This is a genomic window from Selenomonadales bacterium 4137-cl, assembly GCA_032334055.1.
GTDB lineage: Bacteria > Bacillota > Negativicutes > Sporomusales > UBA7701 > Anaeroselena > Anaeroselena agilis.
Window position 1 is genome coordinate 2894836 of sequence record JAUOZS010000001.1, and the last position, 115343, is coordinate 3010178.

The following is a 115343-nucleotide window of genomic DNA, read 5'->3' on the forward strand; positions in this document are numbered from 1 at the left end:
CACAATAACGATGCCGCCGCTGTTCTTGACCGCCTGAGCCACCGGCAACGCTTCAACCAGCGGGCCTTCCTTATCCATCGTCAGATTGCCGTTTTCATCCACGGTAGTGCCGCGAATCAGCGCGACATTGATCGGGAAGGTCGGGTAAAACAGCCACTCCGCCCCTTCGAATTCCACAACCTTATTGATAGGCTCGGTGGTCATGGTGTTCATTTTCCCGCCATCCAGCCGTGGATCAACGAAAGTTCCCAACCCCACTTTAGTGAAAAGTCCGGGACGCTTGGCGGCTATTTCGCGGAAAAGATGAAGAATCGAGCCCTGCGGCAAACAATATGCTTCGATCTTGTTCTCAGCTACCAGACGCGACATATTGGCCGAGGAACCTATATGAGCACCGATCCACCGTTTGACCAGCCCTTCCTTGCCAAGTCTTGTGGTGCCGCGCTCTTTCCAGTCGCCGATGGCTGACGCATGCATAATAGTTATGTTTTTGGGCTGTCCGGTCTCAAGAAAACGTTTCTCAATGGCCTGCGCCACCTCTTCAGCCCAGCCCGCCAGACCAAAGCCAGTAGCCGCAACCGTCGCCCCATCCTTGATCAAGGCCGCAGCCTGGTCAGCGGTAATAAGTTTTGTCATAACAGAATCCTCCTTCGCAACATCCGGATTATATGTATATACAACGCAACTTTTATGCCAGCTAAAAAAAAAAGGCCCCCGTAGGCCGTCCAACCTAGCAGTGCCTGAGACTCGCATTTTTACCCGTCATAATTTTGTACCTTTTTCGTAACATTCAGATAAGTTTTGCTGGGATTTTGTACCGTTTATGGTACAATCTTCTGCGACTAGTCGAGCCAAACCCGATTTATGCCCCTTCCCCACGCGTCGGTTGCGGGTGTTTCATCAGCAACGAAAAAACCGGGGATGTACCATAAACGGTTCATCCCCGGTTTTTCATGCACGACGGTATAAATCTTAACAAGAATGGCGATCCCAATTTGTATTGAGCAAGGCTGACAATCCCACCGCTTATATTACTTTCCTGAACCGGAGGTCGTGTATCCGGTCCGGGGTCATTCCCAACAGTTCATGCAGCACCTCTTCGGTATGCTGGCCGAGTAGCGGTGCGGGCCGCTCCACCTCTCCCGGAGTTTCGGAAAGCTTTATCGGCACTCCGGGCATTTTCAGGCGACCGGCCACCGGATGCTCTATCTCGACGATCATTTCCCTGGCCTGGACCTGCGGGTCAGTTATCGCGCGGTCGACGGTGTTGATCGGCCCGCAGGGGATGCCTGCACCATCCAGGGTTTCGATCCATTCGTCCACGGATTTGGTGGGAAACACTTCATCCAATACCGTCTTCAGTTGCTTCTGGTTATTGGTTCTGCAAGCATTAGTACTGAACCGCTCATCGGCAATAAGGTCTTCCCGCTTAATCAGCCGGCAAAAAGCCGCCCACAACCGATCATTGCCGATAGCGATAATAACATGGCCGTCTTTCGCGCGGAAGGCTTCAAACGGGGTTATGGACGGGTGGCGATTGCCGATCGGCTTGGGCACTGTTCCGGAAACCAGATATCTGGAGATGGCGTTTTCCAAGATCGCTATCTGGCAATCCAGCATTGCCACATCTACCTTTTGGCCCCGGCCGGTTATCATGCGACTGTATAACGCCATTAAAATGCCGTTGACGGTAAACAGTCCCGCGGCGATATCGCCAATTGACGCTCCCACCCGCGTTGGTTCGCCGCCTTCCTGGCCGGTAACGCTCATTAGGCCGCCCAAGCCTTGTACGATCACGTCATAAGCCGGTTTTTCCATATACGGGCCGCTGTGCCCGAACCCGGAACAGGCGGCGTATATAATCCGGGGGTTGACCGCGCGCAAAGCATCGTAGCCTAAACCGAACCTCTCCATCGTCCCCGGCCGGTAGTTTTCAAGCACAACATCGGCCTTCTTCGCCATCTCTTTAAACAGGTCTCGCGCTTCCGACGATTTCAGGTTCAATGTCACGGAGCGTTTTCCCCGGTTCAAGCTCATAAAATAAGCGCTTTCCTTGCCGACGAACGGCCCGAACGCTCTTGAATCGTCGCCTGTATCCGGAGCTTCAATTTTTATGACATCGGCCCCGAAATCAGCAAGCATCATTGACGTATAAGGCCCCGCCAAGACCCGGGTCAAATCCAGAACGCGAATCCCTTCAAGCGGCTTCATTTGCAAAACCTCCTGGCAGTGTATCAACAAATTCGGGCAAGGTATCATTTTCGTCTACTGCATCGTTCCGGCAACGACCGCCGGCGTGCGTATCGCCCAGAGACGCCTTTTTGAGCAAAAGCGTCTCTGGGCGAATACGCGGCAAACCGTCTAACCGTTAGCCTCTTCCCTGCGGAAAAACCTTATGTCTCCGGTCTTCCGCATTACATCCAAAGGCTGACCCCGGGCCCCAGCGGAATGTTAAACACCATGAAGACGACGAGCAGCAATGTTAACATAACCAGGAAAGCCAACCCGTAAGGCAGCGTCATCGATATTACGTTGCCTAGGCCGATCTCCTCGCCCTCTTGCTTGTACTGTTCCATTATCGCCAGCACTATGGGGATAAAGTAGTTTATGGGGGTGATGGGATTGGTGCACGTATCCCCTATCCTAAAGGCTACCTGGGTCAAGGCTGGAGAGAAGCCGACCTGGGCGAACATCGGCACGAAAATGGGCGCCAGGATCATCCACTTGGACGAACCGCTGGTGAGGAACAAATTCAGGAAAGCCACCAGAATGACAAATGCGACTGCCAGCGGCACACCGGTGAAGTTCATCGCCTTGAGAAATTCCGCCCCGTTGACGGACAGAATTACGGCCAGTTTGCTGGCGGAGAAAAAGTAAATAAAGAACGCCGCCGGAAAGGCCACCACGAAATACGACAGGGACGACTTGAGCCCGCCGGCCATGTATTTGGGGACATCCCGGTGGTTTTTGATCGACCCGGACCCTATTCCATAACCTGTCCCCACGAAAATAAAGAGGAAAAAGAGGATAGCTACGACGCCGTCAACCAGGGGGGAATGCGGCAAAAAGCCGCCGGCCGCGTTGCGCAATATGCCGTTTCCAGGAACAACGCCGATTAGGAGCAATACCAGAAAGGCCGCGAAGTACCACAAAGACATCTTCAGCCCTTTTATCTCCGCGGGCGTTACGCGCCCTACATCCATTCCGCTGGCATCCACCTTGCCTTTGGGATTTACGTACATGGGCATGACATACTCGGTGACAACGGTGATTACGGTCGCTATTATCAAGGTTGCCGGCACCATGTAAAAATAGTTGATCAGCGGATGTATCGGCGCCGTTATACCCATGCTCTTGGCCGCGGAAGCCGTAATGCCGGACAGCAGGGCATCGTCGCCGGTAACCAGCAGATTGGCGGTAAAGCCGCCATGCCCGGCAACATAACCGACGATCGCGCCCAGGATGGCGTTTCTTCCTAAGGAGGCGAAAAGCGCTGCGCCAAGGGTTGTCGAAATAATGATACCGGCATTACCGGAAATGTTGGCGCAGATTCCGACCAGCGCCAGCATAAAGGTGATCATGAAGGGCGGCGCACCCATCAGCGTCTTTTTCATGAAAGCGTCAAAGAAGCCCGTATCCTGAACATAGCCTATACCCAGCATTAGTACCATAACAATGCCCAATGGCGGGAAAGTAATATAGGTTTTTATGAAATCACGGAGAAACTCCTGGAAAAACCCCGCGTCCAAAAGGTTTCGCACTGCAACCGTGGTCATTTTCGGGGCTCCCCCCCCTTTGGCGGCAGCCATATACGTTACCGAGGTGCCAGCCGCGTGGAGAAGGTAGGAAAGCACCAGCACGACCACCGCAAAGATCACGAAGAGGAGAAACGGGTCGGGGAGTTTGTTTCCCGCTGTTTCAACGAACTTGAGGAAATTTTTCATTCTTTCCGCTGAAGCCTTCTTACCGATAGAACTGTCCCCGCGCTTAACTTCCATGAATTTACCTCCTTACATTTATAGAAACACCGGTACAGAATACCTGCCACCAGGCAACCCGGCATCCCCCCCTTCAATAAGGCCGCCTTTGCTCCCGTGCCCATTAGCGATACGGGCACCCGGCCCTGGCCACTAATCCAGTCTGAGAACACAGTCGACTAAAAGCTTGGCCCGCTCAAAAAGCGTCTCGACCACGGCATATTCCTGAGCGCTGTGGTTGCGGCCGCCTTTTACCCCCATGGCGCAGACGGTCGGAACGCCGGCCAGCACGGTAAAAGCCGAGTCCGAGCCGCCCCCCACGAAATGCTCGTACGGCCGGCCGAAGCCGTTTTCTTCATACGCCTGCCTAACGATCTCGAAAAGCGCTTTGCTGGCGGGTGTCGTTTGCATCGGCGCGATGCCGTCCGAAAAGGAATATGTCGTGCTGGTGCCGTCGATATGCGTCTTCGCCGCGACCTTATCAACCATTGCTTTGATTTTGCCCAGCTGCCCGGGATCCTGGTAGCGGATATCAACGAGGATTTTTGCGTAATCAGGCACCGCGTTCTTCACCGTGCCGCCTTGAATGACGCCGACGTTGAAAGTGATTCCCCTGTCATAGTCGGTCATTTTCTGAATTTCGATGACTTTATGGGCGATTTCGAGAATCGCGCTGCGGCCATTCTGCGGTTCGTTGCCGGCGTGAACGGCGACCCCCTTGACCTCCAGGGTAAACTCCGCGGTTCCTTTGCGCCCGAGCACGATGCCGTCGTCGACAAAGCCTGTTTCACAGTTAAAGGCCGCAACGCAACCGCGCGCCTCGTGCATAATGTGCCCGGCAGCATCCGAATGCGCATGGCCGACTTCTTCGTCACCGGCCAAAACGACTTTCAGCGGCCGCGCATCATAGCCGGCGGCCTTTAACGCCATAATCGCGTAGAGAAACGCGACAATGCCGCCCTTCATATCGAGAACGCCCGGTCCGTACGCGGTGCCGTCTTTGATGGTGAAGGGACGCTTGGCAATCGTTCCGGCCGGAAAAACGGTGTCCATGTGCCCCACGAACAGAATCCCCGGTTTTGCCCGCCCGGCCCCGATCTCGCCGACGAGCATATTGCCGGCCGTTTCCATCTCAATGAGTTTGGTCGTACCGCCCGCGCTGTCCAAAAACTGTTTTAGCCGCAAGGCGACGGCATCGACCCCCGCTTTATCGGCCGAACCGCTTTCCATACTGACAAGCTCCCGCCAAAGCTCGATCATGGCCTGTCGATTCTCCTCGACGAAACGAAAAGCTTTGTCTTTCATGCTGCTCACGATGTCACTCCTTGCTCCGATTGTCGATTTTAAAGCGATATTCAATTTTCATTTTATTATGAACTATTTACACAGGTGGCTACATAGTGGCCGTGAAACTATTCCATCCCGGCCATATTAAGCAATTCCTCGCCAACATCTCGCAGCTTCATCACCTGTTCCGTAATACTTTGGGTAGCTTTGGCCTGTTCTTGGGCTACCGATGCGGTTTGTTTAGTATGATGGATAACCAGTTCCACTGATGCTTTCAGTTCCTGTAGCGTATTCCGGATGTTGCTTGCTGAACGATTGCTTTGATCAGATAGCTTCCTGACCTCTTCCGCCACCACGGCGAATCCTCGCCCCTGCTCACCGGCCCTGGCGGCCTCAATGGCGGCGTTTAGCCCAAGAAGATTTGTCTGCGTAGCTATCTGCTGAATGGAAGAAATAATATTATCCGTATTATTGACATCCTTTGCAGCCTTGTCTGAAATGCTGGCGACGTTTTGCATGGTAGCGGCCAGATCTTCCAAGGATGCATTTAGCTGTTCGACAGTGGCCGCAATAGTAGTTATAGAATCCTGAACCTTCTGAGCCTGCTTTGCCGTATGCAGCCTGCCTTCAGCTTCGTCCAGTTCCTTGCGGATAATGCCGGTAATAATCTGGGCGATCGGCTTGGTGTAGTTTGGATCGCCGCCTATGCCGAAGCTGCCTATCCACTCGCCTTTGTAAATGATAGGCATGTGAACGCCCATTCTGCTGGCGCCGCCCGAGCGCTCTTCATCCTCGGCGGTGACCATGCGGCACTCGATTTTGCTTCCGAGAACCTGCTTCGAACCGCTATGCGGCTTGCCTATCCGGGTCTTATCATGTGCGGCCACAATAATTCCGTTGTGGTCGCAAATAACCGGCAACAGCCCGGTCTCGTCATAAATAAATTGTTCGACCCGGCTGGCAATATCCGTATCCACGCCTACCACCCCCTAGGAATTTACGGCAACTCCCCGGCAGGAATAGCAACCGCCGCATCAGAGCTGGTTGCCCCTATTCCTTTCCAGTTTTGCTAAGCTTCCAGCTTCAGCACACTGGCGATAAGCAGCTTGGCCCGTTCAAAGAGCGTATCCACGACAGCGTACTCCTCGGGGCTATGGTTGCGGCCGCCCTTCACCCCCATGGCGCACACCGTGGGTACGCCGGCGATCACCGTGTAGGCCGAATCCGAGCCGCCGCCCACATATTTGGCGTATGGCTTGCCGAAACCGTTTTCTTCGCTGGCCGCTGCGACCAGTTCAAACAGCTTCATTACTCCCTCGGTTGTTTTCATCGGCTTCAGGCCGTCGAGCAAAACGACTTTAGTGGATGTACCGTCGATATAAGTTTTGGCGGCGACTTCTTCAACCCGGGCGATCACCCCAGGCAGGTCGTCAGGCTCCTTGTAGCGTACATCGATGAAGATTTTCGCGTGGTCGGGAACGGCGGTGGAGGTTGTCCCGCCTTGGATTACGCCGACGTTGAACGATATGCCCTTGTCCCAGTCTGTGAGACCCTGGACCGCGATCGCCTTGTGGGCAAGCTCGATGATCGCGTTGCGCCCGTTTTCGGGATCATTGCCCGCATGGGCGGCAACCCCTTTAACCTCCATCATTATCCGCGCTATCCCCTTGCGGCCGACGACAATCCCGTTGTCGACAAACCCGGTTTCGCAATTGAAAGCGGCCGCATGGCCGGCGGCTTCGGACACAAGCGCGTCCGCCGCAGCCGAGTGGGCGTGAAGGACCTCCTCATCACCGGCCAGCAGAACCTTGATCGCCCGCGCGTCATAGCCCGCGGCCTTCAGCGCCTTGATGGCATAGAGGAAAGCGACGATGCCGCCCTTCATATCGAGGACCCCCGGCCCATAAGCCTTTCCGTCCCTGATGGTGAACGGCCGCTCGGCAATCGCCCCCGCCGGGATGGCGGTATCCATATGCCCCAGCAAAATGACCCCCGGCAGAGTGCTCTTGGCGCCCAGCTCGCCGATAAGCATATTGCCGGCTTGTGCGAATTCCACCACCCGGCAGGTTGCGCCCGCTTCTTCCAGCACCTGCCTGAATCTGGCGCCGACGGCGTCAATCCCCGCCTTTTCGTGCGGCCCGCTTTCCAGCGTCACCACCTCTCGCCACAGGGCAAGCATTTCCTCGCGATGGTCGTCCACGAACTGAAAGGCCGCGTGCTTCTGGTTCATTGTCTCGCCTCCCGATAAATTGATGTTTATCTTTTGTCTTCCCCAGCCCGGCTTTTGCCGGGCTGAGTCTCTATTTATAATCAACAATGCGTAAGCCGCAGCTAGCGATAATCTGCTTGGCGGCGTCGACCCGGGAGTCGTCCGGCGCCGTAAACACGGTGGCCGAGGCGCCGACGGCCTCCCATTTGCCGACCCCAAGGTCATGGTACGGCAGCAGCTCAACCCCTTGAACCCGTGTCCGAAGCTGCAGAAACTCGCCCATAGCCCGGATGTTCCGCTCTCCGTCGTTGACTCCGGCGATAAGCGGGACCCGCACGATCACCCCGGGCTTAAGGCGGGACATCAGCGCGATGTTTTCCAGTATCAGGCGGTTGCCGACCCCGGTCAGCCGCCGGTGAACCGCGTCGTCCATATGCTTGATATCTACAAAAACGCCATCCAGAAGCGCCACGATATCCTTGACCTGCTCCCAGTCAAAATGGCCGCAGGTTTCGACCGCGGTATCGATGCCCAGACGATGACAGTCAGCCGCCAGCTGGCGCAGGAATTCCGGCTGGGCGAAGGGCTCGCCGCCGGAAAATGTCACTCCGCCGCCCGACGTCCGGTAGAAGATGGCGTCCCGTTGGATAATCCGCAAAATATCATCAACGGAGCAGACTTTGCCCATCATTTTCCTGGCTCCGGTAGGGCAACCTTCGCAACACTTGCCGCAGCCGCGGCACTTTTCCGGGGATACCGTCCGAGCAATGCCGTTCACTACGGCAATCGCGCCGCTGGTGCACGCCTGAACGCAGCGCCCGCAGCCGCTGCACAGGCTATGGAAAAACAAGACTTCCGGAGCGCCGTGCCAGGACTCGGGATTGGCGCACCACCGGCAGCGCAGCGGGCAACCCTTGAAAAAGACTGTGCTTCTTATCCCCTCGCCGTCATGAACCGACCATCGCTGGATTTGAAAAATATTACCCGCTATTGTGCTCATTTCTTCCATCCCGCCAAACTATAGCGTCTCATAGGTGGTTCTGGCGATTATCGCATCCTGCGCTTCCCGGGATAAATTGACGAACTGGGTGCTGTAGCCCGCTACCCTGACCAGCAGATCCCGGTAATCCTCCGGATTCTCCTGGGCCCGGCGCAGGGTCTCGGTCGAAATGACGTTGAACTGGACGTGGAAAGCGCCGAGGGCGAAATACGCCCTGATCAGGGCAGCCAGATTCTTGAGGTTTCGCTCCGATTTCAGCAGCTCGGGCGCGAATTTGATATTCAGCAGCGTACCGCCGGAATGCACGTCGTGGTTGATTTTTGCCACCGACCGCATGGCAGCGGTGGGGCTGGTGAGATCGGTGCCGGCATGCGGCGAAATCCCTTCGGTCAGTGGGCTTTTCGCCAGTCTGCCGTCCGGAGTCGCGCCGATCACACTGCCGGCGGGAATATAATTGGAAATGCCCATGAACGCCGAATTAAAAGGGGAACCGAAATAATCCCTGTAGCCCCTGATCTCTTTATAATAGAATTCGCTGATCTCCACCGCGATCGCATCGACGTACTCAATGTCGTTGCCGTATTTGGGGCACGCCAACGCCGCCCGCCGCAATTCGCCGTAACCGGCCCAGTCGGCGTCCAGGGCGCGGCAAATCTCCGCCAGCGTATATTTCCGCTCCTCGAACACGAGTTTCTTGATCATCGCCAGGGAATTGGCCGAATCGGCCACGCCGATGCCGGTCAGAACCGGCCCGACATTATACTTGGCGCCGCCCTTGCTCAGGTCTCTCCCCTTATCCATACAACCGTCCACCAGCATGGATAAATAGGGCCTCGGCACCATTTCGGCATGAATTTGCTGGGCGGTAATCGTACCGACGACCGAATGCTTGATGAGATACGCGAGTTGCCTGAAATAAGCGGCCTTGACCTCTTCATAGCTCGCGAACTCCGCCGCCGGCCTTTCCGGTAGCCCCATGGCCTGGCCGGTAATGCGGCTTTTGCCGCCGTTCAGCGCATACTCGACAGCAGCCGCCAGGTTGATGCTGACCGCCGATGTCCACTCGCCCACCTTGCGGAAATGCGGTACCACACAACCGCAGTTGTTCCAGTCGCGCGCATCTTCCGGCGACAACCCGGCCGCCAGCAGCATCTCCGAACCGGCCCGGTCGTTGTGGACGGCCGGAAAGCCGGTGCCGACGCCGATCAGCTTGCAAACCGCCAGCAGGAATTCGTCCGGGCTGTCCGGATGGATGCGCACACTGAGGCCCGGCTGGTGAGTCTTCACATTTTCCGTAGCCTTCAGGCACATATAGGACAGTTCGTTGGTCGCGTCGCGGCCGTCGCGCGCTCTGCCGCCCACCGTCAGGTTCTGAAAAGAATTGTAGCCGGCGAAAAATTTGGCGGTATTGCTGGAAATGGCCCAGACCCATTCCGACAGCTTGATCCACAGCGCCTCGACCAGTTCCTGGCCCTTTTCCCGGGTAAGAACGCCTGCCGCTATGTCTTTGCTGTAATACGGATACATATATTGATCAAAGCGGCCCAGGTTCAGCGCCAGCGAATTCTCGGACAGGACCGACCCCAACTGGGTGAACCACACGGTCTGTATGGCTTCATAGAAGGTTTCGGGAGGCTGCTCCGGCACCTTGCGGCATATTCTCGCGATCTCCAGCAGCTCGGCTTTACGACCGGCGACTTTTTCGGCTTGGGCAAGCTCGGTCGCCTTATCGGCGTACCGGCGGGCCAGGGTGATGATTCCGTCGCATACCAGCACGGCCGCCCGATAAAAAGTGATTTTATCCAGATCGTCCGCGGTAACCGGCTCCAATTCCGCCAGATGGGCAAGCGCTTCGGCTTTAAGCCCGCCAAACCCCTTCTTGAATATCACATCCTGGTAATCGGCCGTAACCTCGCCTACGGCGCTGCGCCATTTGGAGTCATTGTCGATGATGCCGGTATCGATGAGAATTTTGGCCGTCTCCGGGTTGATCCGCGCCAGAAAAGTTTCTTCCAGCGACTTGCCCCGCCAGTACGGGAAAATCTCCTGGCGCAGCTTTTCTTTAGCCTCGGCCTCGATCAGGTATGGGTCCTGTGTCCGGCTTTCGAACGAATCAAGCTCATCATCAACCCATTTCCAGGAATACTCGGGGCAGATGATCCCGGACTTGCGAAACTCGCCGATCGACCCGACCAGCAATTCGTCGTCAAAAATGGTTGCCGGAATGCTCGCGCACACTTCCTTAAAAGCCATGGCGCGCCTGATTATGATTGCTTCGCCCTCGGTCTTTTTGTGGGACGCGGTAAATACTTCGGCCCGTTTTATGCTGATGGACGGTTTCGATGCTATGTACGACTTCTTGAATTCTTCGATCCGTTTGCTGGACATGGTATACCTCCTCGTTTAATGCCCGCCGGCGTACACTCGCCTACATGTTATCGATTTTCGATTTTCGAATGTATACCGAACAAACAATCCTAAATCCGCTCCTGATAACGGCGTTACCCGCTCAAATATCGGCCCAAATTGACGCTCGCATCAGCCATATGCCTGCGCAACAAAGCCTGCGCGGCTGCAACGTCTTGTCGGGCACAGGCCTGCAACAACTCCCGGTGCTCCGCCTGCGACTTCGCCTGATAGTTCATCGTCGACAAATACAGGCGCATGTATCGTTCGACGTTGTTATGCATGGTCTGGATCAAAGTAAGCAATTTGGGTCTTCCGGCAGCCCGGTACAGAGTCTCGTGGAACTGCCAGTTAAGTTCCCCCCAGTGTCGGCCGTGAGGTTCGGCATCCGCCTTGCATAATATGCTCCCGGCGGCAGCGATATCGGTCTCCGTCAAATTGGGAATCGCCAGTTCCAGCGCCCCTAATTCGAGAAACAGCCGGATATCGAATATTTCCCTGGCTTCGTCCGCGGACAGTTCGCTGACAACAGCCCCCCGGTTGGGATAAAACCGCACTAATCCTTCGGCTTCCAGGCTCTTCAACGCCTCCCGCACGACGCTGAGACTGACGCTGAACTTTGTGGCCAATTCTTCCTGCTTCAGCTGGACGCCGCCGCTTAGTCCCCCGGCAATTATCTCTTCGCGCAGAATGTTGGCGATCATGCCGGGAAGCGTACGATGCAAAATCGGTGCGTCTGTCTGCCCATTATTATTCTTCATACTTCCACTATATAATTTTTCGCGTCAATTGCAAGTGTTTTTCGACATTGTATACAATATACATTCGAAAATCGATGTGGTGCTACTTACTATTATTTAATCACATCGCAACTGACCATCATCCGGTCGATCGCCTTCGTATCAACTTCGTAGCGCACGCCGTTGGTCTCGTCCGGCACGATGAGAGTGCAGCGCGGGGTGATGTCCACGACGGGAAGGGTGATATCCTCGGCGAAGTAGCGCTTGCTGGCGGCGATATCGTGGGCCAGGGAGGCGAAGTTCGGCAGGCTGGCGAACGATATGTTCTGCACCCGGCCGATACCCAGCTCGGTCATGCCGCCTACCCAGACCGGGATATTGTTCTTTTGGCACAGGTCGTGGATTTTTTTTGATTCGTACAGGCCGCCGCAGCGGCTGGACTTGATGTTGATGATCTTGCAGCTTCCCAGTTCGATGGCCTTACGGGCGGTATCGACGGACACGATGCTTTCGTCCAGGCAAATCGGGGTTTTTATCGCTTTCTGCAGCACCGCGTGGTCGACAATATCATCCTCGGCCAGCGGCTGCTCGATGTACTGAAGGTTGAGGTCATCCATCGCCTTGAACAGCTCGATATCGGCCAGCGTATAGTCCGAATTGGCGTCCACCGTCAAGACGATATCCGGATAGTGTCGCCGGACTTCCCGCAGCACTTCGATATCCTTGCCGGGCTTGATCTTTATTTTGGTCCGGTGATATCCCTCGGCCAGGTATTTTTCGATTTTTTCGAGCAGTGCCGGGATGGTCGGCTCGATGCCCAGGCTCACGCCAACCTTGACCTCGTCCTGCGTGCCGCCGAGCAACGTCTTGAGCGACTTGCCCTCCCGCTGGGCCTGCAGCTCCCACAGCGCGTTCTCGATACTGGCCTTGGCCAGGCGGTTGCCGACGATAAACGCGACCTTAGCCATAAATTCCGCCGGACCAACGATATCCTGGTGCAAGATGGCAGGCGCGATCATATTTTTGATGATATGCAGGCACGTCCCGTTATCCTCGGGATTATAGAGCGGCGCGTAAAAGGCTTTGCACTCGCCGTAGCCGACAAGGCCTTCCGAATAGACCTTTACGATCAGGGCATCGCGTTCCACAAAACGGGTAAAGCTGGTTTCGAAAGGGTGCACGAAAGGCGTTTTCACCCGGATAATATCGATACGGTCAATTCTCATCCTTATCTTATCCTCCCCGGCAAATATGCGGCCGTTCGTAAAGGCCAGCCGCTTGTGGCCTCCGGGGCTTTACGAACGACCGCAAATACGTCGCCTTAAAAACTAGCGCACAATCTCTTTCTTCTCATAAGTAAACTTATCCACTATTTCCGGAATAAGGTCAAACCCGATGCCCGGTCTGGCCGGGACTTCAACCATGGCGTTCTTGTCGATAGTGATCGGCGGCGTGATAAGGTCCTGATGCCAGTAGCGGGTTGAAGCGGGCAGATCGCCGGGGAATTTGTAGTTCGGCAGAGATGCTATGGCGATATTGTGGGCTCGGGCGATACCGGTATCCAGCATGCCGCCGCACCACACCGGAATATCATGGACCGCGCACAGGTCATGGACCTTCTTGGCCTGAGTCAGGCCGCCGACCCGCGCCACTTTGATATTGATGGTCTTGGTGCTGCCCAGCTCGATGGCGTGACGCGCGTCATCCACAGAGTGGATGCTCTCGTCCAGGCAGATCCTGGTTTTCATGACAGCCTGCAGCTTGGCGTGATCGACAATATCGTCATGAGACAACGGCTGCTCGATCATGATCATGCCCAGACAGTCCATTTCCTTGAACAGGTCGATATCCTTCAGGGTATAGGCGGAATTGGCGTCAGCCATGAGCATGATGTCGCCGAAACGCTTGCGGATGGCCTCCAGGTATTTGATGTCTTTGCCGGGCTTTATCTTTACCTTGACCCGGCGATAGCCCTCGGCCATGAACTGGTCCACCGCCTTCAGCAGCGCGTCGGGGCTCTCCTGAATGCCGATGCTGATCCCTGTTTCCACCTTGTCCCGCGTGCCGCCCAGCGCCTGGGACAGCGTGATATTCCTCTCCTTGGCGTACAGATCCCACAGTGCGCAGTCGAGGGCCGACTTGGCCATATTGTTGCGCCGGATCTGGGAAAACGGTTCAGCCAGTTCTTCCGGGTGGTTGATTTCCCCTTGGCTGAAGAGGATGGGAATAAGGAAATCGTTCAGCATATGCCAGCCGGTGGTGGTCGTCTCTTCGCTATACCAGGGGCTGGCGAAAGCGGGACAGTCGCCGTAGCCGACATGATCCTTGGTATGGAGCGCGGCAAGTATGAAATGCTTTTCCGCCATGGCCCCGAAGCTGGTCTCAAACGGAGTTTTAAATGTGACTTTCATCTTACGCAATACGATTTTTTCTATCTTCATGTCTTCTTCCTCCTCACACCCGTGTCAATTCATGCTCATGGCAGGGATCAGTCCTCCACCATGGTTGTAATCTTATTGGTCCTTCTAATCGTCAGGCTGGTCACCACCGACAGGCAGGCAGCCCCGATTAGGAACCAGAACGCCGCGTCGTACGAGCCGCCGAAGGCGCTGATCAAAAGGCCGATAATCAGCGGCGAGACAAAGCCGGCCGATTGCCCGCCGAAGTTGATCATGCCGGCGGCCGACCCGACCACTCTGCCGGGGAACATTTTCATCGGCAATGCCATTGTGGTCGCCAGTACGAAGGATTTAAAGAAATATACCAGGCACTGGAAAGCGATTACCGAGGTAATGGTTGCGGCATGGGCCATTAAATAAAGGAACACGGCGGTCATGGTTGCGCTGATTACCAGCAGGTATTTTTCTTTGCCGTCAAAGAAGCGGACCATGACCCAGCCGCCGATCGCCGTCGCGATCCCCGCGGCGATAAACGGGAAGGGCAACGCCATCCCGACCGCTTTCAGGTTCATGTGGCGCACGGTCAGAAGATAGGTTGGCATCCAGGAATCCAGCCCTTTATTCACCAGGCTGAGACCGAACCAGGTAATGACGAGCTGCCACATCAGCGGCATTTTAAGCAACGTTTTCGTGTCCACTTTTTCTTTAGCGGCCTTTTCCTGGCCTTCAATAGAGTGCTCCTGCTTATTCGAACGCACCATAAACCAATAAATGGCGACAAAGACGATGCCGGCGATGCCGATGGCGAAAAACATGTGCCGCCAACCGGCGTACAGGATCAGCGGGGCTACTATCATCGGCGCAATGGCGCTGCCGATATAGTTTGAAGACAAGAGCGCGCTTGTCATTTTGGGCCTTTCGATTTTGGAGAAATTCTCGGCTACCCCTTTTAAGCTGGCGGGCGGAAAGATGCCTTCGCCTAAACCGAAAACAAAGCGAATGACGATCAAAGATGCCAATGACCATGCCAAGCCGGTGATCATCGTGAAAACCGACCAGAAAAAGATTGCGATTATAATTACTTTTTTCGAGCCGAATCTATCGGCCAGCCAGCCGCCGGGAATCTGCATCAGCGAGTACCCGATGAAAAACGTACTCAGCACCACGCCCATCGCTTTAGGATCCAAGCTGAAGTCTTTGGCGATCGCCGCCATCGCAAAGCTTATCGCCGCCCGGTCGATATACGACACGCACCAACCAAGATATAAAAGTGCAAAAACGATATACTTCCCGGCACCCTTTTTAAGTGTGGTTCCCACAAACCTTCCCCCTTCTTGTATAGTCTACCTCACCAGCCAAGCAATCAATGATAAAGTTGTAAACCACGATTTATCCCCTAGGGATTTCTCTCTATTAATGCTATTATATAAACAACAAAACGACTTTAAATCGTCCTTATATCGTCTCGAAATACTTGGGGGATTGGAGAAAATCATGAGAGTAGGTATTGTTGGTCCGCTGGGCATTGTTGATAAATTCATCCTGATCATCAAACATGAATTCCCGCAAATCGAGCCTGTGAAGTTCCTGTACAAGGAATATGCCGAAGTTCCCGGCCTCATTGCTGGCCCGCAGTCGCACCTGGACGCCATTCTGTTCGCCGGCGCCACCCCCCTTTCGTACGCGGAAAAGCATGTCAAGCAGCTAATCCCCTGGGAATTCGTCCCGCGCAGCGGCAGTTCGCTGCTCAGAGTGCTGCTGCAGATCGCTCTGTCGAAAAAATACGATATCCGCCGGCTAAGCACCGACCTGTACGACGTGGAACAATTGTCGGAAACCTATGAGGAAATCGGCATAGCCAAGAGTGATTTCCAAATATATACCGTGAACAAAACGCCCATTGACGACGAGTACATCGACTACGTATGCGCCTTTCACGAGCAACACTTTTTGTGCAATCAGGTTTCCTGCTGCATAACGGCATTGTCCACCGTCCACGAGCGATTGAAGGCCAAAAACATCCCCTGCTTCCTGGTCGACCCAACCGCCAACGTCATCCGCCAGACACTGCACAAAATGCAGCTCAATCACCTGGCTCAGGTCAGCCAACAGAGCCAGATTGTGGCCATCTGCGTCCGAATAGATTTCCCTGACGAGTATTCGCTTTTCAGGGATAGCGAGTACCAATATAATATCGCTAAAACCAATGTGGCCAGGCATATATATCTTTTCGCCCAGCGGGTGCAGGCCGCGACTATTGAAGTCGGGGCGCGGGAGTTTCTGCTTTTCTCCACAAGGCAACTGCTGGAAAGTGTGACCGAAAACTATGAAAAGATCGATCTTCTGGAAGCGGTACGGAAAAACACCGCCAATACGATAAGCCTTGGCGTAGGATATGGCCAAACCGCCCAGGAGGCGAAGGCCAGCGCCGGTCTGGGTATGGAACGGGCCAGCAAGCTTGGCGGCAATACTGCCTTCATAGTTTACAACCGCAACAAAACAATCGGCCCGATCCGCACGGGCGAGGAAACCCGCCAGAAATCACCTAACCGTAAGATCGACGGCAATCTGCTCGCCATCTCCGAAAAGTCCGACCTTAGCATCAATACCATTTTCCAATTGCACAGCATCCTGGAACGGCAGGGCAAAACGCGCTTTACCGCCGCTGAACTTGCGTCCCTGGCAGGAGTTACCCCCCGGACCATGAACCGGATTTTGGCCAAACTGGCGCTGCACGGGTTTTGCATCGAGGTCGGCAGGCGCGTACTCACTAAAGGCCGGCCTTCACGCATCATCGAGCTCAGCATTCCTTAAACCCTAAATAGCCCTTCCGACAGCTAAAGCAAAAAAGCAGCCCGCTCTTAGATATGCATTTGCTTCATTGCAAGAATGCACCTTACGCAAAGCGTAAGGTGCATTCTTGTCTACGGCCGTCAGGCCGGCTGGATAAAAACCTCCATTACTCCACCGCAGACCATGCCGTCCGCCGCAGCCACATCGTTGAGCAAATTCACCTGGTACAACACCGGCCGGCCGTCGTCGAGCACCTGCAGCGCCTTAAGCCTGACCTCGGCCTCCGCGCAGCCGCCGCCGATCGTGCCGCTAACACGCCCATCGGCCGACACGACCATTTTCGTTCCCGCTTTCCGGGGCGTCGACCCCCGGGTTGTTATTATTGTTACCAAGGCGACCCGATCCCCGTTCGCCCGGGCTGTGGATAAGGCCCTCAGCACTTCGTCCATTCCTGCCCCTCCCCGGCAGCGAGTTTCAGCGGTCTTAGCGAACCACCGCGAAAGACGGCGATGATTTCGGCGACGATGCTTACGGCAATTTCCGCCGGAGTCGTCGCGCCGATATCGAGGCCGATCGGCGCCCGGAGACGCCCGAGATGGTCCGGGGAAAACCCTTCCTCCGCCAGCATGCTCAGTATGCCGGCAACACGGCTGCGGCTGCCGATCATGCCGATGTATTTCGCCCCTGACCCGATCGTTCCCCGCAGGCAGTCGAGATCGTAACGGTGCCCGCGGGTCACAATGATGACCGCCGTCTGGTCGTCGACGGCAACATCGCCGTCGGCTATCGCCGCGGCGAAATCCTTGCAGATAACCTTGTCGGCCCCGGGAAAGCGGGTTTTACCGGCAAATTCCGGCCGGTCGTCGATCACCGAAACCCGAAACCCGACATGGCGCAGGATATCCGCGAGCGCAACGCTGATGTGCCCGCCGCCGAAGACTACCGCGTTTGCCTCCCCGGCCCAGCAATCCCAAAACAACGTGAAGTCTCCCCCGTAATCGACCGCGAAGACTGTCGGCGCTCCAAACGCCCCGGTCTTTATGCGTTCGACCACGGCGGCGGTAAATTTTTCGTCGATCAGGCAGCCGTCCGCCGTACCGTCCGGCAACAGCGCCATCATCTGCCCGACTGCCGCGGCATGGGCCGCCGGAGCCCCGATTAAGGTGACCGTGTTAACACGCCCGCCCTGGTCGACTATCTGGCTGATTCTACGAAAAAGCTGCATTTTATATCCCCTTCGCTAAGCATCAACAAGGCTTCAAGCACTCCTCCCGCCACCGCCCGGGCCTTGTCGCTGATTGCCGAACAGTATTCCGGGTTGCCCCGCGGGTCGACGTCGCCGATCTTAAGCGCCGTTTTCACACGGCAGCCGTCGCGGATGAGCCCGCGCAACACGCCGCTTATCGCCGTCCGGACCGGGATCTCCGGCGGCGGCGCCTGATCGTCGCCGGCCTCCCTCACCCAGCCGACAATTTCGCCGGCGGCAACCGTATCGCCGATCCGCCGGCCAGAACGGAAAACGCCGCCGGCCGGCGCCCGCAGCAGGCGTTCGTGGGAGTAGCCGTTGACCGGGTCCGGCTCCCCGGTATCGGCCAGGGCAAAACCATCGACAATCACCCGGCCGAGATAGTGCCCCCGCTTGGTCTCGACAACCGCGTGGACATCCCGGCCGGCGCAATAGCCCGGCCCCAGCGCGATCACGAACTTAGCGTCCTTTATGCGCGTTCCCTGATTCTTCTTCGCCATCGAGGCGTCGACCAACACCGCCGGGCGCATTGCCTTAACCAGTGTCCCGGCCGGGTCGACCGTTACCGGGATTATCCCCTGACGCCGCAGGATGGCTATGTCACGTTCGTTCTCCGCCAGCGCCGCGGTCACGCCTTCGACCGCGACCCGGCCCTCATAGACGGCTTCGGCGAATGACACCGTCCGCCGCACTACCAACGGCTGCGCAAGCTCGGTCATCACCGGCACCCAGCCGGCGCGGTGCAGCCGGTGGGCAACACCGCTGGCCAGATCGCCGGCCCCTTTTATCAAAATCAACGGCTCTTTCATTGATCCACCACCTTTTCCCGGCTGCGGAAAACCGCGACAAGCTAGGCGCCCGCCGACAGGTAGCTTTCCTGGACGATCTTGTCCGCCTGCAGTTCGGCGGTGGAGCCTTTCAGAATGATGCCGCCCTTCTGGAGAACATAGCCGCGTTCCACGACCGCCAGCGCCTTCTGGGCGTTCTGCTCCACCAGCAGGATGGCGAGATTTTTTTCCCGCTTTATCCTGCCGATGACCTCGTATACCTCATTGACCAGCGCCGGCGCGAGCCCGAGCGACGGTTCATCCATCAGCATCACCTGCGGGTCGGCCAGCAGCGCCCGGCCGATGCCCAGCATCTTGCGCTCCCCGCCGCTCAGCGTGCCGGCTTTGCGGTGATAGCGCTCCCCGAGCCGGGGAAAAATGGCGAGCACCTCGGCCAGCCTGGCCTTGATTTTTTTCTTGTCGGCTTCGTAATAAGCGCCCATGAGCAGGTTATCGGCTACCGTCATCCTGGGAAACAGCCCCTCCCGCTCGGGAACGATAGCGATGCCGCTTTCGATGACCTTGTGGGACGGCAGCGTGTCGATCCGCCGGCCGTTGAAATGCACTTCCCCGCTCACCGGGCTGACCATGCTTATGATCGTCTTGAGCACGGTGGTCTTGCCGGCGCCGTTAGCTCCCAGCAGACAGACCGCCTCCCCCTTGCCGACATTGATGGTCACGTCCATCAGCATGGGAATCGTTCCGTAAACGGTACTGACGTTGCGAAGTTCCAGCATGATTAACCTCCCAGGTACGCCCGGCGGACTTGTTCGTTCTTGCACACTTCGCCGAAGCAGTCATCGGCGATCTTTCGTCCGGCGTTCAGTACGACGACCCTCTGACAGATGCTGGAGATTACCGCCATGTCGTGTTCGATGATGATCATACTGATCCGGTGATCTTGCTGCCTTATCCTACCGATGTCGCCGATTATTTGGCCCGTCTCCTCGGCGTTCAGCCCGGCGGTGGGCTCGTCGAGCAGCAGCAGGCGCGGCCGGCCGACGATGGCGCGGGCGATTTCGATGCGCCGCCGGTCGATGAGCGGAATGGCGGTGACCGGTTCGTACGCCCTGGCCACCAGCGCCGGGTTGAAATGGTGCAGGATTGCCAAACCGTCGTCGATGTCCCTCGCCATTTCCCGGCGGCAGCGGGCCGGCTGCAGTATCGCCTGCCACCACGTCGCCTTCTGGCGGCTGTAAAGGCCAAGCAGGATATTGTCCATGACGCTGAGATTCAGGCACAGCCGGTTGGTCTGAAAAGTCCGCGCGATGCCTTTTTGCCTGACGACATCGGGTCCGGCGCCGGTTATATCCCGCTGCTCAAAAACGATCTTCCCGCCGGTCGGCTTATAGATGCCGCTCACCAGATTGAGGAAAGTAGTCTTCCCCGAACCGTTGGGGCCGATCAAGCCGATCACTTCGTCGCCGATGGCAAAGTCTACCTCGTCGACGGCTTTCAGGCCGCCGAAGTTGATGGTTAACGCCTCGGTCTGCATCACGTTCATCGCGTCCCGGCCCCCCTTTCCTCCGCCGTCATGCAGGCTTGCCCGCCCGTCGCCTCGGCGGGCAGGTAGCCCCTGATCCTCTTCGGCAGCAGCCCCTGAGGCCGGGAAAGCAGGATGACGATCAATATCACGCTGTACATCAGCATCCGGTAGTCGGCGAAATCGCGGAGCTTCTCGTCGACGATGGTGAGCAGCAGGGCGCCCAGCACCACGCCGACCACATTGTCCATGCCGCCGAGCAGAACCATGCAGATGAACACCAGCGACTTGCTGAAATCAAAGTCCTCCACGCCGATAAAGCTGGTGTAGTGGCCGTAAAGCCCGCCCGCGATCCCCGCGAACGCCGCCCCCAGGGCGAACGCCACCAGTTTTGTGCTGGTCAGATCGATTCCCTGGGTTACCGCGACGATCTCGTCCTGCTCAATGGCGTTCCAGGCCAGGCCGACCCGGGAGTTGTACAAGCGCGAGGCTGCCGCCATCGCCAGGCCGAGCAGCAGGAATACAAGATAGAAGTAATTGGCCTGATACGGCAGGGAAAATCCCGGCAGCGCCAGCGAGTCGCGCAGCGAAGCCCCGCCAAGGGTGTAGGCCGGTATCCCGGGGACGCCGTTCGGCCCTCCCAGCCAGCTGGTATTGATAATCATTAGGGTGAAGATTATCTGCATGGCGATGGTGATAAGCGACAGATAATATCCCCGCGTCTTGAGAGCCGGAAATCCGAACACCACCCCCAGGGCCGCCGCCGCGACCGTGCCGGCCGCCGTCGCCAGCCACGGCGAAATTGCGAACTTCGTGGCCAGCAGCGCGGACGCATACGCGCCGGTGCCGAAGAAAGCGGCAGTGGCAAAATTGACCATCCCGGTGCTGCCGACCTGGAAGTTCAACCCCAGGGCGACAATGCTGTGGATGCCGCCCATCACGAGAACGTGCAGCAGATAGCTGTTGCCGCTGAACAGAAAAGGCAGTAGAACAACAAATAATATAACCACGGCCAGGGAAGACCGGCGGTGTTCGTTCATCGCCGCGTAGACCGTCTCCATCTGGCAGCGTCGTTCCCCCAGCACGATCAGGCTCAGGGCCACGACGAGCACCGCCAGCGCCACCGCCAGCGAACCCACCAGGGCGGTGAACAACAGCGCGCAACCTAGCAGACTGACGCCCCAGGCCAGCAGCCTCTGTCTTGTGAATAATGCTGTATTAGGCATGTTATCCCCCTAAACGGTCCGAATGGATCATACTTTCTCCACCGTTTTGTCGCCGATGATGCCTTCCGGGCGGAACAGGATGAATACGATAACCATGACAAACGCCGCCACGCTGGCGTAGGCCGTGCCGCCGGGGATAAAGGCGCTGACGAAAACCTCGATGAAAGCGATCAGCATGCCGCCGGCGATCGCCCCGTACAGGCTGCCAAGCCCGCCGACCACCGCCGCGCTGAAGCCTTTCAGTCCGTACATCGAGCCCATATCGAACCGCACCACGTCAAAATAGGATGCCACCAGGAAGCCGCCGACGCCGAGAATAAACCCGCCGATCAGGAAAGTGGCCACAATGCAGTACCGCCAGTTTACGCCCACCATGATGGCGGCCTCCCGGTTTTGAGACACGGCCTGGATGGACATCCCCAGCTTCGTTTTATTGACGAACCAGTACAGGATGCTGACGAGAACGACGGTCGCCGCCATGATGATTACATGTTTCTCGGTAAGCACCACGCCGCTGGTCAGGACTTCGTTCGGCAGCAACTGGGGAAAGGTCTGGGGATTTCTGCCCTGGGGGTAAAATATCCCGATAAGCTCGCGCAAGGCGATGCCGGCGGCGATCGTACTGAGCAGGGGCATCAAAGCGCTCTTGCCCGCAAAAGGTTTGATCGTCACCCGGTATATCAGCAGCATGACCAACGCCGTCACCACGCTGCCCAGCGCAACCACGACCACCGTGCCGACCGCGTGCGGCAGAAAGGCATCGAGCGCGGGCAGCAGCACGGTCATGCTAGCCAGAGCCATGATGCTGAACGCCCCGAAAATCGCCACATCGCCGGCGGAAAACACGACTACGTCCATGACGCCGAAAAACAGGGAAAAGCCGATGGCGATGAGGGAATATGTACAGCCCAGCATGACGGCGTTAATGATCTGGGACAAAATCAGCGACAATTGATCCACCTTCCTTCTTTACAGATGCGCCGGCACGGCGTTCATTCTTTCCCGGCGACGGCCTGCACCGCCTTGACGATGGCCGCGTAACCCGTGCAGCGGCAAAGATTGCCCCGCAGATACTCCCGGATTTCCTCCTCGGTCGGCTGGGCGTTTTCCGCCAGCAGCGACGCGGCCGACATCAGCATGCCGGGAGTGCAAAAGCCGCACTGAACAGCGCCGTGCTCGACAAAAGACTTCTGGAGCGGGTGAAGGTTGCCGGGCTTGCCCAGGCCTTCCGCCGTAACGACTTCCTGACCGTCGGCCGATACCGCCAGCATAAGACAGGACAATACCGTCCGGCCGTTCAGGAGCACGGTGCAGGCGCCGCATTCGCCGATGCCGCAGCCGTACTTGACGCCCATCAGGCCGAGTTGATCGCGCAGCACGTTGAGCAGCAGGTCGTTGGGCCTGACATACAGTTCCCGCTCTTTACCGTTGACCGTCAAACTGATCCGGTTTTTTGTCATCGCGCGTCTCCTCCCGCCCGCCGCCAGGCCGCGGCCAGAGCTTCTTCCAGCATCACCGCGCTCACCTGCCGGCGATAATCGCCGGTGGACCGGCGGTCGTCGATCGGCTTGATAAGCCCGGCCGCCGCCTGGGCCGCCGCCTCGAACAGCGCCGTCGTGGCCTCGCGGCCGGCGAGCATCGCTTCGACCGCCGGCAGCCGCAGCGGCGTCGGTCCCACCGAGCCGAAGGCGACGCGGCAGCGGCGGCAAACGTCCCCGTCCCGCTCCAGCAATACCGCCACATTTATCTTCGCGATATCGGCCGCGACCCGTCCCAGCTTCAAAAAACTGCTGCCGGTGTCATCGGCCGGCGTGGCCAGCTTTACGGCGGTTATCAATTCGTCCGCGGCCAGCATCGTCTGCCCCGGCCCGGTAAAGAATTCGGCCAGCGGCAGCGTACGTTCGCCCCCTGTGCCGGCCAGCGTGACCGTTGCGTCGAAAACCAGCAGCGGCGGCGCGGTATCGGCGGCGGGGGAAGCATTGCCGAGGTTGCCGCCGATGGTTCCCATATTGCGCACCGCCGGCGCGGCCATGGAACGCACCGCCTCATACAAGGCGCTGTAGCGCTCTTTCACGGGGCCGCTGGCCTGGATTTCCGCCAGACTGGTCAGGGCGCCGATATTCAGGCCGTCGGCCTCGGCCCGCAGATAGCGCAATTCGCCCGCGTTCCGGATGTCGATAAGATAATCGCATCTAAGCACGCCGGTTTTCATTTTGACCAGCAGATCGGTGCCGCCGGCCAATACTTTCGCTTTCTCCCGGTAGCTGGCGAGGCAATCGAGCGCCTCCCGGACGGTAGAGCAAGGCACGTATTCAAAATCGGCAGCCAGAATCTTACTGTCTGTCAGCATGCGTGCCACCTCCCGTCAATGCCGCCAGCACTCGCTCCGGGGTGATGGGCAGCTCATAAAAGCGAACGCCGATGGCGTTATAGACCGCGTTGGCGTAGGCGGAGGCTACCGAATTGAGCGCAGCCTCCCCGATCCCCTTCGCCCCGAACGGCCCCGTCGGCTCGTAGGTGTCGGCGAAGTAAACCTCGAGGTTTTCCCGCAGCGGCATTTCGCAGCTTGTGGGAATCTTGTTGTCGGTGACGAAACCGCGGCATTCCAGGTGGCCCGTGGCCGGATCGTTCTCCGTCGATTCGTAGGCCGCGTAGCCCAGGCCCCGCGAGAGCGACCCGATCAACTGCCCGGCAAGCATATCGGGATTGATCGGCGTTCCCGAGTCCGACAACATCAGCGCCTTGGGAACGCGTACGATCCCTGTCCGCGTATCTACCTCCACCTCGATGAAATGAGTTACGAAGCAGGGCGGACAGTTTTTCTGCCGGTAGCTGTCGGTGGCCGCGATCGTCCCCCAGCTGTATATCTGCGCCAACTTGGCCACCTCGCCGATGGTAAGCCGCTTCCGCTCATACCCCTTAACTTGGACGACGGTGGCGTTCTCGGCGGGAATGAATGCCAGATCGAGAATCTCGGGATCTTCGTCGAGAATGCGGCCGGCATATTCGAGCAGCTTGCGGCGCACCTGCCTGGCCACGTGCAGGACGGCTCCGCAGCCGCAGTATACGCCGCGGGTGGCGTGGGTGTTCACGTCATAGCCCGTCGTCCTGGTGTCGACCCTGGCCAGGTCGACTTTATCATAGGGCAGCTGCAATACCTCCGCCACAATCTTCACGGCGGCTTCCCCGGTGCCCCCGCCCAGGTCCATGACCGGCGTCAGGACGTCGACCGATCCGTCCTCGTTGATCTTGACGGTGGCGCTGGAATAATCGATGACCTCGCCCGGCTTGGGGCCGCCGGTGCCGGAAGTGTGGAAGCCGCGGGCAACCCCGATGCCCCGGCGGTATCGGCCGCTTTTCGCTGCCGGCGACTGCCGCCCGCGCCAGTTGGGTTTCGCAGCCCCCACGGCCAGCATCTCTTCCACACCGCAGCTCTTAATGATCGATTTCACCGTCGGGCCCTGGCCCCAGAACTCGTCGCCGGTGCCGACGTAGTTTTTACGACGGAACTCGACCGGGTCGAAGCCGCATTCATGGGCGATGATGTCGATATGCGACTCTACCGCGAAATTGACCTGCGGGTTGCCGTAGCCCTGCATCGCGCAGGCCGGAACCTTGTTGGTGTAGACGGATTTGCCGGCAAAGGAAAAATCCTGCCATTTATACAGGGAAGCATACCAACCCGCCATACACCCCAGCAGGGGATAAGCGTTCACCTGATGCGCGCCGATATCGACCAGGGCGTTCATCTCGGCCGCCACGATGCGGGCGTCTTTGGTCACGCCGACTTTCAGCCTGATCTTCGCCGGGAACTTCACGTGGTCGTACATATCGTCTTCGCGGCTGGAGACTAGTTTAACCGGCTGCCCGGCCTTCAGCGCCAAGGCCGTGCAGATGGGAATTATCGAATTCATTTGTATGCTTGAGCCGAAGGACCCGCCCAGAGCCATCTTCTTCACATTGACCTTGCTGAGCGGAATGTCGAAAATCTGTCCCACCAGTTGGCGGACATTATGAATGGTCTGCGTCGTAACCCACAGCGTGACGCCGCCGTCATGCTCAGGCTGGCAGACAGCCGTTTTGGGCTCCATCTGGAGATGATACACGCGCGGCAGGCTGTATTCGCGTTCGATGACATAGTCAGCTTTGGCGAACCCCGCCGCCGGGTCGCCGATCACTATATTGCGCTCGCAGGCAATATTGCTGTTTACTTTTACGGTTTCGTCGCCTAACAGGACTTCCTCATATAGCGGCGCCGCCGCCGGCGACATCGCGAACTCGGCGTCCAGCACCGCAGGCAGAACGCGGTATTCGACCTTCAACGCCTGCAGGGCGCGAAACGCCAATTCCTCCGTTTCCGCCGCCACGGCGGCGATAGCCTCGCCCACATGCCGGGCGCGCCGGGGCAACACGCGGCGGTCCCGGTAGGTTTTTTCGGGAATGCTCACCGTACGCTCGTTATAAATGAAATCGGGAACATCGTCAGGCACGAGGCAGACCGCTCCCATCGCTTCGGCCGCGCTCGTATCGATGCCGACGATGTCGGCGTGGGGGTAAGGACTGCGTAACGTTACGGCATGAAGCATATTGGGGATCACCACGTCGCTGGCAAAGGCTTCCCTGCCGCAGACTTTAGCGACCGCATCTTTTCTTGGCAACACTTTGCCGATTACCCGGAAATTCATTCCATTCCCCCCTTTGCTTCTCGGCAAGCCGGCCGGTTCCGCGCGGGCTTTTCCGACCGGCGGCGCCATCGCCGCCGGTCGGCATCGCCCGTCAGACCGGGTCCGGACTATTGGGCGCCCGGCAGTTTCCGTTTGCCGCTTTTATAATCGGAAGCTTCCCAATCAACCCATTTGCCGTCTTGAACGACATAGATGGTGCTGACAATATTTTTCGTCTGGCCGACTTCGTTGAAGACCGTCTTGCCGAGCAAGCCGTCGAGTTCCGTCTTGGCGACGGCGTCGACCAGCGCTTTGCGGTCGGGACCGGCCTTCTTCAGTGCGGCGATGATGATGTTGGCCGCGTCGTAGGCGTACGGGCCGTAAGCGCCGTAAGGCTCCTTGAAGCCGGCTTTCCCGTAGGCTTCGACAAATGCCTTGCCGCCCGGCATCTTGCTCACGTCTTTACCCGGCTTGGTGGCGACAACGCCCTCAGCCACTTCCTTGCCGGCGGTCTCGATGTACTTGGCGTCCATGATGCCGGAAATGCCGACCAGCAACGTGTCCTTCATCCCCAGTTCGCTGGCCTGACGGCGCGCCAGCGCGCCTTCCATCACAACGCCGCCGAAATAAATGCCGTCAACCCCCACGGCCTTGATCTTGCTGAGAATCGGCCGGAAATCGGTCTGCCCCACCTGAATTTCGTCGACAGACACAATCGAGGTGCCGGGATACTTTTTCACTTCATCGGTCCAAGCCTGAGTGTTGCTTTTGCCATAAGTGCTGGTGTCGGAAATTATCGCCCATTTCTTGCGTCCCAGATCGCTTACGACGAACTTGGCCAGTGGCGCGTTCTCCTGCGACTGGGTAGGCGCCACCCGGGTCACGAACGGATAATTCTCTTTAACCGTCAGCTTGGGGGATATGGCTCCCCAGATCAACAGGTTCATGCCCGCGGACTTGAAAATCGGAATGGTTGCTTCGGCAACCGGCGAATTCCAGTGTCCGGATACCGCCACGATGCTTTTGTCGGCGACGATTTTCTGGGCTACCGAGGCGCCCGTCGCCGGGTTGGAGGCGTCGTCCAGGTCGACCACTTCCAGCTTATAGGGCAGCGCGCCCGTGGCGTTGGCCTGTTTGACCGCCAGCTGGAAAGCGTTGCGGGCGCCGACGCCCTGCATGGCGTTGGGGCCGGTCAACGGGCCGATGAACGCGATTTTTACAGTCTTTTTATCGGCGGCCGGCTCTTTTCCCCCACAGCCGGCCAGAAGGGCCGTCAGCAAGAACAATACAGTCATAATTACGGTTACCCTGCGCATCCGCAAACTCTTCATAATCTTTCTCCTCCTTCTTTTCCCCTTATCCTCATCAGTCGCACCCGCTTATGTCCGCCGTTTCCCCCTCCTTTTCGCCTAATCCCTATGTTACTTGCGGAATTTCATCGTGGTGAACACTTGCTCGGCCGTGGCCGGCAGCGAGGTAATCCTGGCGCCGACCGCGTCGCGGATAGCGTTGGTGATGGCCGGGGCCATCGCGTTGCTGGACGGCTCACCGACGCCCTTAGCCCCGTAAGGGCCAATGCCGCTCTCCGTCTCGACCATGATCGTCCCGATATCCGGCAAATCCATAGCCGTGGGAATGAGATACTCCGTAAAAGACCTGGTCTGCAGATTCCCCTGGCTGACCATCAGGTTTTCCATCAGCGCATAACCGACCGAGATCGCGCCGCCGCCTTCCAGCTGGCCCTCGGCGTTAAGCTTGTTGATGGTTTTCCCGACGTCGAAACAGGCGATAGCCTTCTCCAGAGTCACCTCACCGGTCTCAGTGTCGACAGCCACCTCCACGGCGTAAGCGCCAAAAGTGAAATCGGCGAACGTCTGGCCAGTTATCAGTTCGGAAACCGGCACCGTCGTGAAAGGAGCGTTGAACTGGGCTTCGCTGTATAGTTCGTCGCCGTCGGACGAACAATGCCCCACCACCGTTTTGAGTGGCAATACTTTATCCGGCGCGGTGGCATCCGCGATCGTCTCGTCGGCCAGCCGCAGGTCGGCGGGCGAGGAGTTCAGCAGCGCCGCCGCCTTCTTGATTAGCCGGTCTTTAAGCTCGCGGGCGGCTTTTAGCGTGGCGTTGCCCGACATATACAGCTGCCGCGTGGCGGTCGAAGTTCCGGCCAGCGGGGTCAACGCCGAATCGGCGATATACATCTTGATTTTGTCCATCGGCACTCCCAGCTCCTCGGCCACGATCTGGCAAAGAGCCTGCGCCTGGCCGGCGCCGAGGTCGGGGACCCCGCAGCGCAGCAGCACGCTGCCGTCCAGCTCCAGCTTGACGTACGAACGCGATGTGTCATGCAAAAAAGTCAGCCGGCCGTAGCTCATCATCCCGATCGCCAATCCCCGGCCGATCTTCACCGGGCTGTCGCCAGCCTCGCGCGGCGGACCAAGAGCCTCCCACGCTCTGCCGGCCAGTTCGCCCAGGACCAGCTCGCGGTCGTAGGCATACCCGGTGGCCAGGGAATCGCCCTTTTGCAAACAGTTCAGTTCGCGGATGGTCACAGGGTCGATGCCCAGTTGCCGCCCCAGCTCGTCGATCTGTGATTCATACGCGAAGTTCGGCTGTATCGCCCCGAAGCCCCGGAAAGCGCTGCTGAAGGGATTGTTGGTCAGCGCCGCCACCGCGTCCACTTTGACGTTGGGGATATTATAGGGCCCCGCGGCATTTACCGTGGAATACAGCAACACCCATGGGCTGAGATATGTGTAAGCGCCGGCGTCGGCTATGAGTTCGACCTCGGCGGCCACCAGCCGGCCGTCCCGCATGGCGCCGATTTTGTTGCGGATGGTGAACGGGTGCCGCTTGCTATGGGCCAGCAGCGACTCTTCCCGCGTATAGGTGAGCTTGACCGGGCGCCCGGTATACCAAGTCAGGAGCGCAAGAAAGCTCTCCACAGTAATGTCCTCTTTCCCGCCGAAACCGCCGCCCACCCAGGTGCCGATGACGCGCACCCGGTTGTGCGGCACCCCCAGCACCTCGGCCACGGTGCGGAAATGCTCGATAACCTGGGTCGACACCCTGATAGTGACCACGCCGTGTTCGTCGATCCAGGCCACTCCCGACTCGGGCTCGAGATAAGCATGGTCGCTGAAGGGCATGCGGTATGTGTTCTCAATGACGACATCGGCCGCCTTGAATGCCGCGTCGACGTCGCCTTTGCGGATCTTGAAGCGGGACACCGCGTTGGTGTCGTTTTCACCCACGCAGTACGCGCCCGGCTTCAACGCCTCCACGGGATCGAAAACACCGGGCAGCTGTTCATATGTCACCTCGATAAGGTCGAGCGCCGCCTCGGCCGCCTGTTCGCTGTCGGCCGCCACCAGGGCGATCGGCTCGCCCACGTAGCGCACCTTCTTTTCCGCCAGCACCCGGTACAGCCCTTCGAACTGCGCACCGACATCGGTGCTCTGCCCAAACTTGGCCCGCAGGTTGTTGTTGGGCACATCGGCGGCGGTCAGTACCGCCTTTACGCCCGGCGAGGCTTTCGCCCGCGCCGTGTCGACCGCCAGAATGGCGGCTGCCGGGTACCGGCTGCGCAGCACCTTCGCGTACAGCATGCCGGGCATTGCGAAATCGTCGGCGTAAACAACAGTGCCCTTGACCTTCGGCCATGCGTCGAATTTCGGCAACCCTTTGCCCACGATGCTCGTTTTCATGTCACGCCTCCTTCCTATGCCCGTTCCTGCTCGGCCGCGTCGCCGTAAGCGACGGCCCAAACGGCATCCACGATCTTTTGATAGCCGGTGCAGCGGCAAAGATTGCCGGACAAAGCCTCGCGGATCTCGGCCCGGGTGGGTTGCGGGCTGCGCTGCAGGAACCCCCTGGCGGCAATTAGCATCCCCGGGGTACAGAAACCGCATTGCACCGCGCCATGCCGGGCGAAGCTATCCTGCAGCCGCGCCGCCAGCGGATCGCGTTCCAGGCCCTGCAGCGTCCAGACTTCCCGGCCGTCTGCCTGGGCCGCCAGCACGAGGCAGGACTTGACGACCTTGCCGGCAAGCACCAGCGTGCAGGTGCCGCATTCTCCCATGCCGCAACCGCATTTGACATCGGTCACGCCGCACTGCTTGCGCAGAAAATCCAGCAACGACTCTTCCGGCGCGACCGCCGCCCGAATATCAGCGCCGTTAACCGTCACCTTTATCGCTACTTGCTGCTTGAACTCCATAATTGGCACCCCCTTATGCCCGGACGGCTTCAAGCGCCCGCCGCAGCAGCACGCCCGCCAAGTGAGTCCGGTATTCCTTCGATGCCCGCAGATCGCTGATCGGGCTGATCTCGCCACGGACGATCTCTGCGGCCTCGGCCAGCGTCGCCGCGTCGATGGCGCGGCCCTGAAGATATTCTTCGGTCCGTCTTGCCCTCAAGGGCGTCGGGCCCACCGCGCCGAGTGCGACACGGGCCCCGGTTACGACGCAGCCGTCCTGTTTGACAGCCGTCGCCACCGTAATCAGCGAAATCGCCATTGCCCGCCGCAGGCCGTTCTTGATGAACCAGCTTCGCCGTGCGGCGTCGCGCGGAAAGGTTATCGCGGTAATCAGCTCGTCGGCGGCGATCGCCGTCTGATACGGACCCCGCCACAACTCGCACAGTGGCACTTCGCGCTTGCCGGCAGCCCGGCTGGCCACAGTGGCCGAAGCGTCGAGCGCCAGCAAGGGCACCGCGCTGTCCGCAGCCGGCGAGCCATTGGCCAGGTTTCCGCCGACAGTCGCCCGGTTGCGCACCAGCGGGTCGGCAAACTGGCGGCAAGCACGCCACAAGGCGACGGCTTCCTGCTCAAGCAGCGGCGAGTGCAGCATTTCGTCGATGGTCGTCAGCGCCCCGATGCGGATGCTGCCGCCATCGGCGTCCACGCCGCGCAGTTCCCCCAGGCCGCTGATATCCATCAGCACACAGTCGGCCAATTCTTTAGCCCTCATATCGGGCAGCAAGTTGGTACAGCCCGCCGCGATACGGACTTTTCCGCCCCCCTGGCGCAGTATCTCCAGACCTTCGTCCACGGTGGCGGGCGCAACATAGCGATACTTCGTCATAGTCCCGCTCCTCTCCAAGTTTTTGCCTACACCGGCAGTCTTTCAGGAGTCCGGTTAAACTACTCCCGGCTTGGTCGAAGCCAGGTGGTACGCCGGCGTGATCTTAGCGCTGGCAGCGCCTTCGATAGCGATCAGCTCCCGGCAAAGCGCCTCCCGGTTGGCCTCGACGTATTGGGTGGCCGCGATCAGGCCGATGCTGGCGATGACTTCGCCTTTGCCGTGAAACACCGGCGTGGCGATGGCCGATACTCCGGGCTCCAGCTCTTCCAGGCAGAAGGCGATCCGGGTACGGGCGATATCGGCCAGCTCGGCCGTGATATCGGCCAGTTCGGTCTTGGTATGCTCGGTAAATTTCGTCAACGTCTCTTTCGGAAACAGCGACTCGATCACGCGTGGCGGCTGAAAGGCCAGAATCGCCTTCGCGGCCGCCGTGCAGTGCAGCGGCATCCGCTGCCCCACATGGACAAAATATGTGTTTCTGCTGTCGGACGGCTGCCTGGTATACACGCAATACACCTGGCCGGCGTCGAAGCGGCATAGATGCGTGTACAGGCCGGTGCGCTGGGCCAGCAGATCGCAGTGCTCCCGCAGCAAACCCACCGGGTCCTGACCGGCAAGGAAACGGCTGCCCCACTGCATCGACCGCGGCCCGAGGCAGTATTTTTTAGTTGCCTCATCCTGGCTGAGCAAGCCGTGGGTTACCATCTCCCGCAGCATGCGGTGGAGCGTCCCCTTGCTGAGCTGAGTCCTTCTGGCCAGCTGACTCGTGCCCAGCCCGGTCAAGCCTTCCTCACTGACGATGTCCATCACTTCCACAAAGCGGTCGAGCCATTCCACAATACCACTACCTCTCAAAACAATATCAAAGCAATCGTAAATGCTCTATCTAGTAACCGGTTTGACCAGCCATCCGCCGGGCCCGCCCTGAACCACGCCGTCCTTGGCGATTTTCCGGCCCCGTAAATATGTTGCCACCGGCCAGCCCTTAATCTTCATGCCGTGGTAGGCGGTAAGCGGCTGCTTGCTATGCAGCCTTTCGTTCCGTATTTCCTGTTCCATATTCATGTCGACCAGCACGAAATCGGCATCCGCCCCCGGCGCGAGACTGCCTTTCCGGGGAAAAAGATTAAAGAGCCTGGCAGGGTTTTCGGCCATCTTCTCGACCACGAAGGGCAGGGTGATCGCCCCCCGGCTTACTTCCCCCAGCATCAGCGGCAGCATGGTTTCGACGTCGCACATGCCGGCCGGGATACTGAACAGATCGCCCTGCTTTTGCGCCACCATATGCGGCGCGTGGTCCGAGCACACCAGCGCTATCGTACCGGCCCGCAGTCCCGCCCACAGCGCCAGCCTGTCCCGCTCGCCCCGCACCGGCGGATAGACCTTCATGACCGGCCCGACGCGGTCGAAATCCTTGTCTTCGAGAAACAGGTAATGCGTGCACGTCTCCGCTGTAACCGGAAGTCCCTGCGCCTGGGCCTCGGCCACCAGCTCCACCCCCTCGGCGGTGGACATATGGGCGATATGCAGCCTGGCGCCGGTGGCCCGACTGTAGGATATAGCGATCTTGATCGCCACCTCTTCGGCCACATTGGCCCGCGCCGCCAAAAGCGCGGCGTAATCGCGGCGGCCCGACTCCAATACCCGCCGGGTGAGGGCTCTCACCAGCGCGGGATCCTCGCAGTGAACGGACATCACCGCTCCGGTGCGGGCGACGTCGTCGAACACGTCGTAAACCCGGCCGTTGTCCAAAGGGGGAATTATATCTGGCGCATCATCGTCGTAGTTATACACCAGCTCGTACGTCTTACTGTTCAGGGCGTATCCCCAGAGAAACTTAAATGCGATCGTGCCCGCCGCGACCATGCCGGCCAGCTTTTCGCGGTTGTAAACCCCCATTGTCAGGCCCCACAACGCGTAATCGACATAGGCCTTAGAACTGAAATAATCCGCCTTGGCCGCAAAGCTGTCCGCATCCATGACCGGAGGGTTGCTGTTCGGCATATCGAAAACCGTTGTCACACCGCCGACCGCAGCAGCGCGTGTACCGTGGGCGAAATCCTCCTTGTCCGCGTGGCCGGGATCGCGGAAATGGCAATGAACATCGACACACCCCGGCAGAACATACAGTCCGGCCGCGTCACGCACCTCGGCCGCCGGCCGGATGTCGGCCGTAACCTCGGCCACCTTCCCGTCGCGGATATACAAATTCGCCGCCTTGGTGCCTTGCCCGGAAACGAGTAACCCATTTACTATCCCGAGATCGTACATTGCTTCCTCCTACTTTGTCATGCCCAAAACATGAGGATGAGTCATTTCCAGTACCGCCAAGCGGTACGTCGTACCATCATCTGGGACGCAAAAGACATCCTTGTCTAAGCCGCTTTTACCCCAGGTCGCCATCACACGAACCACCTCTCGCAAGTAATAGTAAAGAATCAAATAAAAAAACCGCCTCGCAAAGAACAATCTTTGCCAAGGCAGCCTTGCCTGCAACCATTAAATCATTGTAACTGTATGGATTAAGGATAACCGCCTTTTTGCATCTTGTCAATTAGTTTTCTATAAATTTTTCCTGTACAAGCGCCAATTTAATTTTGTTTGCCGTGTCCGCACGGCCTCGATAACGCCCTCCCGGAGAACCTGATTTCCTGGGCGCTCGGGCGGCGGCGGGGTTGGCGGACTGGCCGCCGCAACCGGAGAGCGCCGCTGCGCGGGCGATTTGAAACGATACCAAGGATAATGGCTGCTCTGGGCATACCTCGCATCGTTACCCCCCCATTTTCTCACATTACCAGTCGATGCTGACTTTGGCGAAATCGCTACGGTAACAGGAAACGCTATATTCAATCAGGACGCCGTCCTGGCTTTTAAGCACGCTTTCGACCTTTAACACCGGCAGATTCCCGGGGATATCCAGCGCCACCGCCTCCTCCTGCTCAGGGAAGGAGGCCCGAAACACGGACTTTACCCGCCGGGGCGACAGGCCGTATGCGTCGTAGATGGCCGGCAGCGACCGGAATTTGTCGATAAAGCCGGCCAAACCCGGCAGCCGGGCGGCGGACAGAAAAACTTTCGAGAACAGGAAGGGCTGGCGGTTGACCAGGCGCCGAATGTCGAGGGCGAAAACCCGCTCGTCGGCCGCCAGGCCAAGCGCTTCGGCCACATGCACCGGGGCGGTGACTTCCCTCCAGGCAAGCAGCCTGCTGTCCGGGGTTTTGCCGGCTTCGCGGATGTCATCGGTGAAGCTGGTCTTCGGCGACAGACGGTATTCGAACAGGTCTACGGGCGGCTTCGCGACAAACGTGCCACGGCCGCGCTGCTTATAAAGCTCACCGGACCGGCATAGTTCGCCGATGGCCTGCCTGACGGTGTGCCTGTTCACGCGGTAGGCGCTGCTGAGTTCAATCTCCGAGGGGATGCGCTGGCCTTCCTTGAGTCTGCCGTTCACGATCTGCCGGCGGATTATTTCCATCAGTTGCCAGTAGTAAGGTATGCCGCTTTCCCGTTCGATCACTGCGTTGCCTCCTCATTGCCCTCCGGACGTCTAGACAAATATCGATAGTTTTTGTGCCGCCTTCCTGGAAAGCGGCACGGGGATGGGGTTCTATCGTAGAGGGGGGGATAGCTTGTTTTCGTTTCGCCTTCATTATGGCACAATTTTGGCTGGGATATGTTAAGCGAATATTAAGCGATTGTTAATTGTAAGTTAAGATGTCAGCCTTTGTCAGATGATCCGCGGCGATTGCGCCTCCAAAAAAGCGGCCCCCCGCGCTGCCCAGGCTCGACGAAAACATATTGTGAACGGCAAACGAATGTTGGCGGATGGCCCGAACAAAAAGAGCCTTCCGAAGAACGGAAGGCTCTCATAGAAACCGCACAACTGTATCCGACAAAACCCGTTATTATGCCGGGAGCCAGGAAAGGGTAACCAGCCTTCCCGTCGCCTCAATACGAATCCGGCCAGCTTTCCGTCTCGTTCCGCCACCCGAAAGCCGGCGGCCATTCCGGTCCGGAAACGGCGCCGGCCGGGAGGGGGGAAACGGATGGCGGTAACCCCGGTTAAGGGGAGGGGTGGGCAATCCCGGCGATATCTTTCGCCAACGACTTTTTCTGCTCTATGCCGCCCTGCCGGGCGATCATTATGCGCTGCGCCTGGGGCGAACCCGCCCCGTGCATCGATTCGGTACGGTAACCGACGGCCGCCGTGCCGAGGGTGATATTCTCGATTAACCTCAGGATGCGCATCCGCTCTTCTACCGGCACCGACGATACGCCGCAGAAGTACTTTTCGACAACGCGGCCGATCTCCGGGTGCCTGAGGTCATGCTCGGACGGCATGGTAACCATCAGGCCGCCGGCGATGTCCTCGGCCAGGCGGGCGATCTCGTAGGGGAAGCGGGTGACGTTCTGCTTGCAGACATTTGCCAGCAGGAGGTTTATCAGGTAAGTGCCGGACGCGGTTGGGCTGCCTTCGCTCGAGCAGGCGATGCCGCACGAGTACAGCGTCTCGTTGAGGTGGGTCATTTCGATCAGCTTGTCTTTGACGTGGGAGGCTTTGCTGGCGCCGTTATAGTCGGCGGCCAGGGCGGTCGCTCCGATGAGCACGTCGCCGACACCGACCTTGCAACCGCCGTAGCTTTGGCGGTGGTAGCCGGCGAAGCGTTCGACCAGGAGACCGGAGTATTCGGTTTCTCCGCACATGAAGACATTTTCCCAGGGGATAAAGACGTTATCGAACACCATGAGGGCTTCATGGCCGCCGAACTGCTTGTTGCCGACGTCGATGGAGCCGCCTTCGAGCTTGCGCGTATCGCAGGACTGGCGTCCGTAAATATAGAATATGCCGTCGGCGTCGGCGGGAGCGGCGAAAGAAACGGCGTAGTCGGCGTCCTCTTTGCCCATGGCGATCGTCGGCATCACGAGTATCCAGTGGGAATTGACCGCCCCCGTCTGATGAGCCTTGGCGCCGCAGACGACGATGCCGTCCTTGCGCCTTTCGACGACATGCACGTACAGATCGGGGTCGGCCTGCTTATGGGGCGGCAGACTGCGGTCACCCTTTGGATCCGTCATGGCGCCGTCGACCGTCCAATCTTCTTCCTGCATGCGCCGCAGGAAGTTCGTGAAGCGTTTGTGATAGTCGGTGCCGAACTTCCGGTCCATCTCGAAGGTAACGCTGTCGGCGGCGTTTATGGCGTCCATGCCCACACAGCGCTGGAAGCAGGCGGCCGTTTTTTGGCCCAGAAGGCGCTGCATCTTGACTTTTTTCACAAGATCGTCGCAGCTTTGGTGGAGGTGGCAGAAACGGTTGATCTTCTCGCCGGTAAGGTGGGAGGTGGCGGTCATCAACTCTTCGTACTGGGGATCGTTGGCAAGGTCATAGGTCATTTTGACCGAATTCATCGAAGGCCTGATTATCGGGTGGTCCACCGGGTTCTCCACAAGCTCGCCCTGCAGATATATTTTAAACTTCATGGCGCGCAGGCTCGCTTCATATTGTTCGCCGGTTTTGATAGGCATGGTTGAAACCTCCTCTACAATTGCTTTACGGACAGAACTCTCGTCATCAGTAAGTTCTGGCCAACAGCTCCACGGGGTGTACGACGGATATCGGCATCTCTCGCCGGGACAGACCGTGCTCCAGCTGCATGGTGCAGGCCGGACAGCCTGTCGCCACCATTTGGGGATTCACCTTCCGGATGGAGTCAAGCTTGCGATCCAGGATTTTCATCGACAGGTCGTAATGCATGACGTTGAAGGTTCCGGCGCCGCCGCAGCACCGGTCGGCATCCTCCATCTCGGCGAAAGTAAGCCCCGGTATCGCTTTTAGAATCTCCCGCGGAGCGGCCGTAACCCCCTGGCCCCGGCCAAGATGGCAGGGCTCATGGTAAGTGACGACGCCGTCCACCGGTTTTTCGCCTGCCCGCAGGTTCACAACGTTGACAAGAAACTCCGCAATGTCGCGCACTTTGTCCGCGAAGCCTTCCAGCCCGGGAACCAGCTTGTCGTATTTTTTGAGGGCGGCGCCGCAGGTGGCGCAGTCGCTGATGATGTAGTCGGCGCCGGTCTCCAGCAGCAGGCGCGCGTTGTTTTCCGCCAGTTGGGCGGCCACCTTGGTGTCGCCGTAGGCCAGATGGGGCGTTCCGCAACATTGAACGCCAGCCGGAATGACAACCTCGCAGCCGTGATTTTCGAGAACCTTGATCACCGCCTGGCCGAGCTCGGGTTTGACCATGTTGGTCATGCAGCTTAAAAAGTAGGCGACCCGGATTTTGCCGTCTTTTTTCAGGGGCAATTCGCCGAGCATGCTCCGGAAGGTCCGGGGGGCGAACTCAGGCATGAGCCCTTCCTTTTTGTCCAGGTCCAGCGGCAATGCTTTTAAGAGACCGGTGCCGCGCAGCAGCTTCTGGAAGCCGCTGTGCTGGTAGAAGTAAGCCATCTTGGTCACCAGCGCCTGCGCGCTGTTGTTGGGCAGGAACCCGTGCAGCGCGCCGGCCAGCGGCAGCGGCAGACCATGTTCGGCGGTAATTTTGGCCCGCGCCTCCAGGACGAGCTTGTCGGTATGAACCGAGGGCGGGCAGTTGGCTACGCAGGCGCCGCAATCCAGGCACAGCGCAAGAATTTCCTTGAGTCGCGGCGAAAGCTCCACGTTCCCTTTAATGAGCTCTCGGATCAGCCGGACCTTGCCGCGGGCGACGAACGGCTCCGAGCCCATTTCGGCATATATTGGGCAGACCTTCTGGCACAGACCGCAGCGAATACATCTCTCCGTCTCGTCAAGATATTTATCAAGGGGTTCGGTCACATTCATTCCCCCCTTAGGAATATCTTGCCGGGATTAAGAATATTGTTCGGATCGACCGCTTTTTTGATGGCTCTCATCATGTTGAGGCTGGAGCTGTTGAATTCCCAATCCATGTACTTCTGCTTCGCCAGCCCGACGCCGTGCTCGCCGCTGAGAGTGCCGCCGAGGTCGAGCGCCGCCCGGAAGATTTCGTCGATGGCGGCGTCCACCCGTTTCAGCTCTTCTTCGTCGTTGGACTGGACGAGAATGTTGGGGTGCATATTGCCGTCGCCGGTATGCCCCAGGGTGGGGATGGTCAGTTGGTATTTCGCGGCGATCCGCTGGATTTCCCTGACGATATCGGGAACCTTGCTCCGCGGCACGGTAGCGTCTTCGGCGAGCACCTGAAGAGCGTTGCGGGCCATCGCCCCGAACGCGCTCCGCCGCCCCGTCCAAAGCTGCGTGGCTTGGGCGGCGTCGGCTGCTACCTTTACTTCCCTGGCGCCGGAGGTTTTACATATTTCCTCGACGATCACGATCTGCCTGTCGACCTCGCCGGCGCTGCCGTCCACCTCGATGAGCAGCGCGCCTTCGGCGTCGAGCGGAAACCCGACCGGCTTGAAGGATTCGATGAGTTCCATGGTTTTTTGGTCCATGAGCTCCAATGTCGTGGGAATGATCCGCTGCTTGATGATCCCGGATACCGTTCTGGCGGCATCGTCAAGCCGGTCGAAGAGGGCCAGCACGGTACGCTTGGCTTCGGGCAACGGAACGAGGCGGAAGGTAATCTCGGTGATAATGCCGAGCGTGCCCTCGGAGCCGGCGAACAAGCGGATAAGGTCATAGCCGCTGACGTTTTTGATGGTTTTGCCCCCTACGCGGATAACTTCCCCGTTGGGCGACACGACCTCCAGCCCCAGAACATAATCCTTGGTCACCCCGTATTTGACCCCGCGGGGGCCGCCGGCATTCTCGGCGACGTTGCCGCCCAGGGTGGACATAAACATGCTCTGCGGATCGGGCGGATAGAACAGCCCCTCCTTCTCCACCGCCTGGTGAAAGGCGGCGGTGACGACCCCCGGCTGGGCGGTGGCGGTCAGGTTGTCGGTGTCGATTTCGAGAATTTTATTCATGCGGTGAAGAGCCATTACGATCCCGCCCGCGACGGGGACGGAGCCCCCCGAAAGGTTGGTGCCGCCGCCGCGGGGCACCACCGGTATCCTATTTTCGTTAGCCAGCTTCATTATCGCGGCGATTTCCTCCGTCTTGACCGGCGCCACGACAACGTCGGGCATGTGATCTATCGGCGTGGAATCATACGAATAGCAGATAAGATCTTCCTTGGTGGTAAAGACATTCTCCTTACCCACAATCTTGGTCAAGTTCGCCAATATTTGCTGATTAAGCATTGCAGCACCTTCCAGCCATTATTTGCCTAATGAGGTTCGGCTATCTTCCTGCGTCAATAAGCCGCAAGGCGTTTGTAAGTTTCGAGCCTTTCCCTGGCGTCGCGCTCCGCTTTTTCGAACAGGGACTGCGCCGCTGCGGGGAATTGTCTAGCCAGCGCCGTATAGCGGACTTCGCTCTTGATAAAGTCCTGGAAGCTGGCAGTGGGTTCCTTCGAATCCAACATAAACGGATTCTTGCCACTTTCCTTTAGCTGCGGATTGTAACGGAACAGCGCCCAGTAGCCTGACTCCACCGCCCGTTTGGCCTGGGCCTGGCTTTTGCCCATCCCGGCCATAATGCCGTGATTGAGACAGGGGGAGTAGGCGATGATGAGCGACGGGCCGGGATAAGCCTCGGCTTCGGCGATGGCCTTGAGAGTTTGGTTTTTATCCGCCCCCATGGCGATCTGGGCGACATACACATACCCGTACGACATCGCCATAAGGCCAAGGTCCTTTTTGCGGGTTTTCTTGCCGCTGGCCGCAAACTGGGCGACAGCCGCGGCCGGCGTCGCTTTGGAGGACTGGCCGCCGGTGTTGGAGTAAACCTCGGTGTCGAACACGAGGACGTTGACGTCTTCCCCGGAGGCGAGCACATGGTCAAGGCCGCCGTAGCCGATGTCGTACGCCCAACCGTCGCCGCCGAATATCCATTGCGACCGTTTGACAAAAAAGTCGCGTTGATTGTAGATCGCATTCAATAGCGGAACGCTGCCCTTCTCCGCCGCGAGCGCCTCTGTCAGGCGGTCGGCCCGTTCCCGCGTTCCGGACCCCTCGTCGATATGTGCCAGCCAATCTTCCATCGCCGTTTTAAGATCGGGGGAAATATTGGCGGCGAGTGCTTCGTTTACCAGTCCCGCGAGCGTTTTCCTGACCTGCTGGCCGCCCATATGCATGCCGAAGCCGTACTCCGCGTTATCCTCGAACAGGGAAAAGCCCCAGGCCGGCCCGAACCCGCGCCGGTCGGTAGTGTAAGAGATCGAGGGAGCGGTGGCGCCCCAGACGGTGGAGCAGCCGGCAGCGTTGGAAATAAGCATGCGGTCGCCGAAAAGCTGGGTGACGAGCTTGGCGTAGGGCGTCTCGCCGCACCCGGCGCACGCGCCCGAGAATTCCTGCAGCGGCTGGGAAAACTGACTGCCTTTGACGGTGAGCTTCTGGCTTGCCGGCACGGTCTGGGGCGCGAGGGTCTGCGAAAAATCCCACCACTCCTCGCAGGCCGGCCGCTGATCGGCCAGCGGCTTCATCGCCAGCGCCTTCTCCTTCGCGGGGCAAACATCGACGCAATTGCCGCAGCCGGTGCAATCCAGCGCAGATATCGCCAAGTGGAACAGCAGGCCGGGATAGCCTGTGGCAGGTTTGGTGACGAAATCCGCCGGGGCGTTTTTCATATCTTCGGGGCTAAGCAGCATGGGCCGGATGACGGCGTGCGGGCATACGAACGAGCATTGATTGCACTGAATGCATTCGTCGGCCTGCCAGACGGGCGTCTCGATGGCGACCCCCCTCTTTTCCCAGGCCGTGACCCCCGATGGGAACGTACCGTCCTCACGGCCGTTAAAGATGCTTACCGGCAGTTTGTCGCCTTCCTGGCGGTTCATCGGGATCATGACTTCCCTGATAAATTCCGGCAACTGCTTGGCGCCGGCCGGCTGCCGATCCGTGGCGTTTTTCCAGCTGGCGGGCACTTCGACGCGAATCAGCTCGCGGATACCGCGCTCGACCGCGGCGAAATTCATGTCGATGGTGGCCTGCCCCTGTTTGCTGTAAGAGTCGACGATCGCATCCTTGAGGTACTTGACAGCGTCCTCCACCGGAATTATTTCCGTCAGCCGGAAAAAAGCCGCCTGCATGATCATGTTGATCCGCCCGCCCAGTCCCAGCTCCTGGGCGATGTCAACGGCGTTTATGGTGTAAAACTGGATGTCGTTGTCCGCCAGATAGCGCTTCATCGCCGCCGGCAGATTCTTATCCAAATCTTCGGGCCGCCACTGGCAATTAAGCAGGAATTTTCCGCCTGGCTTCAGGCCAGCCAGCAGATCATACTGATCGACATACGTCTGGTTGTGGCAGGCGATAAAGTCGGCGTTGGTTATAAGATAGGAAGACTGGATCGGTTGCCGGCCGAACCGCAGGTGCGAAACGGTGAGGCCGCCCGACTTTTTGGCGTCATAGGCGAAATATGCCTGAGCATACAAATCGGTGTGATCACCGATTATCTTGATGGCGCTTTTGTTGGCGCCCACCGTGCCGTCGGCGCCCATGCCCCAGAATTTGCAGCAGGTGGTGCCGGCCGGAGTGGTGTCGATCGCCTGAGTGTATTCCGGCAATGAGGTAAAGGTCACATCGTCGGTGATGCTTACGGTAAAGGCGGTGCGGGGGGTTGGCAGCTTGAGATTTTCGTACACCGCCGCGATGTGGGCGGGGGTGAAGTCCTTCGATCCCAGGCCATAGCGCCCGCCGACGATCACCGGCGCGGAGGCGGTGTCGAAGAAAGCATTCCTCACATCAATATAAAGTGGATCGCCGGCCGCTCCGGGCTCTTTGGTCCGGTCGAGAACAGCGATGGCGCGGGCGGTGGGCGGCACTGCCCCGAGGAAGTGTTCGACCGAGAAGGGCCGGTAAAGATGAACGTCGACCAACCCCACCTTTTCGCCGCGTGCGTTTAAGAAGTCGATCGTCTCCCTGATGGCGTCGCAGCCCGAACCCATGGCCACTATGACCCGCTCGGCGGCGGGATCGCCGTAGTAGTTGAACAATCTGTAGTCGCGACCGGTGATTTTGTTGATTTCCCCCATGTAATGTTCGACGATGCCGGGAAGAGCCAGATAAAACTTGTTGACCGCCTCGCGGGTCTGGAAATAAATATCCGGATTCTGCGTAGTGCCGCGGATCACCGGATGATCCGGGTTCAAGGCACGGCCGCGGAACTGGTCCACAGCTTCCATATCCAACAGTTTGGCCAGCTCATCGTATTCAAGGACATCTATTTTTTGCACTTCGTGCGAAGTCCTAAATCCGTCGAAGAAGTGGAGGAACGGCACCCGTCCCCGGATGGCGGCCAGATGGGCGACAGCCCCGAGATCCATGGACTGCTGCACGCTGCTGGATGCCAGCAGGGCGAACCCGGTCTGGCGGGCGGCCATGACATCCTGATGATCGCCGAAAATACTGAGCGCGTTGGCGGCCAAGGCGCGGGCGCTGACATGAAAGACGGCCGGTAGCAGTTCGCCGGCGATTTTGTACATATTCGGTATCATCAGCAGCAGGCCCTGAGACGCCGTATAAGTAGAGGCCAGCGCCCCCGCCTGCAGACAGCCGTGGAGCGTACCGGCAGCCCCGCCTTCGGACTGCATCTCGATTACTCTGACCGGCTGGCCGAAAATGTTTCTCCTGCCTTGCGCCGACCATTCGTCGACCAATTCCGCCATCTGCGACGAAGGGGTGATAGGATAAATGGCCGCCACCTCGGTGAACGCGTACGACACATGCGCCGCCGCGGTGTTGCCGTCCATCGTTTTCTTGTTGCGGGTAATCATCGCTCATACTCCTCTCTTATGCAAACACTACTGTGACTTCTAATCTTATGGGGAATGAGGTGATGCCGCCGATAAAGCAGGGACCCATATATAACCCTCGGACAAAGCCGAATCTGAAGCACCACAAAACCCATTCCACAATTAGTGCACAACTGATTAATTCAAAGTCATAATATCAATTCATTTTGGAATGTTTTTAACGAATACGCTATGTATACCACCTATTCATTGGCTCAAAGCCATCATCATCCAATAAAAACGGAATTCATTATTCCATTTTTATTCATTATTCGTTCCGAAATTGCCTTTCTCCTTCTCGAGATTGGATAAAACCCTCCAGTTGCCATTTAGGTCGGAACCTAAACCTCGACAGGCAATCAGGCAGGTAAGAAAAACAGCGGCGTCCCGGTCTCGACCGTGCTATCGAGGATCAACAGCACAAAAGACGCCACTGCTTGGCGCTATTAACGGCCCGCAACGCCGCCCGGTCTCCCCTGCGTTCAAGTCGGCTAGCTCAGTAACTTCACCATGGCTAGCGACAGGGACGGCAAATAGGTTATCAGGAGCAAATCGATGATAAGGATGACCAGGAACGGGAATGACGCCCTGAGGATTTGCTTAAAGCCGACATCTTTCTGCAGGCTGCCGGCGACGAACAGGTTTACCCCCAGCGGCGGCGTCAGTAGACCGATCGTCATGTTGACAACCATAATAACCCCGAAATGAATGAGATCCACTTCCATCAAAGTCACCAGAGGAAGAAAGATAGGGCCAAGAATAATAATGGCCGCATTAAGCTCCATAAGGCAACCGGTAATGAGCAATATTACGTTCACAAGCAGCAGCAGCATGTCGGCGTCCTGGGCAACCGCAGAGATGGCAGTGGCCACCTTCACGGGTATCTGCTCAGTGGTCATTATCCATCCCATGGCAGTGGCGGTGGATATTATGAGCATTACCATCGCCGAGGTCACGCCCGCCTCTGAAAAGCTGGTGACCATTTCCTTAAAGTTAAGTTCGCGATAGACGAAAAAACCGATAAGCAGACTGTAAACACAAGCAACAGCGGCCGCCTCGGTAGGCGTGAATACGCCGCCGTATATGCCGCCAAGGATAATCATCGGCATCGCCAAACCCCAGATTGAATCCTTGAGTGACGCCAAGAACGTCGCAAGGGTAGGCCTCACCGTTCCTTTATAGCCCCGCTTCTTGGCGATTACAAAACAGACGGCCATCAACGACAGCCCCAATAAAATGCCAGGCACCACGCCAGCCATGAACAGCTTGCCGATGGAGGCATTCATAGCGATACCGTAGGTTACAAAGGGAATGCTCGGGGGGATGATGACGCCGATCGTTCCGGCAGCCGCCATCAGGCCGACGGCGAAATCCTTGTCGTAGCCGGCCTTTATCATCGCCGGCACCATGACTGCGCCGATGGCCACGACCGTCGCCGGCGCCGAGCCGGAAATGGCGGCGAAAAACATACACGCGAGCACAGCGACCAACGCGAGACCACCGGTGACAGAACCCACCATGTTGGTAGCCAGACCGATCAGTCGCTTCGAGATGCCGCCCCGCTCCATCAGGCGCCCGGCGATCATAAACAGCGGGATGGCCAGCAACGAAAAAGAATCCAGACCGGTGAACATCCTCTGCGCCACGACGAAGACCGGCACCTTCTGCGTTATCGCCAGCGCCGCCAGCGAGGCCAGACCCATGCCGATACCAAGCGGCACGTTTAGAACAACAAGTATTCCGAATACGATTATCAGTATGTCGCCCACAGTTGCCTCGCCTCCTTATATAGCGTTCTCCACCCTGGCCTGCTCATCGTCCGGGTCTGACGCACTGCCGCACTGCTCGACCAACTTGATCAAATAGCGGACAGTCATCATGAAACACCCGACCGGAACCGCCGCGTAGGCTACGACTATCGGAATACGCATGGCGGGAGAAAGCTGCCCGGTGGCCATCAGGCGCAGGGTGTAATCGATCCCGACATAGGTGATCGATAAGCAAAAAACCAGGCAAACCAAGCTCGTAACAATACCGGCGTACCGTTGGGCCTTTTTCGGTAAGGCCACGACAAATGCTTCCACACCTATATGGGCGCCCTTCTTGACGCCCAGGCTGGCGCCGACGAACACCGCCCAGATCGAAAGATAACGCGCCGCTTCTTCAGCCCACGACGAGGGGTCGTTTATGATGAAACGGGTGATTACCCCCCAGAAGGTTATGGCAGTCATGGCGATTAATAACACGGCGATAAGGTGGTCTTCGATATAGGTCATTACTTCATCGAGTTTTTTCAAAAAAGCCATGCTCGTCCTCCCAAAAATAAAGGGGCAGCCCCCAGAACAGCGATAAACGATTCTCGGCCAGCTGCCCCCATATTGGTCCGGGTCAGTAAATCATTATTTCTTGCTTTCGGCTTCCTGCACCGCTTTTACAACCTTGTTCAGCAGTTGCTCGCCGACTTCTTTCTTGCCGATGGTGTCATATACCGATTTCGTGGCTTCACGGAAAGCCTTGAGCTGGTCGGGCGTAAGCTCAGTTATGACCACTCCCGCCGCCTTCAGCTTGTCCATACCCGCTTTGATCTGTTTGTTATTCTCTTCTCTTTCCACCTTCCGCCAGATAGCCGCGCCTTCTTCAATGGCTTTCTTGACGTCATCGCTCAGACCGCTGTAGAACTTGTCGTTAATCAGCAACAGGTACGGGTTATAAACATGCCCGTCGAGAGTCAGGTATTTCTGAGCTTCGTAAAAACGCATGGAAACAATCAAGGAAATGGGATTCTCCTGACCGTCGATGGTTTTCTGCTGCAAGGCGCTGTATACCTCGTTGAAGGCCATCGGGGTGGGGCTGCCGCCCAGAGCTTTGACGATCGCCATATGGGCAGGGTTTTCCATCGTCCGGATCTTCAGGCCCTGCATATCGGCGGGCGTACTTATGGTCCTCACACTGTTGGTAAAATGGCGGAAACCGTTTTCGCCCCAAACCAGGCCCCTTACACCGGTCTTGGCTCTCATCAGTTCGAGGATTTCTTTGCCGACAGGACCGTCAAGCACAGTATAAGCAGCTTTCTGCGTGCCGAACAGGTACGGAAGGTCAAAAACCATTATCTGCGGGAATATCCCAGGCAACGGACCGGAACTGAGAGCCGCCATCTGAATGGTTCCCATCTGCAGTCCCTCCAGTTGCTCGCGCTCCCCGCCGAGCTGGCTGTTGGGATATGTAGTCACCTTGACCTTACCCTTGGTTTTCTCTTCGACATGCTTCTTGAACGCCTGACACGCCAGCTCCAGCCTGTCGTTAACCGCGGGCGAGCTGTGGGCCAACTTGATCTCGATGACTTTTGCGCCGTTCGCGGCCGACGGCTTCTTATCCCCGCCGCCGCAACCGGCTACAAGGGCGAGAGACAACAGGATAACAAACAAAATGCCGTAAGTTTTCATAATCTTGCTCATAATACGAAACCCCTCCTCGTTTTCTTACTCACCAATTTAAACCACACGAACATCCAAACCACGCGAACACCCCTAAGCGGAAATCCCTCCTTTAAAGAAATATACCTTAATGGCGGAACGCCTCCCTGTCCCGGTCAGCTTTCCAGCCATAAAACCGCACCCGACGCCTTAAAACATTTCTGCCAGACCGCATCCGGATCGACGACAAATTCGGTACGCAATTTTCAGTACATTCCTAATCATTCTGCCTATTTCGGAAAATTCCTTCTTGATTTTTAGATTACACCTGTCTCATTTTCGGAATACATTTTCATGTCTGAGATAGTCAACTTTTAAAATCGCTCACAGTAAAACCCTCCTGTTGCAATATGTTTAAAAAGAAATTGCCGGATCTGCAAGATCCGGCAATAGTAAAGACTTTTTCTTTATTGCAAATTTTAAAAGCGCTTTTTGGAATCAGCCAAAAATCCTTCTGAAATCGTCGCCGATTTTTTGCGCCGCATCAACCACCGCTGGGATAATTCTCTCGATTACGTCCGGCGTCATTCTTACTTTCGGCGCTGTCACACTTATGGAGGCAACAACTTTATTACCGACACCGAACACCGGTCCCCCTACGCAACAAAGACCGAGATAGAACTCCTCGTCATCCACCGAATAATGATTTTGCTTAATTTCTTTGATTTTTCCCAGCACTTTCTGCATGTCAACCGTGGTAAGCGGTGTAAGAGGCTCGAGCACCTTAGGAAGAATAGACTTGATCGTCTCGTCGGAAAGGTCGCACAAAAGGCTTCGTCCCAGCGAAGTGCAATAAAGCGGATAACTGTCGTCCAGCGTAAAATTCGGCCGCAGCAGATGCTTCGACTCCACCAGCTCGATGTACGAGCATTTGTCCCGGTCGCGCACCGCCAGATTTACGCCTTCGCCAAACTCATCGTTGATTACCAGCATGTGCTTCCGGGCCTGTTCCCTCCACCGCACGAAATTGCCGCATTTACCGAAAACTTGCAGCATTTTGGGAGATAACCTGTATTTTCGAGTCTCGGGGTTTTGATACAAATACCCCATCAACTCGATGGTATTCACTATTCTTTGCACACTGCTCTCAGGCAAACCCACAATTTGCCCAAGATCAGTTACGCCGAACTCATCGCTATCCTTGAAGCATTCAAGTACATGCAGCCCTTTAACCAACGCCTGAATCTGATACTTCGCTTCTTCGCTTTTTTTCACTTCCACTTGACCTCCGCCTTAAAAGTGCGAATACATAAACCGCGTGGGTCTGCTGAAATATTAAAATCCCACATAAATATGCTAATTACGGGGGTATCCTTTTGCTTATATCTCATTATAGCAGAAAAACACGTGTTGTCATTAATATATTTGGTCTTATATATTCCACATTATAGATCAAGATAATTTTAATTATGGAATGTTGCCACTTTCGCGAGGATCGCAAAATAGCAACAGGTGAACAAACTTCTTTTGCGCAAAAAACGAGAGACAGATTCCTAAGAACCTGCCTCGCGGCGAACGGTGTAAGTTTTCGACTTCAGCTTCCAGCCCTCCATAAACAAGCGCCAGACCGAAGAATTGGCTACCCTGCGGTTTATGAAGAATGCGGAAAACATCGTATTCGCGGTCTCCCGGCATCGGCAAGCCCCACCTGGCGACTGACACTATTTTAATATCTTGTATCCGCCATCCACGAAAATCGTTTCACCATTTATGTACGCAGCCATATCTGACAGTAAGAAAAGTACGACACTTGAAATGTCCTCCGGTTGCCCAAGTCTTTTTAAAGGAATCAAATCTTCCGACGCTTTTCTAACCTCGGGCATATCAAACGCCGCAGCAGTCATCCCCGTATAGATGAAGCCAGGCGCAACTGAATTGACGCAAATGTTGCTGTTTGCCAAATCCAACGACATCGCGGCTGTTAGCGCCACTACCCCTGCTTTCGAAGCGGCATAACTCGCCATATTCGGCCGAAAAATCCGGGACCGCAAGCAACTTATATTAACTATTCTCCCGGCGACGCTATTTTTAATCATTTCTTTTGAAACGTACTTCGATAATAGGAATGTCCCCGTAAGATTTGTTCCGATTACTCTGTTCCATTCATCTACGGTTTGCTCATAAAAAGGCTTCGCCTTTGCAAATACTCCGGCGCAGTTTACAAGACCGAAAACTTGCATAGCGCCAAGCTTTTCAAAAGCCGCCTGAATATCGCTTTCGTCACTGACATCGACGATATGGTGCATATACCGTGCGGTGTTTATCGTCGCCCCAGCAGTATCAAATCCAACTACCGTTGCTCCATGTTCCAGTAAAGTAACCGCACACGCTTTGCCAATACCTGAACTGGCCCCCGATACTATAATCATCTTACCTTCAAAGTCAAGCATTCCATCCTGAGACATTATTCGACCTCCTGTTTTTGATGTTCTGTTTTGATTTACCCTTCGCTTCACAACACGAAGATGCTTCTTCATCGAGGAGCATCGGGTTTAATGCCGAAACGAATAACTCTAAGCCCTCAGCAACAATCGGCAATTTCGCTTGTGGGATGTTCGCTAAAACTTGACCGTAGTAGCGGTTCATGCCAACATTAATTTTGTTGAGTCGATTAATGCCCTCTTCGGTTAGGCTCAACAGCGACACTCTTCGGTCATCAGTGCTTGGCTCTCGAACGACCAACCCGGCCCTTTCCAGGGTATCAACATTCCTAGTCGCCGTGCTAGCGTCTAGGTTTAGGCTTTCTGCCAAGCGAGCTATTGGTATCCTTTTTGCTGCACCGATTTCGATAATGGCGTGACACTGGCCCATCGTAAGTCCGTAACAGCCCGCGCCGCTTTTATGCAAGAACCCTAACCTTCTTATCATGACCCGTAGCGTTTCGCGAAGTGAATCCGTGTCAAATTCCTTCATACATACCACCTCAATGAACTATTAATTATATTGTACTTTACACATATTGTATTATGCAAGCATTTGTTGAAAAATGTATGGCAAATGACGTGCTCCCCCCTGCCGTTTTTATTCACACAAAAAAACAAGCCCCGTCATCCGCTTTGTGGCGGAAAACGAGGCTTGCCATGTGTGATTAAAACCACATAATGTCCAATTATAAATAGCAGAAACCCGCATTTGTAGTCAAGCTCCCAATAAGTAGACAGACAAAAAAAGCTAGCCAACAATCTGGCGTCGTAGTGTACTGACGTGCTCCCCGAAACGGGTCGCCTATGGGCACTTGCATATGCCCGCGCCTTATTTTGGGATTCAGTTGTGAAAACCGATCAACCTCCAACGCTATATATAGTTATGTCGTACTGGTTTGCATAAAAACCAAACAACATATTGAGTTTTTCTAATTTTTCCCCGGGTAAAAATTTCTATACCACCGATTCAATTTATCCCAAGAACGACGGGTGAACAAGCAAAGCCACCCTGGAAGCCTTCCAGGGTGGCTTTGCGTTTCGTGACTTTTTTTATATTCCACAACTTTATTTTTATGAAACATCTTTCCGGATAATTCTATTCCTCTACTCAACCGTGACGCTTTTAGCCAGATTGCGCGGCTTATCGACGTCGGCGCCGCGGGTGACGGCGGCGTAGTAAGCTAAGAGCTGCAGCGGAATTACGGTGAGGATGGGGGCGAGGTACTTGTCGGTCGCCGGGATGCAGATGGCATGGTCGACATACTTGTCGATCTGCTCGTCGCCCTGCATGGCGACGCCGATGACGACGGCGTCCCGCGCCTTGACCTCCTTGATGTTGCTGAGCATCTTCTCGTATACGTCGTGCTGCGTAGCCAAGGCTATGACCGGCACACCCTCGATAATCAGGGCAAGGGTACCATGCTTAAGCTCGCCGGCGGCGTAGGCCTCGGCATGGATATAAGAGATTTCCTTGAGCTTGAGCGAGCCTTCGAGGGCCACAGCATAGTCGAGCGAACGGCCGATGAAAAATACGTCCTCGCAGAATCCGTACTGCTGGGCGAAGGTCTTGATCGGCTCAACATTGTCGAGGATTTCGTGGGCCTGTCCGGGCAACGCCTTGAGTCCGCGAATGATCTCCCGCACACGGTCGGCGCTCATTGTGCCCCGCAGCGTAGCCATATAAACAGCCAGCATCAGCATGCCGATCAGCTGGGTGGTATAGGCCTTGGTCGAAGCCACGGCGATTTCGGGACCGGCCCAGGTGTAAATGACCTGGTCGGCCTCGCGGGCGATGGACGAGCCGACGACATTAGTCACCGCCAGCGTCCTCGCGCCCAGCTTCTTGGCCTCCTTGAGGGCGGCCAGAGTATCGAGCGTCTCGCCCGACTGGCTGATAACGACGGTTAGCGTATGCTCGTCGACGAGCGGCGCCCGGTAGCGAAACTCCGACGCGACGTCGACCTCCACCGGTATGCGGACCAACTGCTCGATATAGTATTTGCCGACGATACCGGCGTGATAGGCTGTGCCGCAGGCGACGATAGCGACCTTCTTGATCGCGGCCACATCGTCTTTGGACCACTTCAGCTCGTCGAGGATAACACCGCTGTCATCCTTGGCCAGGCGCCCGGAGGTAGTCTCGCGGATTGCTTTGGGCTGCTCGTAGATTTCCTTGATCATGAAATGCTCGTAGCCGCCCTTTTCGGCCGCCTCGGCATCCCAGTTGACCTCGAAAACCTTCTTGGTCACCGGCACGCCCTGGCGGTTCATCACCCAGGCCGAATCCCTGGTAACGACCGCCATCTCCCCATCGCTGAGAATATAGGTGCGGCGGGTCCGGCTGATGATCGCCGGGATGTCGGAGGCGATGAAATTCTCGCCCTCGCCCAGACCGATGACTAACGGGTTGTCCTGTTTTGAGCAGATGATCTTGTCAGGCTCGTACTGGGAAAGGAAAACCAGGGCGTAAGAGCCCTCGATTTCCGCCAGCACCTTTTTCACCGCCGCCTCGAAATCGCCTTCGTAGTACTCCTCGACAAGGTGGGCGACAACCTCGGTGTCGGTCTCGGAGGTGAACTTGTGGCCTTTGGCGATCAGCTTTTCCTTAATATGCAGGTAATTCTCGATGATGCCGTTATGCACCACGACGAACTTGCCCGTACAATCGGAATGGGGATGGGAATTGGCGTCCGAAGGGCGCCCGTGGGTTGCCCAGCGGGTGTGGCCAATACCGATGTGGCCCTCCAAGGGGTGTTGCTCGACCTTCTTCTCCAGGACGCTCAGCCGGCCGACGCTTTTTTCCACGTTGACCCGGCCGCCGTCGAACACGGCGATGCCGGCTGAATCGTACCCGCGATACTCAAGCTTCTTCAGGCCCTCGACAAGAAACGGCATCGCTTGCTTGGGCCCTATATATCCTACAATACCACACATAAGGTATATTCCTCCTGAAATCCTATATTTCATCTGCCGCAGTGCGTTTTGTCCCGCCGGTCACCCGGCGGTTTTGTCGACTGCTCACGACCGCAGTAGGCCGAGAGGTATCCGCTGACCTTCTCGATAAACCTCTCCCTCGTCTGCTTGCCGCCTTCCGGCAAGCGCCAGCGCTAATCGTTTATAATGTGCTGCAAAAACAGCCGCAGTATCCTCACCTCCCCTTTTCTCGCTCCGCTGCTCCGTTCGCCTCCTTTCCGCGCCTGGATACATACATATGCAAGGGAGCACAACCGTGCTCCCTTGCCGTGTATATAATATCATTTTAATATAACTGGGTCTGTCGGTCAACTTCCCAGTTCCTGGCTGATCACAGCCGCCACCCGTTCGACGAGACTCTCCAGTTCGGGCTGGGACGGTCCTTCGGCCATAACCCTGATAAGCGGCTCGGTGCCGGACGGGCGAACCAGCACCCGCCCGTCCTCGCCGAGTTCTTGCTCGGCGGCGGCGATAGCCGCGGCGATGGCCGCGTTGTCCTGCCAGCCGGCCTTGCTTTTAACCCGCACGTTGACAAGCACCTGCGGAAAGCGGGTCATGGCGGCGGCCAGCGCCGACAGCGGCCGCCCGTCGCGGACCCTGGCAGCGATAAGCTGCAGGGCGGTGACCAACCCGTCGCCGGTGGTGCTCAGATTGCCGAAAATGATATGGCCCGACTGCTCGCCCCCCAGGCCATAGCCGTGGGTCAGCATAGCCTCGAGCACATAACGGTCGCCCACCGGGGTGACCACCACCCTGCCCCCGGCCTTCTTCACCGCCTGGTGAAGCCCGAGGTTGCTCATCACGGTGGCCACGAGGGTATTGTTCGCCAGCTTGCCCTGCCGAAGCATCTCCAGCGCACAGATGACCATGATCTGGTCCCCGTCCACCACCACTCCCGTCTCGTCAACCGCCAGGCAGCGGTCGGCGTCGCCGTCGTGGGCGATGCCGAGGTCGGCCCCATGGAGAATTACCGCCTGCTGCAGACCCTCCAGGTGGGTCGAACCGGCGTCTCTATTTATGTTCACCCCGTTCGGCACATTATTAATAACGATCACCTGCGCCCCCAGACGGCGGAGCACCGTCGGCGCCGCCTCGTACGCCGCGCCGTTGGCGCAGTCGACGACGATCTTGAGGCCGGTGAACGGCGCCTCCACCGTGCTGATCGCGTAATCGATGTATTCCTTCAACAAATCGTGGCGGTAGCGGATGGTGCCGACATGCTCGGCCGTGGGCCTGGGTAGCTCGTCCTTGCCGGCGAGGACCAGTTTCTCCAGCTCGTCCTCGGTGGCGTCGGGCAGCTTGTAACCGGTGCCGGCGAAAAACTTGATCCCGTTATCGGGGAAAGGGTTATGGGAGGCCGAAATGACCACCCCGGCCTGAGCGCCGTGTTTGCGGGCCAGAAAAGCGACCGCCGGGGTAGGCACCACCCCGCACAGCACAGCCTCGCCGCCTGCCGAGCAAATGCCGGCGGCCAGCGCCGCCTCCAGCATCTCTCCCGATATGCGGGTATCCCGGCCAATATAAAAGGTCGGCCGGCGGTAATTCTGACCGAACCAGTACGTCGCCGCCCGGCCGAGGCGGAAAGCCAGCTCCGGGGTAAGCTCCTTGTTGGCGAGGCCGCGCACGCCGTCGGTACCGAAAAGTTTGCCCAAAATTCTCTATCTCCCTTCAGAGCGGTCTGTATTCCCTGATTATCGCCAGCGCGGCGTTGAGTCCGTCAAGCGCGGCGCTCATTATGCCGCCGGCGTAGCCGGCGCCTTCTCCTATCGGCACCAGGCCGGCCACCGTCTTCGAGATGAAATCCGGCCCGCGCACCATGCGAAGGGGAGCGCTTGTCCGCGTCTCCACCCCGGTCATCACCGCCCGCGGATGGTCGAACCCCCTTATCCGGCGGCCGAAATCCGGCAGGGCGCGCGCCAGGGTCGCGGCCACCGGCGGCGGCAGGCAGGCGGCAAGGTCGGCCGCCACCACGGCCGGGCGGTAGCTGGGCGGAGCGAGGAAATCACGGTCGCCCGTCCTGCCGGCGAGAAAGTCGCCCACCGTCTGCACCGGAGCGGCGAACGTCCTGCCGCCCGCCTCAAAAGCCAGCCGCTCCCAGCGGCGCTGGAACTCGACCCCGGCCATCGCCCCGTCGCCGAAGTCGGCCGGGCCGACGTTTACGACCAGGGCGCTGTTGGCAATCCCCGAATCGCGGCCGAACAGGCTCATACCGTTGGTGACGACGCCGCCCTCTTCCGACGCGGCGGCCACCACCAGCCCGCCCGGGCACATGCAGAAAGAATAGGCCGTTCGCCCGGCGGCCCGGTCCTGAAAAACGAGGGCGTAGTCGGCGGCGCCAAGTCTGGGATGTCCGGCCAGCGCGCCGTACTGGGCCCGGTCGATAAGCTCCTGGGGATGCTCGATACGGACCCCCACGGCGAAGGGTTTGGCCTCCATCGCCACGCCGCGGCGCGCCAGCATGGCGTACGTGTCGCGGGCACTGTGGCCGACGGCGACCAAAGCGACGGCGGCGGGAATATGGCGGTTCTCGTTGACGACGACACCGGTCAGGACGCCGCTCTCGACAACGATATCAGTGACGCGGCTCTCGAACTCCACCGTCCCGCCGGCCGCGACGATGCGCCGCCGCAGCGCGGCCACCACCGTCCGCAGCTTGTCTGTGCCGACATGGGGCTTATGGAGATACTTGATCTCCGGCGGTGCGCCTGCGGCCACCAACGCATCCAGCACCTGGCGGGAGTGCGGGTCGTTCACCCTTGTGGTCAGCTTGCCGTCCGAGAACGTGCCGGCCCCGCCCTCGCCGAACTGGACGTTGGATGCGGGATCGAATTCGCCCGTCCGCCAGAAGCGGGCCACATCCCGCGTCCTAGTTTCTACGTCGCGGCCGCGCTCCAGCAGGACCGGCTTATAACCGTGCTCGGCCAGCGTCAGGGCGGCGAACAGGCCGGCCGGTCCGGCACCCACCACCACCGGGGGCGCGTCCAGCGGCCGAAGACCGGGAACGACCGGCGGCAGCGGCTCTTCGGCGCGCACCGCTACATCGCGATCGCCGGCCAGCCTGGACAGCACCTGCCCTTCGGCTACGGCCACCGCAACATCGAGCGTGTATACGAACCCGATATTAGACTTACGGCGGGCGTCCACCGCCCGCCGGACAATTGTCACATCCGCCACGCCTCCCGCCGGTAGACGAAGCCGCCTCGCCGCCAGCTGCGGCAGCGGGGTTTCATCCTCGACGGCGACGCGGAAGTTGGTTATTCTGAGCAAACAGATCTACTCCTACAACTGCGGATACTTCTTGCAACGGGGCGACGTCTAACGGCCGACGCTGATCTTGACGGTAACCGCCGCCTGCGACGCCACCAGTCCCTCCTTGATCTGGAGCTTTACTTCCTTTTCGGTATCCTTGTTAATGCCGGCGACGCTGATCGGCTCGGTATAAACGAAGTCGATCTTTTCAAGTTCCTTGGCGTTGCCGCTCAATTCCACCCTGGCCGGCTCCGTCACCACCGACTTCAAAAAAACGCCTGGCGCCATATCGCCGTAAATGATCGTCTTGATGTCCACCGTCTTCTTATCCACGCCCTTGGCGAGGTTGGCCACAACGCTTATCCTGCCCGGATTCACCGTCAGCCCCTCCACCGCCCGGCCGTCGCGGTTGACCAGCAAGGGCACCAGTTGGGCAGTGAAGTCGGCGCTCCGGCCCGTTAGGTCGAGAGGCAAAATGACCCTATCCACCGAATCGACGGTAGCCTTCGGCCCCTCCACCGTCACCTGCTGGGGATTGATCGTGGCCTTGGCCACAACCGCGCCCGCCGTAGCCGTGCCGGTCACGCGGATCTCCACCGGCAGCGTGCGGCTGGCTTTGCCGTCCACCCTCACGGTGATCTTGTCAGGCTGCACCTCGATGAATTCGAGACTGCTGGGCACAAGAGCGAAAACGCGGACCGTGTGGCGGCCTTCGGCCGTCCCCCTGAGATCGATGTAAGCCTTGAGATCCTGCGGCGTCAGCACCGCGATGATGCTGCGGGGTCCGCGGACCTTGATCCGCACCGCGTCGGGCGAGTCGGTCGCCACCAAAGTGTCGGCCACGCCGCGCACCTCCAGAGGCACCGACACCGACGACTCCACAGGCGGGTTCTGTTCGTTGGTGACATAAAGCCAAAGCACCACCGCCATAATCAGGGCGAGAATCTTCGTGGTAATATTTTTCCCGCGCTCTTCTTCCATTATGACGAAGACCTCCAGTTGAAGAAGTCGCTGAGGGGCGAGCCCTTGGCTGAATACAGCGGGCGCAGGAAATCCTTGAGCTTGGCCGGCTCAACATAGCGGGACAGGCGGCCGCCCTCGGCCACCGAGATTATCCCCGTCTCCTCGCTGACCACCACGATGATGGCGTCGGTCTGTTCGCTGATACCCAGGGCCGCGCGGTGGCGGGTGCCAAGTTCCTTGCCCAGCGTCGGGTCGTCGGTAAGTGGCAGAATACAGCCGGCGGCGGTCACCCGGTTGCCGCGGACTATGACCGCCCCGTCGTGCAGCGGCGAATTGGGAATGAAAATATTGGTGAGAAACTCGCTCGACACTATACCGTCGACCTTGATGCCCGTATCGACGTAATCGTTAAGGCGCATCTCCCGCTCGAAGACGAGCAGGGCACCGATCTTGTTCTTAGCGAGCACGGTGACCGCCTTGATCGTTTCATCCAACAGATTCTGGGCCTCTTCCTCGTTGAGGATGCCGCTCCTGCCGAACAGCCGCCCGCGGCCGAGCTGCTCCAGCGCCTTGCGAAGCTCAGGCTGGAAAACGATCGGCAGCGCGACCAACACCACCGTCATCGACTTCTGCAGCAGCCAGTTGATTACATTAAGACCAAGCCATTTGCTCACCAGAGTGGCGACAAGCAACACCACCAGGCCCTTAAGCAACGTGAGGGCCCGGGTGTCCTTAATCATCATATACAGCTTGTAAAGCAGCACGGCCACCAGAAGTATGTCGAAGATATCTCGCCAGCCGATAGTCGAGATAATTCCTCTTACCTGGAGGAGCATGGCGGAACCACCTTATACGTAATTGTTAACTTTATTCTACCCGAAAATGGCAAAAACCTTTTGCCGCGAATAAACTCCGCGGAAAATATAATAACAATGCCTCCCGGATGCGCCCCGGGAGGCATGACCACCTTCTAGACTTTTGCCACCTTTTCCACCCAGCCGAACTTGTCGGCGACCTTACCGTACTGGAGCCCGGTGACGTAATCGAAAAGCTTCTGGGAGAAAGGCCCGGTCTTATTGCCGTTGATGACGAGCTTCTGGCCTTTCCACGACAACTCGCCGACCGGCGAGATAACGGCGGCCGTGCCAGAGCCGAAGACCTCCTCCAGCTCGCCCTTGGCGTGGGCCTCAAAAACCTCGTCGATGGAAATCTGCCGTTCGGTCGCCTTCACGCCCCAATCCTTGGCCAGCTCAAGGACGGTGCGGCGGGTGATGCCGCCGAGGATACTGCCGTTCAGGGCGGGGGTGACCAGCTCACCCTTGATCTTGAAGAAAATATTCATCGTGCCGACTTCCTCGACATACTTGCGCTCGATTCCATCCAGCCACAGCACCTGAGCGTAGCCTTCCTTCTTGGCCTCCACCTGGGCCCGCAGGCTGGCGGCGTAATTGCCCGGAGTCTTGGCCTCGCCGATGCCGCCGGGAACGGCGCGGACGTATTTGTCCTCCACCTTGATGCCGACCGGGTTGAAGCCGGCCGCATAGTAGGCGCCCACCGGAGAGAGAATGATGAACAGCTTGTATGCATCGGAGGATTTAACGCCCACGTACGGGTCGGTGGCGAAGATAAAGGGACGGATATAAAGCGCCGTGCCGACCTTGTCGGGCACCCAGCGTTTGTCTATTTCGAGGAGCTTGTTCAGGCCGGCGTGGACGACGTCCACATCGGTGTTGGGAATACAGAGGATGTCGGCCGAACGGTTGAAGCGGTTCAGGTAGTCGAGCGGCCTGAAGACGGTGATCTCGCCTGCGTCGGTCCGGAAAGCCTTCATGCCTTCGAAGATGGCCTGGCCATAGTGAAGGACCATGGCGGCGGGATAAAGGGAAAACTCATCGTAAGGTACGATGCGCGGGTTGTGCCAGCCCTTGCCGGTCTGGTAACCCATTTCGAACATGTGATCGGTGAAATATTGCCCAAAGCCGAGCTTGTCGGCTTCCGGCAGCGCTTTCGGGGTCGCAGCCCTGGTAACGGCGATGTCGACCATAATGAAGCCCCCTTCTTTTTTGTCCAAGCGGGAAAGACACTCGCTGTGGAATACCTTACCAATCATTATATGCCGTTTTTTCGATGGGTGTCAAGCCAGGCAAGTTGCCGTTTAAGCGCTTCCCGGCCGCCGGCGAGAGCCTCCTTCACCTGGGACGGCGACGTGCCGCCGTAGGAATTGCGGGCCGCGACGCAGGTTTCCACCTTGATCGCCTCAAGGATGTCCTCTTCGAACAGCGGGGAAAATTCTTTCAGTTCGGCCAGCGACAGGTCGGTAAGCTTTTTATCCTTCTCCAGGCAATAGCGAACGCTCTTGCCTGACACCTCGTGGGCCTGCCGGAAGGGAAGCCCTTTCTTGACCAGGTAATCGGCCATGTCGGTCGCGTTGGTGAAATCCTCGTCGGCCGCCGCCAGCATCCGCGGCGCGTTAACCTTCATGCCGCGCACCATGGCGGCGTACACCGACAGGCTGAACTTCACGGTGTCGACCGTGTCGAACAGCCCTTCCTTATCCTCCTGCATATCCTTGTTATACGCGAGCGGCAGCCCCTTCATCGTCGTCAGCAGCGCCATCAGATGGCCGATCACCCGGCCGGTTTTGCCCCGCACCAGCTCGGCGACGTCAGGATTCTTCTTCTGCGGCATGATGCTCGAGCCGGTGCAGTGGGCGTCGTCGAGCTCGACGAACTTGAACTCCGAACTGCACCAGAGGATGACTTCCTCGCTCAGCCGGCTGAGGTGGACCATCAGGATGGCTGCGAAGGACAGGAACTCCATCATGTAGTCGCGGTCGGCGACCGCGTCGATGCTGTTTTCGTACAAACGGCCGAACTTCAGCTCGTCCGCCACCTGCTTGCGGTCGATGGGAAAAGTAGTTCCGGCCAGGGCGCCCGCCCCCAGCGGCATGATGTCGGCCCGTTCCCATACCCCCCGCAGGCGGTCGAAGTCCCGCCCGAGCATGAAGAAGTAAGCCAGCAGGTGATGGGCGAACAGGATGGGCTGGGCGCGCTGCAGGTGGGTGTAGCCGGGCATGATGGCGTCCGGGAATCTTGCGGCCGTCTCCATGATGGCCTCCTGCAGGCCGCACAGCAGTTGTCCGACGGCGACCGCCTCCTTGCGGAGGTAGAGATGGGTATCCAGCGCCACCTGATCGTTGCGGCTGCGGGCGGTGTGCAGCTTGCCCCCGGCAGGGCCGATCCTTTCCGTCAGGCGCTTCTCGATATTCATGTGGATATCCTCGAGCGCCGTCTCAAAGCTGAAGTTCCCCGCCTCGATGTCGGCGAGGATGTCCGTAAGGCCGGCGATGATCGCTTCGGCCTCGTCGGCGGCGATGATGCCGCACTTGGCGAGCATGCGCGCGTGGGCGATGCTGCCGGCGATATCCTCTTTATAAAGCCGCCTGTCAAAAGAAATGGAGGAGGTAAACTCCTCCACAAGCACGTCAGTGCCTTTGGTGAATCTACCGCCCCAAAGCTTGGTCATTTATTTCTTCTCCTTTTGCTGCATCAGCGCCCTGATCTTCAGCGGCAAGCCGAACAGGTTGATAAACCCTTCCGCATCCTTCTGGTTGTAAACCTCGTCACGGCCGAAGGTCACGAAGCCCTCGTGGTAGAGCGAATACGGCGACTTGGCGCCGGCGCTCATAATATTGCCCTTGTAGAGCTTCAGCCGCACCAGACCGGTGACCGTCTGCTGGGTCGAGTCGACGAAGGCGTCGAGCGCCTCGCGGAGCGGCGAGAACCACATCCCGTCGTAAACGAGTTCGGCGTAGCGCACCGCCACCTGCTCCTTGTAGTGCATCGTCGCCCGGTCGAGAGTCAGGTACTCCAGCTCGCGGTGGGCGTAGAAAAGGATCGCCCCGCCCGGCGTCTCGTACACGCCGCGGGATTTCATCCCCACCAGGCGGTTTTCGGTGATGTCGGCGATACCGATGCCGTTGGCGGCGCCGAGCTCGTTCAGCTTCTCAAGCAAATCCACCGCGCCCAGCTTCTCGCCGTCCACCGCCACCGGCACGCCCTTCTCGAAGGCGATCTCCACATAGGTGGCTTTGTCGGGCGCCTGCTCGGGAGTCTTGGTAACCATGTAGACGTCGTCCTTGGGCTCGTTCCAGGGGTCCTCAAGGTCGCCGCCCTCGTGGCTTAAATGCCAGATGTTGCGGTCCATGCTGTAGGGCCGCTTCTTGGTCACCGGCACCGGCACGCCGTGCTTCTCGGCGTAGTCGATGGCGTCCTCGCGCGAGCGGATGTTCCACAGCCGCCAGGGGGCCACGATCTTGAGATGGGGCGCCAGCGCCTTGACGGTCAGCTCGAAGCGCACCTGATCGTTGCCCTTGCCGGTCGCGCCGTGGGCGATGGCATCGGCACCCTCCTTCTCCGCGATCTCCACCATCGCCTTGGCGATGATCGGCCGGGCGAAGGAAGTGCCAAGCAGATATTTGCCCTCATAGACGGCGCCCGCTTTCAGCACCGGCCAGACGTAATCCTCCACGAACTCTTTCCTGACATCCATGACATATACCTTGCTGGCCCCCGACTTGATGGCCTTCTCCCTGACCGGCTCGATCTCCGCGCCCTGACCGACGTCGGCGCACATGGCGATGACCTCGCAGCCGTCGTAGTTCTCCTTCAGCCAGGGGATGATAACCGACGTGTCGAGTCCGCCCGAGTAGGCAAGGACCACTTTTTTGATATCGCTCACAAATACTCCTCCTTGGAATATTGAAATATATACTGCGGCCGCGTATCAGCCGTTTTTCATCATAAACATTTGGCCGTCCCGCGCGAACCCGAAGTGCTCGTACAGCCCGTGGGCGTCCCGCGTTATAAGGATGCCCCGCACACCCCTCAGTTCTTCAGTCTCGGTAACATATCTGATCAGAATCTTCGCCAGCCCTTTGCCGCGATGGGCCTCGTCGATAACGACATCGGCGAGCCACCAGACGGTTGCGTAGTCGGTCACGGCGCGGGCGAAGCCCACCTGATGGCCGTCCTTGTAAATCCCGAAACAGAGGGAATTGTCTATCGAGGTCAGTATCTTGTCCCTGCCGCGGTTGCCGGCCCAATAGGTCCGGGCCAGCAGATCGGCCACCCGGTCGAGCGACAACAGGCTCTTATCGCGACTGAAAACGTATCCGTCGTGTTTGAGCGCCATCCGCCGCCTCCTGCCTAGTCGCCCATCAGCAGGGCCATGATCGCCTTCTGCACATGTAGACGGTTCTCGGCTTCGTCAAAGATCGCCGACTGGGGCCCCTCCATCACCGCGTCAGTAATCTCCTCGCCACGGTGGGCGGGCAGACAGTGCAGGACAATGGCGTCCGGTTTGGCCAGCTTGAGCAGAGCCTCGTTGATCTGGTACCCGGCAAAAGCGCTCTTTCGGGCGGCCTGCTCGGCCTCCTGGCCCATGCTGGCCCACACGTCGGTATACAGCACGTCGGCCCCCACGGCCGCCTCCTTGGGATCGGTAGTCAGCATCACCTTGCTGCCCTGCTCGGCGGCGGCGGCTTTGGCCTCCAGCACCACCTGGGGGTTGGGCGCGTACGCCGGCGGGGTGGCCACGGAAATATCCATCCCCACCTTGGCGCAGGTATGGAGAAGGGCGTTGACCATGTTATTGCCGTCGCCCACGTAGGCCATCTTGAGGCCCTTGGCCCGCCCCTTGCGCTCGACGACGGTGAAAACGTCGGTCAGCGCCTGGCAAGGGTGAAGGTAGTCGGTCAGGCCGTTGATAACCGGGATATCCGCGTAGCGGGCCAGTTCCTCCACTTCGGCGTGCGAAAAAGTACGGATCATGATGCCGTCCAGATAACGCGACAGCACCCTCGCAGTATCCTTCACCGGCTCGCCGCGGCCGATCTGCAGGTCGCTCGCGCTAAGAAACAGCGCGGTCCCGCCCAGTTGCCACATGCCCGCCTCGAATGAAACACGGGTCCTGGTGGATGCCTTCTGAAAAATCATCCCCAGCGTCTTGCCCTTCAGCAGATGGTGAGGTTCGCCCTTCTTCTGCCTGGCCTTGAGCTGCTGGGCGAGATCGAAAATCCGGTAAACCTCGTCTACCGTTAGGTCGTTGACGGATAACAGGTCTTTGCCTTTCATTTTCCCCTAAACCCCCAATAAGATAAAAACAAAATCAGCGTCTCAGAGGTTGCCTATAAGGTCCATCTGCTACGTTATCCCTCGGATGGCCCACTCGACGTACGCAACCACGTACGCCGTCGCGGGCCATCCTCCGGTACGCCTTGCATCTGGAGCCTTCTAGGCAACCTCACATTGCATCGGCCGCGAATACTTTATCGAGAATCGCCATCATCTCGTCAACATGTTTCTTCTCGATGTTGAGCGGCGGGACGAACCGCAGTACGTCGCCGGCGGTACAGTTGATGAGCGCCCCGGCGGCCATGCAGGCATTCACAAAATCCTTGCCCGGCTTGGTCAACTGGATACCGATTATCAGTCCCTGGCCGCGCACGCCGGTGATCAGGGCGGGATACTTGGCCTTGAGACCGTTCAGGGCTTCCATCATATAAGCTCCCATTTTCGCGGCGTTCGCCGGTAAATCCTCCTCAACCAGGACGGAAAGCGTCGCATTCGCCGCCGCGCACGCCAGCGGGTTGCCGCCGAAGGTCGTGCCGTGGTCGCCAGGGCCGAAAGCCTTGGCGGCCTTCTCGGTGGCCATAATGGCGCCGATCGGCACCCCGCCGCCCAGGCCCTTGGCGAGCGTCATGATATCCGGCTTGACGCCGGTATGCTGCCAGGCGAGCAGTTTGCCCGTCCGGCCCATGCCGCTCTGGATCTCGTCGAGGATGAGCAGCGCACCGTGTTTCTCGCATAACTCCTTCGCCCCTTTGAGGTACCCGGGGTCGGGGATGTGAACCCCGCCCTCGCCCTGGATGGGTTCGAGCATAACGGCGCATGTCTTGGCCGATACCGCCTTCTTAAGCGCCTCCAAGTCGCCGAACGGCACATAGGAGAAGCCTCCCGGCAGCGGCTCGTAGCCTTTCTGGTACTTGGGCTGACCGGTCGCGGTCAGGGTGGCCAGCGTCCGCCCGTGGAAGGAGTGCTCGGCGGTTATGATCTCCACCTTGTCGGCGGCGATCGTCTTGCCGTACTTGCGGGCCAGCTTTATCGCCCCTTCGTTGGCCTCCGCGCCGCTGTTGCAGATGAACGCGCGGTCAAGCCCGGTGAGCTCCACCAGCGTCTTGGCGAGCTTGGTCTGCTCGGCGGTGTAGTAGAGGTTGGAAACGTGAATAAGCTTACCCGCCTGAGCGGCAACGGCGTCCACCACTTTGGGATGGGCATGGCCGAGAATGTTGACGGCGATGCCGCCGAGGAAATCGAGATACTTTTTGCCCTCGATATCGTATACATACGGTCCCTCGCCGCGTTCGAGCACCACCTGGTAGCGGGCGAACACGGGCAGATAATACTTGCTCTCGTCAGCTATAATCTGCTCAGCACTCGTCATTTTCTCCCTCTCCCTTCACGACCTCGGTTCCGATACCGGTGTCGGTAAAAATCTCCAGAAGCAGCGAATGGTTTTGCCGCCCGTCGATGATGTGGGCCTTGTCGGCGCCGCCGGACAAGGCGCGGATGCATGCCTCTACCTTGGGTATCATACCCCCCTCGATGCTGCCCTCGCGGATCATTCGCTTGGCATCGGCAAAGCCGAGGGTCGAGACGAAGGTGCTCTTGTCATGGTAATCGCGGTAGATGCCCTCCACATCGGTGAGGAGGATGAGCTTCTCCGCCCGCAGGGCCCCGGCGATCTCGCCGGCCACGTAGTCAGCGTTGATGTTGTAGCTCTCACCGGCCGCGCCCGCGCCGACGGGAGCGATAACCGGGATATAATCGTTGTTGAGCAGTGTCCAGATGATATCGGGCTTAACCTCGGCCACATCACCGACGAAGCCGATGTCCACCTCGCGCGACTGCCCGTCTTCATAGACAGTGGCCAGATGCTTGCGGGCCTTGATAAGACCGGCGTCCTTGCCGTTGATGCCGACCGCGCGCGCCCCGTGGGTGTTGAGCATCGCGACCAGCTCGGTGTTGATCTTACCGGCCAGCACCATCTCGGCCGCCGCCATCGTCTCCTCGTCCGTCACCCTCAGACCGCTCACAAAGCTCGACTGTTTGCCCAACTGCTTGAGGAGGGCGGTGATCTCGGGGCCGCCGCCGTGGACGACCACCGGCCTGAGGCCGATGTACTTCATCAGCACGATATCCTTGATGACGCTGTTCTTCAAGTCGGCGTTCAACATCGCGTTGCCGCCGTATTTAATTACGAATGTCTTGCCGGTAAACTTCCGGATATACGGGAGAATCTCCACCAGCACGGACGCCTTTTCGATCGTGGTCAGCATGCGCTCCCCTCCATCATCAGGTACTGTAGTCGGCGTTTATTTTTACGTATTCGTAGGAGAAATCGCAGGTCCAGACGGTCGCGGACGCGTCGCCCGTTCCCAGCTCGATCTCCACGACAATATCCTTTTCAGCCATAACCTTCTGGAGGGCCTTAGCGTCGGACACGGCAGCGTTCATGCCGTTTTCGGCGACAATGATGCCGCCAAGGGTCAGCTTTGACTTGGCAGGCTCCACCGTGGCGCCTGAATAGCCAACCGCGCATAGGATGCGTCCCCAGTTGGGATCCTGGCCGAAAAAGGCGGTCTTGACCAGCGGCGAGCGGGCCACCGACATCGCCGCCGCCTTGGCTTCGTCGTAGCTGACCGCACCCTTTACGGTAATCTCGAGGAATTTGGTCGCCCCTTCGCCGTCACGCACGATCAGCTTGGCGAGATCGGTGCACACGGCCGTGAGGGCGGCGACCAACTCGCCGTACGCAGGGTCGCCGGCCGCTTCGATCGGCTTGTTGCCCGCCTGGCCGTTCGCCAGCACGCAGATCGTATCGTTGGTGCTCATGTCGCCGTCGACGGTTATCGAATTCATCGATACGTTCACCGCCTCCTTGAGCGCCTGCTTCAGCAGCGCGGGCGAAACGGCCGCGTCGGTGGTCACGAAGCTCAGCAACGTGGCCATGTTGGGGTGAATCATCCCCGCGCCCTTGGCGATGCCGGCCACTCGGGCGGTCACGCCGCCGAGCGTGAACTCGTAGGCTGATACCTTGGGGAAGGTGTCGGTCGTCATGATGCCCTGCAGCGCTTTCTCGTGGCCGTCCGCAGACAGCCCGGCAACCGCCCGCTTGATGCCGTCGGCCACCTTGGCCATCGGCAGGTTGACGCCGATAATGCCGGTCGAGGCCACAAATACCTGATCGTCGGCCAGCCCCAGCAGCGAAGCGGTCAGATGGGCCATCCCCCTGGCGTCTTCCATGCCCTGCTCGCCTGTGCAGGAGTTGGCGCAGCCCGAATTAACGACAATCGCCTGGGCCGTGCCCTTGGCCGCCACCTCACGCGAGACCTGCACGCCTGCGGCCGCGAACGAATTGGTGGTGAACAGCGCGGCCGCGGAGCACGGCGCCGGACTGTAGATAACCGTCAGATCCTCTTTGCCGCTCTTCTTGATGCCGGCCTTGACTCCGGCCGCCTTGAAGCCTTTCGGGGCGGTAATGCCCCCTTTTATCGCTGTGAGCATACTATACATCCTCCGTATCCATCATGATTATAACGGCGCTTTGGCGACAACCTTCTTGCCCGCCCCTGACCGTGGGGGAAACGATGAAAACCGTCTCGACGGTAGCAACGATTTCCTACAGTTCTTTTACGGTCGCTAGTTTTTTTCGGTAAAATCGGGTAAAATGTGGATATATATTGTCGATGTGTTCGCCCCGTTCGGCTTGCCAGCCCCCTCCGGGGATAAGCGCGACTAGCCTTCCGCCGGCGCTTCGCTTGGCGTAAGCCAAGTCTTGCCAGCCCCCTCCGGGGATAAGCGCGACTAGCCTTCCGCCAGCGCTCCGCTTGGCGTAAGCCAAGTCTTGCCAGCCCCCTCCGGGGATAAGCGCGACTAGCCTTCCGCCGGCGCTTCGCTTGGCGTAAGCCAAGTCTTGCCAGCCCCCTCCGGGGATAAGCGCGACTAGCCTTCCGCCAGCGCTCCGCTTGGCGTAAGCCAAGTCTTGCCAGCCCCCTCCGGGGATAAGCGCGACTAGCCTTCCGCCGGCGCTTCGCTTGGCGTAAGCCAAGTCTTGCTAATAATTATACGGCACCATGTATAAAAATGCAATAAGTTTTTTTGCCAGGATTTTCTCGGGAGGGTAACGATGCCTGCGCTTGAAAACCTCACGCTGTTAGTCGAGGACTACGGCTATGTGGCCGTTTTTGTAGGGATGTTTTTCGAAGGAATGTGCATTCCCGTCCCCAGTGAACTTGTTATGGGCTTCGCCGGTTATTTGGTCTACCAGGGCAAGTTCTCCCTCACCGGCGCCATCCTGTCCGGCTGGCTGGGCAGCTTCGCCGGGTCGTGCACCATCTACTACGCGGCCCGCAAGGGCGGTCGCCATTTTCTGTATCGCTACTGCCATCTGCTGCGCCTGTCACCCGCCCGCCTCGACACCATCGGCGAATGGTTCCACCGGTTCGGGCCGCCCTTTATCATCCCCTGGCGCCAGGTACCCGTCCTGCGCACCAAGATCAGCATCGCCGCCGGCCTACTCGACCTGAAACCCCTGGTATTCGCCCTCTATACCGCCGTTGGCATCGCCGTATGGTGCACGCTCTCCGTATCGCTCGGTTATTATTTCGGCCAAAACTGGATGCTGTTCGTCGATTTCTTCGCCCGGCTCGGCACCTTTGTCGCCGCCGCCATTGCCGTGCTGGCCGTGGTCGGCGTCGGCGGCCTGTTTCTCTACCTCCGGCGGCGACGGAAATTAAAAGAACAGGGCCGGTAAATCTTCATACCCCGACAGCCGGGGAGCCCCGCAGCTTCGCTGCGGGGCTCCCCGGCTGTCGGCAACTTCGCGGACTTAAAAACCGATGTCACCCACCACCGCGATACCGCTCCCGCATCGGGGGCATTTTTTGTCGCCCGTCAGTCGGCTCTCCCGCCGCAGCCGGTCGACGACGACCAGGTCGCATTCAGGGCAATGAGTGTTGACGCCCTCAGCGCCCACGTTGCCCACATACACGTAGCGCAGGTGGCGACGGGCCGCCTCGTAGGCCCGTTCGAGGGTGGCGATGGGGGTCGGCGGCGCATCGAGCTTATAATTCGGGAAATAACGCGAAAAATGCAGGGGGATATCTTTATCGATGCCCGCCAGCCACGCCGCCAGCGCCTCCAGTTCGGCCGCGTCGTCGTTAAGCCCCGGCACCACCAGGCAGGTCACCTCCACATGCGAGCATGCCGCGGCCTGCTCCACCGTCCGTTTGACTTCCGCCAGGCGGCCGGCGCAGATTTCGCGGTAAAAACGCTCGTTAAAAGCCTTCACATCGATATTGAGGGCGTCGATATGGGGCAGCAGTTCGCCGAGCGGCTCGGGGTTTATGAAGCCGTTGGTGACAAGCACGTTTTTCAGCCCCCGGCCGTGCGCCAATCTGGCCGTGTCGAGCACGAACTCGTACCACACGCTCGGCTCGGAATAAGTGTAGGCGATGCCGATGTTGCGCGGCCCCGCCCCCGCGGCCGTGTCCACCGCCTTATCCGGCGTCATCGCCACCGTGTCCGGCTCGTCCTGGGCAATCTGCCAGTTCTGGCAGAAGCGGCAGGCGAAGTTGCAGCCCCACGTGCCGACGGAGAAAATATAGCTGCCCGGGTAGAAATGATAAAGCGGCTTCTTTTCGATCGGATCGAGGGCATAGGAAGAGCAGGCGGCGTAGTTAACGGCGAGAAGCTTCCCCCCCACGTTGCGACGCGCCCGGCAGAACCCCGTCAGCCCCTCGCCGATCACGCATTCCTTCGGACAGAGGCGACAGACGACGCCGCGCTGGTGCGGCTGATAATATAGCGCCTCGCGCACGACCGTCACTCCTTGCCGTACCGGGTTACCGAAAAACGATACAGTTCAATCTCTTCGCCGGGCTCGATCCCCGCTTTTTGCATAGCGATGCCCACCTGCTCCTCCACCGTGTCGACCCCGGCTAGGTCAGGCAGCAGCAACCCCGACCGCCGCCCGCGGCGGACGATCACGCCGTACTTGCCCGGATCCAGGTCGGCAAGGCCGTTCACCCGCTCCGGAGCGGACAGGATATCCACCGAAATGTCGATCTCAGGCAATTCCTTGGCCTCGACCGGCCAAAAGCGGGGGTCCTGGGTGCCCGCGCTCACGGCGTTGTGAATGATCTCAGCGGCGATATTTGGCTGGGTGGGAGCGAAGGTGCCGATGCAGCCGCGCAGCTCGCCCCGTTTCTTGAGCGAAACGAACACCCCCGCCTGGGCCTCAAGCTCGGCAGGCAGCCCCGCCGGTGTCGGCAGGTGCTCATGCGCGGCGAGATAATGCTCCAGACTCTGCCGCGCCAAGGCGACCGGCGCACTCTCACTGGCCATCGCTTTTCCCCTCCTCCACCGCAAACAGCGCCACCGCGTAGCCGACACCGAACGGCCCCTCATAAGACAGCACCCTGCTGCGCGCTTCCAGCCCGCCCAGCACCCCCAGCAAAAAATAGACCGGCCTGAGCCCGCACTCGCCAGCCTCCTCGATCAGCTCCTCGTCCATGTTCAGCAACGCCTTCACGTTCAGATCGCCGACCGCCGCAACCAACCGGCGGTCGAATTCCGCCCCCTTCGGGCTGAAGCCGGCCGGAGCGTCGGCGGTGAGACGGTGGGACAGGTCGCCGGAAGCGATCACCGCCACCCGCTTGTCCACCATGCCGACAGCAGCCTGCACAGCCTTGCCGAAAGTGTACATCTCCTCATAGGGGAGCATGCCCATAGCGATATGGACCAACTGGCCGCGGAAACCGGCCTTGTGGAGATAATAAAGCGGGATGAGCGCGCCGTGATCTAGCTGCAGTGACAGCCGGTACGTTTTGGCCACATCGTCGGTCAGCTCTACCACGTTAATGCCCAGCCGCTCCGCCTTGCGGAGGATATGCCGCACCAACAGCCCGTCCGTCTCGAACCCCAGCGCCACCTCGGGCACGCCGAAGCTTGCCAGACTCCCTTTGAGGCGGGGATGGACGCTGATGCTGATCGCGTCCCCAAACACCGGTCCGTGGGGCGTTATCAGGATAACCGTCTGCGGGTTCTTCGCAGCCAGCGTCTCGGCAGCCTCCCGGGCAGCCTCCACGGTGGCCCTTATCTTCTCAAGCTCGGTCCCGCCCACTTCCGGCACCATGATTGGCGGATGAGGCATGAGGGCGCAACCGACCAAATTCTTCACGATACCACTCCTTTCACTGTCTTATCTTGCCACATTATGGCTGAAATGATACGCCAGCGCCCTGGCGATCTGTCCGGCCAATTTCTGCTGGTAGGCTGGGTCGGCCAACAGCGCCGCCTCGCCGGGATTGCTCAGGAAGCCTGTCTCCACAAGCACCCCCGGAATGGTGGTATCCTTCAACACCAAAATACGCGAATCCTCCTTAGCCTGACGTTTGTTGCCAGGCGGAAAATTCTTCAGCGCCTGCTGCATCGTCTCGGCCAGCATCTTATTCTCGTCCTTGCCGGGACAATAGTAAACCTCGGCTCCGGACCAGCGTCCGCCGCGGATCGCGTTGGTATGGATGCTGACGAACACAGCCGCCCCCGAGGAATTGATCATCTCGACCCGCCTGCACAGATCACTGCGCTTGCCGCCCTTGCCGCGGGTATAGTAATCGATATCGGCCTCGCGGGTCAGCACCACCGTCGCCCCGTTTTGCCGGAGCGTCTCGGCCAATCGCAGGGAAATCGCCAGGGTAAGCTCCTTCTCCACCAGACCGTGGTACTTGGCGCCGCTGTCCACCCCGCCGTGACCGGGGTCGATCGCCACAACCCGGCCCGCCAATGCCGCCAGGTCGGCATCGCCCACCTCCTCCGGGCCGGGAAAATTCGCCGTCAGCAGGTTCACCGCCACCGCCGCCGCCACGCCGATAACCGCCGCCACCCCCAGGCTGCGCCGCCTCAGACTGACCAGCCACATTGTTATCCCCGCCTTTCCCTACGAAAATATGCCGCCGCCGCGGCCGTTATGTCGCGGGGATGGGGTGGGAAGTATAGCCAAAAGGGGACAAGTCCGCTAAAATATACTTAGTCGACTGCGCTAAAAGTTCATCTGCTGCGTTGCTCCTCAGAGCGCTTGCTAGCGTACGTCATAAGTACGCGTCGCGGCGCGCTCTCACCCTTTCGGGTATAAGCGATCACATCAACGCTAAAGCGTTGTGTGTCTGCTTATCCGGTGCGCCTTGCATCTGAAGCTTTTATCGCAGTCTCCGGCTACATTTTTTGCCTGGAGGATATATGCGCGGCAAATTCCTGTTATTTCTGCTGATAGTCTTCGTAGCCGCCTTCGTCTGGGCGGGGGGCGGCAAACTGGCGCCCCAGTTCGCACCGCCAAAGCTTCCGGAAGTAAAAGCCGACGCCGACAGCGCCTGGATGCGCGCCTACCGCGTCTTCGCCCTCAAAAAGGCTGTCGCGGCTACCGTCGACCGCAAAAACTACATTCCCCTCAAAGACATCCCCCTCACCTTGCAGCAGGCCGTCATCGCCGTCGAGGACCACCGTTTTTACCGCCACATCGGCCTTGACATCGAGGGCATCCTGCGGGCCGCGCTCGTCAACCTCCAACACGGCGCCATCGCGGAAGGCGGCAGCACCATTACCCAGCAACTGGTCAAAAACCTCTTCCTGACCTCCGAACAAACCTGGGGCCGCAAACTCGAAGAAGTCGTCCTGGCGCTCGACATGGAATTGCGCTATTCAAAAGAAGAAATTCTTGAGCTCTATCTCAACAGCATCTACTTCGGCTCCGGCGCCAATGGCATCGGCCAGGCGAGCAAAATCTACTTCGCCAAAAAACCGGCCGCGCTGACCCTGGCCGAAAGCGCCCTGCTGGCCGGCCTGCCCAACGCCCCGTCCCTCTACTCCCCCTACGTCGACCCGGCGGCCGCCAGACAGCGCCAGGCGGTTGTTTTAAACGCCATGGCCAAATATAACTACATCGGCCCCACCACCGCCCAGGAGGCCAGGCAGGCGCCGCTTCGCCTGGCAAAATGAAAACGGCCCGGCTCCCGCCGGGTCGTTTTTTCGTAGCCGCGCCCTATTTGAAAACATTCTCCTGGAAGCTCCAGTTCTTGGTGTCGTTCGGGTCGACCGTATTGCGTTTGAGCGTGCGCTCGACAACGATCTCGGAAATATAAGTATCGCCGTTGATGGCCTTCGGGTCCTTGATATACGTGCCCTCGCCCTTGATGTTGAAGGAAACCAGCGTGTACATCCCGGGAACGGACTGCGGCTCTTTGGCGACCATGACCCCCAGCGTTACCGGCGATTTCTCGTCAAGGAAGTTTTTGGTCAGCTTCTCGCGGGTGGTGAAGACATGCGCCTCGGGAGAAGTCACCAGCGCATAAACCTCAGGGAAATAGACTTTCAGTTCCTTGAGCTGGATGGCCCAGTCGGGAGTAAAGCGCTGCGCCCGGACGTACGGGTTCTTGTCCCCTTTCTTCTCCGCGTACATTACGTCCAGCTGAACCTTGACGTCCTTGGCCATATAATAATAGATATAAGTACTGGCCACTTCCTTGCCGCCAGTCTCCCAGTCGGCCTTAGTCCAAATCCGGCCGTTGTCGTCAAGCACCATCCGGTACTCCCCGAACTTGGCCACGATATCCGAACGCTTGTCGTCGAGGCCGGCGAAGGCTGTTTGGGCGATGAAAAGGCAGGATACAAGCACGAGCAACGCAACCGTTTTTTTCATGGCAAAACCCCCAAGTTGTAATATCTTCTAAGGATAATTATACCTGCAGGCTGCTTTCTCCTGCCGGCACGCTTGCAAGGCTGCAATAAAAAAGCGCCCGGACATATCCGGGCGCTTGCGCTGTTAACGTTTGGAGAACTGGGAAGCTTTGCGGGCCTTTTTGAGGCCGTACTTACGGCGTTCCTTCTCGCGCGGGTCGCGGGTGAGGAGGCCGGCTTTCTTCAGGACGGGGCGATATTCGCCGTCGACCCGAAGCAGGGCGCGGGCGATTCCGTGACGGACAGCGCCGGCCTGGCCGGTGGGGCCGCCGCCCTCGACTTTGGCGATGACGTCGTACTTGCCGATGGCGTCGGTAACGCTAAGCGGCTGTTTAACGATCAATTCGAGGGTCTTAAGACCGAAATATTGATCCAGCGGACGGCCGTTGACGACGATGTTGCCTTCGCCCGCCACGAGGCGGACCCTGGCTACCGATGTCTTCCTGCGGCCGGTGCCGTAATAGTTGACAATTGCCATTCCAATCTTCCTCCTTCCGGCGACTATCTCAAGTTGAGTTCGAGGGCTTCGGGCTTCTGCGCCTCATGCGGGTGGCTCGGCCCGCGGTATACCTTGAGCTTGCGGTACATCTGACGGCCCAGCCGGTTTTTCGGCAGCATCCCTTTGACAGCCAGCTCGATAACCCTCTCCGGCCGCTCGGCCAGCATCTTGCCGGCGGTGGTGAAAGTCGTGCCGCCCGGATAGCCGGAGTGGCGGAAATAAGTTTTCTGCACCAGCTTGTTGCCGGTGAGGTGAATCTTCGCGGCGTTGACGACGATGATATGGTCGCCGGTATCCATATGGGGGGTATAGGTCGGCTTGTGTTTGCCGCGCAGCATCTTGGCGACTTCAGCAGCCAGACGGCCGAGCGTCTTGCCTTCAGCGTCTATGACATACCACTTGCGTTCTATAGTGGCAGGGCTAGCCATAAATGACTTCATACTTTCCCTCCTTCAAGCAGCAATAAAACAACATCCGTTTCCTTCTTCAGCCACGATTTTCCGGGGCAGGAAATCACAGCAGATAAGGCCACGAAAATATTGTATTAGAAAGGGTTGTCAATGTCAAGGCTTTATCCTTGGCATTCGGCATTTTTTTAGGGCGAGCGGATAAAAAGTCCATCTGCGGCGTCCCGCTCGCACCCTCTTAATACAGCACCTGCTTTAAGTATAACCCTTGCGGCGGGGCAGTTATACCGGCTTTGTTCCTATCCCGCGACGCCAATATCGCCGCGAAATCCTCTTCATTTATCCGGCCTAGGCCGACGTCGACCAACGTCCCCACAAGGTTGCGCACCATATGGTACAAAAAACCCGTCCCCCAGAAAGAGAACTCGGCCAGCGGCCCGTCCCGGCGGCAGGAAGCGGCCAGGATAGTGCGCACCGGGTTTACAGGCGCGCCGCCGGCCGCCCGGAAAGCCGAGAAGTCGTGCTCGCCCACCGCCCGCTGCGCGGCAGCGTGCATCGCGGCTGCATCAGGTTCGTCGGCCAGATGCCAGGCGTAATTGCGCAGAAAGGGATCGGGTACAGGACCCGTATCCAGGCGATAGTAATAAATCTTGCTCTTGGCCGAAAAGCGGGCATGGAAAGCAGCGTCCACCTCCTCCGCCGCCGTAACCACGATAGCGTCTGGCAGCACACTCCGCGCCGCCAGTGCTATCCGGTCGGTCGGGATGGAGCCGGTCGTCCTGAGGCTCACCACCTGACCGTAGGCGTGAACGCCCGCGTCGGTGCGCCCGGCGCCCGCCACCTTCACAGGGTGCCCGAAAATCTTCGCCAGTCGCTCCTCCAGCACCTGCTGGATTGTCAAAGCGTTCGCCTGACGCTGAAAGCCGTGGAACTCCGTGCCGTCGTAAGCTACCGTCAGCTTAAGGGTACGTTCCATCGCAGCACCCCCAGCAACGCAAGCAGGGCGAGCACGACGGCGAACGCCACTCCGTCCCGCGCCGCAAGTCGCAGTTCCTTCATACGGGTGCGGTTTTCGCCGCCCCGGTAGCAGCGGGCCTCCATCGCCACCGCCAGCTCGTCGGCGCGGCGAAACGCGCTGATGAACAGCGGCACCAAAAGCGGCACCATGTTCTTGGCCCGCTTCACGATGTTGCCGCGGGTGAAATCGGCGCCGCGGGCCATCTGGGCCTTCATGATGCGGTCGGTTTCCTCCAGCAGCGTAGGGATAAAGCGCAGGGCGATCGTCATCATCATCGCCAGCTCGTGAGCCGGCAGCCCGAAGCGCCGGAAAGGATTGAGCAGCCGCTCGATGCCGTCGGTAAGCACGATCGGCGACGTGGTGAAGGTCAACAGCGACGACATGACGATGAGGAAAATCAGGCGGGCGGCCATCAGGGCCCCCTGCCGCACGCCTTCCAGGGTCGCCGTCAGCGGCCCCAGGGTGTAGATTACCTTGCCGGGAGTGGAAAAAATATGAATGAGGAGCGTGATGAGAATTATGATCCACAGCGGCCGGATGGACCGCAGCACAAGGCGGACGGGCACCCCCGACACGAATACGGTCAGCAAGGCGAACGCAGTCACCAGCCCGTACGAGGCGTAGCTCTCGGCAAGAAATATGCCGGCGACGAACAGTACGGTCCCCACCAGCTTGGTGCGCGGATCGAGACGGTGCAGAAAGGACGAGCCGGGGAAATATTGGCCAAGAGTGATATCGGTCAGCATGCCCCCCGCCTCCTCACCGCGGCCGCAATCGACGCCGCGGCTTCCTCGACGGTCAGCGCGGCCGCATCTACATCGAGCCCCCGCCCGGCCAGCCTCGCCATCAGCGCCGTTACCCCCGGCACCGCCACCCCGGCCGCCTTCAGCTCAGCGGCGTGGCGGAAAATTTCCCGCGGCGGACCGTCAAGGCTCACCGCCCCGTCATGCATCACCACCAGCCGCTTCACCAGCCGGGCCACTTCTTCCATGTTGTGAGAAATGAGCACCACCGTCACGCCTGTCGTCTCGTGGAGCCTCACCACCTCGGAGAATATCTCGTCGCGGCCGCGGGGATCGAGGCCGGCGGAAGGCTCGTCCAGGATCAGATAAGATGGCTGGAGGGCCACCACGCCGGCGATCGCCACCCGGCGCATCTGTCCGCCGCTCAGGCGGAACGGCGACCGTTTGGCGAACGCGGCAAAATCCAGGCCGACGAAATCGAGCGCCAGCCGCACCCGCTCTTCCATCTCGTCGGCGGCGAGACCGAGATTGCGCGGTCCGAAGGCCACGTCATCGAACACCGTCTCCTCAAACAACTGGTGCTCGGGATATTGGAACACCATTCCCACCTTGCGGCGGGCCAGCCTGGCCGCTTCCCCCTTGGCGGCGAGGTCCGCGCCGTCCACCGCGACAGTGCCGCGGCTAGGCTTCAGCAGCCCGTTCATATTCTGCACCAGCGTCGACTTGCCCGAGCCGGTATGACCGATGACGCCGATAAACTCGCCCTGTTCCACGGTCAGGCTGACATTCTTCAGCGCGGTCCGCTCATACGGCGTGCCCGGCATATAAACATAGCTCACATCCCTGAGCTCTATCGACATAGCGCCACCGCCAGTTCCTCGTCGGTGATTATTGCCTCGGGCACGGCAATCCCCGCCGCCCTGAGGCGCGCGGCCACATCCGCCGCCAGCGGCGCATCCAGGCCCAGCGCCTTAAGTTCCGCCACCCGGCTGAAAACCTCCGCCGGCCGCCCGGTCATCGCCACCTTGCCGGCGTCGATGACCACGACCCGATCGGCGGCCACCGCCTCCTCCATGAAATGCGTTATATATACGACCGCAATCCCTTCCGTCCTGTTGAGGCGGACGACCGTCGCCAACACCTCGTCGCGGCCCTGCGGATCGAGCATCGCCGTCGGCTCGTCGAGCACCAGACACCTTGGCCGCATCGCCAGCACGCCGGCGATCGCCACCCGCTGCTTCTGCCCGCCGGACAAGAGATGCGGTCCGTGATGGCGATAACCCTCCATCCCAACCAACGCCAGCGCCTCGGTCACCCTGGCAGCGATCTCGGGCGGCGCCACCCCCAGGTTCTCGGGCCCGAAAGCGACATCCTCCTCCACCACCGCCGCCACGATCTGATTGTCGGGATTCTGGAATACCATCCCGACCTTCTGGCGGATCGGCCACACATTCTCCGGCGCTGCCGTGCTCAGCCCTTCCACCAGGCACTCGCCGCCGGTGGGCGTGAGCAGAGCGTTGAAATGCTTGGCCAGCGTTGACTTCCCCGAGCCGTTGGCGCCGATGATCGCCACGAACTCGCCCGCCCCGACGGACAGGCTGATATCCTCAAGCGCCACCACCTCGGTCCCGCCGGGGCCGGGGTAAGAATGGCGCAGATTTATCGTCTTTATCATCCAGGTCAATCTCCTTACACGGTAACTCTGCTTGAAAAGCCCCTCTGCGGCGTCTTCTACGGGCGCTTGCTCGTTCCAATACATGGCCGGAGCTATTAAAGCAGAATCGGCATTATAATGGAGCAAAAGGACGGACCTGCCTCGGACAGGCAGATAAGGGCGGCCAGTGGCCGCCCCGTGTGTAACCCGCTGAAACTTATAAACGAAAACCAGGCGACCCTAGAGTATCCCCCATTGTCACCCGGGTCTTCACCCTAAACCAGTTCGAGAATGGACATCGGCGCGGCGTCGCCGCGGCGCGGCCCCAGCTTAAGAATACGGGTATAGCCGCCCTGACGGTCCTTGTACTTCGGACCAATCTCATCGAACAGCTTCTTCACCACATCTTCGTCCATCAGGAACGACAGCGCCTGACGGCGGGCGTGCAGATCGCCCCGTTTGGCCAGCGTGATCATCTTCGCGGCCAGCTTGCTTGCTTCCTTAGCTTTCATTTCGGTCGTCTCAATGCGTCCGTGGGCAAAGAAGGAAGTCAAAATGCTGCGGAACAGCGCCTTGCGCGCGCTGGAATCGCGTCCAAGTTTGCGGTAAAACATGATTCACCCTCCCTCCTTTAATCTTCGCTTTCAGCCAGCGACAACCCGAGTTCGCCCAGCTTCTTCTTAACCTCGTCCAAAGACTTGCGGCCGAGATTGCGTACTTTCATCATATCTTCTTCGGTCTTTTGCACCAATTCGGCCACCGTGTTGATCCCGGCCCGTTTCAGGCAGTTGTAAGACCGGACGGACAGCTCCAGATCCTCGATGGTCATCTCCATCGTCTTGGCGCCGGCATCCTCGGCCGACTCGGTGAACGGACCGCCTTCGCCCTCGTCCTCGGCGGCCACCCCGGCGATGTTCTGGAACAGCTTCAGGTGGGCCACCATGATCCCGGCCGACTTGCTCACCGCTTCCTCGGGGCGAATGCTGCCGTCGGTCCAGATCTCGAGCGTCAGTTTATCATAATCGGTGACATTGCCGACACGGGTATCGGTGACATTATAATTAACCCGCAGGATCGGGGAAAAGATCGAATCCACCGGGATAACACCGATAACATGGTCAGGCTTCTTGTTCTTATCGGCCGGCACATAGCCGCGCCCCCGCTCGACCGTTATCTCCATACGGAGCGAACTGCCCACCGACAAAGTGGCGATATGAAGATCGGGATTTAAAATCTCCACATCGGGGTCGGTGATGATATCGGCGGCCTTGACCTCGCCCTCGCCCTCTTTCTCGATGCGCACGACCTTGGTCTCGTCGCCGTGCAGCTTGATAAAGAGCTCCTTGAGGTTAAGGATTATGTCGGTAACGTCTTCCCGAACACCGGGAACCGTGGAAAACTCGTGGAGGACGCCGTCGATCTTCACCGACGTCACGGCCGCGCCGGGCAGCGACGACAGCAGGATGCGCCGCAGGCTGTTGCCGAGAGTAATGCCGTAGCCCCTCTCCAGCGGTTCGCAGACGAACTTGCCGTAACGGTTGTCCTCGCTAATCTCCACTATCTCGATCTTCGGTTTTTCGATTTCCATCATCCGGAAATACCCTCCTCTTCGCGCAAACTGAACAGTTACGCCGTTTCCATTGTTGAGGGCGGATTAACGGGAGTACAATTCAACAATGAAGTGTTCCTGAACGGGAACATCAATCTCCTCCCGGGTCGGGAACCGCTGAACCTTGCCGCTGAGGCCGGCGGCATTGAGCTCCAGCCAAGCAGGCACCGTCTTAGTGGCCAGACCTTCGGCCATCTCCTTTATAACCGGCGCATCCTTGCTGCCCTCGGCCACGGCAATCACATCGCCCGCCTTAACATGGAAAGAGGGGATATCCACACGACGGCCATTCACGATGAAATGGCCATGACGAACCAACTGCCTGGCCTGGGTGCGACTCGAAGCGAACCCGAGACGGAACACCACATTGTCCAGGCGCCTTTCCAGCAGAACCAGGAGGTTCTCGCCGGTAATGCCTTTCTGGCGCTCGGCTTTCTCAAAATAATTGCGGAACTGCCGCTCAAGCAAGCCGTAAATACGGCGGGTCTTCTGCTTCTCGCGCAGCTGGATGCCGTACTCGGAAACCTTTTTGCGGGCCTGTCCCTGGCCGTGCTGGCCGGGCGCGTAGCCGCGGCGGCTGAACGCGCACTTGTCGCTATAGCATCTGTCGCCCTTCAGGTACAGCTTCGCACCCTCCCGGCGGCACTGTCTGCAAACAGCCTCAATATATCTTGCCATTCTTGTCTAACACCTCCCGAAATCTTAAACTCTTCTGCGTTTGGGCGGACGGCAGCCGTTGTGGGGGATGGGCGTGACATCCTTGATCAGGTTGACCTCAAGCCCGGCGGCCTGCAGCGAGCGGATCGCCGCCTCGCGACCAGAACCCGGACCCTTTACGAAAACCTCGATCTGCTTCATCCCATGCTCCATCGCCGCCTTGGCCGCCTGCTCGGCCGCCATCTGAGCGGCGAACGGCGTGCTTTTGCGCGAGCCCTTAAAGCCCATTCCGCCGGCGCTGGCCCAGGAAATAGCGTTGCCCTTCTGGTCCGTGATCGTCACGATGGTATTATTGAAGGTCGAACGAATATGGGCCACGCCATACTCGATATTCTTGCGTTCCTTCCGCTTAGGTCTGGCGGCAACTTTCTTCGCTACCAATCTTTATCCCTCCTACTTCGACTTCCGTTTTACGCCGACCGTCTTCTTCGGTCCCTTGCGGGTCCGGGCGTTGGTCTTGGTCCGCTGTCCGCGGACCGGCAGGCCCATGCGGTGACGCTTGCCGCGATACGAGCCGATCTCAATCAGCCGCTTGATATTCAGCTGCTCCTCGCGGCGCAGGTCGCCCTCGACCTTGTAATTCTTATCGATAGCCTCCCTGAGCTTGGAAATCTCTTCTTCCGTAAGATCCCGCACCCGGGTTTCGGGGTTGATGCCGGTGGCCGCCACAATCTCCTTCGAGAGGGTCAGCCCGAGGCCATAGATGTATGTCAAAGCAACTTCGATCCGTTTATCACGCGGTAAGTCTACTCCGGCAATACGCGCCATATACTCTCCACCTCCTAACCTTGTCTTTGCTTATGCTTCGGATTTTCGCAAATCACCATAACATTGCCCTTGCGCTTGATGACCTTGCACTTCTCACAAATGGGCTTGACCGACGGTCTAACCTTCATGACTAAAACCTCCTCTAGTCCCCACTACTTAAAGCGGTAAGTGATACGACCGCGTTTGAGGTCGTACGGCGTCAGTTCAACCGTGACTCTATCCCCAGGCAAGATGCGGATGAAATTCATCCTGATCTTGCCGGATATGTGTGCCATCACGACATGCCCGTTCTCCAGCTTGACCTGGAACATGGCGTTGGGCAATGCCTCTACAACGGTGCCTTCCACCTCGATTACATCTTGCTTGGACATGAGACTCCCTCCTCGTCCGCATCACTACTGGTGTCAGCGACCGCGTTCAAAGCCGCGCGGATCTCGCGATCAGTCGCTTCCCGCCCGCCGGCGATCACTGCAGCGACACCTTCGTCAATAAACTTCAGCACGCCGACATGCCGGACATTCTTCTTCTTCGGCTTGGCAGCCCCGCGGCCCCGGCCGTCCGCCACCAGGATATAAGGCGGCGCAAACCCGACCACCAGATACAGTCGTCCCCGGTCGCGGCCGGTCAGCGAGCGGACCGCCTGCCCGAGTGCTATCCTGTCAACCGACACGGAACTTTCCCCCTACAATTTGGTCAAAACTTCCGGTCCGTTCTCAGTGACGACGACAGTATGCTCGAAATGGGCCGACCGTTTGCCGTCGGTCGTGACCACCGTCCAGCCGTCATCCAGCGTCCTTACTTCGTGTGTGCCCAAGTTGATCATCGGCTCGACCGCCAGCGTCATACCCGGTTTGAGGCGCGGGCCGCGGCCGGGAGAGCCGTAGTTCGGGATTTGAGGGTCCTCATGCATATTGCGCCCGATGCCATGGCCCACATAATCGCGGACAACACCGTATCCGTGGGCTTCAGCCTCGACCTGGACAGCGTGGGAAATATCGCTGAGCTTATTCCCCGCCACCGCCTGCTCGAGCCCCTTATACAGGGAAGCCTCGGTCACCTCGATCAACCTCGCGACCTCGGCGTCAACCTCGCCCACCGGAACCGTGATGGCGGCATCGCCGTAATATCCATTTATTACCGCCCCGATGTCAATACTTACATTATCTCCACTTTTCAGGCGTCTTAGTCCGGGGATGCCGTGCACCACCTGCTCGTTCACCGAAGTGCAGATATTGCCGGGGAAACCGTGGTAACCCTTGAAGGCCGGAATAGCGCCGGCGCCCTTGATATATTCTTCGGCAACCTTATCCAGTTCCTGCGTCGTCACATCGGGCCGGGCGGCTTTTTTAACCTCTGCCAGAGCTCCGGCCACGATCCTGCCCGCGTCGCGCATATAGCGCAATTCGCGCTCGGACTTGAGAATGATCATGCCCCGGCGCCCCGCAAGCTGGTCTCGATGGCTGCCAACACCTCGTCGATGCCCTGGCGGCCATCGATCTCGGTATAAAGCCCTTTCTCCCGGTAGTAGCCGATAAGAGGCTGCGTCTGAGCCTGGTACACCTCAAGACGCTTAGCAACCGTCTCCTCCTTATCGTCCGCCCGCTGAAAAATCTCGCCGCCGCACTTATCGCACTTGTCAGCGGCCGCCGGCGGATTAAACGCGACATGATAGGTAGCGCCGCAACCCTTGCAAATGCGCCGCCCCGTCATCCGTCTCACCAGCTCGTCGTCCGGCACCGTAATATTAACCACCCGGGTAAGCCGGATGCCCAGCTCGGTCAGCGTCTTATCGAGCGCCGCCGCCTGCTCGAGCGTGCGGGGAAAACCGTCGAGGATGAACCCCGCCTGGCAGTCTGGCTTCGCCAGACGTTCCTTAACAATGCCGATCGTCACACTGTCAGGCACCAGACCACCCGCGTCCATATAACGTTTGGCCTCAAGACCGAGGGGCGTGCCCTCTTTCACAGCCGCCCGGAACATATCGCCCGTGGAAATATGAGGAATACTATACTTCTCCACCAACAGCGCCGCCTGGGTGCCCTTACCGGCCCCCGGCGGACCCATAAGCAGGATAAACACTTAGCGCACCTCCTACTTCATGAAGCCCTGATAATGGCGCATCAGGATGACCGCCTCGATCTGCTTCATGGTATCGAGCGCCACGCCAACGACAATAAGGAGCGCGGTGCCGCCGAAGTAAACCCCCTGGATATTTGTCGCCCAAACAACGATATTAGGCAAAATGGCGATAAACGCGAGGAAGATGGCACCGGCGAGAGTTATCCTTGTCATGACGCGATCTAAATAGTCGGCGGTCGGTTTGCCCGGACGGAGGCCGGGGATAAAGCCGCCGTATTTTTTCATGTTCTCTGCCATATCCGATATGTTCATGGTAACCGCAGTGTAGAAATACGTAAAGAAGATGATGAGCACCGCATAAAGCGTCGTATTCAGCATCGTACCCCACGCGAACCACCCTGCCACCGTCTTCACCCAGCCAACCTCAACAAACTGGGCGATGGTTATCGGGAACATCAGCACGGATGACGCAAAGATGATCGGAATAACGCCCGCCTGGTTAACCTTCAGCGGGATATGGGTCGAATGTCCGCCGTACATCTTGCGGCCTACGACCCGTTTGGCATACTGTACGGGAATCTTGCGCTGGCCCTGCTGGATCAGGATGACGAACACAACCATCGCCAGCGCGATGATGGCAAACAGCGCCACATTGAAATAATTGATAGTGCCGGCCTTGACATACTGGTAAATGACACTAAGGCCGTCCGGCAGGCGGGATACAATCCCGGCGAAGATTATCAGCGAAATGCCGTTGCCGATCCCCTTCTCGGTAATCTGCTCGCCGAGCCACATCAGGAAAGTCGTTCCCGCGGTAAGCGTCAAAGCGATAAGAATGATCGAACCGATGCTGGGGTTAACAATGGCGACCTTCAGGCCGTAAGCCATGCCGATAGCCTGGATGAAGCCCAGCAGCACCGTGCCGTAACGCGTGATCTGGGTAATCTTCTTCCGGCCCTCGTCGCCCTCTTTCGCCCACTGTTCAAACTTCGGCACAACAACCGTCAACAGCTGCATGATAATCGAAGCGTTGATATAGGGAGTGATGCTCATCGCGAACACCGAGAACTTGCTAAGCGCGCCGCCCGAAAACAGATCGAGGAGCCCGAACAAATTGCCTTGGTTGAAGAGCTGTTCGATCATCGCGGCGTTCACGCCCGGCACGGGAACATGCGTACCCGCCCGGAAGACGAGAAACATCAGCAGCGTGAACATAACCTTCTGCCTCAGTTCGGGAATCTTGACCACATTAGATAGGGCCGAAAGCACCTAGATCACCTCGACTTTGCCGCCGGCGGCCTGGATTTTTTCCATCGCGGACTTCGTAAAGCCGTTGGCTCTGACCGTCAGAGACTTTTCCAGTTCCCCGTTGCCGAGTATGCGGATACCGTCGCGGACATTCTTGATGACGCCCGCCTCAACCAGCAGTACGGGATCGACCACCGTACCGGCCTCAAAACGGTTGAGTTCCCGCACATTAACCTCGGTATACTCCTTGCCGAACTTATTATAGAAACCACGTTTGGGCAGCCGGCGATAAATCGGCATCTGACCGCCTTCGAAACCGGGACGGACGCCGCCGCCGGCACGGGCGTTCTGACCTTTATGGCCTTTGCCGGCCGTCTTGCCGAGGCCCGAACCAAGACCCCTGCCCACTCGCGTACGTTCCTTCTTAGAACCGGGCGCCGGAGCTAGATCGTGCAATTTCATACGGCAACACCTCCTCGACTATTCCTGTACTTCTTCAACACTGACAAGATGCCCAACCTTGCGGACCATCCCGCGGATAGCAGGCGTATCATCCTGTACAACCGAGCTGTTGGTTTTGCCCAGGCCGAGCGCCTTCACGGTAGCGCGCTGATCTTCCGGGCGGCCAATCAGGCTGCGGGTAAGAGTAATTTTGAGTTTCGCCATGGCCTTTCCTCCTTAGCCCAGAAGTTCCTGTACCGTTTTGCCGCGCAACTGCGCAACCTGCTCGGCCCGCTTAAGCTGCTCGAGACCCTTGAGGGTGGCGCGCACCGCGTTGTTGGCGTTGGACGAACCCAGGGACTTGGTGAGAATATCGCGGACGCCAGCCAGCTCAAGCACCGCACGGACAGGGCCGCCGGCGATAACGCCCGTACCTTCCGAAGCCGGCTTCATGAGAACCTTGCCTGCGCCGAACACGCCCACCGTCTCATGGGTAATCGTCGTCCCGACGAGAGGAACCTTGATAAGATTCTTCTTCGCATCTTCGATCCCTTTGCGAATAGCCTCCGGCACTTCGGCAGCCTTACCCAGGCCCGCGCCCACATAGCCGTTGCCGTCGCCGACAACCACCAGCGCGCTGAAAGAGAAACGCCGGCCGCCTTTAACGACCTTTGCGACCCTGTTTATAAACACGACTTTTTCCTTGAGGTCGAGATTCGAGTGATCAATTCTGGCCATTCATGTCCCTCCTTTTGCCTAAAAATCGAGGCCCGCTTCGCGTGCCGCCGTGGCCAAAGCCGCCACCCGGCCGTGATAAATATAGCCGCCGCGGTCGAAAACCACCGTCTTGATACCCTTCGCCAAAGCCTTCTTCGCGATCGCCTCGCCCACAGCCTTGGCAGCAGTGATATTGCCGCCGTACTCCAGACCGAGCTCCTTATCCATCGAACCGGCGGCCACCAGCGTAGCGCCCTGCTCGTCATCGATAATCTGAGCGTATATGTGATTCAAGCTGCGGAAGACATTGAGGCGCGGTTTCTCGGCGGTGCCGACAAGCTTCCTGCGCAGCCTGAGGTGCCTCTTCTTCCTCGCAAGGTTTTTGGGCTCTTTACGCAGCAAGATCCTTCACTCCTTTCCGTAAGCTTACTTCTTACCCTTGGCGCCGGCCTTGCCAGCCTTGCGGCGAATCACTTCGCCCTCGTACTTGATCCCTTTGCCCTTGTAAGGCTCAGGCTCGCGGAAAGAGCGAATCTTCGCGGCAAGAGCGCCGACCGCCTCTTTATCGATCCCGGAAACCACGATCCGATTAGGAGCGGGAACCTCGATCGTTATACCCTCCGGCGGGTTAACCTCCACCGGATGCGAAAAGCCCAGCGTCAGATTCAGCTTCGTTCCGGCCTTGGCGGCGCGGTAGCCGACCCCGGCGATCTCCAGCGTCCGGGAAAAGCCCTTCGTCACCCCGGTAACCATATTGGCCACCAGCGTCCGGGTCAGTCCGTGCAGAGACTTGTGCTCCTTCTCTTCCGAAGGCCGGTTGATATTAATGACACCCTCGCCGATATCCACAATCATATCCTTAGGGATAGTGCGGGTCAGTTCGCCCTTGGGGCCCTTGACCGACACCACGTTACCGTCGACCTTGACGGTCACGCCCGCGGGAACGGCGATTGGCATCCTACCAATTCTCGACATATGTGCACCTCCTAGTTCGAAAACTTACCAGACGTAAGCGATAACTTCGCCGCCGAGACCTTCCTTGCGGGCCTGCTTATCGCTCATGATGCCCTTGGAAGTCGAAATGATGGCGATGCCAAGGCCGCCCAGCACCCGCGGCAACTGATCGCTCTTCGCGTACACCCTCAGGCCGGGCTTGGAAATCCGTTTGATGCCGGTGATTACCTTCTCGCGGTTGGCCCCGTACTTCAGAGCGACGCGCAGCATGCCCTGCTTGTTATCGTTGACCATTTCGTAATCTTTCACGAAACCCTCGAGTTTGAGAATCTCCACAATCGCCTGCTTGATCTTCGACGCAGGAATCTCCACTTTATCGTGATAAACCGAATTTGCATTGCGAATCCGCGTCAGCATATCGGCAATCGGATCGGTCATTACCATAGCCTTAAAACCCCCCTTCGGTTGCTTCTTACCAACTAGCCTTCGTCACACCGGGAACAGCGCCCTGGTAGCTGAGCTTGCGGAAGCAGATACGGCAAAGCTCGAACTTGCGCAGATAACCGTGAGGACGACCGCAGATCTTGCATCTGTTATACTTGCGCACCGAAAACTTCGGGTCGCGCTTCCACTTTTCAATCAGCGCCTTCTTGGCCACAGCTTTCCCTCCTTTTATGCAGCGCTAAACGGCATGCCCATCAGTTTCAGGAGCTCACGCGCCTCTTCGTCCGTCTTGGCGGTAGTCACGACGATGATATCCATGCCGCGAACCTTATCCACCTTATCATAATCGATCTCCGGAAAAATCAGCTGCTCCTTGATCCCGAGCGTATAATTGCCGCGCCCGTCGAAAGACTTCGGGCTCACGCCGCGGAAGTCGCGCACACGCGGCAGGGCGACATTAAGCAGCTTATCAAGGAACTGATACATCCGTTCGCCGCGCAGGGTAACCTTCGTCCCTATCGCCATCCCCTGCCGGATCTTAAACGCCGCGATCGACTTCTTCGCCCGCGTCACCACCGGCCGCTGCCCGACGATCGTCATCAGATCGTTCACGGCGGCGTCCAGGACTTTCGGATTGGCCACAGCCTCGCCGACGCCCATATTCACAATAACCTTCTCAACCCGGGGAATCTCCATGACGTTCTTATAGCCGAACTTCGTCATCATCGCCGGGGCCACTTCATTCAGATACTTCTCCTTTAATCTGGCCATAGCTAGTTACCTCCTTTCCGCGCGTCTATTTATCCTTGTCGATTATCTCGCCGCACTGCTTGCAAGTGCGGGCCATCTTACCGTTCGCCAGCGCCGTCTTCTTAATGCGGGTCGGCTTGTCGCAGGCCGGGCAGACCAGCATCGCCTTGGACGAAGACATCGCCGCCTCCTTGACCTGGATGCCGCCCTGGGGCGTCTTCTGGGTCGGCTTGGCATGGCGCTTGACCTTATTTACACCCTCAACGATGATCTTGCCCTTTTTCGGCAGAGCCTCGATGATCTTGCCTTTCTTGCCCTTGTCCTTCCCGGACAAGATGATAACTGTATCGCCTTTTCTCACGTGCAGTTTAACAGCATCGGACATCTTTCCGGCCACCTCCTCAAAACAACTAGATTACTTCCGGCGCCAGCGAAATGATCTTCATGAATTCCTTCTCGCGCAGTTCCCGGGCCACCGGCCCAAAGATACGGGTACCGCGCGGGCTCTTATCGTCCTTGATGATCACAGCCGCATTCTCGTCGAACTTGATATGAGAGCCGTCCGGACGGCGCAAACCCTTTTGCGAACGAACGACCACCGCTTTCACAACCTCGCCCTTCTTGACCACGCCACCGGGTGTAGCGTCCTTGACAGCGGCCACGATCACGTCGCCGATATTGGCGTAGCGGCGATACGACCCGCCCAGGACCCGGATGCAAAGGATCTGTTTGGCGCCGGTGTTATCGGCGACATTGAGCATAGTCTCTTGTTGGATCATCGGTTATACCTCCTTTGCGGAACATCCAGCCTATTTCGCCTTCTCCAAAATCTCCACGACGCGCCAGCGCTTGTCTTTCGACAGCGGCCGGGTCTCCATGATCTTCACGGTATCGCCCGTCTTGCTCTCGTTGTTCTCATCGTGAGCCTTGAACTTGGTCGTAGTCTTGACCGGTTTATTATACAGGGGGTGACGAACCAGACGCTCCACGGCCACGACCACCGTCTTCTGCATCTTGTCGCTGACCACCTTGCCGATCCTGATCTTGCGTTCGTTTCTCTCTTCCGTCACGTTCTCTAGCCTCCTTCCGACTGCACTTTCCTACGCAACCTGCCGTCCTTAAGCCTGCTTGGCCTTAAGCTCGCGCTCGCGCTGAATCGTCTTGATGCGGGCGATAGTCTTCTTGACCTCTTTAATCCGCATCGGATTCTCCAGCTGGCCGGTCGCGTGCTGAAACCGGAGGTTGAAAAGCTCATCTTTCAGGCCGACCAGCTTCTGGTCGAGCTCAGTAACGCTCATATCGCGCACGTCTTTCACCTTCATTACGCGTCACCACCCACTTCTTCATGGTCTTGGCCCGCTTCTTCCCTCCTGACAAACTTCGTCTTGATGGGAAGCTTGTGGGCAGCCAGACGCAAGGCCTCCTTGGCCAGCTCTTCCGGCACCCCGGCCAGTTCGAACATGACGCGGCCCGGTTTTACCACCGCCACCCAGTACTCGGGCGAACCCTTGCCGCTACCCATGCGGGTCTCGGCCGGCTTGGCGGTAATCGGCTTATCGGGGAAAATCTTGATCCACACCTGACCGCCGCGCTTGATATAGCGGGTCATGGCGATACGGGCCGCCTCGATCTGGCGATTGGTGATCCAGGCCGGCTCGAGCGCCACCAGGCCGTACTCGCCGTGGCTGACCGTGTTGCCCTTATTCGCCTTGCCGGTCATGCGGCCGCGGAACTGCTTACGGTGCTTCACTCTTTTCGGCAGAAGCATTACTTATCGCTCCCTTCAGCGGCGACGGCAGCGTCCTTCCTGGGGGCACGCCTCTCGCGCCGGGGTTCGGGTCTCGATTCATGGCTCGTCTCGCCGGCAGTGCCCAGCTTCGGCGCCTGCGGAAGAACCTCGCCCTTGTAAATCCACACCTTCACGCCGATGCGGCCGTAAGTGGTGTGAGCCTCGGCGGTGCCGTAATCGATATCGGCCCGCAGAGTATGCAGCGGGATGCTGCCCTCGCGGTAACTCTCGGTACGCGCGATCTCGGCGCCGCCCAAACGGCCGCCGACCATAACCTTGATACCTTTGGCGCCCATGCGCATCGTGCGGCCCACCGACTGCTTCATAGCGCGGCGGAAAGCGATCCGCTTTTCAAGCTGGGCGGCGATATTCTCGGCCACCAGCGTAGCGTCAAGCTCAGCCTGCTTGATCTCGGCGATATTAACGTCGATAACCTTGCCGGCCAACTGCTTAAGGCCCCTTTTCAACTCCTCGATACCGGCGCCGCCGCGGCCGATAACCATCCCCGGCTTAGCGGTATGGATCGTAACCTTCACGCGGGTTGCGGCCCGTTCGATCTCCACGCGGGAAATCCCGGCGGAATAAAGCTTCTTCTTGATATACTCACGGATCTTGACATCCTCGTGGAGCAGCTTAGCGTAGTCCTTATCGGCGAACCACCTGGCGTCCCAGTTCTTGATGATGCCGATCCTAAGTCCGTGCGGATTGACCTTTTGACCCACTTCTTTCCCTCCTTCGCCGCTTAACGCTCTTTTACGACAACCGTCACATGACTCGACCGCTTCAGGATCTTGAAGGCCTGGCCGCGGGAGCGCGGGTGGATCCGCTTCAGAGTCGGGCCCTGATCGGCGTAGGCGGCTGCGACGTACAGCTTGTCGGTATTCATGTCATAATTGTGCTCAGCGTTGGCCACCGCCGACTTGAGCACCTTCTCGACAACCTCGGACGCGACCTTCGGCGTGTGCTTCAAGATGGCGAAAGCTTCGCCCACACTCTTGCCGCGGATAAGATCAATAACAATGCGGACCTTGCGCGGCGCGATGCGGATATACTTGGCAATTGCCTTGGCTTCCATGATAAACCCCCTCTCGGTCGGCTATTTCAGCGACGTTGATTTCTCGGAGCCGCCATGACCCCGGTAAGTGCGGGTCGGCGCGAACTCGCCCAGCTTATGGCCGACCATATCCTCGGTGACATACACCGGCACATGCTTGCGGCCGTCGTGCACAGCGATAGTATGGCCGACGAAATTGGGCAGGATGGTCGACGCCCGAGACCAGGTCTTCACAACCTTCTTCTCATTCTTGGAATTCATGACTTTTATCTTCTTCAGCAGGCTCTCGTGAACATACGGCCCTTTTTTAACAGATCTTGACACCCTACAGGCCTCCTTTCGCTATGCGGTTATTTCGTCCTTCTCTTGACAATAAGGCGATCCGAAGCCTTCTTGCCGCGGGTTTTCGCGCCGACGGCATGCTTGCCCCACGGAGTGACCGGGTGCTTGCGGCCGACAGGCGAACGGCCCTCGCCACCGCCGTGCGGATGGTCGATCGGGTTCATCGCCACACCGCGGTTGGCGGGACGGACACCCATCCAGCGCGAACGGCCGGCCTTGCCGATAGTAATATTCTCGTGCTCCAGATTGCCTACCTGACCGATGGTCGCCTTGCAGTTAACGTGCACCTTGCGGAGCTCGCCTGACGGCAGGCGCAGCAGAGCGTTGCCGCCTTCCTTGGCCATCAGCTGGGCGGATGCGCCGGCGCTGCGGACCATCTGGCCGCCTTTGCCGATCTTCATCTCAATATTGTGGACCTGCGTGCCCACCGGGATATCCTTCAGCGCCAGAGCGTTGCCGACCTTGATGTCGGCGCCCACGCCGCTCATAACCGAATCGCCCACCTTCAGCCCGTTGGGGGCCAGGATATAGCGCTTCTCGCCGTCGGCATAGTTAAGGAGCGCGATGCGGGCCGAGCGGTTCGGATCATACTCGATCGTAGCCACCTTCGCCGGCACGCCGTCCTTATTGCGCTTGAAATCGATAATCCGGTACAGGCGCTTGTGCCCGCCGCCCTGATGGCGGACGGTCAGACGGCCCTGCTGGTTGCGGCCGCCGTGTTTATGCAGTCTCTCGGTAAGCGACTTCTCAGGCCTGTCGGTGGTTACCTCGTTGAAACTGGCCACCGTCATGAACCGCCGCCCCGGAGCGTAGGGTTTAAAGGACTTTACTGCCATTGGTGCCCCTCCTTACCTTATAAGCCTTCGAAGAACTCAATGCTCTGGCCCGGAGCCAGCTTGACGATGGCCTTCTTGTAATCCGGACGTTTGCCTTGAGTCTTGCCCATCCGCTTCATCTTGCCCATCACGCGGATAGTGTTCACATCGAGCACCTTCACCTTGAAAATCTGCTCGACGGCTTGGCGGATCTCCACCTTATTGGCCTTGAGCGGAACGATAAAGGTGTACTTGTTGTCCTGCATCAGAGCCGTAGCCTTCTCGGTGATAAGCGGGCGGATCAGGATGTCGCGCGCATTTGTCATTACGCCAACACCTCCTCAATCTTGCTGACCGCGTCTTTCGTAATCAGAACCTTGTCGTGATACAGGATATCGTACACGTTCAGGCCCATCGAAGTGATGCTCTTCACGCCGGGAATATTCCGCGAAGACTTCTCGACATTCTCGTCGGCCGACGCCATGATGATAAGCGCCTTATCCTCGCCCACCTTAAGGCTGTCGAGCATGCTTATGACCGTCTTGGTCTTGGGCTCCTTGACAGCGATGTCCTCCATCACCATCAGCTCGCCCGCCTGGACCTTGGCCGACAGCGCCGACTTGATCGCCAGGCGGCGGGCCTTGCGAGGCATCGAATACGCATAGCTGCGGGGCTGCGGACCGAAAACCGTACCGCCGCCGACCCAAATCGGCGAACGGGTGCTGCCGGAACGGGCGCGGCCGGTGCCCTTCTGGCGCCACGGCTTCCTGCCGCCGCCGCGGACCAGGCCGCGGGTCTTGGTGGCGGCCGTACCCAGACGCTGATTGGCCATCTGCATGACCACCGCCTGGTGCATCACAGCCTCGTTCACCTCGACGCCGAACACGGCATCGTTAAGCTCTATTTCGCCGGTCTGGGCGCCGGTCATGTTATAAACTGCTACTTTCGGCATAACTTAAGTCCTCCTTTCGCGTCACCAGTTGCGGTTATTTCGTCTTTTTTACCGTGTCCCTGATGACAACGAAGCTGCCCCGCGGACCGGGAACGGCGCCCTTGATCAGGATTAGATTGCGGGCCGCGTCGACTTTCGCGACCTTCAGACCCTGCACGGTAACCTTTTGGCCACCCATGCGGCCGGGAAGCTTCTTGCCCTTGAAAACCTTGCCGCCGCCGCCGCTCATCCGGGAACCGATAGTGCCCGGCTCGCGGTGGGACTTGGAACCGTGGCCCATCGGGCCGCGCTTGTAATTATGGCGCTTGATGCCGCCGGCGAAGCCTTTGCCCTTGGCAGTGCCGGTTACGTCGATGATCTCGCCTTCGCTGAACACATCCACGCCGACCGTTTCGCCTACCTTATACTCGGGCGCGCTCGGCAGCCTGAGCTCGCGGATGAACCGCACCGGCTTCACGCCGGCCTTGGCGAAATGGCCCTTCATCGGCTTGGTGGCCTTCTTATCCTTGATAAGGCCGAACCCGAGCTGCACGGCATTGTAGCCGTCGCTCTCCACAGTCTTATTCTGAAGTACGACGCTGGAGCCGGCCTCGACGACCGTCACCGGAATGACCTCGCCCTTCTCGGTGAAGATCTGCGTCATACCAAGTTTCTTACCCAAAATTCCTTTAGACATTCATGCCACCCCCTTACAGCTTAATCTCGATGTCCACGCCCGCCGGCAGATCGAGGCGCATCAGCGCGTCAACCGTTTTCGGGGTCGGCTCGACGATATCAATAAGGCGCTTGTGGGTCCGCATCTCGAACTGCTCGCGGGAATCCTTATTGACATGGGGTGAACGCAAGATCGTGAAGATATTCTTCTCGGTGGGAAGCGGGATGGGACCCGATACCATCGCGCCGGTGCGCTTCGCGGTATCAACGATTTTGGCCGCGCTGGCGTCCAGCGCCTTGTGGTCGTATGCCTTCAGGCGGATCCTGATCTTCTGTTGCTTAGCCATTGTGTAGCCTCCTTATCGCCCAGTTTCATGAACTGACACTTCTCAACGGGAGTTTCCCCGCAACGCGGGCAACATCCCGTCTCATCGCCTGGGAAAACCGAGTATATACTTTAAAAAACCATATCCGGGCCGGGGCGGCAGGTAGCCGCCCCGCCCGAATCAGAATGCGGGATGTTACTCGCTGATCGCGGTTACGACGCCGGCGCCGACGGTGCGGCCGCCTTCGCGGATCGCGAACCGCAGGCCTTCCTCGATCGCGATCGGAGTGATAAGCTCGATCGCCATCTGGATGTTATCGCCGGGCATTACCATTTCCACGCCCTCCGGCAGGGTCACCACGCCGGTCACGTCCGTCGTCCGGAAGTAGAACTGCGGACGGTAACCGTTGAAGAACGGGGTGTGGCGGCCGCCCTCTTCCTTCGACAGCACGTACACCTCGGCTTTGTACTTGGTGTGCGGCTTGATAGAACCCGGCTTGGCCAGTACCTGGCCGCGCTCGATTTCCTTGCGGTCAACGCCGCGCAGCAGCGCGCCGATGTTGTCGCCGGCAACCGCCGAATCCAGCAGCTTGCGGAACATTTCCACGCCGGTTACGACAGTCGATTTCGGTTTCTCGGTCATACCGACGATCTCGACGGTGTCGCCAACCTTGACCTGACCGCGCTCCACGCGGCCGGTCGCCACGGTGCCGCGGCCGGTGATCGTGAAGACGTCCTCGACAGGCATCAGGAAAGGCTTATCGGTGGCGCGTTCCGGGGTCGGGATGTATTCGTCGACGGCATCCATCAGTTCCATGATCTTGCCGCACCACTGGCATTCGCGTTTCGAGCAGCCGCACTCCAGCGCCTTGGTCGCCGAGCCGGAGATTACAGGAATGTCGTCGCCGGGGAATTCGTAGCTGGAAAGAAGCTCGCGCACTTCCATCTCCACCAGTTCCATCAGTTCGGCGTCGTCAACCATGTCGGCCTTGTTCAGGAACACCACCATCGCCGGCACGCCGACCTGGCGGGAGAGCAGAATGTGCTCGCGGGTCTGAGGCATCGGGCCATCGGCCGCGCTTACCACCAGGATAGCGCCGTCCATCTGGGCCGCGCCGGTGATCATGTTCTTGACGTAGTCGGCGTGGCCGGGGCAGTCCACGTGCGCGTAGTGGCGCTTGGCGGTCTCGTATTCAACGTGGGCGGTGTTGATCGTGATACCGCGCTCGCGCTCTTCCGGCGCCTTGTCGATCTGGTCGTACGCCACGAATTCGGCGCCGCCCTGCTTCGACAGCGTCAGGGTGATAGCCGCGGTCAGCGAGGTCTTGCCATGGTCGACGTGACCGATGGTCCCGATGTTTACGTGCGGTTTGGTCCTCTCAAACTTCTTCTTTGCCATTTCACTAAACCTCCTAAATGATGCTTTTTCGAATACCAGCTATTACCGGGCCGGCTGGCCCGCCGAAGTCTAGAATCGCCTCAACCCGGCGGGCGGACAGGCCGCCCGGCCTAATATCACGCGCCCTTGACCTTGGCGATAATCGCCTCGGAAATGCTCTTCGGCACATCCTCGTAATGGTCGAACTCCATCGAGTAAACGCCGCGCCCCTGGGTCCGCGAACGGAGGTCGGTCGCGTAGCCGAACATCTCGGCCAGCGGCACGAACGACCTGATAACCTGGGCCCCGGCGCGGGACTCCATCCCCTCGATACGGCCGCGGCGGGAGTTGAGGTCGCCGATAACGTCGCCCATGTACTCCTCCGGCACCGTAACCTCGACCTTCATATAAGGCTCGAGGAGAGCGGGATCGGCCTTGGCGGCACCCGCCTTGAAGCCCATGGAACCGGCAATCTTGAAAGCCATCTCCGACGAGTCGACGTCGTGGTAAGAGCCGTCGTAGACCGTGACCTTCACGTCCACCATCGGATACCCGGCGAGAACGCCGCTCTCCATCGCCTCTTTGACGCCCGCCTCGATGGGGTTGATGTACTCCTTGGGAATAACGCCGCCGACGATCTTGTTCTCGAACTCGAAGCCGACACCCGGCTCCTGAGGCGTCAGTTCCAGCCAGCAGTGGCCGTACTGGCCGCGGCCGCCGGACTGGCGGACGAACTTGCCCTCCGCCTTGACGGTCTTCCTGATCGTCTCGCGATAAGCCACCTGCGGCTTGCCCACCGTGCAGTCCACTTTGAACTCGCGCAGCATGCGGTCGACGATAATCTCCAGGTGCAGTTCGCCCATACCCTCGATGATCGTCTGGCCCGACTCCGGATCGGTATGCATCCGGAAGGTGGGATCCTCCTCCGCCAGGCGGACGAGCGCCACGCCCATCTTATCCTGGTCGGCCTTCGTCTTAGGCTCCACCGCCACCGAAATAACAGGTTCGGGGAAAACCATCGACTCGAGGATTATCGGGTGCTTGTCGTCGCACAGCGTATCGCCGGTGGTCGTATCCTTGAAACCGACCGCAGCCGCGATATCGCCGGTATAAACTATCTCGATCTCCTCGCGGTGATTGGCGTGCATCTGGAGAATCCGGCCGACCCGTTCCTTCTTGCCCTTGGTCGAATTGAAAACATAAGAACCGGACTCCAGCTTGCCGGAATAAACGCGGAAGAAGGTCAGCTTGCCGACATAGGGGTCGGCCATGATCTTGAAAGCCAGCGCCGAAAACGGCTTATCGTCGCCCGCCGGGCGTTCGTCTTCCTCGCCGCTGTCAGGGTTGACGCCCTTGATCGCGGGGATGTCGGTCGGCGCCGGCATGAATTCGACGACAGCATCGAGAAGAGGCTGCACGCCCTTGTTCTTGTAAGACGAGCCACACAGCACCGGGGTCATCCTGCAGGCGATCGTCGCCTTGCGGATGCCTCCCCTGATCTCCTCCACCGTCAGCTCTTCGCCTTCGAGGTACTTCATCATCAGGTCGTCGTCGCTCTCGGCGACGGCGTCCAGCAGGTTCTGGCGGTAAAGTTCCGCCTGCTCCTTGTATTCCTCGGGAATCTCGGTCGCCTCGCTAACCTTGCCGAGATCGTCGGTATAGACGATCGCCTTCATCTCAATCAGATCGATTATACCCTTGTAGGTATCCTCGAATCCGATCGGCAGTTGGATGGGAACAGCGTTGGCGCCGAGCCGGCTTTTCATCATATCGACGACCCGGAAGAAATCGGCGCCGATGATATCCATTTTGTTGACATACGCCATACGGGGAACACCGTATTTATCGGCCTGCCGCCAAACCGTCTCGGACTGGGGCTCGACCCCGCCCTTAGCGCAGAATACGGCAACCGACCCGTCAAGCACCCTCAGCGAACGCTCCACCTCGACGGTAAAGTCCACGTGTCCTGGTGTGTCGATGATGTTTATACGATGCCCGTTCCACTGGCACGTCGTAGCTGCGGAGGTAATGGTTATGCCGCGTTCTTGCTCCTGCACCATCCAGTCCATCGTAGCCGCGCCATCATGCACTTCACCGATCTTGTGAACTCTGCCTGTATAGAATAAGATGCGTTCAGTTGTAGTAGTCTTGCCGGCGTCTATATGAGCCATGATGCCGATGTTCCGCGTCTTATCGAGTGGAAACTTTCTGGCCACCATTATCACTCCTTACTCGGACCACAAGCCCGGCCCGGAATTACCACCGGTAATGGGCAAAAGCCTTGTTGGCCTCGGCCATTTTGTGGGTATCTTCTCTTTTCTTAACCGACGCGCCGGTACTATTGGCCGCGTCCATCAGCTCAGCGGCCAGCCGCTCGTGCATCGTCTTCTCGCCGCGGGCGCGGGAATAATTGACCAGCCAGCGGATACCGAGCGACAGGCGGCGGTCAGCGCGCACCTCAACCGGAACCTGGTAGTTGGCGCCGCCGACCCGGCGGGCCCGCACCTCCAGAACCGGCATAACATTCTTGAGCGCCGTCTCGAAAACTTCGAGCGGGTCTTTTCCGGTCTTAGACCGGATAATATCGAACGCATCGTAAACGATGCCCTCGGCCACACCTTTTTTGCCCTTCATCATGATCTTATTGATGAACCTGGTGACAAGCTTTGAGTTGTACACCGGATCCGGCAACACATCACGCTTGGGCACAGGACCCTTTCTTGGCATCTTAACCCTCCTTCAACAGAGAACTTGCTTGCGAAAAACCTACTTCTTGGGGCGTTTGGCGCCGTATTTCGACCTGGCCTGGCCGCGTTTGGCCACACCGGCGGTATCGAGCGCGCCGCGGATAATGTGATAACGCACGCCCGGCAGGTCCTTGACACGGCCGCCCCGGATGAGAACCACCGAGTGCTCCTGAAGGTTATGGCCGATGCCCGGGATGTAGGCGGTCACTTCGATACTGTTGGTAAGACGCACCCTGGCGACCTTACGCAGCGCGGAATTAGGCTTCTTCGGAGTGGTCGTGTAAACCCTCGTGCATACCCCGCGCTTTTGGGGGCATTCCTTCAAAGCGGGCGCAGTGGATTTCTTACCCAGCTCTTCTCTGCCTTTGCGTACCAATTGACTGATTGTCGGCATAAATACACCTCCTTCCCTAAAATGAGTTGTAAATTAATTTTGCCCCTTGCGGCTTTTGCAAGGGGCAAAACGGTTAACACCGGTCCCTTACTAAACCTTAATCACAGCGACAGCCGCCGCACCGACCTCGATGCCGCAGGCCTTGCCAAGCTCGCCCATGCTGGGCGCCGTTTCCACCTTCACGCCGGCACGGGCACAAGCCTCGCGGAGCGGCACAGTGACCCGGTTATCGGCATCCTCGGCCAAAAAGACCAGGCAGGCCTGGCCCTTCTCAACCGCTTTCGCCGCCTGCTTGGCGCCGACGACTTTTTTGGCGTCTTTCAAAGTGCCGATGGGCATGGTCGGTCACTCCTCAGCAGCAAACTGATAGGGTAAAAAAGCCAATTACGCCATGGACACTTTAATATATTATCACCACAACCCAGCGGTGTCAAGAGATTTACTGAGGTCTTGGCAACTTTATTATGCCCACGCCCCCTAGTGTATCATCCCTATACTTTAGGATTGCCTGAGAAGTCCATCTGCGGCGTTGCTCCTCGGCTGCCATCCTCAGCGTACATCGTGTACGCTTCCGGTGTCAGCCTCCGGTGCGCCTTGCATCTGGAGCTTCTCAGACAATCCCGGCATTACATTAGGTTACGTTTGACTATTCGGCCTGCCCGGCCGACATCTTCCGCAGCTTAATGTTGCGGTAGCGGCTCATGCCCGTGCCGGCAGGCACCAGCTTGCCGATGATGACATTCTCCTTCAGGCCTAGCAGCGGGTCGACCTTACCCTTGATGGCAGCCTCGGTCAACACGCGGGTCGTCTCCTGGAAGGAAGCCGCCGACAGGAAGGAATCGGTGGCCAGCGACGCCTTGGTGATGCCCAGCAGGATGGGCCTCGCCACTGACGGCTCGCCGCCCGACTCGATGACCCTCGCGTTTTCCTCCTCGAAGGTGTTGATGTCGATGTATTCGCCGGGCAAAAGCTCGGTGTCGCCCGGTTCCTCGATCTTCACCTTGTGGAGCATCTGGCGCACCATGACCTCGATATGCTTGTCGTTGATCTCGACGCCCTGGGACTTATAAACCTTCTGGACCTCGTGCACCAGGTAGCGCTGAGTATCGCGCAGGCCACTGACCCGCAGGATATCGTGCGGATTAACCGATCCTTCGGTGATGCGGTCCCCCGCCTTGACGGGCATGCCGTCCTTGACGATTATCCGCGCGCCATAAGGAATCTGGTACATCCGCTCCTCGCCGACTCCCGGCACCACCGTCACCCGGCGGATACCCTTGACCTCCTTGATATCGGCCGTGCCGTCCACCTCGGTGATAATCGCCGGGCGCTTCGGCTTGCGGGCTTCGAACAGCTCCTCGACCCTCGGCAGACCCTGGGTTATGTCCTCGCCGGCGACGCCGCCGGTATGGAAAGTACGCATCGTCAGCTGCGTGCCCGGCTCGCCGATCGACTGGGCGGCGATGATGCCCACCGCCTCGCCCACATCCACCATATGGCCGGTGGCCAGATTGCGGCCGTAGCACTTGATGCACACGCCGAACTGCGATTTGCACGTCAGCACCGAACGGATCAGCACCTGCTCGCGGACCTTGGCGACCTTATCGGCCAGCTCCTCGGTAATCTCATCGTTCAAGCGGACGATTACCTCGCCGGTGGCGGGATCGGTGATCTCCTCGGCCGCCACCCGGCCGATGATGCGGTCCCTGAGCGCCTCGATCACGCCCGTGCCCTCGGTGATGGCCTCGACCTCGATGCCCTTGATATTATTGTTGCGGACCTTGACCTCGCGAACATCGCCGGAAAGAATCCCCTCGATAAGCTCCTCGGTCAGCACAGTGTCAGCGGGCACAACCTCTTCGCCGGCATTATTCCTGACCGGCTCGACAGTGCTCTTGCCCAGCATCTCCCGCATCATCGACTCGCGGAGAATCTCCCGCTGGCGCTCCTCAGGCTCGCCCAGCTGGATGGTCTCCACCCCGGCGAACTGGCTGACGTCCTCCTCGGTCTCGACCGACAGGCCGTAAAGCGTCAGGAACGGCACCCCATGCTCGCCGAAAATCTGCAGATACTCATCATCCAGCGGCGTATCGCGGATAGCGATGATCTGGCCGGTGTGGGGACTGATGACATCCTCGGCCAGCACGCGGCCCAGCAGCGTATCGCGCAGGAACGCGATCGCGCTGGCGCTACTTTGGGCCAGGCGCGCCTTCTCGCGCACCAGGTTGATGCCGACCACGTCGCAGTCATCTTCGCGGACGATCACGTCCTGGGCCACATCCACCAGGCGGCGGGTCAGGTAACCCGAGTCGGCCGTCCTGAGCGCGGTATCGGCCAGGCCCTTGCGGGCGCCGTGCGTGGAAATGAAGTATTCCAAAACGGTCAGACCCTCACGGAAGTTGGCCTTGATCGGCAAGTCGATAATCCGGCCGGAGGGGTCGGCCATCAGGCCGCGCATCCCCGCCAGCTGGCGGATCTGCTGGATGTTGCCGCGGGCTCCGGAAGTCGCCATCATATACACCGGATTAAACCGGTCGAGCGAATTCATCAGCGCGGTAGTCACATCGTCGGTCGCCTTGCTCCACAGATCGATGATCTTTTTGTAGCGCTCGTCCTCGGTGATCAGACCACGGCGATACTGTTTATCGATCATATCGACCTGGGTCTCGGTCTTAGCGAGAATACCTCGTTTATCCTCGGGAATCTTGATATCGGAAATAGCGATCGTAATGCCGGCCCGGCAGGCGAAAGCAAAGCCCAGCTTCTTGACACCGTCGAGAACGGCCGCCGTCTTGCCCGTGCCGTAGCGGCGGTAGCACTCGGCCACCAGCTTGCCCAGCTGCTTCTTATCCATCAGAGTGCCAAGATGCCACTGGCCGTCCTTCTGGAAGAAATTGCGCAGTTCGGGCGGCAGCGCCTCGCTGAAGATGATCCGGCCGGCGGTCGTGCTTACCAGACCGTACTCCGGGAACCGTACCCTGATCCTCGCCTGGAGATCGAGTTCCTTATGATAATAGGCAAGCTGAGCCTCGTCGGCGTTGGCGAAAACCCGCCCCTCGCCCTGGCCGCCTTCCTTCTCGATCGTCAGATAATACGAGCCGAGAACCATATCCTGGGTAGGCGTCGCCACCGGCTTGCCGTCCTTGGTCGACAGAATATTGTGCGCGCTCAGCATCAACAGACGGGCCTCGGCCTGCGCCTCGGCCGACAGCGGTACATGGACCGCCATCTGGTCGCCGTCGAAGTCGGCGTTGTACGCGGTGCAAACCAGCGGGTGAATCTTAATCGCCCGGCCCTCGGACAGCACGGGCTCGAAAGCCTGAATGCCGAGGCGGTGAAGCGTCGGAGCGCGGTTCAAAAGCACCGGATGCTCCTTGATGACCTCCTCGAGGACATCCCACACCTCCGGCCGGACCCTCTCCACCATCCGCTTGGCGCTCTTGATATTGTGGGCGTGGCCGGCGTTCACCAGCTTCTTCATCACGAACGGCTTAAAGAGTTCCAGCGCCATCTCCTTGGGCAGGCCGCACTGGTGCAGCTTAAGCTCGGGGCCGACGACGATAACCGACCGGCCGGAATAGTCGACGCGCTTGCCCAAAAGGTTCTGGCGGAAGCGGCCCTGCTTGCCCTTGAGCATATCCGACAGCGACTTAAGCGGGCGGTTGCCCGGTCCGGTCACCGGCCGGCCGCGGCGGCCGTTGTCGATCAGCGCGTCCACCGCCTCCTGCAGCATCCGCTTCTCATTGCGGACGATGATATCGGGGGCGCCAAGATCCAAAAGCCTTTTCAGGCGATTGTTGCGGTTGATGACCCGGCGGTACAGGTCGTTAAGGTCGGACGTGGCGAAGCGGCCGCCGTCAAGCTGGACCATCGGCCTCAGTTCGGGCGGAATGACCGGCACCACATCGAGAATCATCCACGAGGGATCATTGCCCGACTTGCGGAACGCCTCCACAACCTCCAGGCGGCGGATCGCCCGGACCTTGCGCTGGCCGCTCACCTCGCGGAGCTCCTGGCGGAGCTCGCGGCTGAGCTTCTCAAGATCGAGTTCGTCCAAAAGCTTCTTGATCGCCTCGGCGCCCATGCCCACCTTGAAAGCATGGCCGTACTTGTCGCGGTAATCGCGGTACTCGTTCTCGGTCAAAAGCTGCTTCTTCATCAGCGGCGTATCGCCGGGATCGAGCACGATATACGAGGCGAAATAAAGCACCTTCTCCAGCGCGCGGGGCGAAATATCGAGAATCAGCCCCATGCGGCTCGGGATGCCTTTGAAATACCATATATGTGACACCGGCGCAGCCAGTTCGATATGGCCCATCCGGTCGCGACGCACCTTGGAGCGGGTCACCTCCACGCCGCAGCGGTCGCAGACGATGCCTTTGTAGCGGATGCGCTTATACTTGCCGCAGTGGCACTCCCAATCCCTGGTCGGCCCGAAGATCTTCTCGCAGAAAAGACCTTCGCGCTCGGGCTTCAGGGTACGGTAGTTAATCGTCTCCGGCTTCTTGACCTCACCGTGGGACCATGCCCTGATCTGATCGGGCGAAGCCAACCCTATGCGCATGGAATCGAAGTTATTGACATCCAACAAGGGCCTATCGCTCCCTTCACTCTTCAAGCCTTGCTTACCACATCAACCGACTCTGCCGGCCGTTGCCGGCCAGACGGTCACCCGCCCCGCGGTTACTCGTTGTCGTCCCCGTCGTCGATTTCATCCAGATAATCTTCGGGAGAGACCCTTTTCTCCTTCTTGACGGCCGCCGCCTTCTTGGGGCTGGTCTTGCGGAGCGGCGACTCGAAGTCGTCCTCGACCTCGCGCTGACTGGCGGCAGGCTGCATCTCGCCCAGCTCGGCGATAATATCCAGTTCCTCCTCGATCGGCTCGATATCGTCGGAAGCCTCCAGCTCATCGACCATATCGGGCTCAAAATCGGCCATCTTGCGTTCGTGCGGCAGCACGCGGCCTCCCTCTTCGCCGATCGACAACTCCAGCTCCTTGGCCGTCTCGTGGATATCTTCGTCCGACTCGCGGATGAGGATCTCCTGAGCGTCCTCCGACAACACCTTCACGTCGAGACCGATGCTCTGCAGCTCCTTGATGAGAACCTTGAACGACTCGGGCACACCCGGCTCGGGAACATTCTCGCCCTTGACGATCGCCTCATATGTCTTCACGCGGCCGACGACATCGTCGGACTTCACCGTCAACAACTCCTGCAGAGTATACGCCGCGCCGTACGCCTCCAGCGCCCAGACCTCCATCTCGCCGAAGCGCTGGCCGCCGAACTGCGCCTTGCCGCCCAGCGGCTGCTGCGTGACAAGAGAGTACGGGCCGGTCGAGCGGGCGTGGATCTTATCGTCGACCAGATGGGCCAGTTTCAGCATATATACATAACCGACGGTTACATGATTGTCGAACGGCTCCCCCGTGCGGCCGTCGAAGAGCAGCGTCTTGCCGTCGTCCGGCAGTCCTGCGAGGTGGAGAGTGCGGAAAACCTCCAACTCGGTCGCGCCGTCGAAAACGGGCGTCGCCATATGCACCCCGGCCGCGTCGGGCCGCGGGCTGCCGTGGCGGTCGAAATTATACCCTACCTCGCGCAGACGCTCCTCGATGCCCTGATCCATATTTTTGATCTGCATCCCCAGCGTCGCCGCCGCCCAGCCCAGATGCGTCTCCAGCACCTGACCGATATTCATACGGGACGGAACCCCCAGCGGATTCAGCACGATCTGGATCGGCGTACCGTCGGGCAGGAAAGGCATATCCTCCTCGGGGAGAATGCGGGACACGACACCCTTGTTGCCGTGGCGGCCCGCCATCTTGTCGCCCTCGGAAATCTTGCGCTTCTGGGCGATATAAACCCTGACCAGTTGATTGACGCCCGGCGGCAGCTCGTCGCCGTTTTCGCGGGTAAACACCTTCACATCGACGATCTTGCCGGCCTCGCCGTGCGGCACCCGCAACGAAGTATCCCTCACCTCGCGGGCCTTCTCGCCGAAGATCGCCCGCAACAGGCGCTCCTCGGCCGTCAGCTCGGTCTCGCCCTTAGGCGTGACCTTGCCGACCAGGATATCGCCCGGCCTCACCTCGGCGCCGACGCGGATAATGCCGCGGTCGTCGAGATCGCGCAGCACCTCTTCGGCCACGTTGGGGATATCGCGGGTAATCTCCTCGGGCCCCAGCTTGGTGTCGCGCGCGTCGCACTCGTACTCCTCTATATGAATGGAAGTAAAAACATCGTCCTTGACCAGCTTCTCGGACAGCAGGATGGCGTCCTCGTAATTATAGCCCTCCCACGGCATGAACGCCACCAGCACATTATAGCCCAGCGCCAGCTCGCCGTAATCGGTCGACGGGCCGTCGGCCAGCACCTGGCCCTTCTCCACCCGCTCGCCGAAAACGACCACCGGCTTCTGGTTCATGCACGTCCCCTGATTGGAACGGATATATTTCAGCAGCTTGTAGCTATCCAGCCCGCCCTTATCGGTACGGATCCGGATATCGTTTGCCGTGACCCTTTCCACCGTACCGGCGTTCTTCGCCAGCACGACGACACCCGAATCGCGGGCCGCCTTATACTCCATCCCCGTGCCCACCAGCGGCGCCTGGGTCTTTAAGAGCGGCACCGCCTGGCGCTGCATGTTCGCGCCCATCAGGGCGCGGTTGGCGTCGTCGTTCTCAAGGAACGGGATCATCGCCGTCGCGATCGACACGACCTGCTTCGGCGAAACGTCCATATAGTCGACATTCTCGGCCGGAACAACCAGAATATCGTGCTTGTAACGCACCGAAACCCGCGGCTCCACGAACCAGCCGTCCTCGCCCAGCACCTCGTTGGCCTGAGCGATGATCATCTCGTCCTCCTCGTCGGCCGTAAGGTACAGCACCTCTTCGGTAACCTTGCGGTTCTCCTTGTCGACCTTACGGTACGGCGTCTCGATGAAGCCGAACTCGTTGATGCGGGCGAACGTCGACAACGAACCGATAAGGCCGATGTTCGGACCCTCCGGCGTCTCGATCGGGCACATCCGGCCATAGTGGGAGTGGTGAACGTCGCGGACCTCGAAGCCGGCGCGCTCGCGGCTGAGGCCGCCGGGGCCGAGGGCCGACAGACGGCGCTTGTGGGTCAGCTCGGCCAGCGGGTTGGTCTGATCCATGAACTGCGACAGCTGGCTCGACCCAAAGAACTCCTTGATCGCCGCCACCACCGGGCGGATGTTGATCAGCGCCTGCGGCGTGATAACATCGATATCCTGGATCGTCATCCGCTCCTTAACCACCCGCTCCATGCGGGACAGGCCGATGCGGAACTGATTCTGCAGCAGCTCGCCCACCGAACGCAGGCGGCGGTTGCCGAGATGATCGATATCGTCCACGTTGCCGTGACCGTCCATAAGATTAAGGAGATAACTCACGGCAGCGATAATGTCTTCCCTGGTAATCGTCCGGTGCGTATAAGGCAACGCCGGATTGGCCAGCGTCTTGACCACCGTGCCGTCCTTCTGGCGCAGCTTCACCTCGATAAGCTGCCCGCCGGCCCAAACGCCGCTCTTCTCGATCCGGGCGAGAACCTTCTCGTCAACGACCGTGCCAGCCTCGACGATGATCTCGCCGCTCTCCTTATCGACCAGCGGCGCATCGAGCGTCTTGCCCATCAGGCGGCGGCGCCAGCCGAGCTTCTTCGTCAGCTTATAGCGGCCGACGGCGGCCAAATCGTAACGCTTGGGATCGAAAAACAACGTCTCCAGAAGCTGGGTGGCATTCTCCACCGTCGGCGGCTCGCCGGGGCGGAGCCGTTTATATATCTCAACCAGCGCCTCCTCGCGGGAATCGGTATTATCCCGTTCCAGCGTGGCGCGGATGCGTACATCGTCGCCGAAAAGCTCGAGAATCGAAGAACTCGAAGCCCAGCCCAAAGCGCGGACAAGCACAGTCACAGGCAACTTGCGGGTCCGGTCGACCCTCACCGAAACGACCTCGTTCGCGTCCGTCTCCAGCTCCAGCCACGCGCCGCGGTTGGGGATGACGGTCGCGTTATAAAGCCTCTTACCGCTCGTATCGATCGACTCGCCGTAATACACGCCCGGCGAACGGACCAACTGACTGACGATAACCCGCTCGGCGCCGTTGATGATAAAAGTACCGTTATCGGTCATGAGCGGGAAATCGCCCATGAACACTTCCTGTTCCTTGATCTCGCCCGTCTCGCGGTTGATCAGGCGCACGCTGACGCGGAGCGGCGCCGAATAAGTAACGTCGCGCTCCTTGCATTCCTCGACCGCGTACTTCGGTTCCCCGAGCGTGAAATTCTCGAACGACAGCACCAGATTGCCGGTGAAGTCCTGGATCGGGGAAATATCGCGAAATATCTCCTGCAGTCCTTCCTTCAGAAACCAGTTGTAGGAATTCTTCTGGATTTCGATGAGATTGGGCATATCCAGCACTTCGTTGATCTTGGCATAGCTGTACCTCATCCTATTGCCCACGGGAACAGGATTGAACATTAAAGCCTTCACCCCTTAGCCCATTTTCACGGCAACTCACTAAGCAACACATGGCAGGAAACGATAAAATGCGAAAAAGAAGCAAGGTTTATACTGGCTTGCATAACCTTGCTCTTTTTAGCTGATGAGAAAATCCATCCTCCACTATATTACTATTTCCTGCCAACCGGCAAAATATACCGGGCGCAGCCGATAAATTTTTGTGACAGGAAAATACGTACCGCATTTTAAAATGGTATCACATGGTTTTATACCTGTCAAGTAACAATTACCCATAAATGAGAAATCCATCCTAAAAAATATGCGGAGGGCATCGGTCGATGCCCTCCGCGCTGTTATCAAGTCTGCTTACTTAACCTCGACGGAAGCGCCGGCTTCGGTCAGCTTGGCTTTGAGAGCCTCGGCGTCAGCCTTGGAGATCTTCTCTTTAACAGGCTTGGGAGCGCCGTCGACCAGGTCTTTGGCTTCCTTCAGGCCCAGGCCGGTAACTTCGCGAACGACCTTGATTACGTTGATCTTGGCAGCGCCGGCGTTGGTCAGGATAACGTCGAACTCGGTCTGCTCTTCGGCGGCCGGAGCGGCGGCAGCGGCGGCGGCGGGGGCGGCGGCCATGGCCACGGGGGCGGCGGCGCTAACGCCGAATTTCTCTTCGAGGGCCTTGATAAGCTCGGCCAGTTCGAGAACGGTCATCTTCTCGATAGCTTCCATGATTTGCTCTTTGTTCATTTTTCAAACCTCCATTATCTTTCTTAAAAGTAATTTTTGCATTGGGTTATTGGGCACTAGCCTCTTTTTGCTTGCGGATAGCTTCCAGCGCGTACACCAGATTGCTCGGCACGCCGTTAAGCGCCCGGACGAAGCCGGCGATCGGCGCCTGCATCGTACCCAGCAGGGTGGCGATGAGGACCTCGCGCGGCGGCAGGGTGGCCAGCGCTTTCACGCCGCCGACATCGATAACTTTGCCTTCCACCAGACCGGCCTTGATCTCCAGCGCCTGCAGCTTGTTCTCCCGGATAAAATCGGAGAGAACCTTGGCCGGCGCCACCGGATCGGTCTCAGACAGCGCAATCGCCGTCGGACCCTCCAGATACGGATCGAGCCCTTCGATGCCGGCATCCTTGGCAGCGAAGCGGGTCATGGTATTCTTGACGACCCGGTACTCCACGCCAGCCTCGCGCAGCTTGCGGCGCATCTTGGTATCCATCGCCACGGTGAGGCCGCGGTAGTTGGTCAGCACGGCGCCCTTGGTGGCGAGCAGCTTATCCTTTAGCTCGCTGACGACCGCTTTCTTTTCCGTCAAAACTGCCTTTTCCTTTTCCACAAAAACACCTCCTTGCTGATAACATCCAAAATCAAAAAGGCGACCTTCCGGCGTAAACACCGGAGGTCGCCATGGCAAAGCCAATAAGCGCGGGACTCCGGCCTCGGCAGGCGGGGTAACCCCCGTTACACATCTCTGTACCTGCTGTCTACAGCCATCAAATGCGGCTCTCACTTGGAGGAAAGCCTAAAGTTTTTATGGTCAGCCTCTTATTTATACTACACTTCAGAGGTTTTGTCTACTCTTTTTTGCCGCCCTGGGCTTTGAGCGGGTTGACCTTTACACCGGGGCCCATCGTCGTCGACAGGGTAATGCCCCGGAGGTACTGGCCCTTGGCCGCCGCCGGCTTCACCTTGATCAGCGTATCCAGCAGGGTGAAGAAGTTGCCGGCCAGCTTATCGGCATCGAACGACACCTTGCCGATCGGGGCGTGGATATTGCCCGCCTTATCGGTGCGGTATTCGATCTTACCGGCTTTGATCTCGCTTAAGGCGCGGGTGATATCCATCGTCACCGTGCCCACCTTCGGGTTCGGCATCAGGCCCTTGGGACCGAGAATCTTGCCCAGCTTGCCCACCATCCCCATCATATCGGGGGTGGCTACAGCCACATCGAAGTCCGTCCAGCCGCCCTGGATCTTCTCAACCATATCCTCGGCGCCGATAAAATCGGCACCCGCGGCCTCCGCCTCCTTGGCCTTCTCGCCCTTGGCGAAAACCAGCACCGTCTTGGTCTTGCCGGTGCCGTGGGGCAGCACTACCGCGCCGCGGACCTGCTGATCGGCATGCTTGGGATCAACCCCGAGCCTTACCGCCACCTCGACCGTCTCATCGAACTTGGCGCTGGCGGTCTTCTTAACGATGTCCACAGCCTCTTCCGGATCGTAAAGCTTGTTCTTCTCGATCAGCTTGAAAGCTTCATCGTATTTCTTACCGTGTTTCGGCATTGGTAAATCCTCCTAAAAGATGTGGTGATAGCGGAGTGAAACCCTCCCACATTGCCCTCGGCTGATGATAGCCGGCCATCTGCGGCGTACCGCAACGGGCTGCCGCCCGTTCCAAGCGCTAACGCGCCGGGAACTCGCGTACTTAGCCCTGCGCATGCTCGCTCGGCGCACTAAAAAGTGCTGCCGCCGCTCGCATGCTCGGTCCGCCTTACATCCGACCGCCTCTGATCAGCCTCGAACTTTCCACCGTCGACTACTCGACGATGTCGATGCCCATCGAACGCGCCGTGCCTTCGATCATCCGCATAGCGGCCTCGACGCTGGCAGCGTTGAGATCTTGCATCTTGGTCTCGGCGATTTCGCGCACCTTGGCCCGCGAAACCTTGGCGACCTTCTTCTTGTTCGGTTCGCCCGACGCCGTCTCGATACCGGCGGCCTTCTTAAGCAGAATCGCGGCCGGGGGCGTCTTGGTAATGAAAGTGAACGACCTGTCCTCAAACACGGTAATCTCTACCGGGATGATCAGGCCGGCCTGAGCCGCCGTCCTCTCGTTGAACTCCTTAACAAAAGCCATGATATTGACACCGGCTTGGCCGAGGGCGGGACCTACGGGCGGCGCCGGGGTAGCTTTACCGGCGGGAACCTGCAGCTTTACAAGCTTGACAACCTTTTTCGCCATGGTTACACCTCCTTACCCTAAAATGTGGTAATGGCGGGCCTGAGCCCTCCCACTATTGAACCGCCGCGAGGCGGCAGCACACCATCTATAGTTTGTCGATCTGGGTATAGTCCAATTCGACCGGCGTCTCGCGCCCGAACATATTGACAAGCACCTTCAGCTTGCCGCGGTCGGGATAAACGTCGGTGACGGTCGCGGTCCAGTTCTCGAACGCGCCGGAAGTGATCCGGACCACTTCCTGCGGCTGAACGTCGATCTTCTTCGCCTTGACCTCTTCCATACCCATCGACTTGAGAATATTCTTGGCTTCGGACTGGGTAAGCGGAATGGGCTTCGAGCCCGACCCCACGAAACCAGTTACACCGGGGGTATTGCGCACGACATACCACGACCTGTCGTTGACGGTCATCTCGACAAGCACATACCCGGGGAAGACCTTCTTCTTCGAAATCTTCTTCTTGCCGTCCTTGTACTCCACCTCGTCCTCCATAGGGACGAGCACGCGGAAAATCTCGTTTTCCATGCCCATGGAGTGGACCTTCTTCTCGAGATTGGCCTTCACCTTATTCTCATAGCCCGAGTAAGTATGAATAACATACCACTTCTTATCAGATTCCATCGCAGCAGGGCCGCGCGGAGCGGGCCCCCACCCCCTTAGCAGCTATCACCGTCTTAACAGTAACTTCAGAGTCTCGGCAAAACCGGTATCCATCAACCAAATGACAAGTGCGGCCACAATAACAGAAATAAAAACAACCCCCGTGTAGGCGGAGAGTTCCTTCTTATCCGGCCAAGACACTTTTTTGAGTTCGGCTCTGACCTCCCGCAAATAGCGCTTCATGCCGGAGGTTCTTGTTTTAATGGCTGTTTCCTGGGCAGTCACTTTCTCACATCCCTCTCAATACTGCCAGTCACATGCAAAAACCGTGTGGCAGGGGCAGTAGGACTTGAACCCACAACCAACGGTTTTGGAGACCGCTACTCTACCAATTGAGCTATGCCCCTACTTATGTTAATTCAGCTTAATTATAGATTACTTAGTTTCCTTGTGCAAAGTATGTTTCTTGCAGAACTTGCAGAATTTGTTAAACTCCAGACGGTCCGGGTCGTTCTTCTTGTTCTTGTTGCTCTGATAATTGCGCTGCTTGCACTCGGTACAGGCAACGGTAATCGCCACACGCATCGTTTCCACCTCACTTGCTAGTCATAAATGTCGCTAATATAGAGTATCACAACAGTTACGGACATGTCAATAGTCCAGTACACGCATCCGTGTTTGTCATGCCTACGGCGGCTGATAAACGTCGCCTGACGTTATACTCGCTTCCCGACGACCGCGGCGGTCTAGACAAAGAAAGACATGGGCAGGGTTTCCCCTGCCCAATAATTATGCCTAATATAATGGGCGTTTATTCCTGCCTGATAAATGTCAGCAGATAACCGTCGAGGTCGCGGACGGTGAACTGGCGCATCCCGTACTCGGTCGTGAAGACCGGCCTTGCCACCGCGGCTCCGGCCGCCGTCACCCGTTCATAGTAAGCGTCGATGTCGCCGTCGAGCCTCACGTTGAGATCCACGCCCCGGCCCCGCGGCCAGACCGCCGCCTCCATCCCGTACTTGGCCGCGAACCCTGTCGCCGCTTCGAGCATCAACCGCGCACCCTCGTACCCTATCGTGGCGAAAACCGGCTCAGTCGACGGATAAACAAACTCGCGGGCAAACAGCAGCCTCTGCTCGTAATACTCCACCGCCGCCCGCACATCGTCCACCGCCAGCAGCGGCACGAAAGAGGCCACCCTACTCGCTGATCGCGGTTACGACGCCGGCGCCGACGGTGCGGCCGCCTTCGCGGATCGCGAACCGCAGGCCTTCCTCGATCGCGATCGGAGTGATAAGCTCGATCGCCATCTGGATGTTATCGCCGGGCATTACCATTTCCACGCCCTCCGGCAGGGTCACCACGCCGGTCACGTCCGTCGTCCGGAAGTAGAACTGCGGACGGTAGCCGTTGAAGAACGGGGTGTGGCGGCCGCCCTCTTCCTTCGACAGCACGTACACCTCGGCTTTGTACTTGGTGTGCGGCTTGATAGAACCCGGCTTGGCCAGTACCTGGCCGCGCTCGATTTCCTTGCGGTCAACGCCGCGCAGCAGCGCGCCGATGTTGTCGCCGGCAACCGCCGAATCCAGCAGCTTGCGGAACATTTCCACGCCGGTTACGACAGTCGATTTCGGTTTCTCGGTCATACCGACGATCTCGACGGTGTCGCCAACCTTGACCTGACCGCGCTCCACGCGGCCGGTCGCCACGGTGCCGCGGCCGGTGATCGTGAAGACGTCCTCGACAGGCATCAGGAAAGGCTTATCGGTGGCGCGTTCCGGGGTCGGGATGTATTCGTCGACGGCATCCATCAGTTCCATGATCTTGCCGCACCACTGGCATTCGCGTTTCGAGCAGCCGCACTCCAGCGCCTTGGTCGCCGAGCCGGAGATTACAGGAATGTCGTCGCCGGGGAATTCGTAGCTGGAAAGAAGCTCGCGCACTTCCATCTCCACCAGTTCCATCAGTTCGGCGTCGTCAACCATGTCGGCCTTGTTCAGGAACACCACCATCGCCGGCACGCCGACCTGGCGGGAGAGCAGAATGTGCTCGCGGGTCTGAGGCATCGGGCCGTCGGCCGCGCTTACCACCAGGATAGCGCCGTCCATCTGGGCCGCGCCGGTGATCATGTTCTTGACGTAGTCGGCGTGGCCGGGGCAGTCCACGTGCGCGTAGTGGCGCTTGGCGGTCTCGTATTCAACGTGGGCGGTGTTGATCGTGATGCCGCGCTCGCGCTCTTCCGGCGCCTTGTCGATCTGGTCGTACGCCACGAATTCGGCGCCGCCCTGCTTCGACAGCGTCAGGGTGATAGCCGCGGTCAGCGAGGTCTTGCCATGGTCGACGTGACCGATGGTCCCGATGTTTACGTGCGGTTTGGTCCTCTCAAACTTCTTCTTTGCCATATTTCTCTTCCTCCTTAACCCTAGTCGCCTGCACGCGGTAACAGCACTAGTATTTTACAAAACAAGGATATTCTATAAGTGAAGGTAAATTCCTGCATACCCCTCCCGCCAACCTGCCGGCCGCGACGCAAAAAAAGCCCCGTCCGCAGACGAGGCGCAAAAATATGAAATTCACATAAATCAGCGCGGCACCACCGTATACGTCACCAGCACCGTCCCGTACTGATCCACGAACGCAATGCGGACAGGCTTTCTAAAATCGAGGTTCGCCCGATCCACCGCCAGGAAATCGTCCGTCTTGGTCGCCGCCGTATCGCCGTCCCGCGGGCTCTTCGTCCGCACCGTCACCGTCAGGTCGTTGCCGCTCCGCACCACCTTGGCGATACCCACCCCGTAACCCTGCGGCGACACCGAGCCGACATGGGCGAACAACAGCATCTGGCGACCGAAATCCAGCCTGTCCAGCACGGCGCCCGGCACGGTCGTCGTCAGGCCGGCCGGCCGCGGGTCCTGCAGCGCGATCCCGAACGCCATATCGGCCGGATAAACCGCCTCTGCCCAGCTCCACTCGCTAAAAGCGGCTGTCTCGAAAATCGTCGTCCGCTCGGCCGGAGCGGCCGGCACAGGCAGCAGCGCCGCACCGGGGAAAAAGCTGGCCGGCGTATAGGTCGCCGGGTGATTCCGGTCGCCGATCCCGCGGATGGTCGTGATAACCCAGGAGCCGCCGTCCCGCTCCAGATCGACCTTAAACGTCTGCCCGTCGTGCCTTACCCGCACCGTCGCCCTGTTGCCCGTCTTCGACATCAGCGAAAACGAATCGCTGCGAACATCGAAGCCGAACGTCGCCGCATTATCCATCACCACCTGCACCGGGCTGCGCGCCTCCCACCGGTCGCGGTCCCGCCAGTCCCGGTCCCTCCGGTCATGGTCGCGGTCGCGCTCCCGGTCGCGTTCCCTGGCCTGCGCCTCCACCCCGCCGCCCTGGTCCTGCGCCGCGGCATCCGCGGCGCTCTCCACTGCCGGGGCGGGCGCGGCCAGCACCTTCGCCACCGGGAACCCGTGCAGCAGGGCCGTGGACATCACCGCCGCCCCCGCCACCGCGGCCGCCATCTTCCGATAACGGCGCCTCAGGCGTCTTCGCTTCGTCGTCGTATGCATAAATTCCCCTCCCCGCGAGATAGGTTCATTTTTATTCTTCGCATCCGGGGAGAAGGATTTGCAAAGCATATATTGGAATTACCCCCGCGACACAAACGCGACAAAACCCCCGCATCCCTGCGGGGGTTTTGTCCTAAATGGTGGCGGCGCACGGATTTGAACCGCGGACCCAGCGGGTATGAACCGCTTGCTCTAGCCAACTGAGCTACGCCGCCAAAAAAAATGGAGCTAGTGACCGGGATTGAACCGGTGACCTTATCCTTACCAAGGATACGCTCTACCAACTGAGCTACACCAGCATTTATTATCGGCCGGCAAAAAGCGCCGGCCGGATATTAACTTGGTTGCGGGGGCAGGATTTGAACCTGCGACCTTCGGGTTATGAGCCCGACGAGCTGCCAGCTGCTCCACCCCGCGATGTGCAAGAGCCAATCTCCAGTTATTGAGGTAAGTGTGGTGGAGGGGGGTGGATTCGAACCACCGAAGCGAAACGCGGCAGATTTACAGTCTGCTCCCTTTAGCCACTCGGGAACCCCTCCGTATTATACTGTGGAGCTGGCGAAGGGAATCGAACCCCCAACCGCGGGTTTACAAAACCCGTGCTCTGCCAATTGAGCTACGCCAGCGAAAGAGTGCGTCGTTTAGTGACAAAAGTTATTATATAATAACCGTCTCGTTATGTCAATACACCGCCGCAATTTCCTGACGGAACCTATTGGGCTCGTTCCACCTGACGAGAATTAAGTTTACCATACCTCTCCCGCTTGCGCAAGTGGTAAATCGTGTATTTTTTACCCCCGTTCCTGCAGCTAGCCTGCCCGCCTGCATCGCCCTTGGCGCGCCTCTCCGCCGACGCCTCGGCTCTTAATTTTGTCGAAAATTGGAGAAAAGTTCCTTGATTTTTGATATAATCTTAATGCAACACAAACCATCCGACGGCCGCAGGCAATGCCCTCCAGCCATGTCAAGCCCGGCCGTGATCGCACCTTTGCCAGTCACGACTAAGCTTGGAGGGATATAACGCCTATGGCAACCATCCTACTGCCGACAAATGCCCTCAAACCCGGAATGACGGTAGCGGAAAGCGTGTGCAGCGACAGACAGGTCATCCTGCAGGAAAACACCATCCTCACCAGCAACATCATCCGCCGCCTCGCTTCGTGGCACGTTCGCAGCGTACGGGTCAACCAGGAACCGAGCTACGGGGACGGCGCCCAGACCATCGCCCACCTCAGCGCCGAATTCGTCAAGGACAACCCCGCCTTTTTCACTCAGTACGCCAAAGCCATCGCCTCCGCCGGCAAACTCTTCCACCTCATGCGCGAAAACCAGGCCGTACCTTTCCAGGAGCTTGGCCGGCTCGCCACCGTCGACCTCTACAACCTGCTGCGCAGCAAGAGCCTCCTCGGCAACCTCTACCGCCTCAAATCCTACACCGATTACACCTTCATGCACGCCGTCGACGTCGGCCTCCTCGCCGGCCTCCTGGCCATCTGGAACGGCCTGCCCGAAGAAGAAGTAAAAACCCTCATCCTCTGCGGCCTCATGCACGACATCGGCAAATCGCAGATACCCCTGTCCATCCTCGACAAACCGGGCAAACTCACCCCCGAAGAACGGAAAACCATCATCCTCCACCCTGAATACGGCTACTACATGACCAAAAGCATCCCCGGCATCCTCCCCGACGTGCAGTACGCCGTCTGGCACCACCACGAACGGGAAAGCGGCGAAGGCTATCCGGGAAGACTGCGCGGCGACCGCATCCACCCTTACGCCAAGATTATCGCCATCGCCGACACCTACGACGCCCTCACCACCGACAAAGCCTACCAGAAAAGCGTCACCCCCTTCCAGGCGCTCGAAACCCTGCAAGACCTGATGTTCGTCCATCTTGAGCGCAAACTCTGCCAGACCTTCATCCGCAATATCCTTTACAGCCTGATGGGCTCCACCGTCCTCTTAAGCGACGGCGCCCAGGCCGAAGTGCTGCAAACGGCCCACTACATGTCCTGCAAACCCGTAGTCGCCACCAACAACGGCGTCATCGCCGACCTCCACCTCAGCAACAGAACGACCATCGTCGAAGTCCTCAAATTCCGCCAATAGCTTAGATTGCCGTTAAAAACCCCAAACCAAAAGCCCCGCACCCGCGGGGCTCTCTTATTACTCCTCCTTGCGGACCTCAAGCCCGCAAAGTAAACACGCTTATCTCCGGCGGACACCCCAGCCGGAACGGAAACCAGTGCCCCGCGCCGCTCGACACATACCCCCACAGATCGTCCTGCCGGTACAGACCGCGCACGTACCGATGCAGCGACACCAGCGGCCTGCCGCCGATCACCACCTGGCCGCCGTGCGAATGCCCGGCCAGCGTAAGCGGCACCTGCCCGGCGAACCCGTCGATGAGGAAATCGGGATGGTGGGCGATCAACACCCGGACCGCGCCGGCCGGCACGCCCCGGTTGGCGGCCGCGAAACACTCCTGCCGCCGTTCGTCCGGGATATTCAAGCTGCGGCGGGCGCTCTCCGCCGGCGGGTAATCCACGCCCAGCAGATATAGCGGCCGCTCGCCCGGTACGATCTCGGCGCTTGCGTTCTTGAGGATCTTAATCCCCCCCGCCCGCAGCGTCGCCTCGACCAGACGGGGATCGCGGAAATACTCGTGATTGCCCCAGCAAAAATACACCCCGTGGGGAACGTCCGCCTGCAGCGCCGCCAGTCGCTCGACCGCCGGAGCGATCTGACTGAGATCGTCCACGAAATCGCCGGTCATCACCATCAGATCCGGCTTCTCGGCCCGCAGGCGCGCACACACCGTCTCCAGCCTCGTCAGATCGAAATACGGCCCCACATGCGTATCGCTCACCTGGCCGATTCGGAAGCCGTCAAGACCGGCAGGCAGTCCCGACACAACCACCGAGTGGCGGACGACCGCCAGCTCGGCCTGGGCGCTGTAAACTCCCTTCGCCCCCGGCACGAACGCAACCAGCGGCACCGCCGCCAGCGCGCCGCTGATAAAAGCGCGGCGGCTCATACCCGGCTCCGCCGGCGCCGTCTCCTTCCCCCTCGCCCGCCGCCTGTCCCAGCGGTCCACAGCGTAAAACAGCGGCTGCAGAACGATCAGGACAAGCTGCCCGCACAGCCACACCAGCGCGCCGTATATAAGGA

General features: G+C 58.9%; 118 protein-coding genes, 6 tRNA genes and 1 pseudogene (2 of these 125 only partly in view). 4 read left to right on the forward strand and 121 right to left on the reverse strand.

What is annotated here, in order from left to right; translation table 11 throughout:
• The 13 genes and pseudogenes from Q4T40_15175 to Q4T40_15235 form a co-directional block, all read right to left on the reverse strand.
• Positions 1-636: the start of an acyl CoA:acetate/3-ketoacid CoA transferase gene (locus Q4T40_15175; protein MDT8902590.1), read on the reverse strand. It extends 939 nt beyond the left edge of the window; 636 of the gene's 1575 nt are visible here — the first part of the coding sequence; its start codon is at positions 634-636; its stop codon lies off the left edge, out of view.
• Positions 637-1026: 390 nt separating this feature from the next.
• Positions 1027-2211 (reverse strand): CoA transferase, encoded by a 1185-nt coding sequence (locus Q4T40_15180; protein ID MDT8902591.1) that lies wholly within the window; start codon positions 2209-2211, stop codon positions 1027-1029.
• 203 nt (positions 2212-2414) lie between these two features.
• Positions 2415-3998, reverse strand: coding sequence for an AbgT family transporter (locus tag Q4T40_15185; protein ID MDT8902592.1), 1584 nt, complete (start codon positions 3996-3998; stop codon positions 2415-2417).
• 132 nt (positions 3999-4130) lie between these two features.
• The gene (locus Q4T40_15190) at positions 4131-5282 is read right to left on the reverse strand and encodes a M20 family metallopeptidase (GenBank protein ID MDT8902593.1); all 1152 of its coding nucleotides are present in this window, start codon (positions 5280-5282) and stop codon (positions 4131-4133) included.
• Positions 5283-5389: 107 nt separating this feature from the next.
• Positions 5390-5803 (reverse strand): methyl-accepting chemotaxis protein, encoded by a 414-nt coding sequence (locus Q4T40_15195; GenBank protein MDT8902594.1) that lies wholly within the window; start codon positions 5801-5803, stop codon positions 5390-5392.
• Between the two features lie 51 nt (positions 5804-5854).
• Positions 5855-6241: pseudogene (locus Q4T40_15200) on the reverse strand (sugar diacid recognition domain-containing protein).
• A 92-nt stretch (positions 6242-6333) separates the two neighbouring features.
• Complete coding sequence (locus Q4T40_15205) at positions 6334-7494, reverse strand: M20 family metallopeptidase (GenBank protein MDT8902595.1); 1161 nt, start codon at positions 7492-7494, stop codon at positions 6334-6336.
• 70 nt (positions 7495-7564) lie between these two features.
• Positions 7565-8473, reverse strand: a complete 909-nt coding sequence (locus Q4T40_15210; GenBank protein MDT8902596.1) for a glycyl-radical enzyme activating protein — start codon at positions 8471-8473, stop codon at positions 7565-7567.
• Positions 8474-8491: 18 nt separating this feature from the next.
• Positions 8492-10861, reverse strand: coding sequence for a glycyl radical protein (locus Q4T40_15215; GenBank protein ID MDT8902597.1), 2370 nt, complete (start codon positions 10859-10861; stop codon positions 8492-8494).
• Between the two features lie 113 nt (positions 10862-10974).
• Positions 10975-11640: a GntR family transcriptional regulator gene (locus tag Q4T40_15220; protein MDT8902598.1), complete on the reverse strand. Its 666-nt coding sequence runs from the start codon at positions 11638-11640 to the stop codon at positions 10975-10977.
• A gap of 92 nt (positions 11641-11732) precedes the next feature.
• Positions 11733-12845 carry an o-succinylbenzoate synthase gene (gene menC / locus Q4T40_15225; protein ID MDT8902599.1) on the reverse strand — a complete coding sequence of 371 codons (1113 nt, stop codon included), beginning with the start codon at positions 12843-12845 and terminating at the stop codon, positions 11733-11735.
• A 102-nt stretch (positions 12846-12947) separates the two neighbouring features.
• Entirely contained in the window at positions 12948-14060 is a 1113-nt protein-coding gene (gene menC / locus Q4T40_15230) for an o-succinylbenzoate synthase (protein MDT8902600.1), read from the reverse strand.
• 47 nt (positions 14061-14107) lie between these two features.
• Positions 14108-15337 carry an MFS transporter gene (locus Q4T40_15235; protein ID MDT8902601.1) on the reverse strand — a complete coding sequence of 410 codons (1230 nt, stop codon included), beginning with the start codon at positions 15335-15337 and terminating at the stop codon, positions 14108-14110.
• A gap of 175 nt (positions 15338-15512) precedes the next feature.
• Here Q4T40_15235 and Q4T40_15240 point away from each other — a divergent pair, with 175 nt between their 5' ends.
• Complete coding sequence (locus Q4T40_15240; protein ID MDT8902602.1) at positions 15513-16832, forward strand: helix-turn-helix domain-containing protein; 1320 nt, start codon at positions 15513-15515, stop codon at positions 16830-16832.
• A gap of 119 nt (positions 16833-16951) precedes the next feature.
• On the opposite strand, the gene Q4T40_15245 is transcribed toward Q4T40_15240, so the two are convergent.
• The 41 genes from Q4T40_15245 to argJ form a co-directional block, all read right to left on the reverse strand.
• Positions 16952-17260 carry an XdhC family protein gene (locus Q4T40_15245; protein ID MDT8902603.1) on the reverse strand — a complete coding sequence of 103 codons (309 nt, stop codon included), beginning with the start codon at positions 17258-17260 and terminating at the stop codon, positions 16952-16954.
• Positions 17245-18036 carry an XdhC family protein gene (locus tag Q4T40_15250; GenBank protein MDT8902604.1) on the reverse strand — a complete coding sequence of 264 codons (792 nt, stop codon included), beginning with the start codon at positions 18034-18036 and terminating at the stop codon, positions 17245-17247. Before Q4T40_15250 ends, Q4T40_15245 begins: the two co-directional genes overlap by 16 nt.
• A complete protein-coding gene (gene yqeB / locus Q4T40_15255; GenBank protein MDT8902605.1) occupies positions 18006-18866 on the reverse strand; it encodes a selenium-dependent molybdenum cofactor biosynthesis protein YqeB in 861 nt (286 codons plus the stop codon). Before yqeB ends, Q4T40_15250 begins: the two co-directional genes overlap by 31 nt.
• Before the next feature lie 41 nt (positions 18867-18907).
• Positions 18908-19621 (reverse strand): ABC transporter ATP-binding protein, encoded by a 714-nt coding sequence (locus Q4T40_15260; protein ID MDT8902606.1) that lies wholly within the window; start codon positions 19619-19621, stop codon positions 18908-18910.
• 2 nt (positions 19622-19623) lie between these two features.
• Positions 19624-20388 (reverse strand): ABC transporter ATP-binding protein, encoded by a 765-nt coding sequence (locus Q4T40_15265; protein MDT8902607.1) that lies wholly within the window; start codon positions 20386-20388, stop codon positions 19624-19626.
• A complete protein-coding gene (locus Q4T40_15270) occupies positions 20385-21593 on the reverse strand; it encodes a branched-chain amino acid ABC transporter permease (GenBank protein ID MDT8902608.1) in 1209 nt (402 codons plus the stop codon). The genes Q4T40_15265 and Q4T40_15270 overlap by 4 nt, the downstream gene beginning before the upstream one ends.
• Positions 21594-21620: 27 nt before the next feature.
• Positions 21621-22544 carry a branched-chain amino acid ABC transporter permease gene (locus tag Q4T40_15275; protein ID MDT8902609.1) on the reverse strand — a complete coding sequence of 308 codons (924 nt, stop codon included), beginning with the start codon at positions 22542-22544 and terminating at the stop codon, positions 21621-21623.
• A 41-nt stretch (positions 22545-22585) separates the two neighbouring features.
• Positions 22586-23053: a (2Fe-2S)-binding protein gene (locus Q4T40_15280; GenBank protein MDT8902610.1), complete on the reverse strand. Its 468-nt coding sequence runs from the start codon at positions 23051-23053 to the stop codon at positions 22586-22588.
• Complete coding sequence (locus tag Q4T40_15285) at positions 23050-23943, reverse strand: xanthine dehydrogenase family protein subunit M (protein MDT8902611.1); 894 nt, start codon at positions 23941-23943, stop codon at positions 23050-23052. Before Q4T40_15285 ends, Q4T40_15280 begins: the two co-directional genes overlap by 4 nt.
• Positions 23927-26278: a molybdopterin-dependent oxidoreductase gene (locus Q4T40_15290; protein ID MDT8902612.1), complete on the reverse strand. Its 2352-nt coding sequence runs from the start codon at positions 26276-26278 to the stop codon at positions 23927-23929. Before Q4T40_15290 ends, Q4T40_15285 begins: the two co-directional genes overlap by 17 nt.
• Positions 26279-26385: 107 nt before the next feature.
• A complete protein-coding gene (locus tag Q4T40_15295) occupies positions 26386-27588 on the reverse strand; it encodes a branched-chain amino acid ABC transporter substrate-binding protein (protein MDT8902613.1) in 1203 nt (400 codons plus the stop codon).
• 90 nt (positions 27589-27678) lie between these two features.
• Complete coding sequence (locus Q4T40_15300) at positions 27679-29964, reverse strand: xanthine dehydrogenase family protein molybdopterin-binding subunit (GenBank protein ID MDT8902614.1); 2286 nt, start codon at positions 29962-29964, stop codon at positions 27679-27681.
• Positions 29965-29978: 14 nt separating this feature from the next.
• A complete protein-coding gene (locus tag Q4T40_15305) occupies positions 29979-30476 on the reverse strand; it encodes a (2Fe-2S)-binding protein (protein MDT8902615.1) in 498 nt (165 codons plus the stop codon).
• 13 nt (positions 30477-30489) lie between these two features.
• Positions 30490-31341 (reverse strand): xanthine dehydrogenase family protein subunit M, encoded by an 852-nt coding sequence (locus tag Q4T40_15310; GenBank protein ID MDT8902616.1) that lies wholly within the window; start codon positions 31339-31341, stop codon positions 30490-30492.
• A gap of 54 nt (positions 31342-31395) precedes the next feature.
• Positions 31396-32178 carry an IclR family transcriptional regulator gene (locus Q4T40_15315; protein MDT8902617.1) on the reverse strand — a complete coding sequence of 261 codons (783 nt, stop codon included), beginning with the start codon at positions 32176-32178 and terminating at the stop codon, positions 31396-31398.
• Between the two features lie 45 nt (positions 32179-32223).
• On the reverse strand, positions 32224-33612 hold the full coding sequence (allB, locus tag Q4T40_15320) for an allantoinase AllB (GenBank protein MDT8902618.1): 1389 nt from the start codon (positions 33610-33612) through the stop codon (positions 32224-32226).
• A gap of 520 nt (positions 33613-34132) precedes the next feature.
• Entirely contained in the window at positions 34133-34858 is a 726-nt protein-coding gene (phnF, locus tag Q4T40_15325; protein ID MDT8902619.1) for a phosphonate metabolism transcriptional regulator PhnF, read from the reverse strand.
• A gap of 545 nt (positions 34859-35403) precedes the next feature.
• A complete protein-coding gene (locus Q4T40_15330) occupies positions 35404-36864 on the reverse strand; it encodes a 4-hydroxyphenylacetate 3-hydroxylase family protein (GenBank protein MDT8902620.1) in 1461 nt (486 codons plus the stop codon).
• 46 nt (positions 36865-36910) lie between these two features.
• Positions 36911-38149, reverse strand: coding sequence for a (Fe-S)-binding protein (locus tag Q4T40_15335; GenBank protein ID MDT8902621.1), 1239 nt, complete (start codon positions 38147-38149; stop codon positions 36911-36913).
• Between the two features lie 2 nt (positions 38150-38151).
• The gene (locus tag Q4T40_15340; protein MDT8902622.1) at positions 38152-39537 is read right to left on the reverse strand and encodes an FAD-linked oxidase C-terminal domain-containing protein; all 1386 of its coding nucleotides are present in this window, start codon (positions 39535-39537) and stop codon (positions 38152-38154) included.
• Between the two features lie 53 nt (positions 39538-39590).
• Positions 39591-43112 carry a pyruvate:ferredoxin (flavodoxin) oxidoreductase gene (gene nifJ / locus Q4T40_15345; protein MDT8902623.1) on the reverse strand — a complete coding sequence of 1174 codons (3522 nt, stop codon included), beginning with the start codon at positions 43110-43112 and terminating at the stop codon, positions 39591-39593.
• A 509-nt stretch (positions 43113-43621) separates the two neighbouring features.
• Positions 43622-44899 (reverse strand): TRAP transporter large permease, encoded by a 1278-nt coding sequence (locus tag Q4T40_15350; protein MDT8902624.1) that lies wholly within the window; start codon positions 44897-44899, stop codon positions 43622-43624.
• Between the two features lie 15 nt (positions 44900-44914).
• Entirely contained in the window at positions 44915-45436 is a 522-nt protein-coding gene (locus tag Q4T40_15355) for a TRAP transporter small permease (protein MDT8902625.1), read from the reverse strand.
• Between the two features lie 93 nt (positions 45437-45529).
• Positions 45530-46585, reverse strand: a complete 1056-nt coding sequence (locus Q4T40_15360; GenBank protein ID MDT8902626.1) for a DctP family TRAP transporter solute-binding subunit — start codon at positions 46583-46585, stop codon at positions 45530-45532.
• Positions 46586-47041: 456 nt separating this feature from the next.
• Positions 47042-47824 carry an IclR family transcriptional regulator gene (locus tag Q4T40_15365; protein MDT8902627.1) on the reverse strand — a complete coding sequence of 261 codons (783 nt, stop codon included), beginning with the start codon at positions 47822-47824 and terminating at the stop codon, positions 47042-47044.
• Positions 47825-48010: 186 nt separating this feature from the next.
• Positions 48011-48238, reverse strand: a complete 228-nt coding sequence (locus Q4T40_15370) for a hypothetical protein (protein MDT8902628.1) — start codon at positions 48236-48238, stop codon at positions 48011-48013.
• A 26-nt stretch (positions 48239-48264) separates the two neighbouring features.
• Positions 48265-49008 carry an SDR family NAD(P)-dependent oxidoreductase gene (locus Q4T40_15375; protein MDT8902629.1) on the reverse strand — a complete coding sequence of 248 codons (744 nt, stop codon included), beginning with the start codon at positions 49006-49008 and terminating at the stop codon, positions 48265-48267.
• The gene (locus Q4T40_15380) at positions 48986-49516 is read right to left on the reverse strand and encodes a MarR family transcriptional regulator (protein ID MDT8902630.1); all 531 of its coding nucleotides are present in this window, start codon (positions 49514-49516) and stop codon (positions 48986-48988) included. Before Q4T40_15380 ends, Q4T40_15375 begins: the two co-directional genes overlap by 23 nt.
• 614 nt (positions 49517-50130) lie before the next feature.
• Positions 50131-51960 carry a glutamine--fructose-6-phosphate transaminase (isomerizing) gene (gene glmS / locus Q4T40_15385; protein ID MDT8902631.1) on the reverse strand — a complete coding sequence of 610 codons (1830 nt, stop codon included), beginning with the start codon at positions 51958-51960 and terminating at the stop codon, positions 50131-50133.
• A 347-nt stretch (positions 51961-52307) separates the two neighbouring features.
• Positions 52308-53651 (reverse strand): phosphoglucosamine mutase, encoded by a 1344-nt coding sequence (gene glmM / locus Q4T40_15390; GenBank protein ID MDT8902632.1) that lies wholly within the window; start codon positions 53649-53651, stop codon positions 52308-52310.
• Between the two features lie 16 nt (positions 53652-53667).
• On the reverse strand, positions 53668-55266 hold the full coding sequence (locus Q4T40_15395) for an FAD-binding protein (protein ID MDT8902633.1): 1599 nt from the start codon (positions 55264-55266) through the stop codon (positions 53668-53670).
• Between the two features lie 48 nt (positions 55267-55314).
• On the reverse strand, positions 55315-56229 hold the full coding sequence (locus Q4T40_15400; protein MDT8902634.1) for a CdaR family protein: 915 nt from the start codon (positions 56227-56229) through the stop codon (positions 55315-55317).
• Positions 56229-57047 carry a diadenylate cyclase CdaA gene (gene cdaA / locus Q4T40_15405; GenBank protein ID MDT8902635.1) on the reverse strand — a complete coding sequence of 273 codons (819 nt, stop codon included), beginning with the start codon at positions 57045-57047 and terminating at the stop codon, positions 56229-56231. Before cdaA ends, Q4T40_15400 begins: the two co-directional genes overlap by 1 nt.
• A gap of 134 nt (positions 57048-57181) precedes the next feature.
• Positions 57182-58255, reverse strand: coding sequence for a branched-chain amino acid aminotransferase (locus Q4T40_15410; protein ID MDT8902636.1), 1074 nt, complete (start codon positions 58253-58255; stop codon positions 57182-57184).
• Positions 58256-58320: 65 nt separating this feature from the next.
• On the reverse strand, positions 58321-59736 hold the full coding sequence (gene argH, locus Q4T40_15415; GenBank protein ID MDT8902637.1) for an argininosuccinate lyase: 1416 nt from the start codon (positions 59734-59736) through the stop codon (positions 58321-58323).
• Positions 59737-60951 carry an argininosuccinate synthase gene (locus tag Q4T40_15420; protein ID MDT8902638.1) on the reverse strand — a complete coding sequence of 405 codons (1215 nt, stop codon included), beginning with the start codon at positions 60949-60951 and terminating at the stop codon, positions 59737-59739.
• 45 nt (positions 60952-60996) lie between these two features.
• Positions 60997-61404, reverse strand: coding sequence for a GNAT family N-acetyltransferase (locus Q4T40_15425; protein ID MDT8902639.1), 408 nt, complete (start codon positions 61402-61404; stop codon positions 60997-60999).
• Between the two features lie 14 nt (positions 61405-61418).
• Positions 61419-62345, reverse strand: a complete 927-nt coding sequence (gene argF, locus Q4T40_15430; GenBank protein ID MDT8902640.1) for an ornithine carbamoyltransferase — start codon at positions 62343-62345, stop codon at positions 61419-61421.
• A 169-nt stretch (positions 62346-62514) separates the two neighbouring features.
• Positions 62515-63714 carry an acetylornithine transaminase gene (locus Q4T40_15435; protein ID MDT8902641.1) on the reverse strand — a complete coding sequence of 400 codons (1200 nt, stop codon included), beginning with the start codon at positions 63712-63714 and terminating at the stop codon, positions 62515-62517.
• The gene (gene argB, locus Q4T40_15440; GenBank protein MDT8902642.1) at positions 63701-64609 is read right to left on the reverse strand and encodes an acetylglutamate kinase; all 909 of its coding nucleotides are present in this window, start codon (positions 64607-64609) and stop codon (positions 63701-63703) included. Before argB ends, Q4T40_15435 begins: the two co-directional genes overlap by 14 nt.
• A gap of 16 nt (positions 64610-64625) precedes the next feature.
• Entirely contained in the window at positions 64626-65837 is a 1212-nt protein-coding gene (argJ, locus tag Q4T40_15445; protein ID MDT8902643.1) for a bifunctional glutamate N-acetyltransferase/amino-acid acetyltransferase ArgJ, read from the reverse strand.
• Between the two features lie 622 nt (positions 65838-66459).
• Here argJ and Q4T40_15450 point away from each other — a divergent pair.
• Positions 66460-67086 carry a DedA family protein gene (locus Q4T40_15450; protein ID MDT8902644.1) on the forward strand — a complete coding sequence of 209 codons (627 nt, stop codon included), beginning with the start codon at positions 66460-66462 and terminating at the stop codon, positions 67084-67086.
• A gap of 75 nt (positions 67087-67161) precedes the next feature.
• On the opposite strand, the gene amrS is transcribed toward Q4T40_15450, so the two are convergent.
• The 4 genes from amrS to Q4T40_15470 are packed head-to-tail and all read right to left on the reverse strand — an operon-like array spanning position 67162 to position 70254.
• Positions 67162-68151 carry an AmmeMemoRadiSam system radical SAM enzyme gene (amrS, locus tag Q4T40_15455; GenBank protein MDT8902645.1) on the reverse strand — a complete coding sequence of 330 codons (990 nt, stop codon included), beginning with the start codon at positions 68149-68151 and terminating at the stop codon, positions 67162-67164.
• 5 nt (positions 68152-68156) lie between these two features.
• On the reverse strand, positions 68157-68678 hold the full coding sequence (amrA, locus tag Q4T40_15460) for an AmmeMemoRadiSam system protein A (GenBank protein ID MDT8902646.1): 522 nt from the start codon (positions 68676-68678) through the stop codon (positions 68157-68159).
• Positions 68668-69513 (reverse strand): AmmeMemoRadiSam system protein B, encoded by an 846-nt coding sequence (gene amrB / locus Q4T40_15465; protein ID MDT8902647.1) that lies wholly within the window; start codon positions 69511-69513, stop codon positions 68668-68670. The genes amrA and amrB overlap by 11 nt, the downstream gene beginning before the upstream one ends.
• A gap of 21 nt (positions 69514-69534) precedes the next feature.
• A complete protein-coding gene (locus Q4T40_15470) occupies positions 69535-70254 on the reverse strand; it encodes an N-acetylmuramoyl-L-alanine amidase (GenBank protein MDT8902648.1) in 720 nt (239 codons plus the stop codon).
• 317 nt (positions 70255-70571) lie between these two features.
• Here Q4T40_15470 and Q4T40_15475 point away from each other — a divergent pair, with 317 nt between their 5' ends.
• On the forward strand, positions 70572-71327 hold the full coding sequence (locus tag Q4T40_15475; protein MDT8902649.1) for a transglycosylase domain-containing protein: 756 nt from the start codon (positions 70572-70574) through the stop codon (positions 71325-71327).
• Positions 71328-71370: 43 nt separating this feature from the next.
• Here Q4T40_15475 and Q4T40_15480 read toward each other — a convergent pair whose 3' ends face one another.
• The 62 genes from Q4T40_15480 to Q4T40_15785 form a co-directional block, all read right to left on the reverse strand.
• Entirely contained in the window at positions 71371-72027 is a 657-nt protein-coding gene (locus Q4T40_15480) for a hypothetical protein (protein ID MDT8902650.1), read from the reverse strand.
• A gap of 123 nt (positions 72028-72150) precedes the next feature.
• Positions 72151-72543 carry a 30S ribosomal protein S9 gene (rpsI, locus tag Q4T40_15485; protein MDT8902651.1) on the reverse strand — a complete coding sequence of 131 codons (393 nt, stop codon included), beginning with the start codon at positions 72541-72543 and terminating at the stop codon, positions 72151-72153.
• A gap of 23 nt (positions 72544-72566) precedes the next feature.
• On the reverse strand, positions 72567-73004 hold the full coding sequence (gene rplM, locus Q4T40_15490; GenBank protein ID MDT8902652.1) for a 50S ribosomal protein L13: 438 nt from the start codon (positions 73002-73004) through the stop codon (positions 72567-72569).
• 205 nt (positions 73005-73209) lie between these two features.
• Complete coding sequence (gene truA / locus Q4T40_15495) at positions 73210-73947, reverse strand: tRNA pseudouridine(38-40) synthase TruA (GenBank protein MDT8902653.1); 738 nt, start codon at positions 73945-73947, stop codon at positions 73210-73212.
• Positions 73926-74735 carry an energy-coupling factor transporter transmembrane component T gene (locus tag Q4T40_15500; protein ID MDT8902654.1) on the reverse strand — a complete coding sequence of 270 codons (810 nt, stop codon included), beginning with the start codon at positions 74733-74735 and terminating at the stop codon, positions 73926-73928. The genes truA and Q4T40_15500 overlap by 22 nt, the downstream gene beginning before the upstream one ends.
• Complete coding sequence (locus Q4T40_15505; protein ID MDT8902655.1) at positions 74729-75592, reverse strand: energy-coupling factor transporter ATPase; 864 nt, start codon at positions 75590-75592, stop codon at positions 74729-74731. The genes Q4T40_15500 and Q4T40_15505 overlap by 7 nt, the downstream gene beginning before the upstream one ends.
• The gene (locus tag Q4T40_15510; protein ID MDT8902656.1) at positions 75583-76407 is read right to left on the reverse strand and encodes an energy-coupling factor transporter ATPase; all 825 of its coding nucleotides are present in this window, start codon (positions 76405-76407) and stop codon (positions 75583-75585) included. The genes Q4T40_15505 and Q4T40_15510 overlap by 10 nt, the downstream gene beginning before the upstream one ends.
• 254 nt (positions 76408-76661) lie before the next feature.
• A complete protein-coding gene (rplQ, locus tag Q4T40_15515; protein MDT8902657.1) occupies positions 76662-77000 on the reverse strand; it encodes a 50S ribosomal protein L17 in 339 nt (112 codons plus the stop codon).
• A 17-nt stretch (positions 77001-77017) separates the two neighbouring features.
• Positions 77018-77977, reverse strand: coding sequence for a DNA-directed RNA polymerase subunit alpha (locus tag Q4T40_15520; protein ID MDT8902658.1), 960 nt, complete (start codon positions 77975-77977; stop codon positions 77018-77020).
• Positions 77978-78040: 63 nt separating this feature from the next.
• Entirely contained in the window at positions 78041-78673 is a 633-nt protein-coding gene (rpsD, locus tag Q4T40_15525; GenBank protein ID MDT8902659.1) for a 30S ribosomal protein S4, read from the reverse strand.
• A gap of 24 nt (positions 78674-78697) precedes the next feature.
• Positions 78698-79093, reverse strand: a complete 396-nt coding sequence (gene rpsK, locus Q4T40_15530; GenBank protein ID MDT8902660.1) for a 30S ribosomal protein S11 — start codon at positions 79091-79093, stop codon at positions 78698-78700.
• Positions 79094-79105: 12 nt separating this feature from the next.
• Positions 79106-79480 carry a 30S ribosomal protein S13 gene (rpsM, locus tag Q4T40_15535; GenBank protein ID MDT8902661.1) on the reverse strand — a complete coding sequence of 125 codons (375 nt, stop codon included), beginning with the start codon at positions 79478-79480 and terminating at the stop codon, positions 79106-79108.
• Between the two features lie 14 nt (positions 79481-79494).
• The gene (rpmJ, locus tag Q4T40_15540) at positions 79495-79608 is read right to left on the reverse strand and encodes a 50S ribosomal protein L36 (protein ID MDT8902662.1); all 114 of its coding nucleotides are present in this window, start codon (positions 79606-79608) and stop codon (positions 79495-79497) included.
• A 24-nt stretch (positions 79609-79632) separates the two neighbouring features.
• Complete coding sequence (infA, locus tag Q4T40_15545) at positions 79633-79851, reverse strand: translation initiation factor IF-1 (protein MDT8902663.1); 219 nt, start codon at positions 79849-79851, stop codon at positions 79633-79635.
• Positions 79833-80150 carry a KOW domain-containing RNA-binding protein gene (locus Q4T40_15550; GenBank protein MDT8902664.1) on the reverse strand — a complete coding sequence of 106 codons (318 nt, stop codon included), beginning with the start codon at positions 80148-80150 and terminating at the stop codon, positions 79833-79835. Before Q4T40_15550 ends, infA begins: the two co-directional genes overlap by 19 nt.
• 12 nt (positions 80151-80162) lie before the next feature.
• Positions 80163-80909: a type I methionyl aminopeptidase gene (gene map, locus Q4T40_15555; GenBank protein ID MDT8902665.1), complete on the reverse strand. Its 747-nt coding sequence runs from the start codon at positions 80907-80909 to the stop codon at positions 80163-80165.
• A complete protein-coding gene (locus tag Q4T40_15560; protein ID MDT8902666.1) occupies positions 80906-81559 on the reverse strand; it encodes an adenylate kinase in 654 nt (217 codons plus the stop codon). The genes map and Q4T40_15560 overlap by 4 nt, the downstream gene beginning before the upstream one ends.
• Positions 81560-81571: 12 nt before the next feature.
• A complete protein-coding gene (gene secY, locus Q4T40_15565) occupies positions 81572-82828 on the reverse strand; it encodes a preprotein translocase subunit SecY (protein ID MDT8902667.1) in 1257 nt (418 codons plus the stop codon).
• Entirely contained in the window at positions 82829-83269 is a 441-nt protein-coding gene (rplO, locus tag Q4T40_15570) for a 50S ribosomal protein L15 (protein ID MDT8902668.1), read from the reverse strand.
• An 18-nt stretch (positions 83270-83287) separates the two neighbouring features.
• Complete coding sequence (rpmD, locus tag Q4T40_15575) at positions 83288-83473, reverse strand: 50S ribosomal protein L30 (protein MDT8902669.1); 186 nt, start codon at positions 83471-83473, stop codon at positions 83288-83290.
• Between the two features lie 12 nt (positions 83474-83485).
• Positions 83486-83986 carry a 30S ribosomal protein S5 gene (gene rpsE / locus Q4T40_15580; protein ID MDT8902670.1) on the reverse strand — a complete coding sequence of 167 codons (501 nt, stop codon included), beginning with the start codon at positions 83984-83986 and terminating at the stop codon, positions 83486-83488.
• Between the two features lie 18 nt (positions 83987-84004).
• Entirely contained in the window at positions 84005-84367 is a 363-nt protein-coding gene (gene rplR, locus Q4T40_15585; GenBank protein MDT8902671.1) for a 50S ribosomal protein L18, read from the reverse strand.
• A 24-nt stretch (positions 84368-84391) separates the two neighbouring features.
• Positions 84392-84940, reverse strand: a complete 549-nt coding sequence (gene rplF / locus Q4T40_15590) for a 50S ribosomal protein L6 (GenBank protein MDT8902672.1) — start codon at positions 84938-84940, stop codon at positions 84392-84394.
• A 24-nt stretch (positions 84941-84964) separates the two neighbouring features.
• Positions 84965-85363 carry a 30S ribosomal protein S8 gene (gene rpsH / locus Q4T40_15595; protein MDT8902673.1) on the reverse strand — a complete coding sequence of 133 codons (399 nt, stop codon included), beginning with the start codon at positions 85361-85363 and terminating at the stop codon, positions 84965-84967.
• Positions 85364-85391: 28 nt separating this feature from the next.
• A complete protein-coding gene (locus Q4T40_15600) occupies positions 85392-85577 on the reverse strand; it encodes a type Z 30S ribosomal protein S14 (protein MDT8902674.1) in 186 nt (61 codons plus the stop codon).
• Positions 85578-85591: 14 nt separating this feature from the next.
• On the reverse strand, positions 85592-86134 hold the full coding sequence (rplE, locus tag Q4T40_15605; protein MDT8902675.1) for a 50S ribosomal protein L5: 543 nt from the start codon (positions 86132-86134) through the stop codon (positions 85592-85594).
• A 25-nt stretch (positions 86135-86159) separates the two neighbouring features.
• Entirely contained in the window at positions 86160-86498 is a 339-nt protein-coding gene (rplX, locus tag Q4T40_15610) for a 50S ribosomal protein L24 (GenBank protein ID MDT8902676.1), read from the reverse strand.
• Between the two features lie 25 nt (positions 86499-86523).
• Complete coding sequence (gene rplN / locus Q4T40_15615; protein MDT8902677.1) at positions 86524-86892, reverse strand: 50S ribosomal protein L14; 369 nt, start codon at positions 86890-86892, stop codon at positions 86524-86526.
• Between the two features lie 30 nt (positions 86893-86922).
• Complete coding sequence (gene rpsQ, locus Q4T40_15620; GenBank protein MDT8902678.1) at positions 86923-87183, reverse strand: 30S ribosomal protein S17; 261 nt, start codon at positions 87181-87183, stop codon at positions 86923-86925.
• Positions 87184-87231: 48 nt separating this feature from the next.
• A complete protein-coding gene (rpmC, locus tag Q4T40_15625; protein ID MDT8902679.1) occupies positions 87232-87435 on the reverse strand; it encodes a 50S ribosomal protein L29 in 204 nt (67 codons plus the stop codon).
• Complete coding sequence (gene rplP, locus Q4T40_15630; GenBank protein ID MDT8902680.1) at positions 87435-87881, reverse strand: 50S ribosomal protein L16; 447 nt, start codon at positions 87879-87881, stop codon at positions 87435-87437. The genes rpmC and rplP overlap by 1 nt, the downstream gene beginning before the upstream one ends.
• On the reverse strand, positions 87881-88624 hold the full coding sequence (gene rpsC / locus Q4T40_15635) for a 30S ribosomal protein S3 (protein ID MDT8902681.1): 744 nt from the start codon (positions 88622-88624) through the stop codon (positions 87881-87883). The genes rplP and rpsC overlap by 1 nt, the downstream gene beginning before the upstream one ends.
• Before the next feature lie 20 nt (positions 88625-88644).
• Entirely contained in the window at positions 88645-88977 is a 333-nt protein-coding gene (gene rplV / locus Q4T40_15640) for a 50S ribosomal protein L22 (protein ID MDT8902682.1), read from the reverse strand.
• Positions 88978-88998: 21 nt separating this feature from the next.
• Positions 88999-89280, reverse strand: coding sequence for a 30S ribosomal protein S19 (gene rpsS / locus Q4T40_15645; GenBank protein ID MDT8902683.1), 282 nt, complete (start codon positions 89278-89280; stop codon positions 88999-89001).
• Between the two features lie 26 nt (positions 89281-89306).
• The gene (rplB, locus tag Q4T40_15650) at positions 89307-90134 is read right to left on the reverse strand and encodes a 50S ribosomal protein L2 (GenBank protein ID MDT8902684.1); all 828 of its coding nucleotides are present in this window, start codon (positions 90132-90134) and stop codon (positions 89307-89309) included.
• A gap of 17 nt (positions 90135-90151) precedes the next feature.
• Positions 90152-90439: a 50S ribosomal protein L23 gene (gene rplW, locus Q4T40_15655; protein ID MDT8902685.1), complete on the reverse strand. Its 288-nt coding sequence runs from the start codon at positions 90437-90439 to the stop codon at positions 90152-90154.
• Positions 90439-91065, reverse strand: a complete 627-nt coding sequence (rplD, locus tag Q4T40_15660) for a 50S ribosomal protein L4 (protein ID MDT8902686.1) — start codon at positions 91063-91065, stop codon at positions 90439-90441. Before rplD ends, rplW begins: the two co-directional genes overlap by 1 nt.
• Positions 91066-91099: 34 nt before the next feature.
• Entirely contained in the window at positions 91100-91741 is a 642-nt protein-coding gene (gene rplC / locus Q4T40_15665) for a 50S ribosomal protein L3 (protein ID MDT8902687.1), read from the reverse strand.
• Positions 91742-91754: 13 nt separating this feature from the next.
• Positions 91755-92066, reverse strand: a complete 312-nt coding sequence (gene rpsJ, locus Q4T40_15670) for a 30S ribosomal protein S10 (GenBank protein ID MDT8902688.1) — start codon at positions 92064-92066, stop codon at positions 91755-91757.
• Between the two features lie 174 nt (positions 92067-92240).
• Complete coding sequence (gene tuf / locus Q4T40_15675) at positions 92241-93443, reverse strand: elongation factor Tu (GenBank protein ID MDT8902689.1); 1203 nt, start codon at positions 93441-93443, stop codon at positions 92241-92243.
• Positions 93444-93559: 116 nt separating this feature from the next.
• On the reverse strand, positions 93560-95638 hold the full coding sequence (gene fusA / locus Q4T40_15680; GenBank protein MDT8902690.1) for an elongation factor G: 2079 nt from the start codon (positions 95636-95638) through the stop codon (positions 93560-93562).
• A gap of 40 nt (positions 95639-95678) precedes the next feature.
• The gene (gene rpsG / locus Q4T40_15685) at positions 95679-96149 is read right to left on the reverse strand and encodes a 30S ribosomal protein S7 (GenBank protein ID MDT8902691.1); all 471 of its coding nucleotides are present in this window, start codon (positions 96147-96149) and stop codon (positions 95679-95681) included.
• A 39-nt stretch (positions 96150-96188) separates the two neighbouring features.
• Positions 96189-96563 carry a 30S ribosomal protein S12 gene (gene rpsL / locus Q4T40_15690; GenBank protein MDT8902692.1) on the reverse strand — a complete coding sequence of 125 codons (375 nt, stop codon included), beginning with the start codon at positions 96561-96563 and terminating at the stop codon, positions 96189-96191.
• 90 nt (positions 96564-96653) lie between these two features.
• The gene (locus Q4T40_15695; GenBank protein ID MDT8902693.1) at positions 96654-96902 is read right to left on the reverse strand and encodes a ribosomal L7Ae/L30e/S12e/Gadd45 family protein; all 249 of its coding nucleotides are present in this window, start codon (positions 96900-96902) and stop codon (positions 96654-96656) included.
• Between the two features lie 307 nt (positions 96903-97209).
• The gene (gene rpoC / locus Q4T40_15700; GenBank protein ID MDT8902694.1) at positions 97210-101154 is read right to left on the reverse strand and encodes a DNA-directed RNA polymerase subunit beta'; all 3945 of its coding nucleotides are present in this window, start codon (positions 101152-101154) and stop codon (positions 97210-97212) included.
• Between the two features lie 92 nt (positions 101155-101246).
• Positions 101247-105068 carry a DNA-directed RNA polymerase subunit beta gene (gene rpoB / locus Q4T40_15705; GenBank protein ID MDT8902695.1) on the reverse strand — a complete coding sequence of 1274 codons (3822 nt, stop codon included), beginning with the start codon at positions 105066-105068 and terminating at the stop codon, positions 101247-101249.
• 348 nt (positions 105069-105416) lie between these two features.
• Positions 105417-105794 carry a 50S ribosomal protein L7/L12 gene (gene rplL, locus Q4T40_15710; protein ID MDT8902696.1) on the reverse strand — a complete coding sequence of 126 codons (378 nt, stop codon included), beginning with the start codon at positions 105792-105794 and terminating at the stop codon, positions 105417-105419.
• 46 nt (positions 105795-105840) lie between these two features.
• A complete protein-coding gene (rplJ, locus tag Q4T40_15715) occupies positions 105841-106389 on the reverse strand; it encodes a 50S ribosomal protein L10 (GenBank protein ID MDT8902697.1) in 549 nt (182 codons plus the stop codon).
• A 238-nt stretch (positions 106390-106627) separates the two neighbouring features.
• A complete protein-coding gene (gene rplA, locus Q4T40_15720; GenBank protein ID MDT8902698.1) occupies positions 106628-107335 on the reverse strand; it encodes a 50S ribosomal protein L1 in 708 nt (235 codons plus the stop codon).
• Between the two features lie 253 nt (positions 107336-107588).
• Positions 107589-108014, reverse strand: coding sequence for a 50S ribosomal protein L11 (gene rplK / locus Q4T40_15725; GenBank protein ID MDT8902699.1), 426 nt, complete (start codon positions 108012-108014; stop codon positions 107589-107591).
• Between the two features lie 85 nt (positions 108015-108099).
• Positions 108100-108633, reverse strand: coding sequence for a transcription termination/antitermination protein NusG (gene nusG / locus Q4T40_15730; protein ID MDT8902700.1), 534 nt, complete (start codon positions 108631-108633; stop codon positions 108100-108102).
• Between the two features lie 45 nt (positions 108634-108678).
• Positions 108679-108897, reverse strand: coding sequence for a preprotein translocase subunit SecE (secE, locus tag Q4T40_15735; protein MDT8902701.1), 219 nt, complete (start codon positions 108895-108897; stop codon positions 108679-108681).
• A gap of 46 nt (positions 108898-108943) precedes the next feature.
• Positions 108944-109019 (reverse strand) — tRNA-Trp (locus Q4T40_15740).
• 28 nt (positions 109020-109047) lie between these two features.
• Positions 109048-109197, reverse strand: coding sequence for a 50S ribosomal protein L33 (gene rpmG / locus Q4T40_15745; GenBank protein ID MDT8902702.1), 150 nt, complete (start codon positions 109195-109197; stop codon positions 109048-109050).
• Between the two features lie 226 nt (positions 109198-109423).
• Positions 109424-109798 carry a VOC family protein gene (locus tag Q4T40_15750; GenBank protein ID MDT8902703.1) on the reverse strand — a complete coding sequence of 125 codons (375 nt, stop codon included), beginning with the start codon at positions 109796-109798 and terminating at the stop codon, positions 109424-109426.
• Between the two features lie 13 nt (positions 109799-109811).
• The gene (gene tuf / locus Q4T40_15755) at positions 109812-111014 is read right to left on the reverse strand and encodes an elongation factor Tu (GenBank protein MDT8902704.1); all 1203 of its coding nucleotides are present in this window, start codon (positions 111012-111014) and stop codon (positions 109812-109814) included.
• Positions 111015-111194: 180 nt separating this feature from the next.
• On the reverse strand, positions 111195-112172 hold the full coding sequence (locus Q4T40_15760) for a hypothetical protein (GenBank protein MDT8902705.1): 978 nt from the start codon (positions 112170-112172) through the stop codon (positions 111195-111197).
• 138 nt (positions 112173-112310) lie between these two features.
• Positions 112311-112387 (reverse strand) — tRNA-Met (locus Q4T40_15765).
• 8 nt (positions 112388-112395) lie between these two features.
• Positions 112396-112471: transfer RNA gene (locus Q4T40_15770), tRNA-Thr, on the reverse strand.
• 42 nt (positions 112472-112513) lie between these two features.
• Positions 112514-112589: transfer RNA gene (locus Q4T40_15775), tRNA-Met, on the reverse strand.
• A gap of 37 nt (positions 112590-112626) precedes the next feature.
• Positions 112627-112711 (reverse strand) — tRNA-Tyr (locus tag Q4T40_15780).
• Between the two features lie 11 nt (positions 112712-112722).
• Positions 112723-112798: transfer RNA gene (locus tag Q4T40_15785), tRNA-Thr, on the reverse strand.
• Positions 112799-113198: 400 nt separating this feature from the next.
• Here Q4T40_15785 and Q4T40_15790 point away from each other — a divergent pair.
• Positions 113199-114281: an HD-GYP domain-containing protein gene (locus Q4T40_15790; protein MDT8902706.1), complete on the forward strand. Its 1083-nt coding sequence runs from the start codon at positions 113199-113201 to the stop codon at positions 114279-114281.
• Positions 114282-114357: 76 nt separating this feature from the next.
• On the opposite strand, the gene Q4T40_15795 is transcribed toward Q4T40_15790, so the two are convergent.
• A protein-coding gene (locus tag Q4T40_15795) for a metallophosphoesterase (protein MDT8902707.1) crosses the window boundary here: on the reverse strand, positions 114358-115343 show its 3' portion. The gene runs 214 nt beyond the window's last position; only the last 986 of its 1200 coding nucleotides appear in the window; the start codon falls outside the window, past its right edge; the stop codon is at positions 114358-114360.

What these genes read in the sequence shown, in the direction of transcription:
- Q4T40_15180 (MDT8902591.1), bottom strand. Translation starts at nt 2,211, where the DNA reads ATGAAGCCGCTTGAAGGGATTCGCGTTCTGGATTTGACCCGGGTCTTG.
- Q4T40_15185 (MDT8902592.1), bottom strand. Translation starts at nt 3,998, where the DNA reads ATGGAAGTTAAGCGCGGGGACAGTTCTATCGGTAAGAAGGCTTCAGCG.
- Q4T40_15190 (MDT8902593.1), bottom strand. Translation starts at nt 5,282, where the DNA reads ATGAAAGACAAAGCTTTTCGTTTCGTCGAGGAGAATCGACAGGCCATG.
- Q4T40_15205 (MDT8902595.1), bottom strand. Translation starts at nt 7,494, where the DNA reads ATGAACCAGAAGCACGCGGCCTTTCAGTTCGTGGACGACCATCGCGAG.
- Q4T40_15210 (MDT8902596.1), bottom strand. Translation starts at nt 8,473, where the DNA reads ATGAGCACAATAGCGGGTAATATTTTTCAAATCCAGCGATGGTCGGTT.
- Q4T40_15215 (MDT8902597.1), bottom strand. Translation starts at nt 10,861, where the DNA reads ATGTCCAGCAAACGGATCGAAGAATTCAAGAAGTCGTACATAGCATCG.
- Q4T40_15220 (MDT8902598.1), bottom strand. Translation starts at nt 11,640, where the DNA reads ATGAAGAATAATAATGGGCAGACAGACGCACCGATTTTGCATCGTACG.
- menC (MDT8902599.1), bottom strand. Translation starts at nt 12,845, where the DNA reads ATGAGAATTGACCGTATCGATATTATCCGGGTGAAAACGCCTTTCGTG.
- menC (MDT8902600.1), bottom strand. Translation starts at nt 14,060, where the DNA reads ATGAAGATAGAAAAAATCGTATTGCGTAAGATGAAAGTCACATTTAAA.
- Q4T40_15240 (MDT8902602.1), top strand. Translation starts at nt 15,513, where the DNA reads ATGAGAGTAGGTATTGTTGGTCCGCTGGGCATTGTTGATAAATTCATC.
- Q4T40_15245 (MDT8902603.1), bottom strand. Translation starts at nt 17,260, where the DNA reads ATGGACGAAGTGCTGAGGGCCTTATCCACAGCCCGGGCGAACGGGGAT.
- Q4T40_15250 (MDT8902604.1), bottom strand. Translation starts at nt 18,036, where the DNA reads ATGCAGCTTTTTCGTAGAATCAGCCAGATAGTCGACCAGGGCGGGCGT.
- yqeB (MDT8902605.1), bottom strand. Translation starts at nt 18,866, where the DNA reads ATGAAAGAGCCGTTGATTTTGATAAAAGGGGCCGGCGATCTGGCCAGC.
- Q4T40_15260 (MDT8902606.1), bottom strand. Translation starts at nt 19,621, where the DNA reads ATGCTGGAACTTCGCAACGTCAGTACCGTTTACGGAACGATTCCCATG.
- Q4T40_15265 (MDT8902607.1), bottom strand. Translation starts at nt 20,388, where the DNA reads ATGAACGTGATGCAGACCGAGGCGTTAACCATCAACTTCGGCGGCCTG.
- Q4T40_15270 (MDT8902608.1), bottom strand. Translation starts at nt 21,593, where the DNA reads ATGCCTAATACAGCATTATTCACAAGACAGAGGCTGCTGGCCTGGGGC.
- Q4T40_15280 (MDT8902610.1), bottom strand. Translation starts at nt 23,053, where the DNA reads ATGACAAAAAACCGGATCAGTTTGACGGTCAACGGTAAAGAGCGGGAA.
- Q4T40_15285 (MDT8902611.1), bottom strand. Translation starts at nt 23,943, where the DNA reads ATGCTGACAGACAGTAAGATTCTGGCTGCCGATTTTGAATACGTGCCT.
- Q4T40_15290 (MDT8902612.1), bottom strand. Translation starts at nt 26,278, where the DNA reads ATGAATTTCCGGGTAATCGGCAAAGTGTTGCCAAGAAAAGATGCGGTC.
- Q4T40_15295 (MDT8902613.1), bottom strand. Translation starts at nt 27,588, where the DNA reads ATGAAGAGTTTGCGGATGCGCAGGGTAACCGTAATTATGACTGTATTG.
- Q4T40_15300 (MDT8902614.1), bottom strand. Translation starts at nt 29,964, where the DNA reads ATGAAAACGAGCATCGTGGGCAAAGGGTTGCCGAAATTCGACGCATGG.
- Q4T40_15305 (MDT8902615.1), bottom strand. Translation starts at nt 30,476, where the DNA reads ATGGAGTTCAAGCAGCAAGTAGCGATAAAGGTGACGGTTAACGGCGCT.
- Q4T40_15310 (MDT8902616.1), bottom strand. Translation starts at nt 31,341, where the DNA reads ATGACGAAGTATCGCTATGTTGCGCCCGCCACCGTGGACGAAGGTCTG.
- allB (MDT8902618.1), bottom strand. Translation starts at nt 33,612, where the DNA reads ATGTACGATCTCGGGATAGTAAATGGGTTACTCGTTTCCGGGCAAGGC.
- Q4T40_15330 (MDT8902620.1), bottom strand. Translation starts at nt 36,864, where the DNA reads ATGCCTATCAAAACCGGCGAACAATATGAAGCGAGCCTGCGCGCCATG.
- Q4T40_15340 (MDT8902622.1), bottom strand. Translation starts at nt 39,537, where the DNA reads ATGCTTAATCAGCAAATATTGGCGAACTTGACCAAGATTGTGGGTAAG.
- nifJ (MDT8902623.1), bottom strand. Translation starts at nt 43,112, where the DNA reads ATGATTACCCGCAACAAGAAAACGATGGACGGCAACACCGCGGCGGCG.
- Q4T40_15355 (MDT8902625.1), bottom strand. Translation starts at nt 45,436, where the DNA reads ATGGCTTTTTTGAAAAAACTCGATGAAGTAATGACCTATATCGAAGAC.
- Q4T40_15360 (MDT8902626.1), bottom strand. Translation starts at nt 46,585, where the DNA reads ATGAGCAAGATTATGAAAACTTACGGCATTTTGTTTGTTATCCTGTTG.
- Q4T40_15370 (MDT8902628.1), bottom strand. Translation starts at nt 48,238, where the DNA reads ATGCCGGGAGACCGCGAATACGATGTTTTCCGCATTCTTCATAAACCG.
- Q4T40_15375 (MDT8902629.1), bottom strand. Translation starts at nt 49,008, where the DNA reads ATGTCTCAGGATGGAATGCTTGACTTTGAAGGTAAGATGATTATAGTA.
- Q4T40_15380 (MDT8902630.1), bottom strand. Translation starts at nt 49,516, where the DNA reads ATGAAGGAATTTGACACGGATTCACTTCGCGAAACGCTACGGGTCATG.
- glmS (MDT8902631.1), bottom strand. Translation starts at nt 51,960, where the DNA reads ATGTGTGGTATTGTAGGATATATAGGGCCCAAGCAAGCGATGCCGTTT.
- Q4T40_15400 (MDT8902634.1), bottom strand. Translation starts at nt 56,229, where the DNA reads ATGGAAGAAGAGCGCGGGAAAAATATTACCACGAAGATTCTCGCCCTG.
- cdaA (MDT8902635.1), bottom strand. Translation starts at nt 57,047, where the DNA reads ATGCTCCTCCAGGTAAGAGGAATTATCTCGACTATCGGCTGGCGAGAT.
- Q4T40_15410 (MDT8902636.1), bottom strand. Translation starts at nt 58,255, where the DNA reads ATGGTCGACATCGCCGTTACCAGGGCTGCGACCCCGAAAGCGCTGCCG.
- argH (MDT8902637.1), bottom strand. Translation starts at nt 59,736, where the DNA reads ATGACCAAGCTTTGGGGCGGTAGATTCACCAAAGGCACTGACGTGCTT.
- Q4T40_15425 (MDT8902639.1), bottom strand. Translation starts at nt 61,404, where the DNA reads ATGGCGCTCAAACACGACGGATACGTTTTCAGTCGCGATAAGAGCCTG.
- argF (MDT8902640.1), bottom strand. Translation starts at nt 62,345, where the DNA reads ATGAAAGGCAAAGACCTGTTATCCGTCAACGACCTAACGGTAGACGAG.
- Q4T40_15435 (MDT8902641.1), bottom strand. Translation starts at nt 63,714, where the DNA reads ATGACGAGTGCTGAGCAGATTATAGCTGACGAGAGCAAGTATTATCTG.
- argB (MDT8902642.1), bottom strand. Translation starts at nt 64,609, where the DNA reads ATGCTGACCACGATCGAAAAGGCGTCCGTGCTGGTGGAGATTCTCCCG.
- argJ (MDT8902643.1), bottom strand. Translation starts at nt 65,837, where the DNA reads ATGCTCACAGCGATAAAAGGGGGCATTACCGCCCCGAAAGGCTTCAAG.
- Q4T40_15450 (MDT8902644.1), top strand. Translation starts at nt 66,460, where the DNA reads ATGCCTGCGCTTGAAAACCTCACGCTGTTAGTCGAGGACTACGGCTAT.
- amrA (MDT8902646.1), bottom strand. Translation starts at nt 68,678, where the DNA reads ATGGCCAGTGAGAGTGCGCCGGTCGCCTTGGCGCGGCAGAGTCTGGAG.
- Q4T40_15470 (MDT8902648.1), bottom strand. Translation starts at nt 70,254, where the DNA reads ATGTGGCTGGTCAGTCTGAGGCGGCGCAGCCTGGGGGTGGCGGCGGTT.
- Q4T40_15475 (MDT8902649.1), top strand. Translation starts at nt 70,572, where the DNA reads ATGCGCGGCAAATTCCTGTTATTTCTGCTGATAGTCTTCGTAGCCGCC.
- Q4T40_15480 (MDT8902650.1), bottom strand. Translation starts at nt 72,027, where the DNA reads ATGAAAAAAACGGTTGCGTTGCTCGTGCTTGTATCCTGCCTTTTCATC.
- rpsI (MDT8902651.1), bottom strand. Translation starts at nt 72,543, where the DNA reads ATGGCAATTGTCAACTATTACGGCACCGGCCGCAGGAAGACATCGGTA.
- rplM (MDT8902652.1), bottom strand. Translation starts at nt 73,004, where the DNA reads ATGAAGTCATTTATGGCTAGCCCTGCCACTATAGAACGCAAGTGGTAT.
- truA (MDT8902653.1), bottom strand. Translation starts at nt 73,947, where the DNA reads ATGGAACGTACCCTTAAGCTGACGGTAGCTTACGACGGCACGGAGTTC.
- Q4T40_15500 (MDT8902654.1), bottom strand. Translation starts at nt 74,735, where the DNA reads ATGCTGACCGATATCACTCTTGGCCAATATTTCCCCGGCTCGTCCTTT.
- Q4T40_15505 (MDT8902655.1), bottom strand. Translation starts at nt 75,592, where the DNA reads ATGTCGATAGAGCTCAGGGATGTGAGCTATGTTTATATGCCGGGCACG.
- Q4T40_15510 (MDT8902656.1), bottom strand. Translation starts at nt 76,407, where the DNA reads ATGATAAAGACGATAAATCTGCGCCATTCTTACCCCGGCCCCGGCGGG.
- rplQ (MDT8902657.1), bottom strand. Translation starts at nt 77,000, where the DNA reads ATGTTTTACCGCAAACTTGGACGCGATTCCAGCGCGCGCAAGGCGCTG.
- Q4T40_15520 (MDT8902658.1), bottom strand. Translation starts at nt 77,977, where the DNA reads ATGATGGAAATCGAAAAACCGAAGATCGAGATAGTGGAGATTAGCGAG.
- rpsD (MDT8902659.1), bottom strand. Translation starts at nt 78,673, where the DNA reads ATGGCAAGATATATTGAGGCTGTTTGCAGACAGTGCCGCCGGGAGGGT.
- rpsM (MDT8902661.1), bottom strand. Translation starts at nt 79,480, where the DNA reads ATGGCGCGTATTGCCGGAGTAGACTTACCGCGTGATAAACGGATCGAA.
- rpmJ (MDT8902662.1), bottom strand. Translation starts at nt 79,608, where the DNA reads ATGAAGGTTAGACCGTCGGTCAAGCCCATTTGTGAGAAGTGCAAGGTC.
- infA (MDT8902663.1), bottom strand. Translation starts at nt 79,851, where the DNA reads ATGTCCAAGCAAGATGTAATCGAGGTGGAAGGCACCGTTGTAGAGGCA.
- map (MDT8902665.1), bottom strand. Translation starts at nt 80,909, where the DNA reads ATGATCATTCTCAAGTCCGAGCGCGAATTGCGCTATATGCGCGACGCG.
- rplO (MDT8902668.1), bottom strand. Translation starts at nt 83,269, where the DNA reads ATGAAATTGCACGATCTAGCTCCGGCGCCCGGTTCTAAGAAGGAACGT.
- rpmD (MDT8902669.1), bottom strand. Translation starts at nt 83,473, where the DNA reads ATGGCGAAACTCAAAATTACTCTTACCCGCAGCCTGATTGGCCGCCCG.
- rpsE (MDT8902670.1), bottom strand. Translation starts at nt 83,986, where the DNA reads ATGGCCAGAATTGATCACTCGAATCTCGACCTCAAGGAAAAAGTCGTG.
- rplF (MDT8902672.1), bottom strand. Translation starts at nt 84,940, where the DNA reads ATGTCGAGAATTGGTAGGATGCCAATCGCCGTTCCCGCGGGCGTGACC.
- rpsH (MDT8902673.1), bottom strand. Translation starts at nt 85,363, where the DNA reads ATGGTAATGACCGATCCGATTGCCGATATGCTGACGCGGATTCGCAAT.
- rplE (MDT8902675.1), bottom strand. Translation starts at nt 86,134, where the DNA reads ATGGCCAGATTAAAGGAGAAGTATCTGAATGAAGTGGCCCCGGCGATG.
- rplX (MDT8902676.1), bottom strand. Translation starts at nt 86,498, where the DNA reads ATGTCCGATGCTGTTAAACTGCACGTGAGAAAAGGCGATACAGTTATC.
- rplN (MDT8902677.1), bottom strand. Translation starts at nt 86,892, where the DNA reads ATGATCCAACAAGAGACTATGCTCAATGTCGCCGATAACACCGGCGCC.
- rpmC (MDT8902679.1), bottom strand. Translation starts at nt 87,435, where the DNA reads ATGAAGGTGAAAGACGTGCGCGATATGAGCGTTACTGAGCTCGACCAG.
- rplP (MDT8902680.1), bottom strand. Translation starts at nt 87,881, where the DNA reads ATGCTTCTGCCGAAAAGAGTGAAGCACCGTAAGCAGTTCCGCGGCCGC.
- rplV (MDT8902682.1), bottom strand. Translation starts at nt 88,977, where the DNA reads ATGGAAGCCAAGGCAATTGCCAAGTATATCCGCATCGCGCCGCGCAAG.
- rplB (MDT8902684.1), bottom strand. Translation starts at nt 90,134, where the DNA reads ATGGCAGTAAAGTCCTTTAAACCCTACGCTCCGGGGCGGCGGTTCATG.
- rplW (MDT8902685.1), bottom strand. Translation starts at nt 90,439, where the DNA reads ATGACAAATGCGCGCGACATCCTGATCCGCCCGCTTATCACCGAGAAG.
- rplD (MDT8902686.1), bottom strand. Translation starts at nt 91,065, where the DNA reads ATGCCGAAAGTAGCAGTTTATAACATGACCGGCGCCCAGACCGGCGAA.
- rplC (MDT8902687.1), bottom strand. Translation starts at nt 91,741, where the DNA reads ATGTCTAAAGGAATTTTGGGTAAGAAACTTGGTATGACGCAGATCTTC.
- rpsJ (MDT8902688.1), bottom strand. Translation starts at nt 92,066, where the DNA reads ATGGCTAAGCAACAGAAGATCAGGATCCGCCTGAAGGCATACGACCAC.
- tuf (MDT8902689.1), bottom strand. Translation starts at nt 93,443, where the DNA reads ATGGCAAAGAAGAAGTTTGAGAGGACCAAACCGCACGTAAACATCGGG.
- rpsG (MDT8902691.1), bottom strand. Translation starts at nt 96,149, where the DNA reads ATGCCAAGAAAGGGTCCTGTGCCCAAGCGTGATGTGTTGCCGGATCCG.
- rpsL (MDT8902692.1), bottom strand. Translation starts at nt 96,563, where the DNA reads ATGCCGACAATCAGTCAATTGGTACGCAAAGGCAGAGAAGAGCTGGGT.
- Q4T40_15695 (MDT8902693.1), bottom strand. Translation starts at nt 96,902, where the DNA reads ATGCCCATCGGCACTTTGAAAGACGCCAAAAAAGTCGTCGGCGCCAAG.
- rpoB (MDT8902695.1), bottom strand. Translation starts at nt 105,068, where the DNA reads ATGTTCAATCCTGTTCCCGTGGGCAATAGGATGAGGTACAGCTATGCC.
- rplL (MDT8902696.1), bottom strand. Translation starts at nt 105,794, where the DNA reads ATGAACAAAGAGCAAATCATGGAAGCTATCGAGAAGATGACCGTTCTC.
- rplA (MDT8902698.1), bottom strand. Translation starts at nt 107,335, where the DNA reads ATGCCGAAACACGGTAAGAAATACGATGAAGCTTTCAAGCTGATCGAG.
- rplK (MDT8902699.1), bottom strand. Translation starts at nt 108,014, where the DNA reads ATGGCGAAAAAGGTTGTCAAGCTTGTAAAGCTGCAGGTTCCCGCCGGT.
- nusG (MDT8902700.1), bottom strand. Translation starts at nt 108,633, where the DNA reads ATGGAATCTGATAAGAAGTGGTATGTTATTCATACTTACTCGGGCTAT.
- rpmG (MDT8902702.1), bottom strand. Translation starts at nt 109,197, where the DNA reads ATGCGTGTGGCGATTACCGTTGCCTGTACCGAGTGCAAGCAGCGCAAT.
- tuf (MDT8902704.1), bottom strand. Translation starts at nt 111,014, where the DNA reads ATGGCAAAGAAGAAGTTTGAGAGGACCAAACCGCACGTAAACATCGGG.
- Q4T40_15760 (MDT8902705.1), bottom strand. Translation starts at nt 112,172, where the DNA reads ATGCATACGACGACGAAGCGAAGACGCCTGAGGCGCCGTTATCGGAAG.
- Q4T40_15790 (MDT8902706.1), top strand. Translation starts at nt 113,199, where the DNA reads ATGGCAACCATCCTACTGCCGACAAATGCCCTCAAACCCGGAATGACG.